We start from the raw sequence: 115,343 nt of genomic DNA on the forward strand, positions 1-115,343 counted from the left end.
TGTTTCTCAGGATAAAGAGCTGTTAATGCAGGGAAATGCGGACGTTCTTTGGCTTCTTCTGGATCTTTACCATTAACACTTTCCACATGCATCAAACCATAATAACGCTCTGATTCTTTTGGCGGACGAGCTTTTCCCGCCACTTTGTCTCCGTTTCGCAAACCAAAACGACGAATCTGTGAGGAAGAAATATAGATATCTTCCGCACTTGATCCATAATTGATCGGACGCAAAAAGCCGTAACCGTCTTGTCCAACAATATCCAAGACACCTTCCATATAAAAGAAGCCTTGTTTTTCTGCCTGTGCTCGAATCACAGCCAGCGATAATTCCTTTTTGTTCATTTGACTATAATAAGGAATTTTAAAGTCTTTTGCATAAGCATAAATTTCTTTTAGCGTCTTGTTTTCAAGTTCCGCCATTGTTAAATAATCGCTCATTATTCCGCCTCTTCCTCGTCGATCATTTCGATAGTAGCACCAAGAGCTGTCAGTTTTTCAATAATATGATCATAGCCCCGTAAAATGTATTCTACATTAAAAATCGTGGTTTTGCCTTCTGCCATTAATCCAGCGATAACTAAACAAGCACCTGCACGTAAATCAGAAGCCACTACTTCTGCACCATGTAATTTGTTCGAGCCATTTAATACGATCAAGTTGCCTTCCACGCGAGCATCAGCGCCCATGCGGACTAACTCTGGTATATGATTTACCCGTTTTGAATAAATCGTATCAACGATTTCAGCTGTCCCTTGGGCTTTTAATAATAGCGGTGTGATTGGCTGTTGCAAGTCCGTTGCAAAGCCTGGGTATGGAGATGTTGTGACATCGACCGTTTTTAAGTTCTTAGACGGCAGCACTTCAATACTGTCTTCTGAGATATTCATTTCCACACCAATTTCTTCTAGTTTTGCGATAAAGCTTTCGATGTGCTCATAGATCACATTATGAACAGTTACCCCTTCGCCCATCGCAGCAGCCAAGGCCAAATAAGTCCCTGCTTCGATCCGGTCAGGAATGATTGAATGGACACAGCCATGCAATTCCTCGACTCCTTCGATTCGAATCTCGTCCGTACCAGCACCGCGAATCTTCGCACCCATATTATTCAATAATGTTGCAACATCAATAATTTCAGGTTCTTTGGCAGCATTTTCGATAATCGTTTTGCCTTTAGCTTTTACCGCAGCAAGCATCACATTGATCGTCGCACCAATGGAAACCACATCCATAAAGATACGATCCCCACTTAAGCCGTCTTCATCTGTTCGCAAATAAATCACGCCATGTTCATTCGAAACTTCCGCACCTAAACTCTCGAACCCTTTGATATGCAGGTCAATCGGACGAGGTCCTAGGAAACATCCACCTGGCAAGCCGACAACTGCTTCACCGAATTTGCCCAATAAAGCACCCATGAAATAGTAAGAAGCACGCAATGAATTGATTTTGCCGCTTGGCATCGGGATTGAAACAACATTGCTTGGATCAATCACCATTCGATTATCTTCAAAAGACACTTTTGCTCCCATAATCTCTAAAATCTCGATCAAGGAATGCACGTCTTGAATGTCTGGAACACCTTCTAAAGTTACTGGCGAATCCGCCATAATTGCTGCTGGAATTAATGCGACCGCGCTGTTTTTCGCGCCGCTGATTGTAATATTACCTGATAATGGCTTTCCACCATGAATTTCGATTTTTCTCATTTATTTTCACCTAATTAATTATTTTGAAGTTTATAGACCATTATCCATTCTAGCATATTATTGCCTGTATAAAAAGGAAGCTTTCTCAAATCTCACAAGAAAATAAGCAGCTTTTTCATGCTTCCATTAGATTCGGATATCAGGTAGCTATTTTTTATCTCCAAGCATTCTTACTTCGGTGAAATTATTTGTATTTTTAAAATTTTCAGTTTTTCAACTTCTTACAAAAGCAGTAGAGAACTTCTCCGTGAAAACCTTCAATAAATTGATTGTACAAAAAAAGCCTCGGAACAGTTGCTCCGAGACTAAAAGAATCTAATTAAGCTTTGTTAGCTGAACCGAACCAGTCAATATGTTCTTCAGCATCTTTAACGATTGCAGCAACACCTGGTGCTAACAATTTACGAGGGTCAAAGCCTTTTCCTTCTTTATCTTTGCCAGCTTCGATGTATTCACGAGTTGCTTTAGCAAATGATAATTGGAATTCAGTGTTAACGTTGACTTTAGAAACACCCATTGAGATTGCTTTTTGGATTTGTTCTTGAGGAATACCTGATCCACCGTGTAATACTAAAGGAACATCGTTACCTACAGCATCAGCGATCGCTTGTAAGTGGTCAAATGCTAGACCTTTCCAGTTTTCAGGGTATACACCATGAATGTTACCGATACCGCATGCTAAGTAGTCGATACCTGTAGCAACCATTTGTACACATTCGTCGATGTCAGCTAATTCACCAGCACCGATGATTCCGTCTTCTTCACCACCGATTGAACCAACTTCACACTCAACAGAGATACCTTTAGCGTGAGCTTTTTCAACAACGTCTTTAGCCAATTTCAAGTTTTCTTCAAATGGAAGATGAGAACCATCAAACATGATTGAAGTGTAGCCAACTTCGATACATTCTAAAGCAGCTTCATAGTCACCATGGTCTAAGTGGATTGCAACTGGTACAGTGATACCCATTGAGTCTACTAAATCAGTGATGATGTCTTTAGCAACTTTGTATCCACCCATGTATTTTGCTGCGCCCATTGAAGTTTGGATAAGAACGGGTGCTTTTTTAGCTTCTGCAGCCTTTAGAATTGCTTGAGTCCATTCTAAATTGTTTGTGTTGAATCCACCAACTGCATATCCGCCTTTACGTGCAGCTTTTAAGAATTCTGCTCCTGATACTACTGGCATAAAAAATTCCTCCTAAGGTTTTTTACTATTTGGTTAAGCCATGCTTAACTAACGTGTTAATTCTATCAAAGTTTTCCCATCTTTGCTACTGCTAACCATCCGATAAAACCTTTACATTTCAACTTTTTTGCTTTTTTAATATAAAAAACTGAAAGGCGTCTATGCCTTTCAGTCAAAATTACTATTTTGCTTCTTTACTTTCCAATGACGCACCTACGAAGGCTTTGATCAATGGTTGAGGACGATTTGGACGAGAGATCAATTCAGGATGGAATTGACAGCCCACGAAGAATTTATTTTCTGGAATTTCAACAATTTCAACCAGACGATTGTCAGGAGAAACTCCTGAGAAAACGAGCCCCTTGTCTTCAAATAATTGACGGTATTGGTTGTTGAACTCATAACGATGACGGTGACGTTCTTGAATCACCTCTTCGTTTCCATACGCAGCAGCAGTTTTGCTGCCTTTTTTCAATTTACATGGATACAAACCAAGACGTAACGTTCCACCTAAGTTTTCAACGTTTTCTTGATCCGCCATCAAATCGATAATATTGTTTGGTGTGTCTGGCACTGTTTCTGCTGAATCTGCTTGCTCCAAGCCAGCCACATTGCGGGCAAATTCTACACATGCCATTTGCATCCCTAGACAAATTCCTAAGAATGGCACATCATTTTCACGAGCATAACGAATCGCTTCGATTTTACCTTCGATCCCACGATCGCCAAATCCGCCAGGAACCAAGATACCATCCGCATCGCCTAGCACTTCCGCAACATTTTCTCGTGTAACATCTTGAGATTGAATCCATTCCACTTCGATATCTGAATCATAAGCAAAACCAGAATGTTTTAATGCTTCAACTACGGAGATGTAAGCATCTGGCAGTTCCACATATTTCCCAACTAAAGCAATTTTGACCTTCTTCTTAAGGTTCAGAACTTTTTCTTCCAATGCACGCCATTCCGTCATATCAGCTACAGGTGCATCGATTTTTAAATGATCACAAACGATTTGATCCATTCCTTGTGCTTGTAACGCTAAAGGAATAGAATAAAGAGTTTCAACATCGCGAGATTCAATCACTGCTTCTGGCGCTACATCACAGAATTGAGCCAATTTATTCTTGGTACTTTGAGAAACCGGTGATTCTGTACGGACAACTAAAATATTTGGTTGGATTCCCAAACCACGCAACTCTTTTACGCTGTGTTGTGTCGGTTTGGTTTTCATTTCACCCGCTGCTTTTAAGTAAGGGATCAATGTTGTATGGATATACATTACATTATCCGCGCCAACTTCTGCTTTCATTTGGCGCAACGCTTCTAAGAATGGCAAGGACTCGATATCCCCAACCGTTCCGCCGACTTCTGTGATGATCACGTCTGAGTCTGTCATCTTCGCCGCACGCATGATTTTTGATTTAATTTCATTAGTGATGTGTGGAATCACTTGTACAGTTGCACCCAGGTATTCACCTTTACGTTCTTTGCGAATAACTTCTGAATAGATTTTTCCTGTCGTTACGTTGGAGTATTGATTTAAGTTGATGTCGATAAAACGTTCATAGTGACCTAAGTCTAAGTCCGTTTCAGCACCATCATCTGTTACAAAAACTTCTCCGTGTTGGTATGGACTCATCGTACCCGGATCGACATTGATATATGGATCGAATTTTTGAATGGTCACTTTCAATCCTCGATTTTTAAGCAAACGACCTAAAGATGCTGCTACGATCCCTTTACCTATTGATGAAACTACGCCGCCAGTTACAAAAATATACTTTGTCATAAATGAAAAAACTCCTTCATACTAATTTGCAGGAAACGTCTAGAAAAAACAAAGAAAGCTCCCTATCCAATTCGAATAGGGAGCTTTGAATTCACTAAACACTTGACCCTACTAAAAGGGTGCCCAAGCAATATAATAGCGACACTTCGAGAAAATGTCAACTGTAATTTTTCGTTGCTTACAGTTATTTAATCAAACAATCTACCGAAAAAGCTCTTCTTTGGCTTTGTTTCAACTGTTTTATTGTCATTTTGAGACGAATATTTTTCTTCGATATCGATAATTTCTTGATTCACCGCATGATCGGTCACTAATAATACCCCAATACTTTCTTCCGAATCTACGGTAGCATCATTAACGATCGTGAAGTCAACAGAATTTTTAGAAGCTAGAGCAATAAACTCATTCTGCAAATTCCCATCAACTGCCCCATTTATCAACAGCTTCCCTTCAGGATACTTTTGGATTTCCGAAATCAGGTGCTCGCGATCCTGTTGATTTCTCATCTCTTTTATCGTCATACTTGCAAAACAACGTTCACGAAATGTCCCTAAATATTTTCTTTGTTCGTCCGGATTCACGCGTGCCGCGCCAAAACGACCTTTGTCTAAATGTTGTTGTAATTCATCTTTTGCCATCTTTCTCACTTCCTCATAGATCTCTCTTTTGAATCTAGTATATCAAAGTACCATGAAAAATGCTGAATCTCTGCAAAAAAGCGCTACCTGCTTTAAAAATGATAAAAAAACCATTGTGCTTTTATTGCTACTATTTTATAGTAAAAGAGGTGTTTAAATCTTTACTAAAGCCCGTTGATTAACGGGCTTTTATCGTATTTTGAAAAAGGAGTGTTTTAAGATTAAGCGTTATAAAAATTTATTACAACAGGAGTTTCGTCATTATTCCAAGGCGAAGCTTCAAAAGGACCTATTAGCAGGATTAACTGTCGCTGCTGTAGCCTTACCTCTTGCGTTGGCCTTTGGGGTTTCCAGCGGAGCCGATGCGGCAGCCGGGATGATCACAGCCATTATCGCAGGAATTGTGATCGGCAGTCTTTCCGGGGGCTTTTACCAAATTTCTGGACCAACAGGCGCTATGGCCGCCATTCTTATGGGGATTATTGCTAACCAGGGTTTAGCTGGTGTCTTAGTTGCTACTTTTATTGCAGGTGCCATTTTATTAATTGCAGGCTTATTCAAGCTGGGAAATCTCACCTCCTTCATTCCTTCACCTGTTATCACAGGTTTTACTTCAGGGATTGCTATCATTATTGCTCTAGGACAAATTGATAACTTTTTCGGTACGACCTCCGTTGGAGATAGTGCTTTAGCAAAATTGATGAGTTATCGCTTTAATTTTACGCCGGATTTACCGACTCTTCTATTGGGCATCATCGTTTTGCTATTCTTAGTTTTTTATCCCAAGAAATGGAGCCAATTTTTACCAGCGTCACTCGTTGCAATTATTTTAGCCACATTTGCTTCTATTCTTTTCCAGCTTCCTGTTGCAAAGGTCGGGAAAATTCCGACATCCTTATTAACAGGAGAACGGCTCCATATAGCAACGCTTAACTTCTCTCTGATCAAACAATTATTCTTCCCTGCCGTCAGTATCGCGATGCTGGGTATGATCGAAAGCTTGCTTTGCGGTGCCTCTGCTGGTCGCATGACAGGCAAAGATCTCGACAGTAATCAAGAACTGATCGCTCAAGGAATCGGCAATATGATTTTACCTTTTTTTGGCGGTATACCAGCAACAGCGGCAATTGCAAGAACCAGTGTCGCGATAAAGTCAGGTGCTCAGACACGTTTGGCAGGAATTTTCCATGCACTTTTTCTATTTCTTTCTATGATCATTTTTGCTCCGATCATGTCTCAAATTCCTATGGCGGCTCTTGCCAGTGTTCTACTGATAACCAGCTGGCGAATGCATGAATGGACGACGATAAAAACGATGATTCAGCAAAAAAATCGAACAGCCATCCTTTTGTTTTTTGTAACAATGCTTAGTACGATTATCTTTGATTTGAGCATCGCGATTGTCATCGGTGTTATTTGCGGATGCATTTTCTTTATTGCAAAAAGTGCTCGAATTTCTATCGTCACTGAAGAAATTGATTGGCAAAGAATGGCACTGCCTCATTCTGATGTAAGCTCTGATTGGGCAGTCATCTACATCACCGGGCCATTATTCTTCATGTCTGCGAGTCAATTGAAACAAGAGTTAGACCAAGTGGTGGATAAAGAAGGAATCATCTTTTCCCTTCGTGGGGTACCAAGTATTGACGTAACAGCCCTTGACACATTTGCTGATTATTTCTCTGTAGCACGATTGAAAAACCAAAAACTGGTCTTCACTTCCATGCAGCCTGAAGTAGAAAAGCAATTCCAGCAGTTATGGGAGAAACAAACCAATTGCCCCATTCAACACCCAACTGTTGCACATGCGCTCCAAGCACTGCATCAAGAGTAATAAAATAGCAATAGAGAGTTCAGTGTATTCAAAACACTGAACTCTCTATTTGTTTTAAAAGTACTATTGATTTTGTTCTTCCAATTGCCTACGTCTTATTTCCTCCGTCTGTTTGTTTAAATCGTTTTCAGCTTGAACTAATTCTTCATAGGTAAGAATACCATCATTATTCAGATCAGCTTGAGAGGTTTGTTCGCTAATCACCCGTTCGCCATTTGGCAAAACGCGGAGAACCGTCACTGCTTCCCCATTCGGACTGACCAACACTTGCCCAACTTGATCATCTTTTTGAGTTTCCTCAGAAGCAGATGGTGTCGCTTGAGTCGATGGTTGCTTAGCTTCAGTTGATGTTTGAGGCTCTACGACAGGTTCTGTTTTTGAAGTCTCTTCTTTAGATCGCTGAAAACTAACAGATGGCTCAATGTTGATTTTCTTTTCTACCTGTTCACTCTTTTTCTTAGAAGTCATAGTCAGCTCTTTAACCTTTGGCTCATCTAATTGATATTCCAAACGAAATAATCCGTGCTCATCAGCAGATTCCTTTTGATTTTCGATCGAAACCACCGCATCTGGCTCTGTTGTTCCGGTAATGATCGCTTTACCTAGTTCATCCGTTTCAAAAGTCTTAAAGCAAATAATCTCAAGTTTCTTCTCTTTTTCAGAGGAAGACTGTGAAATACTCGCCTCTCGCTTTTGTTCTTTTTCAGTACTACAACCAACTAACAGAAAAACACTTGCAGTTAGAACTGCAAAACTAACAATCTTTTTCATGATTCCCTCCAATTTTTAAAATAGCGCTGCTCTTTTCATTATAAACATACGAATAGAACCGCTGTCTAGAAGAAAACAGACTACTTTTTAGGAATTATTAGTTGTTAAAACGTTCTAGTTAGAATAAATAAAAAATCCTCCTGTCCAAAAACTAGACAAGAGGATTTTTCACTATCATCAAATAAAACATACTAGACAGAAAAACTATCTTAATTATTTACCGATGAATGGGTTGTTTTTTAAGTTGTAGAAAGATTTGATTCCTTTGTATTCTGCAACATCACCCAATTGGTCTTCGATACGTAATAATTGATTGTATTTAGCAATACGATCAGTACGTGAAAGAGAACCAGTTTTGATTTGACCAGCATTTGTTGCAACAGCGATATCAGAGATTGTTGAATCTTCTGTTTCACCAGAACGGTGAGATACAACTGCAGTGTAGCCAGCTTCTTTAGCCATTTCGATAGCGTTGAATGTTTCTGTTAAAGTACCGATTTGGTTAACTTTGATAAGGATTGAGTTTGCAACGCCCATATCGATTGCTTTAGCTAATTTTTCAGTGTTTGTAACAAACAAGTCGTCACCAACTAATTGAACTTTATCGCCTAAAGCTTCAGTTAATTTCTTAGTACCTTCCCAGTCGTTTTCGTCTAAGCCGTCTTCGATTGAGATGATTGGGTATTTAGCAACTAATGATTCGTAGAATGCGATCATTTCTTCAGTTGTTTTTTCGCCTTCGCCTGAATCAGCTAAAACGTAAACACCTTTTTCTTTGTCGTAGAATTCTGAAGAAGCAGCATCCATAGCAAGAACGATGTCTTTACCAGGTACATAGCCAGCTTTTTCAATTGCTTCGATGATTACTTCGAAACCTTCTTCGTTAGAACCAAGGTTAGGAGCGAATCCACCTTCGTCACCAACTGAAGTAGCAAGACCTTTAGCTTTTAAGATTGAAGCTAAAGCGTGGAATACTTCTGCACCATAACGTAAAGCTTCTTTGAATGTAGGAGCGCCAACAGGCATGATCATAAATTCTTGGAAGTCGATAGAGTTATCAGCATGTGATCCACCGTTGATGATATTCATCATAGGAGTAGGCAAAACTTTTGTATTGAATCCGCCAAGGTAGTTGTACAATGGGATTTCTAAGAAGTCAGCAGCTGCACGAGCAACAGCAATAGAAACACCAAGAATAGCGTTCGCACCTAATTTACCTTTGTTAGGAGTGCCATCTAATTCGATCATAGCAGCATCAATAGCAGCTTGGTCACGTACGTCGTAGCCGATGATTGCTTCAGCGATGATGTTGTTTACATTATCAACTGCTTTAGTAACACCTTTACCGCCGTAACGAGCTTTGTCGCCATCACGTAATTCAACGGCTTCGTATTCACCAGTTGAAGCACCTGAAGGAACCATACCGCGGCCGAATGCGCCGTCTTCTGTATAAACTTCTACTTCGATTGTTGGGTTACCACGTGAGTCTAGGACTTCGCGTGCGTAAACGTCTGAGATAATTGACATGTTTTGTCTCTCCTTTAAAATTTGTTTTTATTAAAGGGTTAAAAACCCTTATAACCAATATTAGTGAAAATCGTCGGCAGTTGCAAACAAAAGCCGCAATTTTCTATAAAAATTATTTTGCGCCTTCTAATAAAGCTAAGAATGAGTCAGCTTTCAAGCTTGCTCCGCCGACTAAAGCACCATCAACGTTTTCTTTTGCCATGTATTCAGCGATGTTTTCAGGTTTCACAGAACCGCCGTATTGGATACGAACAGCTTCAGAAACTTCTTTGCCGTAGATACCTTCAACTGTTGAACGAACAACGCCGCAGATTTCATCAGCGATTTGTGCGTCCGCAGATTTACCAGTACCGATAGCCCAGATTGGTTCATAAGCAATGACCATGCTTGAAACTTGTTCAGCAGAAAGATCAGCTAAACCAGCTTTGATTTGTCCTTCGATCCATTCAGCTGTTTTGCCAGCTTCATAGGTTTCTAAAGACTCACCACAGCAAAGAATTGGCAACATACCGTTAGCAAAGATCGCTTTGGCTTTTTTGTTGATTTCTTCGTCTGTTTCATGGAAGTATTCACGACGTTCTGAATGGCCGATGATGACATAATCCACACCAAGATCAGCTAAAGCGGCAGGTGAAGTTTCACCAGTGAATGCTCCAGCATTTTCCCAGTAGCAATTTTGAGCAGAGATTTTTAAGTCAGTGCCTTTAGCTGCTTCAACTAATTCTTGTAAGAATAAAGCAGGAGACCCGATCACTGAATCTACTTTATCATTAGCAGGAATGTTGTTTTTCACTGCTTCAGCAAAATCTTTTGCTTCTGATGCAGTTAAATTCATTTTCCAGTTACCAGCGATAATTGGTTTACGCATTTAAAAAAACTCCTTTTTGAATTTTATTGTCTAGTATTACGAGCTAGCTCTCTTCAACGATAAGCGGAGCTGATGTAGAACAGTGCCTATTTGGTGCTTGAGAGCTGAACGAGCTCGAAATACTTTTCTGATTATTTGTCGTTGATTGCTGCAAGACCTGGTAATTCTTTACCTTCTAGTAATTCAAGACTTGCACCGCCACCAGTTGAGATGTGAGTGAACTTGTCAGCAAAGCCAAGTTGTTCAGCTGCAGCTGCAGAGTCCCCACCACCGATGATTGTTGTAGCATCTTTCAAGTTTGCAATAGCTTCACAAACACCGATTGTTCCGCGAGCGAAGTTGCTCATTTCGAACACACCCATCGGTCCGTTCCAAACAACTGTTTTAGCGCCTTCTAATGTTTGAGCGAATAAAGCGATTGATTCTGGTCCAATGTCAAGACCCATTTGTCCAGCAGGAACATCACCAGTATGTTCTTCCGTTGGAACGTCGTTTGAAAATTCAGCCGCTGTGATTGAGTCAACTGGTAAAACTAATTTGTCGCCAGCTGCTTCGATCAATTCTTTCGCCAAATCCACTTTATCAGCTTCAACTAATGAGTTACCGATTTCCATGCCTTTAGCTTTGTAGAATGTATAAGTCATTCCGCCGCCGATTAAGATTTTGTCAGCTTTAGGAATCAAGTTTTTGATTACGCCGATTTTGTCAGAAACTTTCGCGCCACCTAAGATCGCAACCATCGGACGTTTAGGTTCTTCCACAGCTTCTCCGATGAATTTAATTTCTTTTTCCATTAAGAATCCAGCAACAGTTGGAATTCCAGTAGAAGCGATACCTACGTTTGAAGCGTGCGCACGGTGAGCCGTACCAAATGCGTCATTAACGAATACATCGCCTAATGAAGCCCAGTATTTACCCAATTCAGCGTCATTTCCGCTTTCTTTTTTACCGTCGATATCTTCAAAACGAGTGTTTTCAAAGACAACCACGTCGCCGTCTTTCATGTCTGCGATTGCTGATTCCAATTCAGAGCCACGAGTTTCAGGTACAAACGTTACATTTTTACCCAATAATTCGCTTAAACGTTCAGCAACTGGTTTTAATGATTTGCCAGCTTTATCTTCTTCTGTTTTCACACGACCTAGGTGAGAGAACAAAATTGCTTTGCCGCCTTGTTCTAAAATGTAGTTGATTGTTGGTAACGCCGCTTTGATACGAGTGTCATCAGTAATCACGCCATCCTTAACAGGAACGTTAAAGTCCACACGAACTAAAACTTTCTTGTCTTTCAAGTCAAGATCTTTAACTGTCATTTTTGCCATGAAAGAAAACCTCCAAATAATTTTTTTAAATCTTTATTATTATACAACTCTTTTTGACAAAAGAGCCAATGATAAACTTACGAAAAAAACGGAGAAGCGCGTCGCTTCCCCGCCTTGTTCAGACAATGTTCTTTTTCGTTTAAAATAAATCTTATAGGTTTGCGAAATATTCTAAAGTACGAACTAATTGAGCAGTGTATGACATTTCATTGTCATACCAAGCAACTGTTTTAACTAATTGTTGGTCGCCAACAGTCATAACTTTAGTTTGAGTTTCGTCAAATAATGAACCGTAAGTCATACCTACGATATCTGAAGAAACGATTTCGTCAGTGTTGTAACCGAATGATTCGTTAGCAGCTGCTTTCATTGCTGCATTTACTTCATCAACGGTAACTTTTTTGTCAAGAACTGTTACTAATTCAGTTAATGAACCTGTTGGAACAGGAACACGTTGAGCAGCTCCGTCTAATTTACCGTTTAATTCAGGAATAACTAGACCGATTGCTTTAGCAGCACCAGTTGAGTTAGGCACGATGTTTGCTGCAGCAGCACGCGCACGACGGAAGTCGCCTTTAGGGTGAGGTCCATCAAGAGTCATTTGGTCACCAGTGTAAGCGTGGATAGTTGTCATTAAGCCTTCAACAACGCCAAATTCGTCATTTAAAGTTTTAGCCATAGGAGCTAAACAGTTAGTAGTACATGAAGCACCAGAGATAACTGTTTCGTCACCAGTTAAAGTTTCGTGGTTAGTGTTGTAAACGATTGTTGGAACATCGTTACCACCAGGAGCTGAGATAACAACACGTTTAGCACCAGCTGTTAAATGTTTTTCAGCAGCAGATTTTGAAGTGAAGAATCCAGTACATTCTAATACGATATCTACTCCTAGTTCTCCCCAAGGTAATTCTTCAGGGTTGCGGTTAGCAAGAACCTTAACTTCTTTGCCGTTCACATTGAATGAACCTTCGTGAACTTCAACAGTTCCGTTAAAGCGACCTTGAGTTGTATCATATTTTAACAAGTGAGCCAACATTTTAGCGTCTGTTAAGTCGTTGATAGCTACAACTTCCAATCCTTCTACATCTTGGATACGGCGGAATGCTAAGCGTCCGATACGTCCAAATCCGTTAATTCCAACTTTTACTGTCATTTAAGATTTCCTCCTTATGGAATCAAAAAATATATTTATTTTAAAGGGGATGTCCCTTTTAAAATCTCGTTTGCCGCAGCTTCATCGGTGATGAGCCACGTTTGTTGTGGAGCATTTTTCATATACGCTGTAATGGCTTTGGCTTTACTCTTACCACCAGCGACTGCAAGAATCGTCGGCATCTTTTGAATATCCTCTAAGGATAATCCGATACGCGGCACCTTATGAACGATCTCTCCGTTCTCGTCAAAAAAGTACCCAAAGGATTCTGCAACGGCATTTTTTTGTTTCAGACGAACAATCTCATCTTCAGACATTTTTCGTCTTGCTGCCATGTGCAATGCTCGGCCAATACTGTGAACTACACAATTGGCTTCTTTAATCATCGCCAAGACACTTCTGATAGAAGGTTCTTTCAGCAGAGTATGATACGCCTCTTCGCTTAATTGCTCTGGGACATATAATGCACGATGCTCCCCATGAGCATTGGCTGCCATCAAGGCGCTGACTGAATTTGCTTGAATCGATACGGCTTCGCCGATACCTCCTCTAGCTGGAACAAAAAGATTATGTCGTTTGACTGTTTCTAATGGACTGACATGTCTGGCAACTTCCGCCATCGTAGTTCCGCCCATCACTGCAATAATATTTCGGCCTTCTGGCAGTTGACGCTGCAAAGCCTCATCAACTAACTCACCAAATTCACCAATTACCTTTTCCTGCTCATCACTGTTACCAGAAACGATCAAGCATCGTTCGATCTTAAAAAGTGAAGCAAGTTGTTTTTCTAACTGATCCATTCCGGTAAACTGTTCCATCAATAGTTCTAAATGCTGTAACAGCCCCTCGCCCTTTTCAGTTAATAACATGCCGCTCTTCGTTGCATCAATCAAACGCTGATCTCTAAGATAATCCGTCTCCCCACGTAATACTCGCTCGGTAAGACCTAATGAATCAGCTAAGTTTCTTCGACCGATTGGTTGCATCCAAAAAATATTCTGCATAATGCGATATCTCTTTTTGACAACCTCTAGCACATCAGGGGCGATTGCTTCAAGTACTCTTAATTCACTTAACAAAGGAATTCCTCCGTTGGACTTAAGTAGTCCCTCATAGACTTTTAGCGACCCATGAATTTTAAAAAAAATGCAAGAAACTCAAATTACTGATTTGAAATTTGCTGATTTCTTACATGACAAAGTGTAACAGTTTTGCGCCTTATACGCAAGGAAAAAGCCAAGTTTTTTTACTTGGCTCAATCAAAACGTTTTCTTTTCGAAGAGCTGGGAATATTTAACGCATCTCGATACTTTGCGACCGTCCTCCGAGAGATTTTTTGCTCTTTTTCTGCGAGTAATTCCACTATTTTTTGATCAGATAACGGTTTACGTTTATCTTCTTGCTCAACGAACGATGCAATTAATTGCTTGACCTCATCCGCAGAGGTATCCTCATCATTGACTTTATTGACAAAAAAGCTGCGCAGTTCGAAAACACCAAAGTCAGTTTCAATATATTTTCCATTGACCGCACGACTGATCGTTGATTCATGAACTTCTAATTGTTTCGCCACATCTTTAAGCATCAACGGCTTTAATGCACCCTGTTTTTCCTCAAAGAACGCGGCTTGATACTGAACAATGATTTTTCCAACCTCTAAAATGGTATCTTTTCGCTGTCCCAGCGTTTTGTTCAGCCATTCAAATTGCTGGAGTTTTTCTTTCAGGTAAATTTTGGTTTCTTCGTCCGCCTGCTGTTTCAAACGATTGAAATAATTTTCCTGAAAATTCAGTCTTAGCTGCCCTCGCTTATTTGATAATACAACTAATCGTCCTTCTCTTCTTACTAAAGTAAGATCAGGAATGATAAAATTGGAATCCTGCCCGCCAAAGCTTGCTCCTGGGAATGGATTCAATGCCCGAATATAATCTAAAATTTGCTGAACCTGCGGCAAGCTGATTTGATATTCTTTAGCAATCTGCTCGAATTTCCTCTTTGCAATCGCATCAAAGGATTCTTCTAATAATAGATAAGCTAGTTCTGGCGCATAATCATCTTGCTCAGTCTGGAGCATCAAGCATTCCTGTAAATTTCTTGCACCAACACCCGGCGGATCTAATTGCTGCAAAAGCGTTAAAGCATCCAGATATTGAATATCTGTCGCGTTTAACTCATCCTTTATTTCTTCTTCATCAACTTTCAAATATCCATTAACATCGATATACTCTACCAAGACCAGCATAATCTCACGAATAAAGGTATCACGATAATTCAAATGTATCTGATTGATTAAATGCTCAAATAACGAAACAGGGTGATCGGCAATTTGAATGAAGGATTCTTCCTTAACTGCACCACTGTGCATTTGCATTAAATCACTTTGTATTTTCGGAGCAACTACGTCAAACAATGGATTCTCTAAAGAAACTGTTTCAACATAGTCCTGCAACTCCTCAGTATTAAATTGTAATATTTGAATCGCCTGCTGCAGCTCCTGTGTCATCGCTAATTTTTGGGTTTGCTGCTGCTTTTGCGAATAACCTTGTTGAAACTTCATATACTTTCCCCTTGTTTTTTTAAAATAATATGCTAAACTAATAATCGTGCTTGCGCCCTTAGTGTAGTGGATATCACGTAAGATTCCGGTTCTTGAGACGGGGGTTCGATTCCCTCAGGGCGCATACTTTTACGACACTTCTCATCTTTGAGAAGTGTCTTTTCTTTTACCGATATATTTAGTCTATCTCCATAACTTCCATTATACTTTTTTAACAGATACTTATCAATTTTATCTATTTCACCCCTCTTTTAATGTATAAACTCTGTAATAGCAACGAGTCTTAACGATTATTCAAACAGCTAAATAAAACATTTGATTGCAGAAAAATAATCTTTTTTAACTGCAAAATAGCCTCTCTAACTAAACTACTTAGCCTAGTTAGAGAGGATCTATCGATTATTTCTTGATTAGCAGTGCTTTGCTTTTCGGATAAGTTGGAAATTGATTCATCGGAATGCTCCAGTCCTGCTCTGGTATCGAGAACTGGTATTTATTTACGAGCTGATCAGAAAAGACCCTTAACGTATGCAACGTAATCCACTCTCCCGCACAGCGATGCATTGCTTTAAATTCTCCTCCGCCTTGAGCGATCATTTCATACTCCTCATCATAAGAAATATGTTTTTCTTTTCCTAGGTAACGGGAAATTCGAAAAACTTCAGGCGTTTCAATCATTCGATCATCGTGGTTTGTTCCGTAAAGATCAAGAACAACCCAGCTATCTTTAGGGATTAAGTATCCGTCAACTTCCACATCTTGTATTGCAAAGGCTGGTAGCATTGGGAAAAAGGGATAGTATCGGCGCATTTCTTGTATGAATGAATCCTTCAGCTGATCAAATTCTGCATGGAGACGCTGGTAAATATCTGGTCGACTGAATAACGCATGTCCCATCAGAGCAATCCAAACTGTCAAGGCTACAGTTGGACGAATCACATTTAACAACTCAACAGCAGCAACATCAATCGGTAATAATTCACCATGATCATCTGTCGCTTTAGCAAAAGCATACAAAGCTACATCTTCTTTTCCAGCAACCGGATTGATTCGTGCATTTTCGATTAATGATTGGGCCCATTTTTCTGATTTTTTACGATTATCGATGCCTTTGATATGAGTCGCAGGGTTTGTTACAGCAGAGCTGATCATTGAAATCTGATATTCAGCTAATTGATCTACTTCCTTCTTAGTCAATTGAGATAAATCAATGCCTGCCCACTCACAAATCGAACGGAATAGAACATCCTTAGCCAAATCGAATAATTCAAACTGCCCCTGTTGCCGATCTAGTTTTTGTGTCAAATTTTTATCAAGAATACGATGATATTCCTCCATCCGTTTTGGGGTCATCAAATCCATAAAAATCGTTTTTCTGTGCTCATGCGCTTGACCATCTAATGTTTGAACGCCATTTTCTCCAAACAATGTTTTTAAAACAATTTTAGGCATTGCTCCTTCTCGTTTAAAATTGCGCGGATCATAAAACTTCTTGGCCGCTTCTTTTCCATAAATCGCAATCACTTCTTTGTTTAAAAGACGCGCTTTGACAACTGGAGCATTTGCCTCCTTGCGTAATTCTGAAAGCAATAAATAGCCTTCGTCTAAACGCTCAGTCACATCTGTTAGCTTGATTTTAATTTCCGGTACTTTTTCCATAACAATCCACTTCCGTTCTTCTTTTTCTAATTTTATACTATCGCGTTTCATAGAAAAGAATCAAAGGAAGCGCTTGTGAACGCTGGAAAATTGAATAAAAAAAGAATAGATCGCTATGATCTATTCTTCATCCTCTTCTTCATCATCAAAATCATCGTCGTCATCATCGATCACGCTTAGATCATCTTCGATTCCGCCTGGAACGACTTCTTCGTCATCTTCGCTTGCATCCGCTCCGATTTCTTGTAAATCAGAGTTGTATGCTGCGATTTCGTCATCATCATCGTCATCGTCGTCATCAATTTCATCTTCTTCATCGTCTACCAATAGATCCGTATCTTCTGGATCGTCGTCATTGTAGTCGATCGCATCTTCATCGTCATTGATAAAGGCATTGACTTTTTTGCGTTTCTTACGACGAGGAGCATCCTCTTCTTCATCTTCTAAGCCATGATTCACTTCTTCATCAATCGAATCAATCGCGTACCATGAACGTAATCCCCAGCGATTATCTCCTAGAGAAATAAAACTTCCATCAATATTCAAATCGGTATAAAATTGTGCTAATGCATCACGAATCTCACTGTCTGACTTGCCAAGATAGTTTTGGATTTGATTTACTAGATCCGAAAAATCCATTACATCTGCGCGTTCTTCCAGAATTGCGTGTGCCACTTCAATCATTGATAATTCATCTTTGTTCAAACCATCAAAAATACTAAGTTCCAAGTATGACACGTCCTTTCAAAGTCTACTCCTTATCATACAAAAACACAGGATAAAAAGCAAACCTTTCTTATACTTAGGTGGTAAATTCTAACACCATCTGATAGTCGCCTACTTTTTCATCTTTCATTAAAAGCGAGTAATCGATCGTGATGATGCCAGAAAATGGTCGATCCTTTAAACTCACGTGCATTTTGTTTGCATAGGTCGTGATCATAAAAATACCAAATGGTGTCTTGTAACTTGTTTCCATTTTCTCTCGATAGGCAAAACGCATGCGCATTCGAGTTTCACCAGAACGAATTAATTGTACCTGCGAATCCGGCATTACTTTCACCGTAACTGGAACTTCTTGACCATCTTGCTGAATCTCTTTGTAACGGATATACAGCGTGTCTCCCATCTTAACAACTTGACCAGGAAGATCGAAAACAAAGTCCTCTGTTTCATTGTTTTGAGTAACTTTTGTTTGAACCTTAATTTTGGCAGGAATACCTTCATTGATATTCACAGAGCTCCCACTCCTTTTTTTGTTCCATGTACTTATTTTTTTGCATCTATCACTTTTTATGCCTTTTGGTTATCACTTACTTTATAGCCAAAATACAAGAAAAATTGATATTCTTCCACTACTTATTTTTGTCGGTTTTGCTTTTTTTGTCAACTACTTCTGCTTTTTTGAGCGACATAATTACTTACTTTCTGTATTTTTGTTTATAATAAGAAAGAATACAAGGAACGAGAGGAAGATTAGATGAAAGAAGCGTTGCTTTTTGACCAAGGAATGCTCCCGCATACAGATTTATTCAATCCCTTTGCTTTGACTGATGTACTAACAGAATTCAGCGGTGAGCAAGAGCAGCCGATCATTCACTTTTGGCAGTTGCCAAAAACATTAATCTTAGGAATGAAGGACAGCAGGGTCCCTTATTTTAATGAAGCACTTAAAGTAGTTCAAAAAGAAGGCTATCATTTGCTTTTACGTAATGCCGGCGGTTTGGGTGTTATTAGCGACACAGGTATTTTGAATGTCTCTTTAATTCTTCCTAAGAATTCAATCTCTGCCTTATCAATTGATGACGGTTACCAGGCAATGGTAGACTGGTTAGAGCAAACTCGCTTTGGCAAATTAGGAATAGAAATTGGCGAAGTCGCTGATTCTTATTGTCCAGGTAAATACGATCTTTCCATTAAAGGAAAAAAAATTGCGGGAATCGCCCAGAGACGAGTTAAAGAAGGCGTTGCAATCATGATGTATCTTAGCGTAAATGGCGATCAAAATCTTCGGGGAAAAATTGTTCGCTCTTATTATCAAACCGGATTGAGAGATCAATTTGGTGTGGATTATCCACCCGTTAATCTTGATAGTATGACAACGCTAGACGATACTGCATTCTATGAAGTATCCGTAAATTCTGTCAAAAAGGAGTTGCTGCAAGTGATGCCTCATCATGATCAAACAGACTCTCTGCCGAATTTTTACCAATTAGAAGAATATCAACGCCGCGTTCAAAATATGCAGCAACGGAACACACTCATTCAGGAGGTACTTAATGACTTATAAATATCAAATGCTGCCGCTGGAAAAAGTTTTTCGCGATCCAGTTCATAACTATATTCATGTTCAGCATCAAGTAATTTTAGATTTGATCAATTCAAAGGAAGTTCAACGTTTGCGCCGGATCAAACAGCTTGGAACTACCTCTTACACTTTTCATGGTGCGGAGCATAGCCGTTTTTCACATTCGCTAGGTGTTTACGATATCACTCGCCGAATCTGTGATATTTTTCAGCGAAACTATTCTCAAGAAAAATACGGTAAAGACGGATGGGATGATTCCCATCGCTTAGTTGCCTTGTGCGCAGCGCTACTGCACGATGTTGGACACGGGCCTTATTCCCACACGTTTGAACATATTTTCCATACCGATCATGAAGCATTGACTGTAGCGATCATTACATCACCAGAAACGGAAGTCTTTCAGATTTTAAATAATGTCGAAGAAGGTTTTCCAGAAAAAGTTGCCAGTGTAATCACCAAAACTTATGACAATCCGCAAGTTGTACAAATGATCTCTAGTCAGATTGATGCCGATCGAATGGATTATTTATTGCGAGACGCCTATTATACTGGGACAGAATATGGAACGTTTGATTTAACCAGAATCTTGCGTGTCATTCGTCCTTACGAAGGCGGGATTGCGTTTTCTATGAATGGCATGCATGCTGTGGAAGATTATATCGTCAGCCGCTATCAAATGTACGTTCAAGTGTATTTTCATTCTGTGTCTCGTGGAATGGAGGTCTTACTGGAACATTTATTGGATCGCGCACATGAATTGTATCAAGAAGATGCAGAAATTTTTTCACTCCATTCGCAATTCTTGATTCCATTTTTGAAAGAGGATTTTTCGTTGGAGGATTATTTAAAATTAGATGATGGCGTTCTGAATACTTATTTTGCTCAATGGATGGACGAGCAGGATTTAATTCTAAGTGACCTAGCCTATCGCTTTTTAAATCGCAAGCCATTAAAATCAATCACAGTGGATTCCAGTGATAACCCCTTACTAGTCGAAATGAAAGATTTGGTTGAAAAGGCTGGGTTTAATCCCCGCTATTATACGGCGATAAACTCCAGCTATGATTTGCCTTATGATTTGTATCATCCAGAAAAAGGCAGTCACCGCACACAAATTGAATTAATGCAAAAAGACGGCTCGATGATCGAGTTGTCAAAAGCTAGTCAATTAGTCTCTGCCTTGACCGGACAGGGTCAAGGTGATGTTCGTTTCTATTATCCAAAAGAAATGACCCAACTAGATAGTAAAAACTCGGATCTTTTTGATGACTATTATCGAGCTTTCACAAAACATATTCATAACGGAGCGTTAGTTAGTAACTAAAAAAACTTTCTGATCAATCAAGATCAGAAAGTTTTTTCTTTAGCCACTCTTCAACAGCCCATTTGTGACTGCCGCGTTTCAATAATGCGATTGCCTTTGCTGGCTGCTCCCAGCTGCTATTGTTTCCCTCTTCTAACGGTTCGGAAACTTTTTCCCAGCTTTTAGTAGAATAAAAATAGCCTGGATTATAAAAGAAGGTTTCGCGATGTCGCGAGTAAAAATATTCATCCGCTTGTCCTAAATATTCCGATAAAACGACCTCAAAGCCTAATTCTTCGAGCATCTCGCGCTCAATCGTCTCTTCCTTCGTTTCATGACCTTCGATTTCCCCACCAGGTAAAAAGTAAGCACCATTAGGAGCTTGAACAAGCGCAATTTCTTTTTCCTCATTCATTAAAATTGCATAAGCTGCATAACGGGCTTGATATTTTTTTTCGGCTTCCTTTTCGCCAAACACTGGGATCATTGGTGTCCTCCTAAGTAATGTATTTACTAGCTAGTTTACATTAAAAAAAACTCATAAACAACCACTGAGCATAAATGCTGAGAAATGGATGTTTTATGTTATCATGAACTTAATAATAATTAGGAGGTTACTTACTTATGAAAATGGCACACACTTGTGTTCGAGTAAAAGACTTAGAGGCATCTGTCAAATTTTATCAAGAAGCATTCGGATTTGAAGAATCTCGTCGTCGTGATTTTCCAGATTCAAAATTTACGCTTGTTTACTTAACTTTACCTGGTGACGAGTATGAATTAGAATTAACCTATAACTATGACCATGCAGCATATGACTTAGGTGATGGTTATGGGCATATTGCCATTAGTTCCGATGATTTAGAAAAGCTTCATGAAGAGCATAAAAATAAAGGTTTCAACGTGACGGATTTGAAAGGTCTTCCAGGAACGGATCCTTCGTATTATTTCATTACCGATCCAGATGGCTATAAAATTGAAGTTATTCGTTAAAAAGCAAAAGAGCTAGATTCAATTGAATGAATCTAGCTCTTTTTATCCAATCATGACACTTTCTTCTGGCAGTTTGTAATTTCCTTGTTCTTTCTTTGTTAAGCGTATGGTTAGTGAGAAGCCAACTGTCAGAATCCCCACTCTGCCGATGTACATCAAACCAATAATCAAGATTTTTCCCATAAGACTCAAACTAGGTGTCAGTCCCATCGTTAATCCAACTGTCCCAAAAGCAGAGAAGGTTTCAAACAAAAGATACTCGATTCCACGAAAACGTGGTAAAACCTCCGTTACTGACATCAGCATCGTTACTGCGATACACAAGGTCAACGTAATAAAGAACAACGTCAGCGCACGAGACACGACCGACGGACGAATCGTTCGTCTAAAAGCCTCTGCGTGCATCCTTCCTTTCAGCATAGAAATTGTTTGAACCAATAAAACACCAAATGTCGTTGTTTTCAATCCACCCGCCGTTGATCCAGGTGTCCCGCCAATAAACATCAAAACTATCGTAAAAAGGATTCCCGCTTGACTGACGCTGCCGTAATCAACTGAAAAGTACCCCGCTGTTCGAGCAGTTACCGACATGAAAAGCATATTTGCAAAACGATTTATCGGTGACGAATTTCCTACTAAATAACGTCCACCAGATTCCGAAATACAAAACACAAGCGTCCCAATAATCAGTAAACTTAGCGAAACAGTTAACGCAAGTTTACTATGTAGGCTAAGCTTTCGAGTCTTGCGAAAATTCATCAAATCCTGCCAAACGATAAACCCTAAACCACCACCGACGATCAATCCAGAAATCACGAACAACACATACGCATTATCTTGAAATCCTACCAAACTATCGCCAAATAAATCAAATCCAGCGTTACAAAAAGCTGAAATGGAGTGAAAGAACGAATACCAAAGACCTCTTTCAAGACCATAAGCCGGGATAAAGTCAATAGCTAATAAAAGCGCACCTAATAACTGAAATCCCATCGCAAAGCGAAAAATATACAGCATCAATCTCATTACACCAGATAAGCTATCTAAATTTAAGGATTCCTGCAAAATAATCCGCGTCATTAAACCGACTTTTCTTTTCATGATAGCCATAAAAATAAAGGGCATCATCATGAAGCCTAATCCACCGATTTCAATCATGCTTAAAATGATCAACTGTCCGCCCATATTCCAATGTTCGCTTGTTGTCAGTGTTGTTAAACCTGTTACACATGTCGCAGATGTGGCTGTAAATAGCGCATCAATAAACGGTGTCCCCTGTCCTGATTTCGTAACTATCGGCAGGGTCAACAATACACTTCCAAACAAAATGATCACGGCAAAGCCTAAAGCAATAAATTGAATAGGATAGATTTTAAAAGGCCAATGTTTTTCTTTAACCATAGCTTCCTACCTTCAAAAAAAGGAGCTACTTTCTCAAGTAGCACCCATATTTTTAACTTTGATCATGCGAGTCACTTCTGCACGTTCATTTTCTTCCAATTTCATTTTGATAAAATAAATTGTTTCTTCTAACTGAGGAATCGTCATATATTCTAAAGCATTGACACGACGACGTGTTTTCTCGATCTCCTTTGCCATAAGTTGACAAGTTTTTTCGATTTCAGTCAATTCTAGTAGTTTAGGTAAAACTTTCGTGAATTTTTTAATACTTTGATCCAGCTCATCGTTAGAATTCAAAAAGCCATATTCAAGCGGTCCATCAGCAAGATCCTTTTCATGTTGGAAGTTCATGATCGGAACTTTTACGCTCATCACATCTTTTTCAATCACATCAAGCGTTACACGTTCTTTAGGAACGGCTAACAGTTCTTCAATGTACTTGTCATTCAATAACGCATCAGCTACTGAGAAATTTTTCATTGCTTGTTGCAATTCCTCTTCGACCTCAGCGCGCATGACATTATTCTTTTTGACCAATAAAATGAAACGTCGCATCAGCTCATCTTGCTTATCCTTCAAAAGTTTATGTCCGCGACTTGCAGTCGTCAGTTGCTTTTTTAATCGTGTAAGCTCCATCCGTGTTGGATTAACATTTAATTTCACCATAGGATCATTCTCCTTTTGTTAAATATTCGTCCAACATATCGTCCTTGATTCGTTTCAGCTCTGTTCTTGGCAGCATTGCCAATAGTTCCCAGCCAAGATCCAATGTTTCATCAATCGAACGATTCTCGTAAAAGCCTTGATTCACATATTCTTCTTCGAAACGCTCAGCGAATTTTGCATAGATTTTATCAACATCTGACAAAGCAGAATCTCCCAATACGACGGCTAGTTCCTTCGCTTGTTTCCCTTGGGCATAAGCTGCAAACAATTGGTTCATGGTTGGCGCATGATCCTTTCGCGTCTTTCCTTCACCAGTTCCCTTATCTTTCAAACGTGACAAGGACGGTAATACATCAATCGGCGGCTGGATACCATTTTTATCCAATTCTCGAGACAAAATAATTTGTCCTTCCGTAATATATCCCGTTAAATCAGGAATTGGATGTGTTTTATCATCTTCAGGCATTGTTAAAATCGGAATTTGAGTGACCGATCCTTTCAAGCCGCGAATTCGACCAGCACGTTCATATAATGTCGCCAAGTTCGTATAAAGATACCCCGGATAACCACGACGTCCAGGAACCTCACGACGAGCCGCTGAAATTTCTCGAAGGGCCTCACAGTAGTTGGTCATGTCCGTCATGATAACCAACACGTGCATTCCTTTTTCATAGGCCAAATACTCAGCCGCTGTCAAAGCCATGCGGGGAGTTGCAATCCGCTCAATCGCTGGATCGTTAGCCAAATTCATAAACACGACTGAACGATCGATCGCACCTGTCTGACGGAAATCCTCCATAAAGAATTCAGCTTCTTCAAAAGTGATACCAATCCCGGCAAACACTACAGCGAAGTCATCTTCCTTGTTTAATACAGTCGCTTGACGGGCAATTTGTGCCGCCAGCTCTTTATGCGGCAAACCAAAACCAGAGAACACGGGTAATTTTTGTCCACGAACTAACGTATTCAAGTGATCAATCGCTGAAATCCCAGTTTGAATAAACTCATCAGGATAATCTCGCGAAACAGGATTAATTACTTCCCCGTTGATATCAACATTCTTTTCCGCTAGTATTTCTGGTCCGCCATCTTTTGGGCGACCCAAGCCATCAAAGACACGACCAACCATATCCTCAGATACGCCTAACTCCAACGGATGTCCTAAAAAACGAGCCGTAGATTCTTTTAAATTGATACCGCTCGTTCCTTCGAAAATCTGAACTAGGGCTTTGTCTTCATGGATTTCTAAAACTTGTCCACGACGCAACTCGCCATTTTTTAAACGAATTTCCAGTAGCTCTTCATACTTTATCCCTTCAACTTTGTCAATTGCCATCAAAGGTCCGACCACTTCATTGATGGTTTTATACTCTTTAATCATTGGTCATTCCTCCTTCAGCAACGATCGCTTGAATTTCCGATACAATATCCGAGTTGATTTGATCTAATTTTTCTAACTCTGACTCTGAGATATATTTGCTTCGTGCAATTCTATCACGTAAAGTGACCGTGCCATCCATAATTTCTTTCAAATAGGTTCCTAATTCTAATGCACGTTGCCCTTCTTTATTGAGTGTCAGAATGTTTCGAATCATTTTGAATTGTTTTTCTCTGGATGTAAAAGTATCCACATCGTCAAAGGCATTTTGTTGCAGATAATCTTCTCTTAAAGATTTCGCAACTTCTAGTGTCAGACGGTCTTTTTCCGACAATGAATCAATTCCGACTAAACGTACGATTTCATTTAGTTCAGATTCCTTTTGTAGCATCCGCATTCCTTCAGCTACCATCTCAGACCAATTTGCTTGTAAATCATTATCTAAATACTTTCCAACTTCAGAAGAGTATAGGGAATAGCTTTCCATCCAATCAATTGATGGAAAATGGCGTTGCTGTGCTAATGTTGCACTTAATCCCCAAAATACTTTTACCACACGTAATGTATTTTGAGTTACTGGTTCAGAAGTATCACCACCAGAAGGTGATACCGCACTAATTGCTGTAATCGAACCTTCACGTCCGTCACTTCCTAGAGCAATCACACGTCCAGCACGCTCATAGTATTCTGCTAAACGACTGCCTAGATAGGCAGGATAACCTTCATCCCCGGGCATCTCTTCCAAACGTCCGCTCATTTCCCGCAAAGATTCCGCCCAACGCGATGTAGAGTCTGCCATGATAGCAATATTGTATCCCATATCACGGAAATATTCTGCAATAGTGATCCCTGTATAAATGGAAGCTTCTCGCGCAGCTACCGGCATGTTGGAAGTATTTGCGATTAGAATGGTTCGCTCCATCAAAGATTCCCCTGTTGTCGGATCGATCAATTCAGGGAATTCATTCAATACATCGGTCATTTCATTTCCGCGTTCACCGCAACCAACGTAAACGACAATGTCCACATCTGCCCATTTAGCGATCTGATGCTGAACGACTGTTTTACCAGCCCCAAATGGTCCTGGCACTGCGGCAGCACCACCTTTTACAACTGGGAAGAACGTGTCGATTACTCGCTGGCCTGTAATCATTGGAGCTTCCGGATTAAGCTTTTCAGATACAGGACGTCCACGACGTACTGGCCATTTTTGCAACATCGAAAATTCTTCTAAGCCGTTTTGTGTTTCAACCACATAAACGGTCTCATCAATCGTGAATTCTCCGGATATAATTTTCTTCAAGGTCCCTTTAACACCATTTGGTACCATAATTTTATGCGTAATGATTTTCGTTTCGTTTACTGTTCCGACGATATCCCCGGCTGACACAGTGATTCCTTCTTCAACAGTTGCATCAAACCACCATTTCTTCGTATGATCTAATGCTGGAATTTGAACCCCGCGACTAAGAAAATTGCTGTCAGTCTGTTCCTTGAATGTATCTAATGGGCGTTGAATACCATCAAACATTTGAGAAACAATTCCCGGACCCAATTCTACCGAAAGTGCTTCTCCTGTTGTCTTAACTGGTTCTCCTGGTCCAATGCCTGCAGTTTCTTCATATACTTGAATAGATGCCACATCGCCGCGCATCTCAATGATTTCGCCGATAACCCCAAGGTCACCTACGTAACAAATATCTTGAATAGCCGCTTGCTCCATATTTTCTGCCAACACTAGTGGACCAGAAACTTTAATTATTCTACCTTCTTGCAAGTCATTAGCTCCTTTATAAAATATTCTGTCCGACTGCTCGTTCAACTTGTCCTTGGATCATGGACTTGCCGATGCCTAACGTTCCCTCGTGATTAGGAATCAAAACGATTGCTGGAATCATTTTTTCTTCATAATGTTTAATGGTATCAGGAACAAGCTGAGCAAATTCCTCAGTGATGTAAATAATGCCATAGTCATTTTTAGCCATTTCATCAATTTGCTGTCGAATGAGTTGTTTATCTTTCGTTGTTCGAGTATCGAAATCAAAAAGTTTGAATGGTAAGACAGAGTCTTTGTCACCGATTGCACCGATTTTATGTGCCATATGTCTCACGCATCCTCTCTCTTATTTGTTCATCTGTTAATCCGACCTCTTTGCCAGTAATAATCAAGCGAAGATTTTTAGCCTCGATGGCTTTTGCGTTTAGCAGTGCTAGTACCGGCAAAGGTCCAAAGGCTTGAGTTTGTGCCGTTTCGTAAAAGCCAGTTAAATAGTCATCACAAAGCCGCTCTAACTGAGTTAGATTAATCGTATTTTCTTGAATGATTGGTTCGATTATTTCGCCATAAGATGTTGCTCGTAAAAAAAGTGTTAATCGCTCTAAATCACCCTCAACACAATCAAGCAATTCGTCTTTTGGAATACTTCCATGGCTCGATAATACTGTCGACATGAAATTGCGACTTCTTTTTTGTTTAATTCCTCGTGCTACCATAAGTATATTAGTAAAATCAATGAAACTAATAACCTCTTTTGTTAGTTCTGGCTCATCAATCATATCTGCTATTTTTCTTTGGCAATACAAATATTTGCGATCAAGAATAATGTCAATTCCTTGTAAACTATTCGATTCTTCAAAATGCTCTCGGACTTCCTGTAAGCTTTCAAGTAAAAAATCTGGTAGACCGCTAGCTTGTCCAGTTCGAATTGCTGTCTTGATTTGGTCTAAAGAATAAAAACCATCATAAATATAAAGATCATCAAAATTTTGATTTAATAACTCGCCCTTGATTAATGCCTTTAGATTATGGAAGGTAAAGCGCATCGTATAAATCCATACTACTTTTGTGTCAGGGACGATTTTTATTAACTCCGATAATAATTCCTCCTGAGCTTTCCCTAGGGCTTCTTCAAAACTTTCAGAAAAATTATCAGTTAAATATTCGCCATAAATCGTTCCTCTAAAAAGAGTCTCAACTTCTTCCATATTTTCTGCTTTTAACATTCGCCCCATAAATTCAGGCGTTAACAGTTCCAATTCCTTCAAACGAACCAGCGGATTCAATTCATGATACGTAGATTGTTTCATTCAGTGCCTCCTAATTCGTAGTCTCTAATTATGAAAATCTAAGTTTACATCCTTTTCTTCAAACAGTGTTTGAGCAAATTGAAAACTCTCCCGTTGCTGTATTTCTCTTACTAAACTCTGATAAAGAAAGTTATATTGCACGCCGTCTTTGTCTAAAATAAAACCGGCCTCAGCTGCAACAGGATTCTCGCCCATGACTAATTGATAAGCCAGCATATTATTTTGTTCGGCAAGCCATTCATTTGTAAAAACAGTCTGAGATTTTTCTCCCGGAACAAAAACCAAATTTCCCTGTAATTGCATTTTCTTTAATGCATTGTGAGCAAACTCCTGCTGTTCCTTCGTTGACCAATTTTCCATTTGTCCCACAGCCTCAGCAAACACTCGCTCTAAAATTGCTTGTTTTTGATTTAAAATCATTTGTTTTTGTGCAACCTGACGCCTATTTTTAGCCTGCTTATAATTATTTTCGAGATTTTGTAAATTTTTCTCTAGACGTTTAAGATGATCTGCTTTCATTTCTGTTAATTCTGCTTGAAAGTCCTGATCAATCCGCGCGGTCTCTTTTTCTTTCAGCTGACGCTGCTCCAAGTCAGCTTGCTGGTTCAGCTGCTCGACTATCTTTTCGATTGCTTCCATCAAAAAACTCCTTACACTTGTCCAACTAACAAGAATGAGATAACGAATCCTAAGATTGCATACGTTTCAACCATGGCAGCATAAATGATCCCTTTTGTTGAGTGTTCTGGTTTTTTCGCTAAGATTTGAATACCTGCGGCAGCAACCTTCCCTTGAGCAATCCCTGAAAATAGTCCAGTAAATGCTATTGGTAATGACGCACCTAAGTAACCTAACCCTTGAACAACAGATAAATCACCAGACAAATTAGTGAAAATCAAGAACGCGATAACGAAGCCATATAAACCTTGTGTACCAGGCAGCAACTGTAAGATTAACGCCTGTCCAAACTTTTCTGGCTGACTAGTCGTCAACGCTGCAGCCGCTTCACCAGTCATACCCACCCCTTTGGATGACCCGATACCTGAGAAAATTGTTGCTGTAGCCATTCCTAAAATCGCAAAAATAATACCACCACTGTTATTAATCAAATACTCCATCATTGTTTAAAATTCCTCCAATTATTTTTCTTGTTCAATATTTACATATTTTTCTTCTGTTTTTAGTGGACTAAACGCACGTCCGCCACCTTCGTAAAATTTCCCAAAAAATTCTACATATTGTAATCGAGCACCATGAACATATGCTGACAATAAAGATAAAAAGATATTTAATCCATGTAAAGCCAACATCAATAAGATACCCACGCTAAAGCGCGCTATTGGAGGCATATAGCCCACCAACATGTTAAATGCTGCAGCAATACTTCCGCCAGAGATACCCAAAGCCATCAATCGTGTATAACTAACCAAATCACCAATATAACTTGTAATTCCATATAAGTTATATGCTCCTTTGGCTAATCCTTTCAATTTAGACTTTGATTGTAGCATCGGAGTAACAATTATCAGCAGAGCACTTAAAACTGCAAGCCCAACGCCGATAAAGAAGAGCCCTTGACTATCCATCAGCATTTTTCCTAAACCACCAACGATTGCTCCGACCATAATCCCCTGCCAGGCAAAACCATCTGAAACTGCACCTAGATAATTTTTGGCTTTGATATTCTCTTTGGCAGCTAACCCTAACCCAATAAAAATCTGTATCACACCAAAAACAATGGATAGAATCAGAATACTAATAACATCATCACTAGTAGAAAGTATTGGCGTATAGTCTAACGAAAAGCCAAAGAACGAGTTATAAATCAAGCCCCATAAAATAGTAGGAACAGCCAAAATTTGGAAAAAGCGCATAAAACGCTCCATTCCGCGCGGTAAAATTGTTCGCAAAGCAACAGTTGTTGCCACTAACATCAGACCACCATATCCTGCATCGGCTACCATCATGCCAAAGAAGACAAAATAAAACGGCATAAACCACGGTGTCGGGTCAACTTCATGATATTTTGGCAAACTGTACATTTCAGTTAACATCTCAAAAGGCTTAATTAACTTATGATTCTTTAATTTAGTTGGAATTTCTTCATTGATCTCTGTATCCGTCGGTTCTTCAATTTCGATATACAGATTTCCAGCTCCGATTAGATCCTCTACAAAAGTTTCAAAGCTTTTGAAACTGTCTGTTTCAATCCATCCTTGGAGTAAAAATACTTTATCATCCTTGATAAATCGATCATGAATTAACCAGCGGTTTTTTCGTGCCAACAGTACTTCTTCTGAAGTTTCCAGATTTTCAATAACGATTTTCTTCTGCCCAATCAGTCGAGCCAGCTTTTTCTGTTCTTCTACTAATTTCATCATTTCCCGCTGAATGCTGGCCAATTCTGTTTTAGGAAGCTGTGTTCGATTGTACGTAAAGGCAACTATGCTGAATTGACGAACAAGTTCTTGTACCTCCTCTTGTTCTGCACGTAAAAATAATAGAACGAAGTTGACAATATGATCGTCACTATAAATGATTTCATAATGAATTTGTTTGTCCTTCAACTCTTGCTTAAAGGATTCCCAAATACTTGCATCAGCAGTTCCTAGAAAACACTTTGATGAACGTAGTGCATATTCTTTTGGCAAAAAATCTAAGGCTTGCCATTTTTGTAAAAGACTTTCTTGTTCGCTCAAATCACGTTGTCTAGAACTAGCATCCAAAAAATGCCGTTCTAATTCTTGAATACTTTCCAATTCCGAAAGTAAAGCAGCTTCATCGAAATTCTCTTCTAAAGTCTTTAAAGTGGCAACCTGACGTTTAAGATGAAGGCCTTTTTCCCGACTACTTCCGTTATGCTCGACAAATCTAATAGCATGTGTGATTTGTTCTAACTGGTAATCAATTTTTGCAAGAGTATCCTGACTAGGCAAAGGATCTATTTCATTAAAATATTCCTCGACCCATTCATTACTGACTGTTTGCTGAAAGAGGTCTCGAATTTCCACTCCTTGGAAACCCTGAATCGCAGATAAAATTCGCTCACTATATTCTTGTTGAGCAATCAATGTCAGCTTACTCATTTTACTGACTGCCATATTCCGAGATCACCCTTTCAATTATTTTTTGAATCGTCTGTTCTTTCTTTGAACTGTAGTTTTCTTCCATCTGCTTAATAGCGTCTTCAGCACTTCTGGACAATTCTTGTTCTTCAGCCGCTAAGTCTTGAGCTAACGCTTGCTCTCTTTCCGACAAAGCATTTGAAAAATCTGCTCTCAGCTCTTCCCGCTTTTCTTGTAGCAGTTGTTTTTTACTCGCCTCATAAGCTGTCAATTCAGCCAGTAATTGTTCTTTTTTTCTTTCATTTAGTTCTTCAGCAGATTTTATTTTTTCTAAAGCTTCTAACACACAAACCCTCCTTTACATACAAAAAAAGAACGCAAAACTCTCAAGGTTGTTCTTCTCACCCCTTGAAGAACACGATCCTTGAAGCTTACGCCCAACCTTTTTGTATTTATTCAATGACTACAGTATATCAAAAAAAGGTGTTCCCGTAACTATTTTTCAAAAAAAAAGACAAAATTTTTCTAAAGCCTTTGAGCAACATATAGCATTATTTTCATATTTGTAGCAGTTTTTTTATTATTTCAAAATTGAAGAAAAAATTAAGATCGAATTACTTGCTTTTTAAGTTTTGGCTATGGTATCAAAAGATAAAAGGAGTGATAAATTATGAAGAAGAAAATTATAGGCGTCGCAGCGAATCAGCATTATCAAAATAATCAAGATTTTTTTGATCAACAATTTACTTATAGTCCCCAAGGCTTTATTAGCGGTGTACATCAAGCAGGTGGTGTTCCCATCTTACTACCTATCAGTGATCCTGAGCTTGCTAGTGATTATATTGCAACAATTGATAAGCTATTATTGGCTGGCGGACAGGATGTCACTCCTTTTTTATATGGGGAAGAACCACATCCAAAGTTAGGCCCTACAAGCATTGATCGCGACTCATTCGAGATGTCTTTAATCAAAGAGGCAATCAAACAGAATAAACCAATTTTTACTGTTTGTCGCGGAACACAACTTTTAAATGTCACATTAGGCGGGACATTGTATCAGGACTTGTCACAATATGCTGATTGGAAAGTAAAACACGATATGTTTCCCACTGTTCCCGATTTCGGCCTACATTCTATTACCGTCAAAGGAGATTCTGCATTGGCTCCCTTATTTGGTGAACGTGCACAGGTCAATTCATACCATCATCAAGCTATTAAAGACCTAGCTGAAAGTCTTGTTCCAATTGCTTGGTCAACCGACGGCATCATCGAAGCTGTCGAAAGTCGTGAACGAAACACAAAAATAATTGGTGTTCAATGGCATCCAGAACTAACTCGTCAAAATAACCCTCAAGAGCAAGCGTTATTTGATTTCTTTGTTCGAGACTTTGAGTAAATCAGTGATTTACTCTTTTTTTACGTTCTTAACTAGAAACAGTTTATAAACATATCTAGAAATACTTCTATCAGTATTCAAACTGACAAAATTGCTCATTTTAATTATTTTTTTTAGTGATAATCGCCAAAATACTACTTTAGTACCATTTTATTATTTTCGACTTATGGGAGAATCAATCCATAGCTTTTAGCTAAAAGGAGGAAAATAATGAATGCAATTGAAGTAACTGATGTGAAAAAAGTTTATGGTTCTGGCCAAGCGGCTTTTGAAGCATTAAAAGGGGTTAATTTCGCAATAAAAAAAGGAGAATCTGTCGCAATTATTGGTAAAAGTGGATCAGGAAAATCAACTTTAATGCATATTTTAGCGTTACTGGATCGACCAAGTTCAGGTAAAATTTCTTTACTGAATCAAGATACACGCCAAATAAAAAATAGTTCGCTAAATAAAATGCGAAATGAAACATTTGGTTTTGTCTTCCAACAATTTTTTATAAATCCTAAGGACACGGTTTTATCGAATGTTTTATTACCATTAAAAATTGCCGGAATCCCGAGTCGAAAAAGAAAACAGATGGCAATAGACGCTTTAGAAGCTGTCGAATTGAGTGATAAAGCGAACAATAAAGCGAATGATTTGTCAGGTGGTCAAAAACAGCGTGTATGTATTGCTCGTGCGATCGTTAATCAACCAGAAATCATTTTTGCCGACGAACCAACTGGAAATCTGGATACAGCCACTGGTGAAAAAATCGAGAAATTGCTTTTTGATTTAAATCAACAAAAAGGCATCACCTTAATTATCGTAACCCATGACCCGGAATTAGCAGAACGATGCGATCGCCAAATTCACATTAAAGACGGTCAATTATTGGAGGGTGCCTAACATGAAACTATTTGACATTATCAAATCTGCAAGCTCAAACCTATGGCGCAACAAGGGTCGAACGGTTTTAACGGTGATCGCTATTTTCATCGGTGCCTTTACAATTTCTTTAACAACTGGTGTCAATAATGGTGTCAATGATTATATTGATCGACAAATCAGTGGCGTAGGCGGCGAAGATCAGCTGATGGTCTTTCCAGAATCTCAAATGGGGTCTACTGACAATGAACCGCAAAAGTACGATCCTGATAAGGCTTCTGGAGCAGATGCCGATTATTTGACGACAAAGGATTTAGATAAAATCAAGGCAACAAAAGGAATTAAAAAAGTCGAACCTTTTCATTTTCTGTCAACCGACTACATTCAACGAAATGATGGAGAAAAATATCTTTTATCTGCTGTAAGTGTCAGTGATATTTCAATTGATTTAGAAGCCGGACGTGAAGTAAACAGTACTGGCGATAAGTATGAAATTAATATAGCTCCAGAATATATGAAATCTTTAGGCTTCAAAACAGCCAAAGACGCACTCAATCAGAATTTAAAAATTGCGGTCAGCAGTCAAGCAACAGGCGAACAAGAAGTTCTAAATGCAACTATTGTAGGCGTTCGAAATGTTAGTTTGATTCAACAAGGCCAATCGATTATGAGTAAAGCCTTATCAGACAAAATTGTTAGTGTGAACGAAAAAGGACTGCCAGAAAATATGAAAAATAAGTATGGGACCCTTTTTGCTACTATGGATAAAAACTTATCGAAGAAACAAATCGAACAGCTGAAGAAACGTTTGAACAAAAAAGGCTTTGCTGCTATGACCGTTGAAGATGAAATTGGGATGATTCGTCAAGTTATCAACGCAATCACGGGTGTACTCACTCTATTTGGTGCAATTGCCTTATTAGCTGCAAGTTTTGGAATTATCAATACACTATACATGTCTGTTCAAGATCGTACACGAGAAATTGGTTTGATGAAGGCTATGGGAATGGGGCGCTTCAAAGTCTTTTTAACCTTCAGTATAGAAGCTTTATTGATTGGCTTCTGGGGAGGCGTTACAGGAATCGCTGGTGCTGTTGTAGCAGGGCATTTTTTAAATGATTTTGCTACAACCTCATTTTTAGACGGACTCACAGGTTTAACCTTGTTACAGTTTTCTTGGCCGTCCATGTTGATCATCCTGTTAATTATTATGCTGATTGCATTTTTAGCTGGAACTTTCCCTGCCAATCGAGCAGCTCGGTTAGATCCAATCAATGCCTTACGTTACGAATAACAAAAAAGCTGTGGCAAAATCATTGTTTTGCCACAGCTTTTTTGTATTTTTTTGAATTTAGTCATCATCAAGTGAAGCATCCGTTAACGACACAGATGAAAATTCCTTTACTTCACCTGCAGATAATCGACTAAAATAAGATTTGGTTTCTTTGAATACAACTGGACTCAGCAGAATCAAAGCGACAATGTTTGGAAAGGCCATTAATCCATTAAAAATATCAGCGATCGTCCACACTGCCGAAACAGTTAAATACGGTCCGATGAAAACAGCAAAGATATAAACCCAACGGAATATCGCTGAAAACTTGGTATTTCCACCCGTTAAGTAACTTAGACAACGCTCTGAATAGTAATTCCATCCTAAAATAGTTGTGAAAGCAAAGAATGCTAAACAGATCATCAATAAAAGCGATGCCACCGTTTGGGTAAGTGGCAATGCCTCCGCAAACGCATAAATCGTTACAGCAGAACCATCTAATCCTGTTTTCCATGCTCCAGTTAGAATAATCGCCATCCCAGTCATATTACAGACAACAATCGTATCAATAAAGGTCCCGGTCATTGAAACCAATCCTTGACGCACCGGCTCTTTCGACTGAGCAGCTGCTGCCGCAATGGGGGCACTTCCTAGACCTGACTCATTTGAAAAGATTCCTCGAGCAATTCCTTTTTGCATTGCAATCATCATCGCTCCTAACGCTCCGCCTGATACAGCACGTAAGCCAAAGGCACTTTGGAAAATTTCGACAATGACACCAGGTAATTTTGTAATGTTTAAAATAACCATAAAAAGACAAAGTCCAACATAGATTACGATCATCAATGGAACGATAATTTCAGATACACGGGCAATTCTTTGAACGCCTCCGACTAAAACAATGGCGACTAAAACTGTTACCACGATACCCGTAATAATGACCGCCCAAGAGTATTCATTGCCAAAAAATGTAAGCGTATTTAATTTTTCCGGATCAAAGAAGGTTTCCGCAGCAGAAGTAATACCGTTAATCTGAGCAATCGTACCAATTCCGATCACACCAGCAATTGCTCCAAAAAAGGCGAACATCTTAGCTAGCCATTTCCACTTAGGTCCTAATCCATTTTCAATATAATAAAACGGTCCGCCTAATGCTTTTCCATGATCATCAAACGTGCGATACTTTACCGCTAATAAACCTTCTGCGTATTTCGTGGCCATTCCTAACAATCCTGCGAGTTCTAACCAAAATAAGGCTCCTGGACCTCCAGCGACAATTGCAGTAGCGACGCCGACAATATTTCCTGTACCGATCGTTGCTGATAGTGCCGTACATAATGCCTGAAAACTAGTAACATCCCCTTGACCGCCCTCTTCATTTTTCACCATATACTTCAGCGCCAAAGGTAAACGACGGATTTGGATCATCCGGCAACCAATGGTTAAAATAATGCCGATTCCTAAAATGAGAATGATCATCGGAGCTCCCCAAATCAAAGAATTAATTTTTACTAAAAATTCTTCCATCAAAACCCTCCTTTTTCTTGCTATTTTATCATAAATATTTTCACGAAATACTATTCTGACAAAAATAATTCTATTTTTTTGTTAAAAAAACAAAACAACGAAGTGCTTCACATTTTAAAAATCTAATAAAAAAACATGAACGGACATGGAGATGTCTGTTCATGTTTTTTGTATAACAGGTAAATACCGTTATTAAATTTAAAAATCAAAATTATCTGGGTCTGCTCCTAACCGCTCATTAATATTCAGAGCATCAATCCGTTTCATTTCATCATCATTTAATTCAAAGTTAAATACATCGAAGTTCTCTTTAATACGCTCTTCATGGACAGATTTTGGAATCACAATACTATCACTTTGTAAATGCCAGCGAATAATCACTTGGGCAGCAGATTTATCGTGCTTCTCCGCAATTTCAACAAGCGTTGGATTTTGCAAAATCTTCCCTTGACCAAGAGGCGACCATGCTTCAACAGCGATACCTTCTTTCGCTAAAAAATCACGTAATTCCACTTGCGTTAAAGTCGGATGCAGTTCGATTTGATCGACCATGGGTTTGATCTTCGCTGTTTTCATAAGTTCTTCAATGTGATGCTGATGAAAGTTTGACAAACCAATTGCTTTTGCTCTTCCACTTTCATAAATCTCCTCCATCGCTTTCCAGGAGTCATTAAACTTGCCTTCAACAGGCCAGTGGATCAAATAAAGATCAACATAGTCTAAACCTAAACGTTCTAAACTATCATTAAAAGCCTGATGGGCAGAATCATAACCTTGGTCAGCATTCCAAAGTTTTGTGGTAATAAACAAATCTTCTCGTTTAGTGTTTGATTGTCGAATTCCTTCACCAACGCCTTGCTCATTTTTATATACCGCTGCCGTATCAATCAATTGATAGCCGTTTTCGATTGCCCACTTTACAGAATTCGTTGCGTCATTGTCTTCCACGCGCCATACACCTAGACCAAGTCTTGGCATCTCAATCCCATTTGCCAACTGTTTCGTTTTGTCCATCAAACTTCCTCCATGTTCGTCTTTAATATGAGCCTTACTGTTTTTAGTACAACTCTATTGTCGGAGATTTTGTTTCAACGGTCAACTGAATTGATTATTTCTTTTTCCGATCATTTTGCATGATAGAAATTGATTGTTTCAAAGCACTCCACGTTCCACCTTCGCTGTACACTAATACATTTGATTTGTACAACTGAGCTGAGAAAAGTGTTAAGAAAATCGTGAATAAAACTAAGATTGCTAAGGATACAAAAGCACTAGAAAGCGCTACAGTTCCAGAGGCAAGTCGTAAAGGCATACTGTAAGACGATAAGAAAGGAATATAGGAAGTAACTTTGATTATTACATTAGTTGGATCAGAGGTTCCTAAAATCAAGCTCAACATATAGCCAATCATCGATAAGTAGGTTACAGGCTGGATTGCTTTCGCCGTATCTTCCGGCTTGCTTACCAGCGAACCACATAGCGCTGATAATACCGCATACAAGAATAGCCCTACCAGCATGAAGGTTATAATGACAAAAGCTCCGCTGCCTAATAAAGCCTTAATTGATACATTACTAAGCAGATCCTTTACCATGTCCATATCTTTGAACTGTCTATATCCCAGTACAATAGCAACACCGTAGATCAATAATTGAGTTAAGGCCACTAATAATACGCCCAATAGTTTCCCATAATAGTGCGTTTTAGCCTTCATGCTAGAAAGTAAGACTTCCATAATTCGCGTGCCCTTTTCAGAAGCAATTTCTTGAGCGATGATGGATGAATAGCTGACAATAAACACAAACATAATGATCGTCGTCAAGAAGCTCAAGATAAACTGTGTTCCCGAGTCCCCACCGTCATTTTTCATTTTTCCGCTCTCAAAAATAACTTTTGTCGATTCAAATTTTGCTGGCTCCATCACTTTTTGAACCTGTGCTGTAGTCAGATTCAATTGACTAGCACGAATATTCGCCTGCATCGAGCTTAAAATTTGTTGTAACTGCATTTCAGTTGAGGTCCCCAAAGATGTTTTGCTGTAAAGTTTTCCAGAAACTTGATCGCTGCCCATTTTCAAATCAAGATAGGCATCGATTTTTTTATCCTCTAACTGTGCTTGTGCTTTTTTGTCGCTGGTAATTACTTTGAATTTGTAATCATCATTTTTAGTTTCAGCCAACTGCTCTGCTATCGCAGGTTGATCACTTACGATTCCGATTTTATTGATGTCATTTGCATCACCGAAGAAATATTGTGACAAATAGAAAATCCCCATAAGTAAAAATGGTGCTAGAATCATAATGAGAAAGGCTGTCGATTTTACGTTCTTTTTATATACATCTTTGATAATAATACCCATTTTACTCATTTACAGCACCTGCTTTCCATTTGAAAATTTCTTCTAGTGTTGGTGGTTGTTGATTAAACATAGGAATATAGCCGTCCTTTGTCGCTTTAACAAAAATTTCTTGACCAGCCGCTGGATCTTCCAACGTTATATCAAAACTACCGTCTTCTTTCTGAATCACTGTATGAACTCCCGAAAAGGCTTCTAATTCTTCTTTGGTCAAATGAGATTCTAGATACAATTTACTTCGTCCAAATGATTCGCGAATCTCATGTACCTTCCCATTTAAGACTGTTTCACCATTTCGCAGCATGATCAGGTGATCACAGATTTTTTCAACATTATCCATATTATGACTTGAGAAAATGACACACGAGCCCTTTTCCTTTAATTCAATAATGCCATTTTTCAATAATTCCGCATTGACCGGATCTAATCCGCTGAATGGTTCATCTAAAATCACTAACTTTGGTTCGTGAATCAACGTTGAAATCAATTGCACTTTTTGCTGATTTCCCTTAGAAAGCGATTTTACTTTATCGGTCTTCTTACCTTTGACTTGAAATTTCTCCATCCATTCATCAATTTTTGGTGCAATCTCTTGTTTACTCTTTCCTCTCAATGAAGCAAAGAAAAGTAATTGATTCTCAATCGTTACTTTAGGATATAACCCTCGTTCCTCTGGTAAATAACCAATTGTATTATAGTCTTTTCCCGACAATGTGTGCCCATTCCATAAAACACTGCCAGAATCTTTTGTTAAGAAGTCCAAGATCAAACGAAATGTTGTCGTTTTTCCCGCACCATTTTGTCCGATCAACCCCAAAATCTTCCCGTCTTCAATCGTAAAGCTCATATTGTCTAAGGCCTTATACGATCCAAAACTTTTACTCAAATTCTTAACCTCTAACATTTTCTCACTCCTTTTTATTATTAAATCCACTTTCCTTAAAAAATGGATATATCACTGAATGCTTATAGTTTCTTTTTGTAGAAAAAATAGCTAATTATATAGCTGATTAGAAATAAATTTAGCAATCCGCTAGCTGTCGTCATTAATGTTCTTGAAACGAAACTGCCAACTATGCTCAAAATAGCTAAGCTAATAACCATCACAAAGGTCGTTATTTGTAGTGACTTCGCAGAAATCTCAATATTTCGCTCATCGGTCTTAACGATACGTTCCTGTCTTAGCTTTTCAGGGTTCTTCATCGTTTGGCGATTTTTAAAGAGAAAGATCACAAATACTGAACAGAGCGAAAAAAAGAATCCTGACAAAAATCCTACTGCATGATCATTTATTTTCAACTCATACCACTTTGTACCAATAAATAAGATTGCAGAACAGATTAACATAAAGATAATTGCAGCCAAATATCCTATATTCTTCTTGCGTAATTTCTCTCGATACTCGCGATCTAGTTTTGATAACTCCTTCATTATTCATCCTCCTCATCAAAAATGAAAACTTCTTCTATCATTAAATCAAAAAATCGCGAAATTTTATAGGCTAGGATCAATGAGGCGTTGTACCGTCCATTCTCTAAAGATATAATCGTTTGGCGGGTCACTTCTAAATGATCAGCCAATTCACTTTGAGTCATTTTGCGTTCTTTGCGTAATTCTTGGATTCGATTTTTCAAACGACCACTCCTCAAATGTATAGGTCCCTTTACATTTCATAACAAAAGTATAGCACCCTTTACATTTTGTGTAAAGGGTGCTATACATTATTTTTCTTGCAATTGATTAAATGTATTTTCAGCTACCTGTTTTGGCAAACCTACTTCTTGTAACTCTTCTACGGTTGCTGCTTGGATATTCTTTAGTGACTTAAATTCCTTCAACAACATTTTTTTACGTTTTGGACCTAATCCATCAATATTATCCAGTTTTGAGGCAAAACTATTTTTACTGCGCAGCTGGCGATGAAAAGTAATCGCAAAGCGATGGACTTCATCTTGAATACGTTGCAGCAGGAAAAATTCTTGTGAATTGCGTTCCAAAGGCACTACGTTCAACTCTGGTCCAAATAGCAACTCACTCGTCTTGTGTTTATCATCTTTTGCTAGACCCGCGATTGGGATATCAATCCCTAATTGGTTAGCTAATACATCTTTCGCGACATCAACTTGGCCTTTCCCTCCGTCAATCACAATTAAATCTGGGAATGGTAATCCTTCTTTTAATACCCGAGAGTAACGACGATAAATGACCTCACGCATGGACGCATAGTCATCTGGTCCCTTGACCGTTTTGATTTTATACTTGCGATACTCTTTCTTAGCAGGTTTCCCATCAATAAAAACTACCATGGCAGATACTGGATCTGTTCCCATGATATTAGAGTTATCAAAAGCTTCAATTCGAATCGGTGCGGGAATATTCATAGCATCGCCTAATTTTTCAACCGCACCAATCGTTCGCGCTTCACTTCGACCAATTAGATCGAATTTTTCATTCAAAGCGACCTGAGCATTTTTCCCTGCCAATTTTACTAGCTTTTTCTTTTCTCCACGTTGTGGTTGTAAAATTTTTGTTGCCAGCATCGCTTCAACACTAGGCTTGTCAATATTATCAGGAATCAAAACCTCTTTAGGAATAAAGTGTTCATTCTCTTGATAAAACTGTCCAATGTAGGTTAAAAAATCCTCTTCTGCATCATTATAAAATGGAAACATCGAAACATCTCGTTCAATTAATTTCCCTTGACGGACAAAGAATACCTGTACACACATCCAGCCTTTGTCTGTCGCATAACCAAAAATGTCACGATCCACCAAGTCAGTATTCGTCATTTTCTGTTTTGTCATGACTGTTTCAATTGCTCTGATCTGATCACGGTATTCCGCTGCCTTTTCAAACTCCATATCTGCAGCTGCCAGTTTCATTTTTTCTTCTAATTGCTTCTGAATCTCTGTGTGACCACCATTTAAAAAGCGTTTGATTTCTTCTACCATGTCCTTATAAACTCGAGGATCAACGTGAAAAGCATAAGGACATAAACATTGTCCTAAATGATAATAAAGACAAGGCGTTTTTTGTGATGGCTTACACTTCCTTAGTGGAAACAATCGATCCAATAATTTCTTTGTTTCATTAGCTGCATTCACATCGGGATAGGGGCCAAAATAATGAGCCTTATCCTTCAAGACTTTTCGAGTAATCATCAAACGAGGATATTTTTCGTTGGTAATTTTTAGAAAAGGATAGGTCTTATCGTCCTTCAACATGATATTGTATTTGGGATCATTTTTCTTGATTAAGTTAATCTCGAGTAGTAATGCCTCGATATTGGATTCTGTTACGATATACTCAAAATCCACGATTTCACTGACTAACCGCTCTGTCTTAGTATTGTGACTGCCAGTAAAATAAGAGCGTACCCTATTTTTTAGGATTTTAGCTTTTCCGACATAAATAATCGTACCGTTTTTGTCTTTCATCAGATAACAGCCCGGTTGATCTGGTAAAAGTGCTAATTTATTTTTGATTCGTTCGTTCATAAGTTGCTTCCCTTCCGAGCTACATCATTAGATTAAAACTAAACTGACAAAAAAGCTGGACAAAATGCCCAGCTCAATTTCCTACATGTGAGCTTGGATAAGCTCTTTTAATTGATCTTTCGTATGAACACCGATTACTTTATCAACAACTTGTCCATCCTTTTTCAAAACCAGTGTTGGGATGCTCATAATGCCGAAGGATGCTGGTGTTTCTGGATTTTCATCCACATCCATCTTTACAACTCTGAACTCATCTTCATCGTATTCTTCGGATAATTGTTCTAAGATCGGTGCTTGCATACGACAAGGCCCACACCAGGTTGCCCAAAAGTCGATCAAAACAAGACCGTTATCTGTTTCTTCGTTAAAAGTTTTATCAGTAACTACTTGTGACATTTGAATTCCTCCTATTATAACTTAGATGCGTTAAAAATTAGCATCTGTTTTTCTTACTAAAAGTAGTATAGCACGGTCCCATTTTCTTCGCTACTGTTCTGCTTACACTTGTAAACTATTTAAAGGTTACCACCGTCGCACCGCTTCCACCTTGGTTTGCAGGGGCAAACTCAAAGCTCTGAACATTCCGATTATTTTTTAAATAGTCAGTAATTCCCTTACGTAGTGCCCCTGTTCCCTTACCATGAATAATTCGAACTTGAGCAAAGTTTGCTAAAAGGGCTGCATCAATGTATTGATCCACTTCTGCTAAGGCTTCCTCATAGCGTTTTCCACGTAAATCCAGCTCTGGTTTTACTTTGGAACTAGCGCCTCGTTGAATACCAGTGATTACACGCTGCTTTGGTTCTTCAATCGGGGTAGTCAAAGTCATATCATCTTCAGAGACAGTCATCTTTAAAATCCCTAGTTGGACTTGCCATTCATTATCGCTGACTTTTTTAATCAGTGTTCCACGTTGTCCATATGTTTCAACGATCACTTCATCGTTGGGTTTAAATTGTTTCTTTGCTTTAGCTTTTTGCAATACTTTATTTTTCTTAAGATTTTCATCTTGTTTAAGATCAGCCAATTGGGTCTTTGCGTCAATCAATTGATGTTCTTTTACATTTCCCTGGCCGTCCAGTTGCATCTGACGGATATCCTTAATGATTTTTTCTGCATTTTCTTCAGCTTCACTAACAATCTTATTAGCTTTCTTACGAGCTTTCTCCATTTCTTTTTCTCGTTCATCGAAGAAATAGGAATAGGCATTTTTCAAATCTCTATATAATTTCTCAGATTCATCTACATAATGACGAATCTCCAAATATTCTGTTTCCGTCGCCTTTCGTTGATTCTCCAAATCAGAAATCATTTCGTTCAGGTCTTGACTTTCTTCATCAATGATTTGTTTAGCATTTTCGATCACTAATGGATCTAATCCAAGTCGACGAGAAATTTCAAAAGCATTACTACGTCCAGGTACACCAATCAATAGTCGGTACGTTGGACTTAATGTATCAACATCAAACTCCATACTTGCATTGATCGTATTTGATCGATTATAACCATAGATCTTTAGTTCTGGATAGTGAGTGGTTGCCATTACATAGGAAGACTTTGCCCCAACTGCATCCAAAATTGCGATTGCTAATGCCGCTCCTTCTTGTGGATCTGTTCCTGCACCTAGTTCGTCAAACAACACTAAACTATGCTCATCAATTTTATCTAAAATTGAAACAATATTCATCATATGAGAAGAGAAAGTCGATAAGCTTTGTTCAATTGATTGTTCATCACCAATATCCGCAAAAACTTCATCGAAGATTCCCATCTCGCTTTCCTCACCAACAGGCAGCGGCAGACCCGCTTGTCCCATCAGCTGCAAAAGGCCTAGGGTTTTAAGAGAAATGGTCTTCCCACCAGTATTCGGACCCGTAACAACGACAGCCTGAAAATCTTCTCCAATCATAAGATCATTAGCTACCGCTTTTTCTTGATCTAATAATGGATGACGTGCTTGTTTGAAAAACACATGATTTTCTTGATTAATCATTGGTACGACTGCTTTTAGAGCTTTGGCAAAGCGTGCTTTAGCGTTCATCAAGTCAAAACGTCCTAATACATAGGCGTTGTGTAAAATGTCTTTACGAGGGGCCACCAATTCTGCAGATAACTCAGCTAAAATACGCTCGATCTCAGTCCGTTCTGCAATTTGCTGCTGTCGTAACCGATTGTTTAACTCAACAACTTGTTTTGGCTCCATGAATAAGGTTTGACCAGAAGCGCTCTGATCGTGAACTACTCCACCAAAAACACCACGGTATTCTTGCTTCACAGGAATCACATATCGATCATTTCGCATTGTGATCAAGCTATCGCTCAAATACTTTGCGTTTTTCCCACGAATTAATCCATCTAATTGTTCACGAATTGTTTGTTCGCTACGCCTTATTTGACTGCGGATTGTACGTAATTCGGGTGAAGCCTCATCTCGTACACGTCCATCTTCTTCCACCGAACGACGGAGTTTTCCACTCAATTCAGGTAAGGTGGTTAATTGGTCTTCCCAGAAATATAAACGCAAAAATTCTAATTCACTATCTTTCAAATCTTCAATAAAACGCACCAATTCACTTGTAGTAGAAAGTACGCGCGAGACTTCAGCCAGTTCTAATCCATTTAGATTAGCTCCGATTTCAATTCGCTTCATATGTGGCTTGATATTGTTTAATTTAGGAATTGGTAATCCTCCGCGTAGGCGTTGAACCTTCATTCCGTCTTCCGTTTCATCCAGCCATGCCTGGATAGTATCCTCATCATTAGAAGGTGTTAATTGACGGATTTCTTCTTCCCCTTGTTCAGTTGTTAAATACTGTTGAATCATTTTTTTTACTTGTTCGAACTCTAACGTTTTTAGAATACGTTCATTCATTTTTTCACCTTCTATACATAAATAAACCGAAACCTGTCAAACAGCGTCCCGGTTTTTCATTTATCCAATAATATTTGTAACCCATAAATTATTAAAATAAGAACTTAAGAACAGCGAATGTTCGATCATAAACCGAGCATACCAACTCCCTTCGATGTGATTTTGAATTAAGGCCATCGGTACGAAACTTGCTAACTTCAAAATCAGAAAAATACTAACATAGCAAACAATTAATTGTAAGACACCTGCTACAATACCATCATATTGAGGAATAAGCACTTTGAATAGTAAATCTTTAAAAAAGATTGCGAACAGATGCGTCACCAACCAACCGATGACTAAAATCATGACAAACGCCACTCCAGCATAAAAAGCTTTATCTAAATTAAAAGCTTGTTCGACAGAGTAATAGACCATTTTTGATTCATTTGTTACGGATGGATAAGGTACAAATAAATCCAAGTGAGATCCTAATTGCTGATAAAACATCCGAGCAACTACGAAGGATATCAAATATCCAATCGAAAATACTATCTGGTAGGCTGTACCGCGACGATAACCCACGTAAAAAGATAGTAATAATGCAAATAAAATTACCAATGTTAACATAGTATCCCTCACTTATTTATTTGCCGCTCTTTTTTGAATCTCACGTTTTCGGTTTTCGTTAACGATTTGCTGCGCTTCTACGTGATTTCGGATTGGAACATTTTCTTTCCCATTTTTCCGCATGATTTCTTTGGCTTCGGCTTCAATTGCTTCGATTTTCTTGATACGATTTTCTAACTCTAGATTATGGGCTGCTTGCCCTTCAAGCGTATTTTGTTGTTTTTCCAACTTCATCAACGCTTCTTGCTTTTTCAATTGATCTGAGACCGCATTGATCGCCAATAACATCGTGGCTTTTTCTTGCGTAATCCCAGGTGATAACGACATGATCTCATTTAACTGTTCATTGACCAACGCGGTAACCATATCCATATGTTGCTTGGATTCTTGTCCAATGATAGTATAAGTCTGACCGGCAACGATTGCCTTATAGCGATTTTGCGCCATATCGATCAACCTTCCTCAAACAATTTTTATAAAAAATATTCTGATAACAAAAACACTAATATATTATATGCTAAAATCTTTCGTATGTACAACTTTCATCAATTGAAAGCCAATTAACTTAAAGAAAAGAGAAAAAATATGAGTTCTGCTGTACTTAAATTATCAAAAACTGAAATCAAAAAACTGAAAAACTACTATGCTGACTATCTTCTAAATAAGAAAGTTCCTTACAGTGAATTTTCTGCTAAAAAAAATGGCACCAGTATTACCGCCTACACATCGGGAAAAGTCCTGTTTCAAGGAAAAAATGCTGAACAAGAAGCCGCACGTTGGGGAAGCTCAGATCCTTCAGCAGCAAAAACAAGCAGTAGCCTACCTAAAAATTTCGCCTCATTAGCTGTGCTTGGCAGTGATGAAGTTGGAAATGGCAGCTACTTCGGTCCATTGTGTGTTTGTGCCGCCTATGCTGATAAAGAACATCTTGATGCTTTAAAACGCTTAGGAGTAAAAGACTCAAAAATGCTTACTGACGATCAAATCCGAAAAATGGCAACAGCGATCAAAGAACTGATTCCTTATCGTTTATTAGTCGTGAGTCCAGAAAAATATAATGAGATTCAACCGAAATATAATGCCGTTCGAATGAAGGTCGCATTGCATAATCAAGCAATCCGTCTCTTGTTAGATCAGATTGCACCAACAAAACCTGAAGCAATCCTTATTGATCAATTCACTTCCGAAGCTAATTACATGAAATACGTTAAACAGGAGCCTCAACGCGTTGAGCAAAAAATCTATTTTGTTACTAAAGGAGAACAATATCACCTTTCTGTTGCAGCAGCTTCTATTATTAGTCGTGCAAGCTTTCTTGATGAACTGGACAAAGCTTCATTAGAATTAGGGACAAAAGTTCCTTCTGGAGCAGGCAAACCTTCTGACGAACTTGCTGCTAAACTATTGCGACAGGGTGGAATAGATTTATTAAGCAAGTTTGCAAAGCTCCACTTCGCCAATACAGAAAAAGCAAAAAAAATGATGTAAAGAATTGCCTCGCCAAAATTTCCATTTAATTTGACGAGGCGATTACTTTTTCTTAAACTTCTGCTCCAGCTAAAAATACCTGTCGAACATTTCGTAATGCCTCAATATCTGTAGTTGCATCTCCATCTACAACAAGTATATCTGCCTGTAACCCTGTTTTCAATTCACCTGTAACTTCGGATAAATCAAATACCCGCGCAGGATTTTGTGTAGCTGTTTGAATTGCTTCGATTGGTGTTAATCCATATCTTACCATTAATTCCAACTCTTCCACGATTGGAACACTTGGCGCTTCTAACATCACCATATCGGTTCCGGCAAGAATCGTTACTCCTTCATCATAAATTGCTTTGAAGTTTTCCGAATACGCTTGAACCGAGCTTTCAAAGAAATCTAAGTGATGTGAATAGGTTTCAGTTGACTGGTTCGAATGATCGATCCCGACTTCTTGAACCTTTTGGTTATATTCTGCCAAAAAATGATAGGCATACATCGTAGGTGTCCAGGATTGTCGATTTTTCACCATTTGTTTAGCCTGTTCAACAGTTAAAAAGTTTCCGTGCTCAATGGTATCGAATCCAGCATCAATACACATTTGAATCCCTGGCTGTGTCCCTGAATGAACCACACATTTCATTCCAAGTCGATGTGTTTCCTCGACACCTGCATTCAATTCTTCTTGAGTAAACTCGCAAATATCATCGCGATTTGTTGTCAATAGCTTAATCCAATCTGCTCCATCTTTCTTTTGACGACGAATTGTGTGGCGAATATTTTCTGCACCATCAACCTCTTCAATACCATCCTCATGTCCGTGTCCACCGGTGATACAAATTCCTCGATCTGTGTGTAGGATGCGCGGTGCTTTCACAAATCCTTTTTCAGCTGCTAGTCGTAATGTTTCTAACAGAAATTGTGGTCCACAACAATCACGGATCGTCGTTACACCTTTGGCTAGACAAGTCTCGGCTTGTTTTTGCGCATAGTAAGCGATCATAAAATCATTGTACCGATGCAGATCAGGTTGCGTCCAATAATAGCCAAGGTGGATATGAGCATCCATCAATCCAGGGAGAATCGTACCACTGCCATAATCACGAACCTCTGCTTGCGGAAAATCCGCCGATAACGCCTCTGCTTTTCCGACGGCTAAAATTTTGTCCGCAGCATAAACGATACCGCCATCTTCAATAATGGTCTTTCCATCACCAGTAATTACTTTCTGAGCCTTTAACAAAATCATTCTAGTATCCCCTCCGATTATGAAACGTTTTCACTCTATTAGTGTAACAAAAGAACCGACAAAATTGATAGCTAATTTTGTCGGTCTGAACAAATAGTTCTATTTATTTTTCTAAATAATACTCTGGTAAACAGAAGCCATATTCTGTTTCGAACAATTTTCCGATTTGTAACAACAAGTCTTCGCGGCCTCGTGCTGCTATAAATTGAATTCCTAAAGGCAAATTCTTTTCAGTTAAATAAGTCGGAAGACTGATCGCGGGTTGTCCTGTCAGATTTGCTAATTGGGTATAGGGTGTGATCTCAAGGCTTTTCTCAAACATTTGATTAATCAAATGATGGAGCTCATTTTCGGTTAAATTTGCTGATGTTTCCAAAGCATCCCGGATCTCAGGACTTTGTAAATCATCATTTATTTTCGGAGCTGTCGTTGCTACTGTAGGAGTTAATAACAAATCATATTCAGTAAATAATTGCTCCATTATAAAAGCTGCTCGATCCCACACGTTCAGAGCATGAATAAAGTGACTAGCAGAAATTTTTTTACCATACTGGTAAATTCCCCATGTCATCAGCTCCATGTCAGTTCTTTCAACCGGACGTCTTAACCCTTGCTCGATTCCAGTAAACATGGCGGCTGTTTCGGCACCGTTCATTATATAATAACTCGCTATTAGTTCTTTTCCGTCTACAGGATAAGAAATCATCTCGACCTGATGACCTTGTTTTAATAAAAAATCATGTGCTTTTTCAACTGCGCTGACGGCCTCAGGAGATACATTTGAATGAATTGGAGAATCAATAATCACCGCAATTTTTAGTTTCTTTTTTTGGGAAGCCTGTTCATGTCTCCATGCTTTATCAGGAGCTTGATACGGTGCTGCACTATCAATTCCACGCATTCCATAAAAAAGTTTTTCCGTGTCCCGCATCGAAACTGTTAATGCGAAATCAATCGCTGCTCCTTGCCAACCGCGCCAACCGCTTGGCCCTACAGGCATCGTTCCGCGAGTCGGTTTCAAGCCAATCAGACCGCAAAAAGAAGCGGGAATACGAATTGAGCCGCCTCCATCACTAGCTCCTGCTATTGGAACAATACCGGAAGCAACAGCACTGGCAGCTCCACCACTTGATCCACCAGAGTAATAATCAAGATTCCATGGATTCCTAGCCGGACCATAAAGCTCGGCGTCGGTGATGTTTTTAAAGCCAAACTCTGGCGTATTAGTCTGAGCAAATGGCACCAATCCATTTTCTATTAGTTTATTGGTGAAATGACTGTTGCGACTTGAACGATGGTCTCTCAGTAGCTTAGATCCCGATGTACTCAACCAACCTTTTTTCTCTTGACCTAACATTTTCAGCGGGATTGGCAAACCGGCGAATGGACGTTTTAACAAGTCAGTATCTTTTTGATGCTCTTCTCGCGCTTCATTGCCCATCATAGTAACAAAAGCATTAAGCATCGAATTTTGTTTACGTGCTTTCTCCTCAAAATTCGTTAATAGCTCCTGAAAGCTGACTTCTTTCTTGCGTAATTTTTCTGCCCAGTATAATCCATCTTTCACCGCAAACACCTCTTCTTTTTTTATTTTATTATCACAAATTTTCTTCTAGAAGACCAGCCACAGACGATTATCCTTCACAAATAAGAGGTTGTGACAGAAGTGGTCAGCTTCAAGAAATAAGAAGGAATTTCCGAAAATTGTTTCTCAAATTTTTGTGAAATTTCGGCTTATTTCCGAAGAAGCTACTTCTGGAACACCGTTTATTCGGAAAAAGAAGCTATGACAAGTCTTTTGTCACAGCTCCTTTCTTCATCTCGTTTTTAAGTTATTATTTTTTAATATGTGCACATCTTTTGATCGGATATTCAGATAGAACACTTACAAAATAGTACGCTTTTGAAGACTCAAGATGTTTCATATACTTGAGTTTTTAGAATTATTCTTTGATTCTTTCGGCCAAACTTCGCTTGCCCGAAGACCTCATCACTAAGTATGGTGTCAGTAAACAAATGATGAGCATTAGTAATAACGAGACACTGATTTCTACTATTGGCAAATCAAAGCTAGCGTATGTAGCTGTTCGTTTAACAATCGAATACAAAGCATAGGTAATGCCTAGGCCGAAAGTCAGCACGAGACCTCCAACAATCAAGGCATAATAACTCCCTTCAAACATTAAAACCTTATTCGTTTGCTTACGAGTCATACCGATACTTTCTAAAGTTGCAAGTTCTTGTTTTCTTGCCAAAATACTAGTAGTAATAATATTGACGAAATTCAACAAACCAATCAAGGCCAAAACTATAGCCAACGTATTGCCCATCATCCTCATTGTGCTAATTTCCTCAACTGCTCGATTTCTCATTTCTGTTTTTGTCATTATTCTATAAACGGATTGTTCATCAATAAAACGTTGAAATTGATCAGAAGTCAAATCAGCTGTTTTTTTATTTATATTAATGTTAGCACTCCATAAACTAGCATGAGGAGCAATTTTATCCAAGTATTGTTTTGAGACAAACATTGCTGGAGCACCGCCAGTCTGAAACTCCAAATAATTGTTAGGTACAAAACCAGCAATTTTAACCTGATGTGTTTGTTTATCACTTGTAGAAAATTGTATTTCTGGAATATGTGAAAAATCTGCTGGATGATCGGATTGAATGTAAGCAATGTCTCCATTTTCAAAAGCCGTTTGATCAAATGATTTATCTTTGTTTTTCACCAATAGTTTAGCCAACTCATCGGTATCAATGCTGATTAAATTTCCGCTAAAACCATCTGACTGAATCTTTTTTTGTTCGATTTTTGCATACTTAAAATAGCTATTATAAGAACGAATATATGGAGCAAATTTTTGTTCGTCATAATTCACTAAAACCGGTTCTGAATAATAAATATCTGCTGAAGTTACATCTTCATTTTTGTTTATTAATTGAACTAATTGCTGACTCACCTGTTCCTTCTCTGTTCTTTTTGAATCAGATTCTTTGTTATCGGTATTCGTAGGGCTTGGACTAATCATAATGTCATAGTTCATCTCACTCAAAACAAACTTTTCAAAATCCATACTTTTGACGATGGTATTAACCGCCACAAAAGAGGTGATTCCCAAAGTCATAGAGATAATAACAATCAGAGCCCGTTTTTTATCCCGAAAAATATTTCTCCAAGCCATTAGATAAAGCTTTCCGCCATTTTTTGAACGAACATCCCCTTTTTTAACCTTGGACTCCGTAAAATTGATTGCTAAGACAGGTGAAACCTTAGCAGCATAATTGGCTGGTTTAATCGAACTTAACAGCATGATCATCAGAGCGAACAAACCTGCGCCAAAATAAATTATTGGTTGGGTCGATACCACTACCGCTTCAGAAAAATTTGTGGCCTTCATAACAAAGGGAATCAGCACATGAGAAATACTGAACCCACTGATCAATCCAATCGGTATACCAATAACTGACAAGAGGATAGATTGATTAAAAATAATCTTTCGCAATTGTCTTTTTGTTGTTCCCAATGCTTTTAATAATCCATAAAAACGAATGTCATTGGCAATTGAAATATACAAAACATTATAGATTAATAAGCCGCCCGAGATTAAAATGATTGCTAAAAACATCCCTATTCCTAAAATCAATGTAGTTACACTTTGTTTAGACTCTTTCAGTGTCGTCTTTATTTCTTGCGTCTCACTAAGCTTCAATTTTTTCGCAAGCTTCTTATTTTGCTGTCCTAGGTTATTGCTATCCTTATACTTGATCGAATACGTTTTACTGCTGGTCGATGAGCCGTATTTTTCTGCAAATTGATCAGATACTAACACGTAACTAAAATCAACGACTCGAGCAATTACGTATTCTTTATAATAACCTGATAAAACAAATTCTTTCTGAACGTTTTTTCCATCAATCAAACACGGTAATGAAATTTTCTGGCCTACTTCTGGTTTTGAAATTCCTAATTCCCTCAACGCCGCTAGCGGTGCCATAATTTCATTTTCTTTATCAGGAAATTTACCAGTGAAATCGTTGATTGCTTCTTTTCTTAGCCCATTCCATTCCGATTTATCATACCAATGTAATGCCATTTGTATCTTTGTGTTCTTTAATCGCTGACTATCAACAGCGCCAATTGTTTGCTGTGTACCAACCGTTTTAATTGATGCGTCTTTTTTTAAAATATCAATTTGCTGTTTCGTTAAATCATTAAGATTTGCATCAGCTGTCGTTCCTACTCGTTGAACCGTTTGTTTGTTACTCGCTTCAATGAAACTCATCCCTAAACCAATAACTGATGAAATTAATAACGTTGTCAGCGCTAGGGCTAATACAACAAAAAAATTCCGTCTTCGATTGCTTTTGAAACTATTTAGCCATAAGTTATGAATTGCTTGTCGCTGTTCTTTCATGACCAATCACCGCCTGTTATCTGCACATCAAAAAGTTTGCCATCCTCGATACGGATTACTCGATCTGCCAATTGAGCGATTTGATCATTATGAGTGATCATAATAACAGTTTGATTGAATTTCTTTGCTGACTGCTTCAATAAACCAAGAACATCTTGACTACTTTTGCTATCTAAATTCCCTGTTGGTTCATCTGCCAAAATAATTGCTGGTTTGGCTGCCAATGCACGAGCGATCGCAACTCGCTGCTGCTGTCCCCCTGAAAGCATCGACGGTAAGCGACTCTCACGGCCTTTTAAACCTAATGTTCTGATTACCTCATCGACAAAGGGTTCATCTACTGTATTACCATCTAATTGGATGGGCAGTACGATATTTTCATAAACACTTAGAATCGGTACTAAATTATATTGTTGAAAAACAAAGCCGACATTTCTACGTCTAAAAATCGTTAATTCCTCTTCACTCAAATGCCCCAATTGCTTTCCAGAAATTTCAATTTCTCCAGACGTGGGTCGATCTAAACCTCCCAAAAGATTTAATAATGTACTTTTTCCAGATCCGGAAGTCCCAACAATCGTTACAAATTCATTGTCTTCAATTGTCAAATTTACATTATCGACTGCGTGAACCTGATTTTCCCCTTCACCATAAGTTTTTGTTAGATGATTCGTTTTAACTACGTTCATACCAACAGCCTCCCTTCTTGATACTTTAACTATAGCAAGGGACCCTTACAGTAAAATGTCAGTCGCTGCAAACAAATCTGTCAGTTCTGTAAGAATAGAGAAATCGTCGTCTGTCCTTCTTGAGAATCCGCCAAAACATAGCCTCCTTGTGCCTCACATATCAATTTTGTTAAGTAAAGACCGATCCCAAACCCTTCGATCGTATTTCGATACTGAGACCCACGATAGTATTTTGCAAAAAGTTGAGGTAATTCCTCTTTAGAAATGGTTTTTCCACAATTTTTGATTGAAATTCTTGTATAAGAAATTAGACGATCGACCGATATCTCTATTTGTGAGTCTTCATAGGCGTACTTTAAGGCATTTTCCAACACGTTTCCAATTGCTTCACGAGTCCATTTTATATCATGAGTAATTTCAACATCTGCGTCTTTTACTACAAAACGTTTCTGCTGATCCTCAGCTCCACTGCTTTGAAGAATTGCTTGTTGGATTGTCTCACTAAGTTTTTGACGCACCTTTGTTAACTCCATCGATTCCGTTTCGAATTTTGACATGTGTAAAAATTCTTCTACCAACCAATTTAGACGTTGAGAGTCAAAAGACAAGCGTCTTAAGAATTCTTGCGACTCACCTACTGGTAATTGTTTATTTTGCAGTAGTTCTGTGAACATCAGCATGCTCGTGATGGGCGTCCGCATTTGATGAGCGGCATCAACCATTAATTCTTGAACACGCTGCTTTTCGCGTGCAGCTGTCTCTTGATAAAGTTGATTTGCTTCTGCGATTCGTAATGTTTTGAAAATCAACTTGCTTTCTTGCCCTTCTTGGTAAGAATCAGCATTTTTCGGAAAATCTCCCTTTATAACACTATCTAAAACTTTTTCAATAGTAGATAATTCCTTTTCATGCTGCTTTCGCATTTGGAAGAAAAAAATCAATAATACGCATATAAAAAATAAAACTGTTATGCTATAGAGCACTCTTAATCACTCCCTTCGTTTCCAGAGGTATCCAACCCCTCGAACCGTTTCAATATATTTTGGTTTTTTGGGATCCTCTTCAAGCTTTACTCGAATCCTACGAATATTAACCGATAGCGCATTCTCGTCAACAAATTTTCCTTGATTATCCCATAATGTTTCTAACAACGCTTCTTTTTCTAAAACAATCCCAGCATTTTTCATCAAATAATTAATCAGTCGGAATTCTGTTGAACTCATGGGGATCTCTTGGCCATTTTTGAACAAACGATGAGTATCCAAATTAAGCATAAAAGGCGGTAACTCAATCTTCCTTGACTGATCCTCTTGCTTTTTAAAAACCAACGCAACTTTCGCCTTTAAAATTGCTAACGAAAATGGCTTCGTTAGGTAATCATCTCCGCCGATCGAGAGTCCTGTGAGAATATCCGACTCTAAATCATGTGCCGTCAGAAAGAAAATTGGAACAGCTGAAAATTTCCGAATTTCCTGACATAGTTCAAAGCCATTTCCGTCAGGTAAAGTGACATCTAAAATAATTAAGTCTGGTGAATTCTTTCTTATCTTTTCGATTGAACCTTGAACACGATTAATTACTATAACTTCGTATCCTTCTTGCTCTAGGTAAAAGGAGATTCCTCGACGGAGATTTTCATCATCTTCAATTAAAATAATTTTCTTTGTCATCCTATGATCCTCTTCACATCATTTATTTACATCCTCTATTATCCAATTTCTTAAGTTGTTTATCAATATTATCTATAAAGCTCGATAAAAAAGCGGAGCCGTTTAAGGCCCCGCTTGATTAAAGATGTAATTACACAATATATTTTTGCTGAAAATAATTCTCTAGCTGATGCTGAATATGGCCGATCCCCATACAAAGCAGCCAGTAAATTAATGCTACTAGAAGATACATCGACAAATAATCAAAAGTACGTCCACCAATGATTTTTGCCTTTTGAAAAATATCAGGTACTGTAATCATTGCCGCTAATGAAGTACCTTTTAACAAGTCCATCGCTACGTTACTCAAAGCTGGAATTGAAATCCGGAAGGCTTGTGGCAAAATGATATAACGCATCGTGGGAAAGAAACGATTTCCTAGTGCATAAGCTGCATCCCATTGACCAGCATTTACTCCGGCAATCGACCCGCGATAGATTTCACCAATAAAAGCGCTGCTGGTAAAACTAAAACAAATAATCGCCGCTACTACTGCATTCAGCTGATATGGAAGTCCGAAATAAAGTAAAAACAGTAAAACCAATGCTGGCGTCCCTCTTAAAAATGATAAATAGAAACGAACAAATAGTTTTACTATTCGAAAAGGAACAAATCCTAAAATGGTCATAAGTATGCCTAACAAATTACCAAAGAAAAATGCCGCCAAACTGATTCCAATAGTATAGCCCAATCCACTTAATAAAAAAGGAATCGATTCTAACATTAGGCTTAAATCAATAGTTGGTATATACATTAATCCGCCGAGACCTTTTCAGTTACTTCTTGCTTAGGTTTTGTTGAAACATCCGTACCGAAATACTGTTCAGCTATTTTCTTTAGCGTTCCATCCTTCTTCAACTCTTCAAGTGCAGTATTCACTTTTGTTTTTAACGCCTGATTTTTCTTATCGAATAGGAAGCCAGTAGAATTCGCATTAAAATAAACATCTTCTAGAATTTTTACTGGAATATCTGGTAAAGCTGCCAGAGACATCTTTTGCAAGTAATAGTCATTCAAAATTACGTCCGTTCGTCCATTAGCTACGTCAGTCAAGTATTGATCATTTGTAGCGTTATCGTAGGTCACTGCTTTTGCCCCGTATTTATCGGCAATTTTCATATAACTCGTATTGGGTTCACCAGCGGCTTTTTTACCTTTTAAATCCTTTAAGGAATGAATTCCAGAATCATCGCTTTTTCGAACTATCATACCGTCGAAGGAATATTTAATGGGAGAAGATAATGAAAATTTCTCAGCCCGATCCTTTGACATACCAAAATCATTCGCTGCAAAATCAGCTTCTCCGCGATTAACAGCGGTAACCTGACCGTCAACATTGTATTCCTTAAACTTGATCTTTAAATCCAATTTCTTTGCAACAGCCTTTGCTACATCTACATCGTAGCCGCTCAACTCGTTTTCGTCATTATAATAAGAAGACGGGAAAAGTGTCCCAGACGTAGCAACTATCAGTTCATTTTTATCCTTAACTTTTTTCCAGCTATCATCCTCACTTGATTGTGTGCTCCCACATGCAGTTAGAATGAATCCCGTTGTAATCACCATTAATCCCATCAACCATTTTCTCACTGTTGTCATCTCCACTTCTTTTTTAATAAGTTAATTAAACGATGTCTCATTTATAACATACAAAAAAACAAAACATATAGTAAAGCGCCTATGAAAAACAGCTATTAACACAGAATAAGCTACTCAATATCGTGTAATAGAACAAACTTTAAATAACAGAAATTATTTATTATTTTTAGAATGTATTCTATTTGAAATTAACTTGATCTTTCAAAAACAGATAGGATAATGGTATCCCTTTCGATAAAAAAATGTTCTTATTCTACCAAGTTTGATAGAAATAAGAACATTCAATTATGCTTTTATTGTGTATTCTTCGAAAGGATTTCTAAACTATCCTATTTCGACTGTTTGGAAAAGTCTGTGCAATTTATTGAAGTCACTGAGTTTGAACTTCCGACTGGCTATTTATCATTTAGTCACAGAGAAAATTTTACATCTAAAACGCAAGTTATAGATGTAAACGACTTCTTCTATAAATAACGATTCTCTCTTAAAACAATTTTTTTAATATCCTCTACTGTTTGAGTACCGGCTAATTGCATCACCATTTCCAATTCCTTTTTGAAGAAATCAAAGACTTGCTGTACACCAGTAGAACCGCCTAACGCCAGCCCATAAATCACAGGTCGACCAATTGCAACTAAATCAGCGCCCGAGGCAAGTGCCTTAAAGACATGCTGACCGCGGCGGACACCACTATCAAAAACGATTGGTGCTCTTCCCGCCACTGCTTCGGCAACATATTGTAATGAATCAAAAGATGCTGGCCCACCGTCTAATTGACGTCCACCATGGTTGGAGACCCAAATTCCTGAAGCTCCCGAACCAAGTGCTCTTTCGACATCTTCTTCAGACTGAACTCCTTTAACATAGACCGGAAGATCAGAATAGCTGGCAATAAATTCGACATCTTGAGGGCTTAATTTTTGTTTTGATGAGCCATAAACTGCATCCATTGTCTGTCCAATTCCTGATTGGTACGCTTGGACAATCGGCATTGCTAAAGGAAAAGTGAAGCCATTGCGCCGATCCGTTTCACGATTGCCGCCAACAGTTGCATCGGCAGTCAACACAATTGCTTTTGCTCCATTGCGCTTTGCCATAGATAAAATATCTTGATTGATTCCATTATCTTTACTCATATAAAATTGGAACCATTGTGGTGCATCTTCTCCGCCAGCTTCACGGATTTCTTCCAAAGTACAAGAGGCATAGGAACTAGCCGTATAAATGGTACCAAAACGGGCAACACCTTTGGCTGAAGCTCGTTCGCCTGCCACATTCGCCAATCCATGTGCGGCGATTGGAGCCATAATAATAGGCGCTGTTAAATCCTCGCCATCAAACTTCGTCCTTGTATCCGGCAGTTCAACATCTCTTAATACATGAGGGATTATCAGCTTATGATTAAAAGCCTTTTCATTTTCCTGATACGTAAAAATATCTCCGGCACCGCTACTTATATAACCATATCCGCCTTTTGGTATGACTTCTTTTGCAGCTTCTTCTAAATCAAACATATTTATAAAATCGATTGCACCTTCTGCTGTACTGGCTTGATAAATTTTCTCCATCTGATTTCCTACCTCCAAAGTGATAACGTTTACAACATTAATGTTACGCTTTCCTTTGATGGGTGACAAATGATTAGCTTATATAGTCTTTTTGCTTATATTCCATAAAAATAATAATAGAATCCGAGTATAAAACTATCTTTTTGCCAACTAAATCTTCTAAATAAATCAACCAGACAGAGCCTTTTGATTTATCATTTAAGCAAGAATAAACAATTATATAATTGACACTCAAGTTCTAAGTTTATAATCTTTTAAAAGAGAGGAGGGATGAATGAAGAAATCTCTGAAAAACATTCTAAAGAGTGCGGTTACTTTAGGGTTTTTATATTTCATCGCTTCATTTTGTGCTTATTTAGCTAGGGAGCAATTAAATTTATTCACATTCATTCACTTTATCCTACTGACATTTTTTACTATCAGCCTCCTCATCTTTGTGATGGAGATAGTACAAAATAAATAAATTCTGTATTATAAAAGCGGAATCCTTTTTAACTGGATTCCGCTTATTTCTCTATTCTTCTTCAGTCATGAATGAGAAGTAGTTTTCAGTCAATAACGCTTTGTATCAAATCAATTTTTTTTCATAGTATGGAGAATTTTTAATATCAAATAATTTCATTTTGGAAATACAGAACACGGTCAAAATCACGGTCACCAAAAATTTAAAAATAGAAGTCTTCTACACGCCCGCTGAGACTATTGTAACGGAGCCATTATTATGGTTCCTTTTTGCTACTTTTAAAAATATATCTATCTGAAACGCTTGTAGGTCATTTCATTTATATTTTCTCTTACTAGCTAGTTTGATATTTTATAGCAAAACCTAATAAAAGTATTTTGCACCTTTAACATCTGAAACAAGCTCTACTGACTGATGTAGCAATTACTTATTCGACTGATCGCACCATCGTTTCAGATGTCCTTTTATTTAGGCGGATTCAAATTCCCACAAAAAATAAGCCTACAGTATCATAATACTACATATAGGCTTCTCTCTTGATTACAGTCAAAAATACAAACTACTCATGACATTACCTTCTTATTCTTTTTCAATTAATTGCTCAACTTCTTTATAGATTAAATCATTTTCTAGATCACTAAGGAAAACTCGAATAAAAGCCTTCAATTTATCAACACCATACTCAGGGTGTCTTCTAGTGTAGTGAGTTTCATCATTTCCTAAATAACTGATTGCCTTAGCTAATTTTTGTATTCTTACATTTTCTAGCTTACTTATTTTTGAACTTAACGATGTTTTTGGATTTTCTAACCATTCTTTTTCTACGCCCTCAACAGGATGTTTTATTAAATAATCAGTGATTAGAAACTCAACTGCTTTTCTGTACCCCATTCCAGCAAGTTGGTCTAACTCATTTTTCTCAGCTTCTTGAGCCTGCTCGTAAATCTTCATGAAGTCAGGAAAATTTTTTACTACATATTCAGGAACATTACTGATATCTTCTTTCAGCCTCGGGAACGACTCAACCACTTCATAGTACCATCCTCTATTAGTGCCTGCAATTTCTTCTATATAATGCATACTTGTATTTCTACAATTTTGGCAAGCTGTAAAAATTATTCCGTCAGAAAAATCTTCATCTCCATTTAGCAACACGCCTCCAACAGCTAATTGTTCACCAGTATTTTTACAATGATGGCAAATTCTTGGCGGTTCAACGGACACCCCTTCTATACAAGTCACCTTGTTTTCTTCTTCATTATAGTAACTTAAATTGTAGTCACCCAAGCTAAATACCTCCTCTTCTAAAAATATGCTCTCCTATCTGAGTATACAAAACTAGTAAAACAAAGACAAATGCCATCAGCTTTATTATCTACACCCGCTTATTTAGTTTCATTTCAGATACTTTCATTTTTTCGGGTTGCCCCTTGCAGAAAAAATAAGCCTGCAGTAGCATATACTACACATAGACTATTCTTTCATATACGGTCAAAAATGCACGGGGTGGGGCTCATCCTATTTCTGTAGCTACCTGTACTCTCATAGCTAATAGGCTTAAAAACGCATTTTATCAATGACTAATTGATAGGCTGGACTTGCGGACGTGGGTTTTCCATCTACAAAAGTTACTGAGTAATCACTTTCAAACGGCTCCTGTAAACTAACGGGGACACCAGCTTTTACATTGTTCTTCACGTCATTGCTGACTCTTCTTGTAAGCTCGATATACTGCTGAACTTTCTGTTTATCACCATTGGAGCGATTCTTTTCTTCCAAAGTGAAATAGATTACTACTCTACCGTCTTTCTCCCCTAATGAGCAAGTAGAAGAGGCTAAGTTATATCCACTAATAAATTGTTCTATAGACTGATTCTTCAATTGTGCAAACGCACTCGCATCAAGTATTCCTTTATAATCCAATAACTTATCATCCAATGATATAACGTCCATTAACTCATTGCCGTTAAAGCGACCTACATATATCGTTCCAGACAATATATCTGGCTCATAAGTATAATTGTAAATTGTTCTGTCCACACCTATGTTGTTCGTTACAGCGTCTACCGCCTTTCCAATTGCTTTTTGTTGTTCCTCATTAAACTCATCATAACTCTTAGGTGTTCCTGTACCAGCAAGCTCTGCTGGGTCACGGGGCATTTGAATAGAATTAGATTCATTCTGAGAAGTCTCAGCTTCTTCACTAGCTCCACTGGAACCCTCAATTGCAGAAGATTCTGTTGTGACTTGCTCAATTCTAGTCAAGGTAGACAAGAGCATTATTTTCTTGCCATTCTCATTAAAATAATGACCAGCTAACTGCATCTCACTTTTATCTTGCTCACCCAACATCAGCATCATTGAACCACCAGAAATCTTTTCTTCTCCAAATAATTTCCTGATCTGTTTTACACTAAGGTTAATCGTGCGCACCCTATTAAAAGTATAATTAGCCCTGTTTCCAGTACTAATATCTTCCACATACTCATCGGAAATGTCCAAATTCATATAAACATCGGAGTCATCATCTGTTTCCCATTCCCCATAGTAATCTTTCTTTTTAATGGTCTTCTTTCGTGAATCAACGAGCTCATCTTCCCATTCTTTAGAACGTTCAGTTTCAGTTTTCCCATCATCACTTTTCTTTGTTATCTTGCCATCTAAGAATCCCTTATAAATAATTTCAGCCATTGAAATATTAAACTGACCTGTTTCTATCAATCCAGAATCATCATTTGACGCCGCTTTTCTAATTTGACCGATCCCATCATACAGATTGTCTTTACAGTCCTTTACTGCTTTAGGCAAGCTATCAGGTACCTTTTCCTGTTTTACTTCATCTTGCTTCTGCTTAAGGGATTTGTTAAAACTACTTATTTCCCCTGCTGACATAGATGTTTTTGATAGCTCTTTCATTTCAGAATCTACCTCATCTACTATCTCTAACATGTTCTGTACATACTGCTCTGCCTTTTTAGCCTCCGAAGTACAACCAACTAATGATAGAAGAATCAAAGTGGCGATGATGGCTCTACGGCTCCCTTTAACTTTATTCATTTGCTCCTCCATATAACTTTACTAATTTAATAATAGCACCTCACTATACGGTATCTCTACGAATATTTTATCTTTTTTCGGATAGTACTCGATATTTACATTGATAACAGCCCCGTTATCAAGTTCCGCTTTTGCTTCGTAAGTATCATTGCCGTTATCATTGGTTATCATGACATCTTCACATTCACGATCTAACTCATATTGCTCCTGTAAAATTTGGTCTATTATAGGCTCTGCCGCTTTCTCTATATCCGGTGATCCGTTTCCAAACACTACAAATGCGATGATACCTACTACGGCAACAAGCACCACTATTAAAATTTTATTGTTTGATTTTCCATTTTTCATGCTAGTTCACTCCTCTTTTAATAACCCGTTGACATCCCAATTAATACATCCAAGATTCCACCTGCCACGCCTGCAATCATGAGAATAGTCCCCATTTTTTCATCCTTGTCTCTATATAGATACCCCATAATTACCGCAATAGCGCCAAACAGAACAGGTATGAAAAGTAGAGAAATTACCATAGAAGCCCATCCAGCAATTAAAAATAGTTTTCCTGACTGCTTACCATTATCAACACGCGTTTTAAGCCCGCTCAGAGCTTCGTCAGCCCCCTGCTTTATGAGTTCGGTACTGTTACTACTCTTTTCCTCTAAAGATATCCCACATGCTGGGCAGAACTTAGAACCTTCCTTAACTTCATTTCCGCACTTGCTACAGTACATACTATTTACCTCCCTTTTTATGGAACTCATCATGAAATAATATCTCTTTGCTCACTTCCAAGATTTCCTCAAGCTTTTGCATCTGATACGGTTTTGGTGTAGTTACCGCCCGCTCATATGAACTCATCGTCTGCTGAGATACACCTATTTGCTTTGCTAACTGAATTTGAGTTAACCCAGCTTTTTTCCTGTAATACACCAACTGTCCTTTCTCATTCATCGGGATAACCTCCTTTGTTTGATTAAATTATATACACTAAAAAAGAGTATTTCAACTCATTTATAGAGTACAAGCTTTTTAAGTATTTTGAATTACTTGGAAATCGAGTATTCTTACTTAAAAGGGGAGTCAACTAATATGGATCATTTAGGAAACATGATAAAACAGCTAAGAAAAGAAAACGGGCTAACTCAAAAAGAACTTGCCAAAATGGTGCACGTTAGTCAGCAAGCAATAGCCCGTTATGAGAGTCAAAAAGCTGAACCGACTTTTGATGTCTTAGTAGACATTTCAGAGGCATTCGGAGTACCTATACACTACTTTTTAGATATGGACGCATCGGAAGCCGAACAGGAGTATATAGCTATTTATCGCTCTCTTAACGAGGAAAACCAGAGAAAAGCTCTAGATTTTTTAAGGCTCTTAAGACGGCAAGAAAACGAATTTAATGCTACGCTTCGTGATTTGTTGGATAAATAGAATGTTCCCGAAAAAGGGCTTCCCGCTCACTGTATGAATTGAACTCTTGTAAATAAGGAAAGCTAGCACAACATAAATAAAATAGTATGTGCTAGCTTTCCCATCTATATCTGATTCAATTTCTTAATCTTTTCCTTCAATCGGCGTTCTTTTCGTTTAACAGACTCTTTACTTATTTTTCGCTCCAGCGCAATCTCTTCATCGCTTTTCAAACAAAACTGCTTCAAAAGAGCAATTTCATCATCCCTTAACCTCTCACGTAAAACACTTTCCAGTTCCAAATCCTGAAACCGACTATAACTATTGTCACTTATCGAAGACGAATAGAAATCGACCGTAATATTAATTTTAGGTCTATACCTATTCAACCCGCTACGCCGACCCTTCTTGATTGCTTTTTGTTCTTGCTTTGATCTGCCCCCGTATGTCTCATTGAACTCACGCTTGATTTGATTCTCATCTTTTCTTTCTTTCCCGATTTCAGCTAAATACCGTTCCTGAGTTCTAGAACGGGCGTTAGATATTATTTGTCTTAATTCCTCATCCGATTCTACAGAATCTCGTAGTAAGAAAGCTTCATATGAATACCTAAAGTCTTTATTTAATCTAGTATGAAATGTTTTTTTTCTCAATAATAACTGGAAATAGACACTGACTAATAGCTCGTTATCTAAGTCTCCGTATGACCACCAGCCATTACCCTCTACGCATGAATTCCAAATTTTTTCTACAGCCTTCTTGAATAATCCAGAATAGGGTTTCTTGTTTACAATCTTTTTAAGAATTCTTTTTGCTGTATAGGGGTTAATTTCATCAATTTTTTTCATCTTTATTCTCCTTCTTTTGTCCGTTTATTAACAGTCGTGCGCACTCACTTCATGAAGAGTCCTCTAGTAACTCTTTATTAACTTGTAAGCTATATATTATAAGTATTTTATTTTGGATTAATGACTCGCTATCGCTCGTCATTTGAATCCTTATATTAATTTTGTCTCCTCTTAGTTTAAAAGGTATGATAACAGCGGGGGCTTCGCCCCCTCCGTCAACGTTAGGTTGTTTGGTTAAGTAAAATTGCTTACGGGTCTGGGCAGAGCCCGAGGGGATAGTCTGCTTTTTTACTAAAAGCTCTAGTCAGAAAAATAATCATTATTCTGTCAGAAAACTTATATAAGCTTTCTTGATCTGAATAAATATCTACAGTACTTCTTTTCAAAATCCACTTTTAGTCAGCAGATATTAGTGTATCAATCAGTATCTGTTTTCATCCAAAAACTCACAAATATCAGATTTCTTGTAGAGACATAACCCATCAATCTTTATACGTTTCAATCCTCGCCTCCGCATTTTATTTAGAGTATTGGTTGATATTCCTCCTATGTAGTCTCGTGTCTGTTCTGTTGTCAAGTAGTCACCATAAGTTACTGCTGAGCTGGCTGTTGAATCAACTATTTTCTTAACTCTCGCTTCCAACTCGTCTATCGCACCCTCTACGTTTACTAAAATATCCATATAAAACATCCTTCCCTAAGAATAAAAAAACGCTTTTCCAATACAAATAGTATCGTCTAAAGCGTCTGAAAGCAACCTATTTATTTATAAAGAACATTCTCTAAAAACCTTTCATTACAAGCTATAGACTTTTGTCAATAGCTTCACTTTCTTATTGCCCCTCCCATAAAATAATCTAACATTACAATTACATTAGATAACAACCATAACTGTTTGTCAAGGGAAAAACAAAATAATCTGTTGACTCAGTAAACGAATATTGATAAAGTTAATGTAAAGGAGTGTTATTATGTCTAAAAAACTACCCTCTTTGATCGATCAAAACTCTATAGGACAAAGAATCCAATCAATTCGAAAGAGTTTTAATTGCACAATGGAGGATTTCGGTCGCTTAATAGGCGGGACAACCAAATCAGCAGTTTATAACTGGGAGCATGGAAAAAGACTTCCTAACAGAGAGAGTCTTGAGCTAATAGCTATTCTTGGGAAAACAAGCATTGATTTTATTGTCTATGGCGCCTTCGACGAATTTCTAAGATCATTGTTCACTATCAGTACAGATCAATATAAGTCCATTAGCAGATTCTATGAGTCTTTAGGACACAACGAGGGTTTTGCCTTCTATGAACGTGCATCCGATAAAACCAAACAAGAAATAATAGCCGTCGTCATGAAAGAAGTACATAGGAATAAGTGGAGTTATCAGGATACACCACATATTTTGGATAGTTTTTCCATGATAACGAAGAATGAAATGAAAAAAAGGGAGTACATCGAAAAGCTTCCAATTATTATAAAAAAAGCTCTATCAGAGATCAAGAAAATCAAGCTCACGGATGCTGAAATCAGTGGACTACTAGAATTGATTGAAGAATACCTAAAAAATTAGCACGTACATTGAAAGGGGAAATGTGCAGAAAGAATAAGAAGGCTCTAACTCATAGTTGTCTTAATCAGCCAGCTATGATACCAAGATAAAGAATGTCGATGTATTCGAAAAGCTGATAATAAAAGGCTTTTTAGCTCTCAGCGGGCTTAGAGGCTTCCTAAAAGGAGATTTTATCATGGCAACATATCGACAATACTCAAAAAAAGACGGAACAAAAGCTTGGATGTTTCGACTATACCTCGGAAAAGACGAAACTACCGGAAAAGATAAGGAAACCACTCGAAGAGGCTTTGAAACAAAGAAAGAGGCTCAACTCGCTTGCGCTAAACTGAAATTGGACTTTGAAAAGGATGGTCTCGTCAAGAAAACAAACAAGGAGACTTTCCAAGATGTTTATACACTTTGGTTAGAAACCTACAGAACCACCGTTAAAGAAGTCACTTTCATCAAAACTGAAATAAAATTCAAAAAGTGGATTCTTCCACATTACGGGAGCCTTTTTATTGATAAGGTCACAGTCAAGAACGCTCAAAAAATCCTTAACCAATGGGCGAAGGACACAGATCAATACAGGGTTCTTCATTCTACAGCTAAGCGGATATTTGCCTATGCTGTCCACCTCGGACTTATCCAGTTTAATCCACTAGAGCATGTGATGATGCCCAAAAGAACCAGAGGGAACCATACAAGCGATGCAATAAAGGTTTATAGTAAAGAACAGATCAAAATCTTGTTCGATTATCTAGATACTGAACCTCATACGTATTCAAGTGACTTTAACAAGGTTCTGCTCCGTTTCCTATTTTTTAGCGGATGCCGTGTTAGCGAAGCCTTAGCGCTGAACTGGAAAGATATCGACTTTGACAAAAAAGAGGTTACGATCAGTAAGACGCTTAGCCAAACAAAGAATGGTTACTCGATTTCTCAACCAAAAACAGCAGGTAGCAACGCTACAGTATCTTTAGATGACAAGACTCTATCAATCTTGAAAAGATGGCAGATTGATCAAAGAAAATATATGCTCTCATTGGGCATAACTGATCCCAGCCTTGTCTTTTGTGGTATTTACAAGCAGATAATTACCCACCATAGCATCTACCAGCGGTTGAAAACAATAACCACTAATGCTGAACTACCTTTTCTGGGTGTTCACGTTACACGCCATACACATGCCAGTATTTTACTAGACGCAGGCGAGTCAATGAAGGCTGTCCAAGTCCGTCTAAGACACTCATCAATAAAGATGACCATGGATACATACGGTCATCTGAGCAAAGAAACTAAAGAAACAACAGCCGAAAAGTTCGTAGAATACGTAGATTTATAGTAAAACACGTTCATTAACACGTTCAACTAGGCGTACAAAAAAGCTGAACCCTTATCTAACAAGGGTTCAGCCATCATTTCTACTCTATTATTCTTCTTCTGCCATGAATGTATTGAAGACTTCTTCAATCATATCCCATTCAGCGTCTGTTTCAATTTGTTGTAGTTCGCCTTCGCTACCGTCTTCGTTTTCAACATATGCATAGGCTTGCAATTCAACATCTTCATCTTCAGGCGCGCCCGCTGGATAAAGCAATACATAATTGCGATTAAATTCTTCTTGACCATCAATTGTCAAAAGAATTTCGTAGAGTGTTTCATTTCCTTCATCATCCACTAAAGTAATTACTTCATGTTCGTGGTCATGATCGTGCTCGTGATCATGGTCATGTGTGTGTTCATGTGCCATATCTATTCCTCTTTTCTAAAGTTTGTTACTCGTTCGATCAAGATAATTTTGTAGAATCATGACCGCAGCAAGTTTGTCGATTACTTTTTTTCTTTTTGATCGCGAGACATCCGCTTGTTCCACCAACATTCGTTCAGCTTGCACTGTCGTTAGTCGTTCATCCTGGAATTCTACTGGTAAATCAAAAAGTTCCTTGATTTTTTCGGCGTAAACCATCGAAGCTTCTGCTCTAGGACCAATCGAATTATTCATGTTTTTAGGAAGCCCCACCACAAACTTAGTAACTTGGTATTCTTTGACCAATTCACCTAAGCGTTCAAAGCCAAACTTCCCTTTTTCTTCATCAATTCGGATGATCTCGACTCCTTGAGCCGTCCAGCCAAATGGATCGCTGACCGCAATTCCGACAGTTTTTGAGCCGACATCTAATCCCATTACTCTCATCGAATATCTATACCATGATCCTTCAAGTAATATTTCACTAAAACTTCCATCACTTCATCGCGCTCGTGACGACGAATCAAGTTTCGTGCATCTTGATAACGAGGAATATACGCAGGATCTCCTGATAATAAATAGCCGACGATTTGGTTGATTGGATTATAGCCTTTTTCAGCTAAAGCATTGTAGACAATCGTTAATGTTTCGCTAATCTCTTTTTTACGATTGTCATCAAAATCAAAACGGACTGTTTCATCTGTGTATCCCATTTTCTCACACCTCTCCTTGGAATTATCAACAATTACATTTTACTAAAAGAAGACAAAACTTACAAATTTTGCAAGTTGCCAATCTCTTGGCTTTAGAAAATCTTCCGAATTATTATAACATGCTTTTACTAAGTTAGATTGTTTTTCTTAAGCATCTTTTTTTCTTTTAAGGATAATCCTCGTTATACTGAATAAGTGGAGAGTACGCTTGAGTACAACAAACTTCAAGTAACAAAGGAGGTAAACCATGTTAAATCGATTTTTTAAACTGCTCGCTTGTATCATTGGTGTAGAATTAATAGGTTCTATATCAGGATTTTTTGCTGGTGATATTCCCGCTATCTACGCCCAGCTAAACAAACCATTTTTAGCACCGCCAGGAAATATCGTCGGAATCATTTGGACTGTACTTTACGCGTTGATTGGTCTAGCGTTATTTCTTGTGATTGACAGTAAAGAACCAAAAAGTAAAACGCTCGCGTATTTTCTTTTTGGTATTCAGCTGGTGCTTAATTTTATTTGGAGCATTATTTTCTTCGGCGGATCACACTTCTGGATTGCATCATTCATCAGTCTTTTTCTTCTGATAACGATTATTTTCAGTATTCGTGAGTTTCGCGGCATATCTAAAGGAGCTGCAATTTGCTTTATTCCTTATCTGATTTGGATCGCTTATGCAACCTATCTTTCCTTTGGATTGGCCATTTTAAATTAGCTTTTTCGTAAAGGACTTCCGTTTATTCGGGAGTTTTTTACTTTGCAAAGCACTTTATCAATATCGCTGTTCCTGAAACACCATAATCGCCAGTGCCATAAAGTGATTGATAGTCCTTCGAAAGAAAATCAGACATCATTTTATTTGTACGCTCGAAACCTGATTTTTCATAGGATTTAATTGCTCGAATATTTTTATTTGATGGTGCTAGAATTAGAAGGTCAATTGCTAACTGTTGATTTAAATAATTACTCAAAGCTAGAATTGCATCATTTCCAAAGCCTTTTCCACAATTTGCTTCATCTTTCATCCAGATATCCAGCTCCGCAGAATGCGGTTTTAAATGAAAAGCCGAATAACTAATGAATCCCACAGCTTCTTGATCATTCATGATGATAAAGCCCTGGCCCTTCTCTGGTTGCGTTCCATTGAAATAATATTCCGCATAATAATCTTCGTAAAACTCTTGAAAAGTCGCAATCTTTTTTTCAGGATAATCCGGCGGTCCGCTATGGGATTTGGTCGTTTCTGATTGAAAACACCATTCGTACACACGTTGGCGATCTGCTAAAGTCGCCGCCTTCAGTATTGTTTTATTTCCTTTTATCATAGATACTCTCCTTTCTACATAAATACTGTCTACTACTTATTATTATACGTTACTGTACGAGAATCTGCTTTGTTGATTTGACCACTATCAAACCCACACGAGAAGAGCTGGCGCTCATTATAAGATTCTTTTTTCGGATATAAAAAAAACTCTTGAGGAGTTCCTCAAGAGTTTTGCGAGTTAGGATTAATAAAGCTCTAAGTATTGATCGCGTTCCCATTCTGAAACAGTTTGACGGAAAGCTGCCCATTCCATGCGTTTTGCTTCATTGAAATTCGTATAGATATGACTTCCTAAGGCATCAATCATAATTTGATCCTCACGTAGTGCTTTGATCGCATTGTGGATCGTTGAAGGTAAATCGTAAATTTCTGCTTCTTTACGTTCTTCTTCAGTCATCACATAGATATTGCGATCAACTGCTGCTGGTGGAGTCAAGTCATTGCGAATACCATCTAATCCAGCTTCTAACAGAACCGCCATTGTTAAATATGGATTAGCAGCTGGGTCAACTGAACGTAATTCCAAACGTGTAGATAAACCGCGAGACTCAGGTATACGAATTAAAGGAGAACGATTACGTCCGCTCCAAGCCACATAAACAGGGGCTTCAAAGCCAGGAACTAAACGTTTATAAGAGTTAACAATTGGATTACATACTGCCGTGTATGCACGCGCGTGTTTTAAAAGACCTGCTAAAAATTGGTACGCTGTTTTACTTAATTTCATTGGGCCATCTTCGTCATAGAAGACATTGCCTTCGTCATTGAATAGTGACATATTGCAGTGCATACCAGAACCATTAATACCATACAGAGGTTTTGGCATAAATGTCGCATGCAGACCATGCTTACGAGCAATTGTTTTAACCACTAATTTGAATGTTTGAATATTGTCACAAGCTTCAATAGCATCCGCGTATTTGAAATCAATCTCGTGTTGTCCCGGAGCTACTTCATGGTGAGAAGCTTCTACTTCAAATCCCAAGCTTTCAAGCTCTAACACGATATCGCGACGGCAATTTTCCCCCAAGTCAGTTGGCGCAAAATCGAAGTAACCACCCTTGTCATTCAAGTCCAATGTAGGATCACCATTTTCATCCATTTTGAATAAGAAGAATTCTGGTTCAGGTCCCAAATTAAATGATGTGAAGCCAAATTCTTCCATTCCTTTTAGGACGCGCTTTAAGTTTCCACGCGGATCTCCTGGGAACGGAGTGCCATCTGGACTGTAAATATCACAAATTAAACGACCGACTTTTCCGTGATCACTTTCCCATGGGAAAATCATCCATGTAGATAAATCTGGGTACAGATACATATCGCTTTCCTCAATACGGACAAATCCTTCAATAGATGAACCGTCGAACATCATTTTGTTATCTAGGACTTTTTCCATTTGACTAACTGGTACTTCAACGTTTTTGATTGTCCCCATGATGTCTGTGAACATCAAACGTAAAAAACGGACATTTTCTTCTTCTACAATTCGTTTAATATCCTCTTTAGCTAGATCTTTTTTCGGCATAATATCTAATCCCTTCCTCGCACTTCATTTTTTTTATATTCCACAACCACTACAGCTTAGGACCTTGTGATTGATATGGATTTTGTTGTTGAAACCCGCCTTGAGTTAGCATTTCGTCATAAAAAATTCGACGAACATCTTTATCAGTTAATGGCGGTTTCTCTTTGGCAGCTTTGACTTCTTCTTGTCGCATTTGATAGACACGCTTGATCCCTGCCATGTTAAGTCCATCAGATAAATAATCTTTGATTTCTAGCAGTACATCAATGTCATTTAGAGAATACATCCTACGGTTACCTTCACTTCGTTCTGGGTGAATCAATTCTTGCTCCTCATAGTACCTAATCTGTCTTGCAGTCAAATCTGTTAACTTCATAACTGTACCAATTGGAAAAACGGCAAGCGAACGTCGCAATTCTTTTTCCCGCATAACATCTCCTCCTTGTTTTTTGATGTTGGAAAAAGAATACCACCCGATAGACCAATCGTCAAGGGTTAATGTTAGATTTTCTTACATAGAATTTAGTAATGTTCGTTTTTTGCGGAAAAAGCGCAGTATATCAACCTTTTTAAAGAACAGATTTTTTTGATATACTGATCAAAAAAGGAGACTGGGAGAAAAGTGCAAAAATTTGACATCGGTACGTGCGTTAAAATTAAAAAAGGATATCCGATGGCTGGATATATCGGTCTCATCTATGATTACTTTATGGAGAACCATACCTATTTAGTTTATTTTAACCATGATCAAAAATTATGTTTTGTGGAGAAAGCATTGGAATTGACTTCCATATAAAAAAACCGAAATCGCTAGGACTTCGGTTTTATGATTCATGATAAACTTCATTTACAGCATTGGTCACTGCAACTTTAACATGTTCGAAAGTTAAACCACCCTGTAAGTAGAGTGAATAAGGTTCTCTTAATGGTCCGTCTGCACTTAACTCAATGCTTGCTCCTTGAATAAACGTTCCTGCAGCCATGATAATGTCATCCTCATAGCCAGCCATATAAGAAGGTATCGGGGCAACATAAGCATCAATTGGCGAATATTTTTGAATAGCTTGGCAGAATTGAATCATCTTTTCACGATCACGAAAATCAATTAACTGGATTAAATCCGTTCGTGGTTGATCCCATTTGGGTGTTGATTCCAACTGATATTCAGCTAACAACGCCGAAGAGAAAATCGCCCCTTGAATCGCTTGACTCACGACATGCGGTGCTAAAAAAAAGCCCTGCAGCATATCAAAGACGCTGCCCAACATAGCCCCTCCTTCGGCACCCACGCCAGGAGTGGTTAAACGATAAGCACATCGCTCAATTAGCGCTTGTTTCCCAGTAATATAGCCACCAGTTTTAGCAATTCCACCACCAGGATTTTTAATCAAAGAACCCGCCATAAGATCTGCACCAACTTGGGTAGGTTCTAATAGCTCCGCAAATTCTCCGTAGCAATTATCTACAAAAATTACGATATTTGGCGCAATACTTTTGACAAAATCGCACATCTCTTTGATTTTTTCAATGGTAAAGGATGGACGTGAAGCATACCCGCGTGAGCGTTGAATCGCCACCACTTTCGTTTTGTCGGTAATCTTTTCCTTTACACTGGCAAAATTGACATTTCCATCTTCTAAAAGATCTACCTTGTCGTAACCAATATTGTATTCCTTAAATGATCCGATGCCATTGCCTTGAATGCCAATAACCTCTAATAATGTGTCATAAGGAGTCCCCGTGATATACAATAAATCATCACCAGGACGCAGCACACCAAATAGCGATGTCGCAATTGCGTGGGTTCCCGAAACAATTTGAGGACGAACTAAGGCAGCTTCAGCACCGAATGTCTGCGCATAAACAGACTCCAAAACATCTCGTCCTAGATCATCATTTCCATAACCAGTTGAGGGCAGAAAATGACTTTCCGACACATGATTCTCACGAAAAGCCGTTAATACTTTTGCCTGATTCGACAAAGCAATTTCTCGTACTTCTTGTAGTCGTTTTTCAATTTTTTGATCGATTTGATCAATTTTCTCAACCAGCTCTGGTGCTAGCTTAGTCGTCCAGTTCATCTTCCATTCTCCTAATCCAAAGAGATTTTTTCTTCGCAAATCCTCGAATGATATACTGCTCATTTTCTTCATCAAAGTTTTCACTTAGAACAAGAGTCTCTCGTTTCATTTCGCTCAAAGCCTGCCCCTCATCTGCATTCAAAGTCAGTATATAGGGTTCCAGTAGATTCATAATTTCACGTTTGATCGCCTCAGCTAATAGTTCCTTGCCTTTGTTGGTCTTCGCAGAAATCAACACGCTTGGGAATAAAGTCGGCGCAAAAGAAAATTCATCGATTCGATCGGCTTTGTTGTATATCGTCAGCATGGGAATATCATCCATTTCAAGTTCCTTCAATAAATCAATCACTGTCTTTTCCTGCTGCTGACGATCTTCCGCACTAGCATCTACAATATGCAATAGAAGATCCATTCCCTTGCTTTCTTCTAAAGTCGATTGAAAAGCATCAACTAATTGTGTCGGCAAGTCTTGAATAAAGCCAACCGTATCTGTGATCGTAGTCTCCATCCCTTGAGGCAAATGCCAACGCTTCGTTAATGGATCTAAGGTCGCAAACAATTTATCTTCAGAATACGTGTCAGCATTCGTCAACAAGTTTAAAATAGTCGATTTGCCAGCGTTCGTGTAACCGATCAAACCCATCTGGAAAATACTAGATTGTTGACGTTTTTGGCGACTCCGTTCACGGTGAGCTTCGACTTCTTTTAACTCTTTTTTTATCGCGGTAATACGACGACGAATGTGACGACGATCTGTTTCCAGCTTTGTTTCCCCAGGTCCACGCGTTCCAATCCCGCCGCCAAGACGAGACAAGCTTTGCCCCTGTCCTACTAATCGCGGTAATAAATAGTCTAGCTGAGCCAACTCAACTTGCAGCTTTCCCTCCTTTGAACGAGCCCGCTGAGCGAAAATGTCTAAAATCAGTTGGATACGATCAATTACTGGGACACCTACCTGCGCTTCGATTGTTTGACTTTGCCTAGGAGATAAGGAATGATTAAAAATCACTAATTCAGCTTCATGCGCATCCACCAGTTGCGCCAGTTCTTCCAATTTTCCTTTTCCAATAATCGTTTGCCGATCTACTTTAGGACGCTTTTGAGTTAATGAAAAAACAATTTCACCATGAGCTGTTTTGGTTAGTCCGGCCAACTCATGCATTGATTCTAAATAATTATATTTACTCTCGTCTGTCTCGACGCCGACTAATATGACTCTTTCTGACAAACCGTTTCCTCCTAATTAGTAATACAATATTTTTCAAAATGAAAAAGTCTTGCTCTGAATGCTTCCTATGAATCAACCCATTATTGCTTATTTCTCATTAGAAATTGGATTGTCTTTTGCCAACCAAGTAGCAATCTCTGTTTTGATCTCATCAATTTTTTCCGGCTGTTGAATCAAGTCATACCAACGAACGGACATACGATTGCGAAACCAGGTCAGTTGGCGCTTAGCATAACGTCTTGAATGCAGCTTTACTTCTTCCAGCGCCGCTTCCAATGAAGAACCGCCCGATAAATAAGGAAAAAATTCCTTATAGCCAATCCCCTGCGCAGCTTGAACAGTTGGATTTTTTGCTAAATTCTTGGCTTCTGCTAACAGCCCCTGTTCTACCATGAGATCCACGCGTTGATTGATCCGTTGATACAAAATCGACCGGTCAGTATTTAAACCGATCAGAAAACTATCATAAAGTTCCTTCGGCTGTTCCTTCGGTTCTAAAATTGAATGTCCGGTTAACTCGAAAACCTCTAATGCTCGAATCATTTTCTTACGATTATTGCAGTGGATCTTCTCAGCGGCCAATGGATCGGTTAGCTGTAACTTTTCCCATAAGGCCAGATTTCCATTTTCTTCGGCAAAAGCTTCATACTTCGCGCGAAGGGAATCATCCTCAAGCTCACCTTCATTACCAAGCTTATAATCCCATAGCAAGGACTGTATATAAAGACCCGTCCCGCCAACAATAATTGGCAATTTTCCACGGTCGCTAATTTCTTGAATCGCTTTTCTGGCGGCTTTTTGAAAATCCGCCGCAGAATAGCTTTCGTCAACATCACGTACATCAATCAAATGATGGGGAATTCCCTCCATCTCTTCAGCTGTAACTTTAGCGGTGCCAATGTCTAATCCGCGATAAACCTGCATAGAATCACCACTGATAATTTCTCCGTTGAATTGCTTTGCTAATTCGATACTTAAACTCGTTTTTCCAACAGCTGTTGGCCCTACAATTGCGATCACTTTCATTGCTTGAACCTGCTTCTCGTTCGAATAGCTTTTTCCGGAAAATCAGTAATGACACCAGCTAAATTGTTTTCAAAACACATCATCAGCGTTTCGTATAAATTGGGTGTCCAAGGTCGAATCGACTTTTTGAAGTTTTTGACAATCTCCGGATGCTGTTTTACCCAATCAGAGCTTGGATGAAGCCCTTCAATAAAATTACTGTCCAAAACAATTTGGTATTTTTCTAAATCATTTTTTTGAATCAAATCATACTGTGCATCTGGTTCATACTCGTGCATAATCCGTAAAGAATCATAATTGAAGCTGGCATACCAATAAGTAAATGGCCATTCCTTGCTAGTCATGACTTGAGAAATTTTTTCCTCAATTCCTGGATAGTGAAATTTATTAGTCTTAATCTCAATGCATAAAAAGCCCCGAAACCGCATTTGTAATAGTAAATTCAATACCTCTTGCAGTGTCGATATTTTTGTCGCTTGATATTTTTTATCAAACCAGCTTCCGGCATCTAATTTCTTGATTTCTTCTAGTGTTAATTCACGAATCAAACCCTTACCATTTGTTGTGCGATCAACGCTCTCATCATGGATAACTACTAATTGCTGGTCTGCCGTTAGATGCACATCCAGCTCTATCCCATCCGCACCTGATCGTACCGCCTCCATGAACGCAGGCAACGTATTCTCTGGATGAGTCCCTGCACTCCCGCGATGAGCGATAATTACTGTCATCTAGTATCACCTCGTCCGTAGTTACAAATTATTATAAAAATAATCTGATTTAAATTTGTTTTATGTTTTATGAAAAACACTATTGCGCTTTGAAATAACTTAAGGGTTGTTTTGTTGAACGAGATAACTTTTGTCTTTTCTCGTCTAAAATTTCAATCAATTGTTCAGAAAAAGTTTCCATAACGATCCGTCCGCCCTTATAAGTGTAGCCGCCGATTTTGACCGTTTCTTCAGGAGATAAAATAACTTTTCGATGCGAAATATTTTTAAAGAATTCCTCAATCAAATAATTTGGTAAATAAAAATTATTTTGTGCGGTAAAAGAATTCAAGTAAATGAAATCATCTATGGCGATGTAACAATCGTCAAATGAATTAAATGATACATAATCTTGCATCAAAACATTCCGTTTAGATAGAATTTCGTTGATTTTTTTATTCAAGAGATTAATTGTCTCAATTTCTTTGACTTGATGCTCCAGCTCTCTTTCCCGTTTATGGCGTAGATCAATATACTTAAAAACAAAGAAAACAGCAATCCCTGTAATACCTGCTCCAATCAATACGCCGATTAGTCCAATAAATGCGATTTCCACGTTTTTTCCCTCCCGTTTCATAATATTAATGGAATTATTTTTTCAAATAAAACCAGTTCTCAGTCCACATATCTTTTCACCAAAATGTTACTTTCTCGAACTTTGAAAAAGTGAAAATGATATCCGCTTGTCTGCGCTATTAATAGTACCATATTTTCATGTTTCTAGGATAGTTTGAGCCGTTTAAAAAAACGAAGCCTTCTATTTGACCAAAACTGACCAACGTTGTATACTTTCTTTATGTTTTAGCAATCCAACCTCGTTTGTGCTAAACTAATTTACGAATACTATTTTAAGGAGGATTCACTATGAATTTAGTGCCTACAGTCATTGAACAATCATCTCGTGGCGAACGTGCTTACGACATTTATTCCCGTTTATTAAAAGACCGCATCATCATGTTGAGCGGTGAGGTAAACGATGATATGGCGAACACTATCATCGCCCAATTACTTTTCTTGGATGCCCAAGATTCTGAAAAGGATATTTATCTTTACATTAACTCTCCAGGTGGTAGTGTATCTGCTGGCTTAGCTATTTTTGATACCATGAACTTTGTTAAAGCTGACGTTCAAACCATCGTACTTGGTATGGCAGCTTCAATGGGAAGCTTCCTATTGACCGCTGGCGCGAAGGGTAAACGTTTCGCTTTGCCAAATGCTGAAATCATGATTCACCAACCTCTAGGTGGTGCGCAAGGTCAAGCTACTGAAATTGAAATTGCGGCTCGCCATATCTTAAAAACACGCGAACGTTTGAACAATATCTTGGCTGAACGGACTGGACAACCCATCGAAGTCATCGAACGTGACACAGATCGTGACAACTTTATGACTGCCGAAGAAGCCAAAGCTTATGGCTTAATCGATGAAGTAATGGAAAATAGTAGTTCATTAAGCTAGACTATTAAGAAAACAACCGGAGAATGAATTATCCGGTTGTTTTTTTGTTTGCTTCTTCATTTTCATTCCAATCAGCTACAAACCCACATCATCAATAATTAAATAGATAAAAATCCGATCCTTCATCATTGAACGTCGCGTAATTGCGATCGTATTGCAAATGCATTCCATTTGTAAACAGTCTCCACATATTCCCTTTTGGATACAAGGTGTCTTTTTCAATCCTAAACGGTGCGCATTTAATGGTGCAGTATTTTTACGTACTATTTCGAGTGTTGTCGCTAAATCTCCATACATTTTTTTCATACTAACAAAAGCGAGGACTTTATCAGGTCCATAAGTAATTGCCGCAACTCGGTTTCCCACACTGTCAACATTCACTAACTCGCCCTCTTCCGTTATTCCATTGATACTCGTTAAGAAATAATCGGACGTTAATGCTTGTTTCATCACTTGCTGTCGTTCTTCTAACGTAGTTGTTTTTTCACGATCAATCATTTTTTGATTTCGACTGTACAGTGCTTCAATAATTCCAGATTGTTCAACTGTGATTGAACCCCCAAAGCCGATGGATTTCTTTGGATCAATCATTTCCAAAGCCTGGGCTCTAGCTTCTTCTAGATTTTCACAAATAATAGGATGAAAGTTTCTTCGTATTAGTTTTTTGCTAAGCGTCATCGCTGCGACTGTGTATCGTTCTTTCTGGTACTCTTCCATTAGTCTCCTCCTCGAATTTCTTCTTTTCATTTTCTCGGATTTTGAAGGTTAGCGCAATCGCAAACAAAAAGCCTAAGAAAATTCTTAGGCAATTGATGATCGTATTTTTTTCGTTGATTGTGCGCGGAAAGCAGCTAATTCTTTGATATCCGCTAAAATTCTTTCATTCGTTACCTCAAAAGAAATTGATTTGCCAAGCTTACTAGCTTTAGCCTCTTGGTATTTCTCCTTCGTGTAGTCCTCACACATTTGGATCAACACATCTGCGTCATCTAACTCCTTAGCACTAAAGGAAATCATAGCTACAAAAAAACCTTGTTTTGGGTAGACTGTACACAATGATTTTCCGCTCTTTTGAAATTTTATATTCCAGCCCATCCAATATCCATCTCCCATTGAGCATCTGCTATAGGTTTTTTTTGGTTTTATCCGGTAAGTCTGCGTTAAATGATCTGACAAGTCCTGCCAAAGAGGATTCGCAATAAAATCTTTAATTTGTTGTTCTGTCGGTTCCTGATCGCCATGAAATACCTCGTGCCATTGCATGGTAACACCCGCTTTCTTCCATTTATTGATAGTTACTATAGATTTTACCTAATTTCAGAATCTTACGCTTGTCACACAGTGCTCTTTTTTCAAAAAAGAAGCCATCCAACACGGATAGCTTCCTTTCTTATTCCTTTTGCGAGTATCCATTTTGATAATCAATTTTGATGCCGTCTTGAACATTGTAGATAAAAAGATTGAATGAAATCTGATCGTCTTCAATGCTTTGTGCTTCCATTTGCACACCCCGAGCGACTGATTCCTCCCCCTTAAAGAAGGGGGTCACACGATAACGTACGTGATGATTGGTTTTTCGAATATAGTTGCCAATTTCTTTTTCATGATCATTCATGCCTGGATCGTTCAGTGAAGCCGTTCCAGTCATTAAATTTTTTAGATTATTATTCTCTCCAGAAAACTGATAAGCAATTAAATGCGCCCGATTATACAAAGGCTCATCATTATAAAATTTTTGTCGCCAGCCAGTCGGTTTTACGTATAAACGCTCCCGCTCTTGATGGGGCATTATCTCTTTTCCCAGCATTGCATTTGCAGTACCGACACGATTCAGCTGATCTAAGTCAGAAAATCTAGTCCATGCCCCCTGCTCCAACGAAAGATCTTTTGTAGTAAAATTGGGACGATTGTGATTCAGTTCGATCGTTTGATGTTGCCCGTCATAATCTGGAACCTCTGATAACTGACTGACTGTTACTTCTTTTATTGTGTTGCTCTGCTCATTATCTGGCTTTAGTTGCGAATAAGCGCCATAAATCCCCGCTAATAGTACAACAACTGCCGAAACTATTTTGGGTGCTTGTCTCTTTGCTGCGATGGTTATTCAACTCCTATAGAATCTTTTTTCCATCACGCTGATCCTACTATTTGGTTTGCTGCCAAATTTCTTTGATTGCCGGAACATTGCCAAGCTCAGTCAAATTGCTTGGCATAATGACAGTGTTGCCATTATTTTCCACTACGTGTTTGAAGGCTTCGATCCCAAGGTAGGCGATCATTTCATCTGTTAAGTTGCTTTCAGCAATTGCCTTATTGATTTCTCTGATTCGAGCTGTTTCAGCTTCAGTCAGCTTGGCGATCCGATCTGCTTCTGCTGCAGCATCGATTCTTGTACGTTCTGCTCGAGCATCTGCATCGATCTTTGTTTGTCTCGCACGCGCTTCCGCATCAATCTGCATTTCAGATGATTTCGCTTCTGATTCTAAGATCACTGATTGTTTTTTCCCTTCGGAAATCGTAATCAATGATTCTTTATCGCGGCTGGCTGTAATCAATTTATTCATTGAATTGACGATTTCATTTGAGACTGAAATCTCACCGATGTTGATTCGGTCAATCGACAAGCCATATCCAGCTGTAATGTCCTTTACACTTTCATAAAGATTTACGTTAATTTCTTCCGTTCCATTTAATACTTCATTCAGTTCCATCTTACCGATAATACCTCGTAAGTTGGATTGGCAATCTTGGATCATTGACGTGACAGAATCCTCATTATCATACACAAAAGCCCGGGCATCTGTCACGTGATACTTAATTGCTTCATCGATTTCAACGATTACGTTATCACGCGTGATCACACTTTGTGGTTCGATTTGGATCGGTGTTTGTTTTAATGAAACCCGACGACGAACAACATATAAGATTGGAATCAAAAAATGCAGCCCTGGTTCCAGCGTTTTTACATATTTACCGAAACTCTCGACGACTTTTACTTCCCCCTGCTGCACGATCACGACCATTTGACTGACGATGAATAAGAGAACAATGATCGCAAGTACAATTAAGATGATATTAAATATTAACAATATAATTCACATCACTTTCTTCTAATTTATTATTGATAACGACTAACAACTCTCGACTGGTAAAGTCGATAACCTCCAGCATATCACCAAGCTCAGGCGATCCATTAATCACCTTGTAGTCATACCAACTACCAAAAATTCTGATAAGCCCAGTAATGCTATTTCCTTTGCTGCGAAAACATTTCCCCATTGTTTTCTGCATTTGATAATCCAACACAATCTCCCCCCTTCACTCTAGTATACCAAAATCTTCACAAACATATTTTTCTTTATTTCATATTGCTTTACACATCTCACCTATTTTTTTAAACTTAGGAAAGAATGGGGGATAAAAATGCTTAGAAGTAAAAAACAATGGTTAGGTTTCTTCGTCATTCCTTTAGAATTATTGATCGGAAACTATCTTTTTCCGCTCTTTCACTTAACAAATAATCCAATGGTTGGACTGATAGCCTCTACCTTACTTTTTTTAGCTGGATTTTTAGTAATGATTTATCTGTTCGGTGATTTTTTAAAAGCAGAATGGCATATATACCGTCAAAAACTTTTTCGCAGATTGTTATTGAGCATCGTCTTGGTAGCAGGTACGTTTTTATTGCTGCGGGTTGTTCGTGGATTGATTCCTAACCAACTACTTGAACTCCCTTCTTCAAACAGCGATTCTGCGCAAATACTTAGTCCAAGCTGGGCCGTTCTGGCCGCAGTAGCACCGTTCCTCGCTCCTTTTGCAGAAGAGCTTACCTTCCGCTACTTATTGTTGGGAAAACTAACGAATAAGGCATTACGTCTAATTATGCTATTCGTTCAAGGAATTTTATTTGGTCTCATACATTGGAATAATTTTAATGGCAATATCTATGCCATGATTCCTTATATGGTGTTAGGCGTTTATTTGGGGTTGATTTATCTGTTTTCAAAAAACATTTGGAGCCCCATTATGGTTCATTGGATGCTAAATACGATGAACGCTATGTTACCGGCGCTTCTACTATTAATACTTAGCTTATTTGGTATCAAAGTGTAATCCTCCTCGCGAGGATTTTTTTATTCTAGTAACGCTGCGTAAATGAAAAACAAATAGATTCCTACTCCCCAAACCAGCAATAAACAGCCTATTAATGCTATTTTGTGTAAACGATTCTCCCTAGTCATGACTGGATATTTCGCGTCAACATATTTACTGCGAGTAGTGAATGTGACACCTAATAAAAGTGTAGGAAAAAGAAAGACAGTCATTTTGCTGCCCCAGCTATTCACGCCTCCGTCAAATCCAAATTGGATCGGAACTTCAGCTGGTAATCGGGAATAGAAAAAAATTCCTAAACAATAAAGCACTATTGAGATTATAAAACTGATTCGAATCACCCAACGAAAAACTCTTTCAAAAATCATTTTCCTTCCCTCCCTTCGTGATTAGCACATAGTATATGCCTAGGTTCAATGGAACTCTAGTAAATTCAAGTACCAAAAACACTATTTTTTAACAAAATAAATTCCTTCATTAAAGAACTATTTCTTTTAAATCGAAAAGAAACCCAAAATATTCTTTTTCGCATAATCCGCTTTCACAGTAATACAAAAAAACCAACGCTCAGCCACAAACGTTGGTTTCATCAGGATATAATACCCTAAACGGAAGTTCCCTCCCGCAACACCTTTAGCATACATCAACCATAGATTGAATAGCAAGAGTACATTAAAAGAAAAGTAATAAATACCAAAAATAAAAACACCGCAGCTAATCAAAAGCTACGATGTCTTATCCGTCTATGCAGATGACGGACTTCTAATCAATTTTCGACAAAATCAAATAATTTGTGCGAATAAGCAGAACTTCACATAATTTTTTTGGATGCTTTTTAAGGAATTATTCTTTCTACGAACAATCCATACGTAATACGTGAAGGAAGGACTGCTTGAAACATCAACAGCTACTAGAACGATCTATGTTGGGATTCTACTATCACAACCTCAGCAATCTTCTTCATAACCATAAAGAAGGTGCTAAATGTATCGTTTATTCACTATTATCGGTTATCAAAGAATCAATTCGAGAATCGATATCTCTTTGCACAATTAAAGACTTTAAATAGGGATACGCCACTGCTTCAGGCAAGATGAACCATGCAGCTTGATACCCTCTTCCTGTAGTAGGAAAGCCTTTATCTTCTTCGTTATCACCATCATACCGTATGCCATATGCTTCTGTGTTTTTCCATCTTAACTTTGCTATGGAGTAACCTTTACCCGTTTTGGTACCATCTTCTATAACATGTAATAGTTCAAGTTTTTCTTTGGGACTGGTAACTTTTTTTGGTGAGACCACTGTAAATGCCCCCTTTTATTTGACAACTGAGGAATCTATCACGTGACATTTCATTTCTTGCAAAATCCACCCCTGAAAACTGAGACAGTCTTACTTTACAACTAAAACATTGCAGGGTGCGTGACTAACAACGTAAGATGTGGTAGAACCCACTAAAGTTCTCTCAATTGCTCCTTTACCTGTCGCTCCCATAGCAATCAAATCAATTCCTGTTTCTTTCGCAAATTGCACAATTGAAACTTTTGGCGTTCCTTCTACTTTACGGATCGTGTAATTAATGTCTGATGATAAATGCTGTTCTATCTTCTTAGTAACTTTCTTTGATTGTTCATCTGCTAATTCCCGCATATACTGAACAATACGTGCATCAGCTATTGCAATAGACATATCAGTAACCGTTAAAATATACAGCTGAGAGTCGTTTCGACGAGCGATTGCGAGTGCTTCCTTTAGAGCCTTATACGATTGTTCAGAGTCATCAATAGCAACTAAAATTTTTCCATAATTGTCTTCCATTGAAAACGCCTCCTTTAATTGAGTATAAAGGAAATTACTTGTTTGGGGAAATGATATACAAAAAAAGACCTTAGCTCTGTATGACACACATACAATCATACTTAATAGTGAAGCTGTGGACTCTTAAAAACAATCTTCTAAGCCCTTCGACTAATGATAAAACTCTCGATATCTATACAGTTATTTATAAAGAGAAGAAAGTACGTGATCGATTTATTGGCTAACACTAGATTCGCATGAAGCTGACAGAGGACAAAAAAATACCACCATTCCTCACAAATGGCGGTAAATCAATCTTTATAAGGTTAAGCGGGTGACGAGAATCGAACTCGCGACGGAAGCTTGGGAAGCTTCTGTTTTACCACTAAACTACACCCGCAGTACATAAGAGAGTATAACGCTTTTTATTCAATCAAACAACTATTTCTTCCAGACAATAAAATTGACATTTTGACCAATACTGACTATCCTTACGCTAACTGCTTGTTCTATATCTTCTGTTACATGGTTGACACTCAAATTTACGCATTAGATAATCAAAGTAAGAAATCTAATTCAGATCGTGGGGAATGGCCGATGAAGAAGGAAAAGCTACTTTTGTATGGAAGTATAAAAATGTTTTGTGGTTTTATACTCTTAGGATTGCTATTATTCGGCACTGCAGGAACCTATTATTATTGGAATGCATGGATTTTTCTTCTGACTTTAGCGATTTTGATGATTTCAATGGGCGGTTTTCTTTATAGAAAAAACCCCACTTTGTTGGAAAAACGACTCAACGGGAAAGAAGTAGAAAATTCTCAAAAAAGATATGTGGGATTCATAGGACTTTCGTTTATTCTTTCCTTCAGCCTTGCTGGGTTGGATCGACGTTTTGAATGGACACAGCTTTCAGTAAATGTTTCATTGATTGGTCTTTTCATTATGATTTTAGGCTATGCTATGTATGCACTGGTGATGAACCAGAATTCCTACGCTGCACGTGTTGTTAAAGTTGAGGCAAATCAAGCAGTTATAGATACAGGGTTGTATGCAGTAATTCGCCATCCTATGTACACTGCCTCCTTACTTTTATTTTTATCGATGCCTATTGTTTTAGGTTCAGTAGTTGCTGTAATTCCTATGCTGCTGTTCCCAGTAGGTTTAGTTTTACGGATTAGAAACGAAGAAGCTTTACTGATCAATGAACTACCTGGCTACTCGGAGTACACAAAAAAGACCAAATATCGATTGATTCCATATATTTGGTAAATAGAGTTTTTTTAATAACGGAATGGGGGGAATTTCATTGGAGACATTGAAGAACGTCAAACAAGCCCTCACGAACAACACCAATAATATCGTATTTATTTCTTCAGAAACGTGCAGTATTTGTCATGTGGATGAACCAAAAGCAAGGAACCTTGCCGAAAGCTATGATGTTCCATTCTATCATTTGGATATTATGCACGAGCCTGAGTTAGCGGGCTTCTTTGAAGTTTTGACAGTACCAGCGGTCTTAGTCTATCACGAGGGCAAAGAAGTTGGGCGGCAAGCTCGTTTTATTGATTTTCATACATTGGAAAATCTATTGCAGCAGTTGCCCAAACAGGAAGAACAAATCGATTATCAAGCGCTGTTCGACGAGCTATAAACAATTTTTCTATAAACATAAAAAAGACTATAGATATCATCCGCCAATCGGACTGTATCTATAGTCGGGGACTGGGCATGTGCTCAGTCTTTTTTACTTGCTGTCATTATTATGATGCAAGAAATAGATTAAGGTTTGTAATTCGTTGGTCAAGTCTACACTTTGAATGATGACATCATCCGGCGCAGTTAGACGAGCAGCAGTAAAGTTCAAGATTCCCTTGATTCCTGCATCAGCCAATTGATCAACCACTTGTTGCGCTTGTTGTGCCGGCAAAGTCAAGATTGCGATCTCGATTTGCTGTAATTTGATTTGCTCCACCATATTGTCTAATGGATAAACGGGGATTCCATCCACGATACGGCCTACAATGTCCTCTTTGACATCAAAGGCACAGCTAACACGGATACTATTGCTTTGATGGAATTTGAATTTCAACAAGGCGCTTCCTAAATTACCGACCCCAACCAATGCTACGTTGGTCAGTTGGTCATCATTCAAGATTTTCCCGAAGAAATGCATCAAGTCTTCAACGTCGTATCCATATCCGCGTTTGCCAAGTTCTCCGAAATAAGAAAAGTCACGGCGAATCGTTGCACTATCGACCTGGATCGCCTCACTTAGTTCTGTAGATGATACTTTGGTTTTTCCAGCATTATTTAAAATACGCAAATACCGATAATACAACGGCAATCGTTTAACAGTCGCTTTTGGAATTGAATGTTCTTTCACAATAACTCTCCTTTATAAAAAAATTTCGTAAATGTTGACTACTGAACTATAATAGCAAGAATCTCTGTGAAATTGCAACGCACTTGCTCGAAATTTTGTGAAAAAATCACGATTTATTGAAATGGTCGCTTCCAATCGCAACGACTTCAAAAATATGGTAGACTAAATCCATTCGGAAAAATAAATTTAAGGAAGATTATCCAATGATTTTATTACAAGCAAATCAAATTGCTCGCTATTTTGGTGCCGACACTTTATTTGAAAATATTCATCTTGAAGTTGCTAGTAAAGCAAGAATCGGTTTAGTTGGACGAAATGGTGCGGGCAAATCGACATTATTAAAAATAATCGCCAATATCGAAGCGCCAGATGCGGGGCAAGTGATTAAAAATAAGCAAGCAACCCTAGGCTACCTCGCGCAAGATACTGGCTTAGATTCAACTGAGACCATTTGGAATGAAATGTTGAAAGCTTTTGATAAAGTACGTCAAATGGAAGCTCGCATGCGAGTTGTTGAAGTGGCGATTGGCGAAACACCTGAAAGCGATAGTCGTTATACTTCTCTTCTGAAGGAATACGACCAGCTGCAGCATGATTTTAATGATCAGAACGGCTATGGCTATGAAAATGAGATTCGTAGTGTTTTACATGGATTTAAATTCGATGAAAGTTTTTATGATAAAGAAATCAGTACATTATCCGGTGGACAAAAAACCCGTCTTGCCTTGGCACGAATGTTATTGGTCAAACCTGATATTTTGATTTTAGATGAACCTACCAATCATTTAGATATCGAGACATTGGCTTGGTTGGAGGATTACCTTCAAGGCTACTCTGGTGCGCTCTTGATTGTTTCCCATGACCGCTATTTCTTAGATCGCGTTGTCAATGAGATCTATGAAATTTCTCGTCATAAAATCCGTCATTACACTGGAAATTATTCCCGTTATCTTGATTTAAAAGCCGCTCAGGTTGCCAGCGACTGGAAAGCTTATGAAAAGCAGCAGGTTGAAATCGAAAAATTAGAAGATTTCGTCGCACGTAATTTGGTTCGTGCCTCCACTACCAAACGCGCACAAAGCCGCCGGAAAACATTAGAAAAAATGGATCGCCTAGATCGACCAGACGGCAAAGAAAAATCCGCGAAATTCATGTTTGATATCGACAAAGTTTCTGGCAATGTCGTCTTACAAGTTGAAGAAGCTGCTATCGGCTATGAGGAAACACTCTCTGAACCGATTGATTTGGATATTCGTCGAGAAGACGCTATCGCACTTGTCGGACCGAACGGAATTGGTAAGTCTACATTATTAAAATCGTTGATCGGTCAAATCCCCTTCATCAAAGGCACCCCACATTTTGGAACCAATGTCACGGTCGGCTATTACGATCAAGGGCAAGCTGATCTGCACGGCAATAAGACGATTTTAGCTGAATTATGGGACGAACACCCGACGACACCAGAAAAAGACATTCGCAATGTATTAGGCGGCTTTCTTTTTAGCGGCGAAGATGTTGAAAAAACGATCCCGCTGCTTAGCGGTGGTGAAAAGGCTCGTGTCGCATTAGCGAAGCTTTCTATGAATAAGGAGAATTTTTTGATTCTCGATGAACCGACGAACCACCTAGATATTGATAACAAAGAAGTATTGGAAAATGCCTTGATCGATTATCAAGGAACGCTGCTATTCGTTTCCCATGACCGCTACTTTATTAATCGTATCGCCAACAAAGTGATCGAGTTATCTCCTGAGGGCAGCAAGTTATATCTTGGTGATTACGATTACTATTTAGAAAAGAAAAAAGAAGAAGAAGAAATCGCTGAATTACAGGCAAAAGAAGCAGCACCTGTCGAAGCGCCTAAAAAGAAGTTTTACCAAGATAAGGAACAACAAAAGCTGATTCGCAGCTTACGTCGAAAGATTGAAGCAATCGAAGAAACACTTTCCACTTTGGATGAAGAGATCGCCGAACTTGAGATCCAAATGAGTCAGCCGGATATTTTGAATGATCACGTTCAGCTATTAGAATTGACAAATGACTTGGAAGCAAAAAAGGCTGAGCAGGAAGAACAGCTTTCAAGTTGGGAAGAACTTAGCTTAGAGCTGGAAGAATTCGAATAACTTACAACTTTTGACCGATGACACCTCACCCTTTTTTCGTTTTAATAAAAGAGTGGAGGTGTTTTTTATGCGACGAAAAATTCGTCCTTTTTCGATTTTACTGGGAAGCTTTTTAGTGATTTCTAGTCTGGTAATCCTCTCTTCTCGAGTTTTCCACTTTAATAATAATGTTAATAGTCAACAGGATTTTTCCGCTAATGCGAATCAATACCTACAGGAGCATGGACAAAATTTTCCTTTACTAATACAAACTGATTCTCGTTGGGCCGACAAATCCTATGGCAGCGGCTCTGCGCAAAATGATTTAGCCACTAACGGTTGTGGGATTACTTCTTTAGCAATGATTCTTTCTTATTGGGAGCACCGAACCGTCTATCCAACTGAAATTTTACAATGGAGCGGCAACCAGTATTACCAAGCAGGGCAAGGAACCGCCTGGTCGATTTTTCCTGCATTTGCTCAAAACTATGGATTGACTGTTGAAGACCTCGGCAAAGATCAGGCAAAAATTCAGGAGCATTTGAATCAAAATCAGCCAATCGTAGTTTCCGTTAATCCCGGTGAGTTTACCGATGTTGGCCACATTATGGTGATTAAAAAGGACTTGCAAAGCGATCAGATTATTGTTTATGATCCTAACGACGGTCCCGATAAAGAACACTACATGAAAAAATACTCGATTGATGAGCTTATGTCGCAGCTGGCAAATGCTTGGGCATACACAAAATAAAGCTGATGCGCACGCATCAGCTTTATTTCTGGGGGTTCCTGCTTTCACAGGGGAAAAAGAATTATTTTTAGGGTTAAGTTCATCTTACGCCACACATTTGAAAAACCTATGAGCTTTTTAAATAAAAATAAGAAAAAAATGTGTCGTATTTATGAAGAGCCTCTCTTTTAAGGGTACTCGCTAAGAAAGGCTGAGGGAGTTCGTGAAACCGAACATGGATATATCTGCTGTAAATATGAAAATTTCACACTTTCCTGATACTTAAATTGAAAGCATTCATGAAGCGAAGAATCGAGCTCCATGAATGCTTTTTCTACTAATTTATTTGTTGGACCAATGCTTTGAGAATATCGTTCATCTTCTCTCCATTGTCTTCCATAATGACCTTCTCAGAAAGAATGAATGAGCCACCTACTCCGATTACATGTGGATTTTCTAAATATTCGACAAAGTTTTCTGCGTTAATTCCACCGGTTGGCAGGAATTTCACATCGTAAAAAGGTCCACTCAAGGCATTTATCGCCTTTAAGCCTCCATAAATGTCTGCCGGGAAAAACTTTACAACGTTGATCCCATATTCAGTTGCTGTTTGGATGTCTCTAGGTGTTGCAGTTCCTGGAAATACAGGAATCTCTTGCTCCAAACAATACTCAATGACCTCAGGAACAACTGCTGGAGACACGACAAACTGTGCGCCGTTTTCAATCGCGATCTTAGCCTCCGTTAGTGTTCGGACAGTCCCTGCTCCAACCATCAGCTTACCAGATTTGGCTAAGCGTTTGATTGCTTCTCCTGCTAGATCACTTCGGAAAGTCACTTCAATCAACGGGACATTATTTTCCAATAGAATCTCTTCTACTTTAGCCAAGTAGCTCAAATCTGTTGCTGTATATAGTGGTAAAAGCTTTGTTTGCTTTAATTGCTCATAGATCTTATGCTCCATATTTGCAGGCATTATTTTTTCTCACTTTCTATGGGATTTCTAGTCTTTACGTTTGGTAATGGCTTCGTGCAGTCCTTGCATATAGGTAATGCCCATCGCTCGATCGTATAGGCCATATCCTGGTCTTGCTACTTCACCCCAAAGTGTCCGACCATGATCTGGACGAATGACACCGTCAAAACCAACTTCGACTAAAGCTTCCATAATCGCATACATATCAAGAGACCCCTCTGTTGATAAATGAGCAGTTTCTTTAAACTTGCGATAGCCTAAAAATTCCACATTGCGGAAGTGAACAAAATTGATGCGATCTCCAATTGCATGAACGATTTCTACCATATCATTATTCGGATCAGCACCAAGCGCTCCGGTGCACAACGTAATACCATTGTAAGGAGAATCAACCATGCTGATAATACGTTGCAAATCAGCCAGATTTTTTGTAATTCGAGGGAAGCCAAAAATCTCCCAAGGCGGATCATCCGGATGAATCCCCATTTTAACATCGGCCTCTTCACAAACTGGGATGATTCTTTCCAAGAAATATTTCAAGTTATCAAATAAAATTTCTTCTGTCACACCTTCGTACATTTCAACTAGAGAATTGAACTTGTTCAGGCGTTCTTCTTCCCAACCAGATAGCTGAAAGCCTTTGGACTGACTGCTGATTAATTTGTACATATCTCCTGGTTCCATATTGTCTACCACTGCTTGATCGTACAACAACGCTAAGCTGCCATCTTCATTCTCGTAATTCAATGTTGTTTTTGCCCAGCCAAAAATTGGTTTAAAGCTGTAGCAAATCAAATGAACATCGCATGCAGAAAGATTTCTAATGGTTTGGATATAATTATCAATGTACTGATCACGTTCAGCGGTTCCCGCTTTGATCGCATCATGGATCGCAACACTTTCAATTCCTAATAATTCTAACTCTTCTTTTTCAATTGATTCTTTTAAAGCGCGTATCTCGGAAACTTCCCAAACATCACCTGGCATTTTATTCAGTAATGTACCGACTACTCCATTGATACCGGGAATTTGTCTTACATGATTTAAAGGAATGGAGTCGCCTTTTTCTCCATACCATCTAAAGCCCCACTTCATTAATCTTAGTCTCCTATCCTGCTTCTATTTGTACTTTGCCTTCACAAACTAAAATCCGTCCTCTTCATCGTCCTCTTCAATATCTGATGTATGCCAAACAGCTAAGCTATCTGTTCCTTGCGTTAATATCGCTGGCACGGCTTCTTCAACTGGTGTACTTAGAATTTGATGATTGATCGCTTCTAGCAGCATGGGTAAATTAACACCGCCGACTACATATACCTTTTCCTGCAGCTCCGGCTCCAACCCATTCGTAATTAAAACCGATTGATTGTACGGACTAGCACTTACTAGGTCTGTTAATACGATAACGCCAGTAGCCTGATTAACCTCTTTGATGGCTGATTCAATCGTTGTTCCTAATTCTTGAACATCATCTCCGGGGTTCAGATTGACTGTGGCGATATTATTCGTTGTTCCCACGATCACTTCCGCGGCGTCTTTCAAGCCATCACTTAGTTTTCCATGTGTGGCAATGACAATTCCTAACATAAGCCCCTCCATTTCTCTCACTGAAACAAATTCGTTACAGCGACAATATTTTCCATGTTTAACTGTTTCTCTTTTAGATCGGCCTGATTTAAGTAATAGGCTGCGTTCGTTTGATCTTTTCTAGCACTAAAAAGATAACTTACTTTTTGATCTGATTCTTGATAGTCGACGTAGTCATCAATTTTTCCGTTATGCGGCGACTTGCCTACCAAATGCAACGGAGCCGAAGCACCAACGCTGTCTAGGTAAAAAATTTCGCAGTGCCCATTGACCTGTCTTTGCAGTTCCTCTAGACCCTTATTGCCATAGCTGCCTTCGTCTAAAAAAGCATACGTAACGTTCTTTTGTTTGTTTTCTGCGATCATTTTCAGCATCGCTAATAATGACGACGTATTACGGACTAACGTTTTCCGGTTCGATAAGCCCTTGGTAATTTTTCCCAGCAAAGCGAAATAGCCTGCATAAATCACCATAATCACAAGGGTACTGACCGAATTGAATTGAAACGAGTTTGGTGAAAACCGCATATAAATGATCGTTCCTATAACTCCTAGAAGAATCGCAATAAGCGTGCTAGTCAAAATAAACATCGTTGTCTTTTTCGCCTGATCCTTCCTATCAAACAGCTGATAGGAACCGATACTTTCAGGAGGAGTATCATAGAAGGTGCAAATCACACGATCTGCCTGCTTGATATTGCCCACATAGACATTTCGCGAAGCATATTTCTTTTGCTGATCATATTCAATGACACGAACGTCTTCACGTATTTTTGCGATATCCGTCACCAAGGCTGCCAGAAATCGTTTCTTACTTTTTTCTGTTCGACGCAGCCGATAAACATATTGGTAACGAAATAGCCAATCTTTGAATACCTCTGATTGCTCCATCTGATCTTCCTCCTGTGTTTTTATAGATTAAATTGCTTCAATACATCTTTTAAACTAGATTTTGGTGCCGATGGTGTGGCTTGGAAATAAATATCTTCAACACCATAATTCTCATGCATATCCTTTAACCGTTCCGCGTCTTCTTTGTTCAAGTAAACAGATTTTGTCACTAAGATATCTTTATCGGGATCTTTTTGAGCGATCCCTCCGATATTCAATTCCTTCATCGGCACACCGTGTTTAACTAAGTCATAGATAACACTGACTGTTTTCGTGATCAAAATACAGTTGTATTCTTTAAAATTGAATTCATCCCAATAAAATTTCGCTTTTTCTGGTGTGATCACGATCGTCTTTTGTCCGGTTCGACTTCCAGCATTTTTATATAGATCACGCATGAATTTGTCTTTTGCTACTACTTCATCAACCACAAAAATTGAATTTACTCCGCTTTTTTGTGATAAGGTCATCATTACTTGTCCATGGATTAAACGCTCATCTACTCGAGCTAAATTAATTACGCCCATTTCACACACTTCCTTTTCAAAATTATAAGATTCCGACTCCGGCTAAAATGATCAAAATCAAGGTCAACCAGAGCAACGCTTGTGTTACTTTTAGCCCTTTCTTCGTGTAGAACCAATAGACACCCATCACTACCGCTAAAGGTAAGATGCCTGGAACAATCTGATCGAGAATTTCTTGAATAACGAACTTCCTTCCTGAGATCGCAAATTTTAGTGTCGACTCCACTTTTACATAGTTACCAGCTAAAATCCCCATCATGAACAGCCCTAATACGGAAAGTGCTTCAATAGCTGTTTGAACACCGGTACTTTGCATTAATCCAGTAGCGTTACGGCCCATCGTGAATGATTGTCTCGCAAAGAACACACCTAACGCAGCTTGGTAAATCGCAAAGAATACAAATGGGAACAACGCACCTAAAGCACTTCCCTGTTGCGCCCAAGGAACAGCGATGGCAATAAAAATATATTGAACCGTTCCTGAGTCAATCGCATCACCGATTCCAGCGAGTGCGCCCATCAAACCTGCTTTTGTGTTATACATTAAATCATCTTGCATCAGAATTTCTTTTTTCTCATATTCTTCTTGCGCTCGTTGTTGCTCCATCGATGACATCAAACCAGTGATAACACCGCCGCCCCAGCTCAATTGTGTGTTGAAAAATAGCAGCTGGCGCTTATAGGCTGCTTTTAAGGCATCATCGTCTTTATATAATTTCTTCAAGATCGGCATCATCGCATAAAGTAAGGACGGTGCCAAATAACGTTCAAAGGAATGAGGTATTTCATTGGCAAAGTGCCATCTTAGATACGCTTTTGTGACATCTTTACTGGTAATTTCTTCAGGTGCTAGACTTTTATTTGTTACTTCCGCCATGTGTTTTCCCTCCTATTTCTCTTCATTAAAATCCGTCATCATAATCATCGTCATCATCAAAGGTAGCTCCAGAGCTTGGCGCTGCAGATTCAGCTGCTGGTGCTGCGCCTCTTCCCTTTTGCGACTGTACAAAGATCAACGCAATCAAGATTCCAAAAATCGCGTAAGTCACCATTGTGATTTCTAGAGATTTCAATACTACACTCATGAAATAAGCAAGGAAGAAAAAGACCATGTAGTCTTTACGACCGATAACATAAACCGTCGTCGCAATACCGATCGCGGCTAATCCGCCACCCACTACTTCAAGGATGTGAATGACCACGGTTCCTTCTAAGGCATTGATGACATCTGCAATGACTGGTGCTCCTAGATAAAGAGCGATAAATACTAGCGGTACGAACAAGACAAATGATGCAATTGTCGGGTATAAAATAATTGAACGTTTAATCGCATTCGCATTCAAATCTTCCACTGCTTTATCAGTATATTTTCCTAAGAATGTATTGATAAAGAAACGGAATTGATACAAATAGCTTCCTAATAATCCAACTGGCACAGCAACCGCGATGGCCGCTTCTGGTTTCAAATTCCCTAATAATGCGACTGGAACAGCAATAGCTGCAGCGATCGATGGTTCAGCAGGCATTGATCCCCCTGGTGAGAAAACCCCCATATAAATCATTTGCAGGGCAGCAGTAACAATCATCGCTTGAGCAACATCGCCCATAACAATTCCAACAACTAATCCTGTCATCAAAGGCGAGAAGCGCAAGGTCAGTGTTGCTCCTCCTCCAAGCCATCTGGACATAACCGCAGCGACCCATAACGCAATCAATAGACTCTGCATAACACTTAAAGTATCCATAAGTTCCTCCTTATTCTATCGAGTATTCTTCCTGTTTTTCACAAAAATACTTAATATTCTTATCTGTATCGTATCCAACTAATCGACTATCCAGCTCTAACGTCTGGATAAGCAAACAGCTTTTTTACCGTTCATTAATATATACTTCTAATTCAAAAATCGAATCCTTCAATAAATCTACTGTAATTGGTATTGGCAGTAGATGAACCTTTTCCTTTGAATCAATGAATTCTACGATTTGATCTAGAACACTATCCTCTTCGGGGAAAAGCTGCATTTGCTTCAAGGATGTTGGTAGAGAAAGCTCTTGATAAAATGGTAATAAATCATCAATTTGCTCCCACTTTTTCTCAACAGCCAGCTGATAAAAAATTCCATAAGCGACTTTTTCTCCGTGCAGAAACTCATGACTTTCAGGAATATACTTGCTCATCCCGTCATGCATGGCATGAGCGATGGCATTTCTCGCGTATTTGTCACCTAACCCGCCGACCAAACCGGCAACGGCGAAGACAATTTCAGATAAATGAATGAATTCTTCTGATACTTCGCCCGCCTCCATATCCTTGATTGCCTTTGCAGAATGATCTAAAATGGCTTTTTTACATAATTCCGATGTATAGCCGGCAATTTGTAAGAAGGGTTCATTTTTTAAATGCTCTTGTTGTAAGATAGCATCTGACTCATACCATTTCGCGATTGTGTCAGCCAAGCCTGCGACAAAATAGTTAACGGGCGCATCAATGATTAATTTAGGATCAGTGATAAAAAAGGCCGCCTGTCTTAGAAAATGTTCACTTTTCCCTTCTGATTCACCGCTTTCCTTATACATCACTGAAAGTGGTGTCCACGGCGCGCAATTACTTGCAAGCGTCGGAATCACACCGTACTGAACGTTTAAGGTATGAGAGGCATAGCCGACTAGATCCGTCAGCTTTCCGCCGCCGACACCAATGATAAAATCAATTTCCTGCTCTTTTACTACTTTGGCAATTCGTTCTGCTCCATAGTAGCTGCACTCGCCAGTGTACTGTAGAAAATGGAAGTTATACGTTCGTTCATTTAAAAATTTCAAGAATGGTTTGGCCTTTTCAAAGGAAATCTGTCCATGAACGATCAAAACATTTTTCGCTGAAAATTCTTGTAACAAATCGGGAACAAAATCAATCGCTCCCACATGGTACCGATAAAACTGCGGGCCTACTTTAACCTTCAAATCAGTTAGCATTTTCCGCTCCTTTCTAACTTAAAACATTGCTTTGAGCTTGAACTGAACGCTCAGGGACCTTCCCAGCAACGACATCTTCAACATCTCGCAGACATTTCGCTCCCATTTCTTGCAAGCATTCCATCGTATAAGCGGATGTGTGCGGCGTCATAACCACATTGCGAAAGGCAAGATACGGATGATCCTTACGTCCTGGCTCTTCTTCTAAAACATCTGTCGCTAAACCAGCGATTTTTCCAGATTTTAAAGCGCTGACAATTGCTTCTTCGTCTAATAATGCTCCCCGAGCGCTATTGGAAAGATACACATTGTCCTTCATTTGTGCAATTTCAGCTGTAGAGATCATATGATAGTTTTCTTCATTTAAACTAGCGCAAAGGCAAATGATATCTGACTCTTTTAGTAAATGCGGCAGGTCCACTTTTTTTGCACCATAGCTTTCAATATGCAGTGCTGATTTATACGGATCATAGGCTAAAACATTGCAACGAAATCCGTTTCGTAAGGTTTCTACGACACAGCTGCCGGTATTTCCGACGCCAATGACTCCAACGGTTTTATTAAACAGTGTCCGACCGACAAACTTCGCTCGATCCTCCCAGCTATCGTTTTTGACGCTTAAATCTGCTTCAACTGTTTTTCTTAAGAGGGCTAACAGATTCGTAATATTATTTTCTGCAACTGCGTCTCTTTCTACTAAAGCTGGAATAATTGAAACAAGTGTCCCGTGCTTACGTGCTGCTTCAATATCAATATTGTTGTAGCCGATTCCATGTCTTGTAATTAAAATGAGTTCGTCCTTATGATCAAAAAATTCCTGTGTGAAAAATGGGGTGACACTCGCAATAATGATATTGTAGCCCTTTAATAATTCTGCCAGCTCACGTCCGCCGATCTCTCCATCAACAGTGAATGACTGAACCTCGCCGATCTTCTCCAAACGCTCCAGCTGCTCATGGAAGATTTTTCCAAAACTACTTGAATTGACGATCGCTATTTTGTATTTTCCCATGTTTAAAGCTCCTTTTAGACTTGCTTTGCAACTCATGATGCCAATTTCTCTGCTTTATCTAGACCTTATCTACCTTTTCCTATTCCGTTCATCTCCTTTTTTTAAAAAAACAAAGCATCCTACAAATCGAATGACGATAAGTAAACCGATTTCTGATAACGCATTCAGTCTTATGTCTCCATTATACAAAAAAATATTTTTTTGTAAATAGAAAAAATAAAAAATATTTTTGTTGATTTTTTATTTATTTCCTAGTATCTTATGAGTAACTACTACTGAATGAAGGAGGAACGCTGATGTCTAGCCCTATTCACTTACAAATTAAATCGATGTATAAGCATTTTAGTCCGAAAGAGCAAGCCATTGCCGATTACATATTGGAAAATCCAAACAAAGTTAGTCATAGCTCTATCAGTGATCTTTCTGCTGAACTGGGAATCGCTGACTCTACTTTCTTTCAATTCACCAAAACTTTAGGCTTTAACGGCTTTAAGGATTTTAAAATGGCTTTATTGAAACAAGAAAATGATTTAACGGCTGTGACGATTCACGAAAATGTTCAAAAGGACGATTCTGAATTAACGATGGCCCAAAAAGTTTTCGATTCAAACATGACTACTTTGACCGACACGAAAAAATTACTAAAGGAAGAGGATTTAAAAAAGGCGGTTAAAATGATCTCCGAATCCAGGCGGCTGTATTTCTTTGGCGTCGGCGGATCAGAAATCGTAGCCACCGATGCCTACCATAAGTTTTTACGTTCTCCTATTTCCGTTGGGCATAGTACGGATTACTATATTCAGTTAATGGAGGCCTCTTTACTTACGGATGAAGATTGTGCTCTGTTTATTTCCCATTCAGGCAAATCAAAGGAAACCATCCATATGGCCGAAGCTGTCAAAAAAGCTGGAACAAAAGTCATTATTATTACTAGCCAGGCCAATTCACCCTTAGCTAAATTAGGCGATGTCGTCTTTATCTCCATCTCTGAGGAAATCGAATTCCGCTCTGAAGCATTGGCTTCCCGAATTGCTCAATTGAGCATCATCGATTCCCTTTACGTGATTTTGATGTTCTATAACAGTAAAAATGCGCAAGAAACGATTTCCAAAGTTCGAAAAGTCATCTTGAGTTTAAAGGAATAAAAAAAGCACTACGTCAATTAGTTTTGGAATCACCAACTAATTAACGTAGTGCTTTTTTTATTAAACGGTTCTCTTCTTCTCGCTCTTACGAAAAGGATGAGCGAGACTTTGTACATCCTTTAAAAGACCAATTTTATTTTGATAATTGCTTTTTGCTGCGAAACGTTGTGCTACTTACAGCAACTCGTTTTAACAAAGATAAGCAAAGCTGGATCATAGGACCTAAGAGAAAAATAGCAAAGGCTGTGCCAACGCCAAAGGTACTGCCTAAAAGAATGCCGCTGACGACAATGATAAAATCTAGTATGATTCTGCCCTTTTGCAGAGAAACCTGTAAACAATCGCAGACACAAAACATCATTCCCTCCAATGGACCTGAACCTAAACCACCTGTTAAATAGATCGCTGTGCCTAGTGCCATTAGACAAAAGCCTAAAACAGAACTTCCCATACTATTCTTAAAAAAATCGATGGATAGAAAAATATTTGCCGTTCGATTGATGGTTTCGCCAACTAGGAATGTATTAATGAGACTGCCGATTCCTAAAATCCTGCGATTATACAAAAAAGTCATCAATAAAAATAGGAAGCTTATCAATTGACTCCAGCGTCCAAAAGGAATCGCTGTATGTTGCATTAATCCTAAGATCAACGTACTAACAGAATCAAATCCTTGATTGGCCACCACGATCATTTCGATTCCAAGACCCATCAAGATCGTACCAAAAATCACTAAGAACAACCGACCTAGAAAGTTTTTACTCATCGGCCTCCACCATCGCCTTCAAACGTAAAATAAACGCCTCATAATCTTCGCTCATACTTAGCTGCTTGGTATTGATCGGTTCCGAAACAATCTCAATAAATTTCTCAAAAAAATCATTGAATTCATTTGCTTCTTCTTTATTAATAGCAATATAAGCGATTAGCTTAATCGTATGATCAGCCCAAACCAATGGTTCTTGCAGCGTCATGATTGCCACTCCGCTTCTTTTGGCTTCCAGCTCGACAGAATGGGGGACTGCGATTCCTGATGGAAAGCTGGTTGGAGACATCCGCTCACGCTTTTCTACCTTTTCTAAGAAATGAGCGTCCACAAAGTGTTCATTGACCATTCGTTGATTGATTTGACTTCGTATTTCCATCGGCGTTAATCCAGCAGGATCAAACTGATTGAAATACAATTCTGGCAAAATGAATTTTTCGATGGTTTGATACATGCGTCTTTTTTCCCGCTGTGATTTTAAGGCGTCAATTCTTTTTTCAATTTTTTTAACATCTTTGTCGGTTAAAAAAGGATGGATAAAAACGGCCCCTTCGTTTTTAGAAGCTGTTTCCCGATCTGTCGTTAGCAATAAATCATAATCAGCATTCGCAGCTTTCCATTTTTCTGTCACTATGACGTTGATATTTTCTCCGAGGCGTTCTTCAATTTCTTTCCTTAGATTTCTGCCAATATCATGATAATCGTTCACTACCAATTGAATGGTAATCTGATTACGAAAATGCTTTTGCGTTTCAAGAAATGACCCAATATGTAAAGCAATGAATGAAATTTCGTCATCATTGAACCAGATAGCCAAGCGATCTTGAATTAAAGAAGAAATGTACACGGCTAGATCATAAATCAACGGATAGGCTGTTTTTAAATCCAACAAGCTGCTATTGCGAGTAAAGGTTTCGTAGTGAGAACGATAATACAGACTTTGTAGATGAATCGCTAATTTATTGAAAAATTCCTCATCGTTCAATTCGACTAAATAGGTCCGCTCTACCTCAGCTAAGACGTCCTTTAAGGCGCTGATGATTTTGGGATCAACAAAGCTGGAGAGCTGCTGATTCTTTTCCTTTGCTAAGTTTTCATTTTGCATGCCAATAAATAATAATGACAATTGCTCTAATTCTGCATGAGAAAAATGAATACCGTATTGCTGTGCCAATTGATTGCTGATTTCTTCTGCGATTAAGAATTCCGGACTGCTTTGTGCGGGATTTTCATTCAAGCTTTTCTTTAGGCTATGCCCTTGGCGAATACGTTCAATACTGATAGCGAAGTGGAGTACGATGTTATTCAGCGAGTATTGATTGATCTGGATATTGTTTTCAGTCAACACGTTTTGAATCGTCTGCTGCAGCTTTTCCAGCGAAATATACCCAATCATTTGCTGAATACTGACCTTCAGCTTTTCCTGCAGGTCACTTTCATTGTATAAAAGTGAGATAAGATAACGTCGCTTTGCCCGTTCTGGTCCCGTCAGCTTAATATAATCTTGTTCGAAAACAATTTGAATCGCATCGTTGGTGATTTCTTTTTTTAATTGCTGGATATCATTTTTTAACGTAGATTCAGAGATGAAAAGCTTCTCCGCCAATTCATAAAAGTCGACTCCCTCCGACGAATGCTTCAACAGCTCCAAAAAGATTCGAGATTTGCGATCCTCGGTGCCGCCTGACTCGATACCTACTTCCCCATTCAGCTGGTAGCCGCGATGACTGGTTAAAATAAGCGCTGGATTGTTTTGATTGATCTTGGCAATACGATTACGAATCGTACGAGTGGTGCAACTGCTAAATTCAGCTAGTTCATCTGAGGCTACCCAACGAGCTTTTTTATTTAAATAATCAATCAGCTCTTTTTCTTTTTTAGTCAGCACATTTACACCTCCATTCAAAGAAAAGTTGATCACAAAGACCAACTTTTCAATTGATTATAATGTCTCGCCGTTTGAAGCAATCACCTGTTTGTACCATTCAAAGCTGTCTTTTTTGATTCGTTGAGCAGAGCCTTTTCCTTCATTATCCAGATCGACATAAATGAAGCCATAGCGTTTTTCCATCTGAGCAGAAGAACAGCTGATAATATCAATCGGGCCCCAAGCGCAATAGGCGATCACGTCAGCGCCGTCATACATAGCGCGTTTCATTTGGGCAATATGCTCAGATAGATAGGAAATACGATAATCATCATGAACCTTTCCATCCTCCAATTTGTCATACATGCCAAAACCATTCTCCGCAATGATAATGGATTTGTGATAGCGATCCCAGTATTGAGATAATGAATTATATAGCCCCTGCGGATCAACCGCCCAACCCCACGGATTAGCCTTCAAGTTTGGATTTGGTGTCACAGAAGATGGGCTCATCGTATTTTTTGAAGCGTCGACCATTTGCGAGTAGTAATAAGACAGGGCCAGATAATCCATTGGATGATCCTTCAACAATTGTTTGTCCTCATCAGTAATTTCTAGGTGGATGTCATTTTCAGCAAAGTAATTCAAGGCATATTGTGGATAGGCTCCTTGGAATTGAACATCGGTATAGAAATATTGCATACGATTTCGACGTAAGGCCAAGTTCACATCGTCAGGATCGCAGGAGTAAGGATACGCCGTACAATCAGCCATCATTGTACCAATCATCATATCAGGATTGATTGTTTTGGCATAGGCTGCCAATTTAGCACTTGCTACAAACTGATGATGAACCGCTTGAAAGCTGGCTTCCTCATAATTATCTACCGTATCATAAGGAATCGCCGTTGAGTTAAAGGGCTCAAACTGAATCAAATTGACTTGATTAATCACGATCCAATATTTTACCTTTGTTTGATAGCGTTCTAAGACTACTTTTCCATATTTAACAAATAAATCAATCACTTTGCGATTGTTCCAGCCGCCATATTTCAACGTAATTTCAACAGGTGTCTCGTAATGTAAAATAGTAATGATCGGCTCCATCCCCAGTTCAATGATCTTATCAATCAACCGATCATAGTAGGCCAATCCCTCTTCATTGGGCTCTGTTTCTTCCCCAGTCGGAAAAATCCGTGTCCAGTCGATTGAAGTCCGAAAGGTTTTGAAGCCCATTTCGCTGAGTAATTCCAAGTCTGATTCATAGGTATGATAAAAGTCAATCCCATGACGTTTTGGATAATAACCTTCCGTATCCGCTAGGTTAGCCTTCACATCTGCCAAAGACATCCCCTTATGCTGTTCCTCTGCAATCTCAGCATTGCTTTTATCTGGATAATACTTGTGCAGGTCCGCAAGACTAACGCCTTTTCCATCAACTTTATAGGCGCCCTCTGCCTGATTAGCCGCGATGGCACCGCCCCATAAAAAGTCTTTTGGCATTTGATAATTTTCCAATGAAATTCCTCCTTGAATAATTGTACTGTTTATTTTTGGCTAAAGGTTTCAAACAAGCGAACCAAATGTTCACCGATTAAGATTTCACTTTGCGCTGTCATCAATGTATCCTGCGCATGGCAAAACAAGGTTGAATAACGAATCTGTTCACCTGAGGCTTCTAATTGCAGCGTATCTGTCTGCAAACCGTGAGCAATCACTACCTCTTTACGTGCAGCCTGAACCTCTTGCTTTGCTATAGTAAAATCCATTGCTTCTAAACTTTCCAAAGAATGAACGAGATGATCACGTGCGTTTCCCGCATGAACCAAAATGTTCATCGATAATTGATTTAATTGATCATTCTCCTCTAAATGCTTTGTCTCTTCCATATGCGACCTCCTGCTAATAGCTTATAGTTATTTTTAATGAACGGCTTCTGCCTCTGCTTCCTCCATGGCCTCCTGAGCTTCTTGTTTTACCAATGAATTGTCATAGGCCTTAAAGAACGGCAGGAATATCAGCCACGTAATGGCAAAAATCAACACACATACAACAATCGCTCGCCAATCCTGCGTCGCCAAGTAAGATGTAAATGGATATGGCATATACCACAACAGAAATGTGCTAGACGGTATGTTGACTAATCCTAGTGACATTGTTACATAAGCAATCGTTGGAACAATAATGCTATTGATCCACATTGGCACCATCAAGTAAGGATTAAAGGCGATCGGTGCTCCAAATACCAATGGTTCATTGATGTTAAAGATCGAAGGAATGATGACTGCTTTACCGATTGCTTTTAATTGCGCAGATTTACTCAACAAAAGCATCATCACAGATAAAGCCAATGTTGTTCCGATCCCACCCATCGACGAAAAGGCGTAACAGGTTTCTTGAGTAGCGATGTTGATTGCTTGTCCACCATTTGCCACAGCTTCAGCATTCGCTGCCAAACCTGACATGTAAACCGGATAAACCACAGGCATCATTACCCAGCCAGAAATCCCGAATGTATATAGAAATACAGGAATGAAAACGGATAACACAAAGCCCGGATACGATTGGACAATGCTTGCCAATGGACTGAAGACTAGCAAGACAACATCAAAGAAATCAATTTTGAATTGGAATGTGATCAGCCAGCCTACCAGTAAGATAAAGGTGATTGGCAGTAAACTATTGAACCAACCTACGACAAAATCGGGAATCGGTGTATCTTCATCAAAAAAAGAATACTTCACAGCAAAATTCATGACAAAACCGACAAATAGTCCAGTAATCATTGATAAAAACATACCTGTAGCACCGAAACGAGAAAGAATGAAGACCGCCTCACCGTCGGCTGTCATTGTTGGAAAAAGCAGCATCATGAATAATACCAGTGAAGCTGCACCAGAAATCAGCTTCTGACCACCATAGCCTTTTTTCTCCATCAAGTAATAAGGAATTAAAAACGCTACTACTAATGCGTACATCCCAAATGAAAAATTGCTAATCATGGAAAAATCAGGCATGCCGCTGAAAATATTTTTTAATAGTGACACCACGGTTACTAATGAGCCGACAAAAACTAGCGGCAATGCTACCATGATCGAATCCTGAATAGCCGATATCCAAGGATTTTTTACTACTTTATTCACTTTAGGAGCAAAGGAATTCGTCATAAAATTCATAATTTTATCCATCAGTTAACCCTCCATTTTTAAAATCAAATCCAACGCTTTCTCTCCATTCAACGTCCCATAAACTGCTTGCGGAATCACTGCCGCCTTGACATTTTTGTCTTTGGTTTGCTCTTGAAGATCATTTAGCATATAAGACAAATGTGGTCCTATCAGCAAGTAATCGATTTCATTAATCCGATCGTCCAATTGCGATTCGCTGGCAGCCTTAACTGTTACTTCAACCTTTCTTTTTTTGGCTGCTTTTCTGATCGCAGCTGCCATAAAGCCACTTGAAGCACCTGAACCGCAAATTAACAAGATGTTTTTCATTTTCTTCACCACTTTCATTTATTTACAAGCTTATTATAGGAAAATCTATGCAGGCCTCACAAACTTACTTTTTTCCTAGCAATGGGAAATTCAAGTATTCCTAATTTTGCCAAAGCTAACTCAAGCATACGATTTGGCTAACCAACTTGTTCTATTTTTGGTTAAAAACGACATCTACATCTCAACCTTAACAAATCGCAAAAAAAGACTCCGTGATCCTAATGACCACGAAATCTTTCTTTCATATCAACAATAGTTTTTTTGAGAAAATAACTCCTTGACCGCCTGTTCCGCTAAGGATAGCGGATCGTCTCCTAACAAGTGAAGCTGTCTGCCTGTAGCATCCATATTCTCGGCCAAAAAAGCATAGAAATCCCATACCTGCCCATTTTTCTCGGCGAAGGCCCCGATCGGAAGGTCGCAATTGCCATTCATTTGACGTAAAAAGAAACGTTCTGCCGTTGCCGCTGAAGATGTTTTTTCATCCGTTATTTGGACTAACAAATCAAAAACCTCGCGATCTTCTTTTCGACATTCAACACCTAAAATCCCCTGACCAATTGCAGGGACACATAATTCTGGAGGCAATATCTTATAGCTAGATAATTGATCAAAATAGTTCATTCGTTCTAATCCAGCGCAAGCAAGAACAGTCCCGTCCATCTTTTCTCTTACCATCTTCTCCAAACGGGTTTCTATTTTCCCACGGATCGGAACAAATCGCATATTAGGATACTTCATCGCTAACTGTTTTGCTCTTCGCAGACTACTTGTACCAATCGTTACCTCTTTTTCAGCTTCAAGTACAGCGTCATTCTTCAAAATCAGACAATCCCATGGCTGTGCACGTTTAGGCGTAGCTGCTAGAATGAGGTCGTCAGGAAGGCTGGCGGGCATATCTTTTAAGCTATGTACGGCAAAATCGATCTTTTTTTGTTGCAGCTGGTATTCGACTTCCTTAACAAAGACACCTTTTCCTCCAATTTGAGTCAAAGGTGCCTGCTGCAGTCGATCGCCTTTAGTAGAAAGTCCGACAATTTCGATTTCCAGCTGTGGACAGTGTGTCATTAACAAATTTATCACAATTTGTGTTTGCTTCATGGCTAAGGGACTCTTTCTTGTCCCAACCTTTAATTTTCTCATCGTATTCCTCGATCAATTATTTTTCCTCCACTATTATAGAGGAAGTCTTCGTACTTTCCAATCCTTCGGTGTTTTGTTTCATCCCCACTTTAAAGGCAAGGAAGTACATGCCAGCTAGAATAACGCCGCCGCCAACTAGATTTCCCGTCCAGACGAATACCATATTTTCAATGAATTGGCCAATCGTTACTCCACCTGCTAACACTCCAGCAGCTACCAAAAACATATTCGCCACAACATGCTGATAGCCTGCGATGACAAACCCTGCGACAGGCAGCCACGTACCGAATATTTTACCAATAAAATCTCGAGAGGCCATATTCATATAGACCCCTGTGCAAACTAAGATGTTACATGCAATTCCTGATAAAAATGCCTGTAACGGGCCATCTGCCACACGCCCTTGAGCCACCGCAATCGTCCGACCGACAAAATCTCCCTGTAAGGTGTTCGAAAAATAGCCAAAAAATACAGCGACTGCTAAAGCGCCAACCAAATTAAACACTGTAACAAAAAACATATTACGTACCCATTGCTTCAGCGTGATTTCCTTTGCATATAAGGCCATGCTGACTGCCATCATATTTCCTGTAACCAATTCGCCGCCAACTAATAATAAGCAAATGAGACCAAAGGGAAAAACAACTGCTCCCAGCAAATTCACTAAGGTGCCCCATTCCTTTGGCATTGATCCCATCGTACGGATCATTGCAACTCCGGCTAAGCCAATAAAGATTCCCGCCATCGTTCCTAACACAGCGATAGTTAACAGACTGTAATTCGCCTTGGCCTTGCCTCGCGTAATCGCTTCATCTACTAAATCCTTCGGTGATAATGACATCCTTTCACTCTCCTTTTTTTAAAGAACAAAACAGTTTTTCTGAAGTCGAATCTATGAATTTGACCTCTTCGAATTGCTGTTCTGATAAATAACGTTCACTGATAGGATCAAAGCGTTTGTCGCGCATTTCTCCTACTTGGTGCCACCAAATATCCGCCCCGGCACTTGTGTAGTGAATCAGTTCGTCGATAGTCGGCGAACGTGTTGAAATAAGCAGATACCGTTTACCAAATGCTGGCAGCTGTTCAAACCAATTGAACCGGCATTCGTTTGAAACCACTTCGCCAATTAAAATCATTGCCGGATTTTTAACTCTTTCTTTTGCGATAAGACCTTCAATCGTTGAAAATGTCCCGCACACTTTCTTTTGTCTTCCATAGGTCCCCCAGCTAATGACTGCAATCTTTGTATTCGCAGAAAAACCTTGGTTTACCAACTGTAAAATGAGCTTTGGCAATGCCTCGATCCCCATGTAGATACAAAGCGTCTGTTCAGCAGAATGTTCAGGCAAGAGAACTTCCTCATTCATTTTTAAATGAGCAGTCATAAAGGTAACTGCTCTTGCCTGCCCCCGTTCAGTTAGGGGAATACCGTTATAGGCTGCTGAGCCACCAGCAGATGAAACGCCGGGGATTATTTCAAATGCGATATTATTACCGGAAACTACTTCCAGTTCTTCTGTTAAACGGCCAAATATTTCGGGCGTTCCTCCTTTTAAACGAACAATTTTGCTGTGATTTTTTTGTGTATCCAGCAATAATTGGTTGATTGTCTCTTGTTGCATACTTGACTGATACGGTGTCTTCCCCACATAAATAAACACACAATCAGGTTTGCAGTAAAACAGCAGCAAAGGATTGACTAAGCGGTCGTAGATCACCGCATCAGCCTCCTGCAGACGCTTTTTTCCTTTAAGGGTTAGTAATTCAATATCACCCGGACCAGCCCCAACAAATGAAATCATCACTAAACCTCTATATAAATGTCATCATCAATGATTTCTACTGGAAACACTTTTAGCTGTCCCTCATCAGGCTCTTGAATCTTTCCATCAATCAATGAAATCTTATATTCACGCATTGGTTCGTACAAATATTCCCCCGATACAATTCCTTCTAACACAGGTCCCTGCGTTAACGGACAGTAATCTTCGATCGCACAGACTCGTCCATCGGAAAGCTGAAAAAGAGCGATTCTTTCTCCCTGCAAATCAACCAAGCGGCCAATTCGCGGAATTAACTTCGCTTTTTTTGTTGCTAATAATTTTGTCAACTTATTCACCTACTCCCACTAATTCTGGCCGTTCAATGGTATACATTTTTTCTCTTAAATCCACGTCCTTGGTAATTGGTCCCCATGAATCCTGGCGGGCTTTAGCCGCAATCGCTTGATTAAGACTGTCCCAAAGTGTTTGACGTTTCTCAGCATCCAACAAAACAGCCTTAACATTTTCAAACCCCATTCGCTCCACCCAAGGCGCTGTTCGTTCACCATAAATTCCTGTTTCTCGATAGTATTGCAGCATTGCGCCACATAGTTCTATGACTTCCTCTTCCGTTTCAACGGTCACTAAATGCTGCGCTTCTACTAGCTCAGTCCCGCCATTTCCTCCAATTAGGATTTGGAAGCCATTTTCAACACCGATGATTCCAAAGTCCTTGACTGCTGATTCCACACAGCTTCGCGGACAGCCAGAAACACCTACCTTGAATTTGTGTGGCGTATCAATATACTCAAAGTTTTCTTCGATTTTAATTCCTAGTTCCATCGTCTTCTGGGTGCCAAAGCGACAGAAGCTTTGCCCGACACAGGTCTTAACCGAACGGAACACTTTCCCATAAGCTTGGGCAGCGACCATATCTAGCTCTTCCCAAATTTTAGGCAAATCTTGTTTCGTCACTCCGTATAAGCCGATACGCTGCGAACCCGTTACCTTTACTAATGGAACATTGTAGCGCTCCGCTACTTGAGCCAGTTTAATTAGCTGTTGCGGGGTCGTTTGTCCGCCGCGCATTCTTGGGATAACTGAGAAAGTCCCGTCCTTTTGAATATTGGCGTGCATTCGTTCATTGACTACTCGTGAATCTCGTTCATCTTCATGCTCCGCAGGCCAAGCGACATTCAGATAGAAATTGACCGCAGGACGGCATTTAGAACAGCCCTCAACGTTACGCCAATCTAGTTCAGCAAAGACCGCTTGCGTACTTGTCAGATGCTTAGCATAGATTTGTGTAACGACCTGATCACGATTTAAATCTGTACAAGGACAGATACCCGTTGCCGTGGTAACGGCATCCCCCAGTTCATATTCTAATAAGGTTTGGACCTGCGGCTTACACTTTCCACAGGAGGTACCAGCTTTCGTGACCTTTCCAACTTCTCCGACACTGGACAAGCCCTTTTCACGAATTGAACGCAAAATCGTGCCCTTATCAACGCCATTACAGCCGCAAACTGTTTCGTCATCTTCCCATTCGACAACGTCCGTCCCCATGCCTGCTCCTTCACCAATTGCTTGAAGCACAGCAATCGTCTGCAGATCCAGCTCGTTGATTTCTTGGCCTTTTTTCATCATATTGTAGTAGCGACTACCGTCATCAGTGTCGCCATAAAGCACGATTCCCTGAATTTTCCCATCCTTCAAGAAAATTTTCTTATATTTTTTAGAGGCGCTATCAAAGGCTTCGATACTGTCCATACCCTCAGTATTTATAATGTTGCCGGCAGAATAAAGATCCGCACCAGAAACCTTTAGTGAGGTAAAGGTCTTTGAACCTTGATAAGCTTTAACTCCTGGCTGCTCCGTAAGCAGATCTGCCAATATTTTTCCTTGCTCGAACAGCGGTGCCACAAGTCCGTAGCAAATACCATTGTGCTCGACACATTCGCCGACTCCGTAGATATTCGGAAGGCTGGTCTCCATGTAATCATTAATGACGATCCCGCGATTCACTTCTAAACCAATTTCCCGGGCCAGCTCCACCGCTGGACGAATACCGATCGACATCACGATCAAATCCGTTTCGATTTCTGTACCATTTGAAAAACGCATACCTGTCACGCGCTCGTTTCCTAAAATCTCTTCGGTACTATGCTCCATCAAGAATTTCAGGCCTTGCTCTTCAAGCTCTGCCTGCAATAACTTTCCGGCCTTCTCATCTAATTGTGTTTCCATCAGCCATTTTGCCAGATGGACAACCGTGACATCCATCCCTTGCTCCTGCAATCCCTTTGCCGCTTCAAGACCTAGCAAGCCGCCGCCAATAACGACCGCCTTTGAATATTTTGCTGCCGCAGCTAACATTTCTGCCGTATCGTCGATTGTTCGGAAAGCGGCCACCCCTTCCTTATCTGCTCCATGAATTGGCAGAATAAAGGGATGAGAACCGGTAGCGAAAATAATTTTGTCATAGGCAACAACTTCCCCTGATTCAGTTGTGATCGTTTTCACTTCTGTGTTTATACCTACCGCTGGATCTGCATTTTTCAGAATAATTTGATTTTCCAGATACCATTCGGTTGGGTTTGTAATGATTTCATCGACTGTCATTTTTTTCTGCAATACATTCGAAAGCATAATTCGATTGTAATTTGGATATTGCTCGCCCCCAATGATCGTAATCTCATACCGATCAGGATCGCGCTCCAAGATTTCTTCTACTGTACGAACGCCTGCCATTCCATTCCCAATTACCACTAACCGTTCTTTCACTATCTCCACCTCAGTTTCTATTTGTTCACATAATCACAATAAAGGATATCAAGTGTTTTTTATATTAGGGAATCCCCTAATTATTTAAGGAAGGCTTCGCGAACTCGCTCAGCTTTTGCTTATTGCCGATATGCTAGTTCTGCTTAACGGAGTTTAGCAGTAACTGTATGCATAGCTTGCGTAGAAAAGCTAGTTCGTGAAGCCGGACATGGATATGCTTGCTGTAAAGCGATTTATTCATGTGAAAATTTTATATCTTCTTTCATAGTCAAAAAAGCAGATATGACCTAAGTAATAGTCACACCTGCTTTTTCAAATAATTAATGTTACAGAGGCAGAAGCTTAAAAATAATCCTAAATTTCCTGAAGCGACCACTTTCTATCACGATTAAATGTAGGGCGTTAGTCTTTCAAGAATCGCTGAGACTAATGCTGCGCTATCTTGCATAGTAGGCAGCAGAATATCCTGTGCTCCTCTGTGTTCAATAATATTATTTTTTATTTTTCTCGCCAGATACCCCTCCGTTAAAAATAAACGTTGAATAATCATAGGTTGGCTGTGCTTCTCCAAAATAGGCAGATACGGATGCTCCCCATAATAATCAGCTGGATAGACCCTTCGTCCAAGTTGCCTTTCAAGCTTACTAGCGATTTGCTCTAGCTGCTTAAACGGTTCCTGATAATGGGGTGTGCCATGTGCGATCAAAAGTACCTCTGCCCTTGAATCCTTCACCGAGGTCACTTGCTGCAACAAGAATTTCTCAACTGCATGCGTTGTTCCCAAAGTAGGCAAGATTTGATAGGGCACCTGCTTATTAAGTGCTTTTTGGGCACGCTTCGGTAAATCCTCATTTGCGTGGGTGGCTGGAAAAAGCAGCACCGGCAGAAAAATAATCTCGCTTACCTGTTGCGATAATAAGGATTGAATAGCCATCTCTAAGGTTTGATGTTCACCTTCCAGCAGCCCTATTTCATAAGGGAGCGTAAGGTGTTTCGTTGCTGCTTCAATCCCTGAAAAATTTGCAACTGAAAGCTTGTTTTTGCGACCATGTAAAACAAAGATAATCCCGATCATTTCTCTTCTCCTAACTAAATCAGCTTACGCAGGCTCCAAACAATTCCTTTTTTTTAGAAATCAATCAAATGATTTTTTAAGCTATATTGTAATAGACTCGCGTAACTTTCCAATTTGAGTTTTTTTCGAATATTTGCCTTATGGACCTCTACTGTCTTTACGGAAATGAATAACCGTTCGGCGATTTGCTTATTATTATTTCCTAGGGCGATCAGTGGCAAAATCTCCTTCTCACGCTTAGACAAGCTGGCGTACAAAGGATCTTCTTTCTCTAACGTAATCTCGCCTAACTCCTGTTCCGTGTAGCCATCATAGTATCGCTTGCCAGCATAAACGCTTCGAATCGCTTTTGTCAAGGTCTCGTCATTTGCTGTCTTTAAAATAAATCCATCAGCCTTCGCCTTCATCGCCTCTTGCACATAGGAACGATCATCATACATGGTCAAAATAATCACCTTAACCTGCGGGAAGGTTTCCTTGATACGTTTAGCAGTCAATAAACCGTTCTCACCAGGAGGCATGCTGATATCCATTAAAAGAATATCAATTGGGTTGTTTTCAACCAGCATAAAGGCCTCGTGTCCATCTGCGGCATCTGCTACCACATCCATATCCAGCTGAGCATTCACTAAAAATGCCAAAGCATTACGAATCATCGCATGGTCATCCGCAATAAGAATTCTCACTTTATCTCCTCCTTCAGAGGAACATGAAGTTTGATACACGTTCCTTGGTTTGGTCTAGCGTAAATGGTTAACTTACTATTAATTGAATGGGCACGCTCCTTCATATTTGCCAGACCAAATCCCTTTTCCTTATGCTCTCCTTCAAATCCGATTCCCTGATCCTTTATTTCAACTAGCAAATCTTCAGTCTGAAACGAAAGCCGAACAGTCATTTGATTTTCACCTGAATACTTCATCGCGTTGTTGACTGCTTCCTGAATAATTCGGTAAATGGTTATTCGCGTGGTTTCATTCATAGTTTGCTCTTCACCTTCACGCAACAGATTTATTTCAAAACCGGTCATTTCACTGGTTCGCTCAACAAACTGTTCCAATGCGTGAACAAGTCCAAAGGCATCAATCGCCATTGGCCGCAATTCACTAGCCATTTCTTTAATTTCAGTTAGAACCTCTGAAAAATGACGATCGATCCCTTTTAATTTCTCCATCTGGGCATCGGAAGACAACCATTTTAATCCTCGCGTTTCCAGCATCAAGCTGTAGACACTTTGAGCAATACCGTCATGCAAATCTTGAGCAATTTTCTTTCGTTCATACTCACGCGCATTATTTAAGTAATCAAAAAAGGAGGTCTCGGTAGAAATAGTTGGCCGTGCTTGAATTTGCAAAATTCTCTGCTTACCATCAGATTGTAGGCTTCCCCAGAACTCTTCTTGTTTTCCATTGCAATCGATTAAAACAAATGGAAATCCGGACGGAGATATTTTTCCTGGCAATGAGCAATTTAAGCACTCTTCTTTTGTGCTATGCAGCGCACACCCTTCCCCTCGACTAATTTCCAATATTGCTTTTAAGCTAAATCGATAATTTGTTTCAATCTGCTTGGCTAATTGTGTAACCGCCAACACCTGATCGGATTGATCTAAAAGCCATAGTGCTTCTTGGATACGTTGAAACAATGATAAAGGAAATTCAATCATCCTGATCCTCCGCGAACAGTTCGCTCAATTCACTTGTCAGCTTTTCCAATTGTTCTTTTTCAGTCCTAGTAAACTGATGATTTTGGCGATAGCCCAGCAACAAGACCGCCACCACTTCTTTGCGCTTGATTACCGGAGCTGCTAAGGCGACCTGTAATTTTTCTAGTCTAGCAATTGGATAATCAATCAGCTTTTCTGGCTGCTCTAGTATATTCTCATCTAATTGTGTTCGTGCTGTTTTCCAAACCAATCCAGCAATACCTCTGCCGATTTGCAATCGAATCTTTTTATAGGCCTCACTTTGATTCCCCGCTACATAAATCCAGCGAATCTCCTTTGGCTTATCGTCTGTCGCTACATTACATGCAATCCCAGCAAAATCACACGCTAGTCGCTGCTGATGCGTTTGCAGCCATTTTTGAATGGTGTCCATAGTGATTACTCCAATTCCTTATTTTTTCTTACTTTTAAAATTCGCTCATAATTTCACTATTATCATACCAAAGTCTTGGCAATAACCCTATATCCAAAATGATTATTCGACTAAGGAGGCGATACTTTGAAAGTGATAGGATTTTTAGCACGTTAAAAAGACTGGATAATTAGTTATCCAGCCCTCCAGATTCGTAATCTATTCTTTCAGCATTCTCAGTTCAGTTAATAATGCTGAAAATCGCTGGTCTTCCAACAATGGATAAAATTCCTCAGATTGTTCAATTAAATCAGCCATTCGTTCTGCGATATATTGGGTGGAAACGGAGGAGTCCTTCAACTCAATTTGATTGAATAGAAGGTCTTTTCTTGGATTCTTCAATGCAAAGGCTGTTTTTAAAGCAGGGATAAATTTTTTTAATTCCTTTAGTGCTTCATCGTTTTTTCCTTGAATCGCTAAAATTTCAGCTTTAAACAAATAGTAATTGGCATTGGTGCCAGAAATCTGATCAATATGAAGCAGTTTATCCATTTCGATACCAATTTCAACAATTTCAATCGCTTTTTCATACTCCTTCTGCTTACGCGCGACTTTTGCTATGTGATAAAGATTCAGACTAGCATCTCGTAATTCTTGGAATAGACAAAGCTGACTCAGCTTCAAAGATTCCTCATAGGCTTCCCTTCTATATAGAATAGTTGTCTTCATCATTCGAGGATCTTGATTTACTGGTGGTAATTCCTCGATCACCACTTCAGCCTTGGCTAATTGCTCATCCATCAAATAGAGGCTTGCCAAAACATGCAGAGAGGCTTGCTTCAATTCAAGATTTTCCGATGTTCGAAGCCCCTCAAATGATTGAAATGCTTCATGAAGTTGATGCTTCATCTGACTCTCCTCAGAAGAAGCGTTCAGATAGAAGATATACACTGAAGCTAGGCGAAAGCGTAACAGGTCATCACTAGGATAGGCTTTCAGCAGCGCGTCGCAAAAGTCCATTGCCTGTTGACTATCACCTGTTTCAAAAATAGATCGGGCTTCTTTTTCAAAATTCGCTACTTCCAGCTCGCTCAATGCTTTCTTAAAATTGACTAGCTGATCCACATTCGTCTTCAACAATCGTGCCAACGGGCCTAATAAGGAAATGTCTGGATAGGTACTGTCTGTCTCCCACTTCGACACGGCAGCAGTTGTGACTCCTAAAGCTGCTGCTACCTGCCCCTGTGTCAAATTCTGTTCTTTTCTAAGCTTCTGGATAATCCTTCCCATTAACAACGTCATGTTAACCGCCCCTCTCTGATCACCTTTAGTGTACCATTGCTTGTCGTAATTGATAATGGAGCAGTTGTTAACGAATTGTAGGATTTTATTAACCAACAAGATTATTTCTACAGCAAAAAAGCGTAAGACCTTAGAAAGATCATTACGCTCTCAAATTTTAAATCGTCGCCAAGTATTCAGAAAATTTGTTCAAACCGGCAATTAATTCTTCTGTACTACAGCTATACCCGATCCGAACACAGTTTTCAAATTCAAAACAATCTCCAGGAGTAAACAGCAAGCCATGATTATCGATCAGATCAAGACAGAGTTCTCTGCTTGGAAGATCAAAATCATAATAAAGCAGTGTCACGGTACCTGCCTGTGGTTTTACATAAGAGATGTGGGGTTCTTTTGCTACCCACTCATCTAAAATCTTCAAATTGTCACGTACGATTTTTAGATTCCTTGCCAAGATTTTTTCTTTATTTGCTAAAGCGATCGCAGCTAGTTCCTCATCAATCATGCCGCAGCTGATAGTATTATGATCACGGTGAAGTAAGCACTGCTCTAACGCTTCGACATTTTTTGTCGCAATCCAGCCTAACCGCAGCCCAGCCAGCGACCACACCTTCGACATACTGCTGACACTGATGCCTTTTTCATACATATCTGCAATTGAAGGGCTCTCCACCTCTTCTTGAGTCAATCCGCGATACGTCTCATCTGAAAGAATATAAGCATCTGCTGCTCTAGCAATCTCAATAATTTCCTCCAGCATCCCACGATCCATTAAAGCACCAGAAGGATTGTTAGGATTATTAATGATGATCATTTTCGTTTTTGAACTGACCTGATTTCTCAATTGCGTCAAGTCAGGCAAGAAATTATTTTCAGGTGTCAGCACATGCTGCTTCACCGTTGCTTGGAATGAAGCCGGAATCGAATACAGCTGCTGATACGTTGGTAGTACAGCTACCACCTCATCCTCAGGTTCAACCAATGAATAGAGCACCAAGTGATTTGCGCCAATCGCGCCATGGGTCGTCGTGATATCCTCTGCTTGGATTGTTTCGTAAAGGGAAGCAATCCCTTCTTTAAACTTTGGATTGCCAAAAATATGTCCATAAGTCAGGCGCTTTTGCGTCAGTTCGTTTAACACTTCCTGCTTATTTAATCCAGCAATCGCGAATAACTCATCCATGCTGATGGAGTCAACGCAGGTTTCTCCTGTATTATAAATTGCTTTGTCCTCATGTTCATTCATCCATAATTCTACTTTGAATGGCGCTATTTTCATTCG

118 protein-coding genes, 2 tRNA genes and 1 other annotated feature (1 of these 121 only partly in view) are annotated in these 115,343 nt (G+C 39.0%); of the genes, 20 read left to right on the plus strand and 100 right to left on the minus strand.

Going from position 1 to position 115,343, the window contains the following annotated elements:
• From rho to IGI52_RS06695, 5 genes are all read right to left on the minus strand, one after another.
• Window positions 1-440, minus strand: the start of a protein-coding gene (rho, locus tag IGI52_RS06675) for a transcription termination factor Rho (protein WP_016179853.1). Its footprint begins 856 nt before the window's first position; only the first 440 of its 1,296 coding nucleotides appear in the window; its start codon is at window positions 438-440; its stop codon lies off the left edge, out of view.
• Window positions 440-1,711: a UDP-N-acetylglucosamine 1-carboxyvinyltransferase gene (locus IGI52_RS06680; protein ID WP_016179852.1), complete on the minus strand. Its 1,272-nt coding sequence runs from the start codon at window positions 1,709-1,711 to the stop codon at window positions 440-442. The genes rho and IGI52_RS06680 overlap by 1 nt, the downstream gene beginning before the upstream one ends.
• 319 nt (window positions 1,712-2,030) lie before the next feature.
• Window positions 2,031-2,900 carry a class II fructose-bisphosphate aldolase gene (locus tag IGI52_RS06685; protein WP_010744528.1) on the minus strand — a complete coding sequence of 290 codons (870 nt, stop codon included), beginning with the start codon at window positions 2,898-2,900 and terminating at the stop codon, window positions 2,031-2,033.
• A 181-nt stretch (window positions 2,901-3,081) separates the two neighbouring features.
• Window positions 3,082-4,692, minus strand: coding sequence for a CTP synthase (locus IGI52_RS06690; RefSeq protein ID WP_016179851.1), 1,611 nt, complete (start codon window positions 4,690-4,692; stop codon window positions 3,082-3,084).
• 188 nt (window positions 4,693-4,880) lie between these two features.
• Complete coding sequence (locus tag IGI52_RS06695) at window positions 4,881-5,330, minus strand: YueI family protein (RefSeq protein WP_311945472.1); 450 nt, start codon at window positions 5,328-5,330, stop codon at window positions 4,881-4,883.
• 199 nt (window positions 5,331-5,529) lie between these two features.
• Here IGI52_RS06695 and IGI52_RS06700 point away from each other — a divergent pair, with 199 nt between their 5' ends.
• The gene (locus IGI52_RS06700; protein ID WP_438780802.1) at window positions 5,530-7,164 is read left to right on the plus strand and encodes a SulP family inorganic anion transporter; all 1,635 of its coding nucleotides are present in this window, start codon (window positions 5,530-5,532) and stop codon (window positions 7,162-7,164) included.
• Window positions 7,165-7,227: 63 nt separating this feature from the next.
• On the opposite strand, the gene IGI52_RS06705 is transcribed toward IGI52_RS06700, so the two are convergent.
• The 7 genes from IGI52_RS06705 to rpoN form a co-directional block, all read right to left on the minus strand.
• On the minus strand, window positions 7,228-7,935 hold the full coding sequence (locus IGI52_RS06705; protein WP_438780803.1) for a hypothetical protein: 708 nt from the start codon (window positions 7,933-7,935) through the stop codon (window positions 7,228-7,230).
• 213 nt (window positions 7,936-8,148) lie between these two features.
• Entirely contained in the window at window positions 8,149-9,462 is a 1,314-nt protein-coding gene (gene eno, locus IGI52_RS06710) for a phosphopyruvate hydratase (RefSeq protein ID WP_048721559.1), read from the minus strand.
• 112 nt (window positions 9,463-9,574) lie between these two features.
• Window positions 9,575-10,330 (minus strand): triose-phosphate isomerase, encoded by a 756-nt coding sequence (tpiA, locus tag IGI52_RS06715; protein WP_010744522.1) that lies wholly within the window; start codon window positions 10,328-10,330, stop codon window positions 9,575-9,577.
• A gap of 131 nt (window positions 10,331-10,461) precedes the next feature.
• Window positions 10,462-11,652 (minus strand): phosphoglycerate kinase, encoded by a 1,191-nt coding sequence (locus IGI52_RS06720; RefSeq protein WP_016179848.1) that lies wholly within the window; start codon window positions 11,650-11,652, stop codon window positions 10,462-10,464.
• 151 nt (window positions 11,653-11,803) lie between these two features.
• Complete coding sequence (gap, locus tag IGI52_RS06725; RefSeq protein ID WP_016179847.1) at window positions 11,804-12,805, minus strand: type I glyceraldehyde-3-phosphate dehydrogenase; 1,002 nt, start codon at window positions 12,803-12,805, stop codon at window positions 11,804-11,806.
• A 35-nt stretch (window positions 12,806-12,840) separates the two neighbouring features.
• Window positions 12,841-13,884: a sugar-binding transcriptional regulator gene (locus tag IGI52_RS06730; protein WP_016179846.1), complete on the minus strand. Its 1,044-nt coding sequence runs from the start codon at window positions 13,882-13,884 to the stop codon at window positions 12,841-12,843.
• 176 nt (window positions 13,885-14,060) lie between these two features.
• Complete coding sequence (rpoN, locus tag IGI52_RS06735) at window positions 14,061-15,362, minus strand: RNA polymerase factor sigma-54 (protein WP_438780804.1); 1,302 nt, start codon at window positions 15,360-15,362, stop codon at window positions 14,061-14,063.
• Between the two features lie 52 nt (window positions 15,363-15,414).
• Here rpoN and IGI52_RS06740 point away from each other — a divergent pair.
• Window positions 15,415-15,486: transfer RNA gene (locus IGI52_RS06740), tRNA-Arg, on the plus strand.
• A gap of 275 nt (window positions 15,487-15,761) precedes the next feature.
• On the opposite strand, the gene IGI52_RS06745 is transcribed toward IGI52_RS06740, so the two are convergent.
• From IGI52_RS06745 to IGI52_RS06755, 3 genes are all read right to left on the minus strand, one after another.
• Window positions 15,762-17,021 carry a cytochrome P450 gene (locus tag IGI52_RS06745; protein WP_438780805.1) on the minus strand — a complete coding sequence of 420 codons (1,260 nt, stop codon included), beginning with the start codon at window positions 17,019-17,021 and terminating at the stop codon, window positions 15,762-15,764.
• A gap of 120 nt (window positions 17,022-17,141) precedes the next feature.
• A complete protein-coding gene (rpoE, locus tag IGI52_RS06750) occupies window positions 17,142-17,750 on the minus strand; it encodes a DNA-directed RNA polymerase subunit delta (RefSeq protein ID WP_016182027.1) in 609 nt (202 codons plus the stop codon).
• A gap of 73 nt (window positions 17,751-17,823) precedes the next feature.
• Complete coding sequence (locus tag IGI52_RS06755; RefSeq protein WP_016182026.1) at window positions 17,824-18,258, minus strand: DUF1934 domain-containing protein; 435 nt, start codon at window positions 18,256-18,258, stop codon at window positions 17,824-17,826.
• Window positions 18,259-18,501: 243 nt separating this feature from the next.
• On the opposite strand from IGI52_RS06755, the gene IGI52_RS06760 reads away from it, so the two are divergent.
• Window positions 18,502-19,311 (plus strand): lipoate--protein ligase family protein, encoded by an 810-nt coding sequence (locus IGI52_RS06760; RefSeq protein ID WP_127979311.1) that lies wholly within the window; start codon window positions 18,502-18,504, stop codon window positions 19,309-19,311.
• Window positions 19,301-20,653: an HD domain-containing protein gene (locus tag IGI52_RS06765; RefSeq protein WP_438780806.1), complete on the plus strand. Its 1,353-nt coding sequence runs from the start codon at window positions 19,301-19,303 to the stop codon at window positions 20,651-20,653. The genes IGI52_RS06760 and IGI52_RS06765 overlap by 11 nt, the downstream gene beginning before the upstream one ends.
• A gap of 13 nt (window positions 20,654-20,666) precedes the next feature.
• On the opposite strand, the gene IGI52_RS06770 is transcribed toward IGI52_RS06765, so the two are convergent.
• Window positions 20,667-21,119 (minus strand): NUDIX hydrolase, encoded by a 453-nt coding sequence (locus IGI52_RS06770; RefSeq protein WP_016182023.1) that lies wholly within the window; start codon window positions 21,117-21,119, stop codon window positions 20,667-20,669.
• Between the two features lie 137 nt (window positions 21,120-21,256).
• On the opposite strand from IGI52_RS06770, the gene gloA reads away from it, so the two are divergent.
• Window positions 21,257-21,625: a lactoylglutathione lyase gene (gloA, locus tag IGI52_RS06775; RefSeq protein ID WP_016182022.1), complete on the plus strand. Its 369-nt coding sequence runs from the start codon at window positions 21,257-21,259 to the stop codon at window positions 21,623-21,625.
• 42 nt (window positions 21,626-21,667) lie between these two features.
• On the opposite strand, the gene IGI52_RS06780 is transcribed toward gloA, so the two are convergent.
• From IGI52_RS06780 to IGI52_RS06825, 10 genes are read right to left on the minus strand one after another with little or no spacing between them, the layout of a single operon-like run.
• Window positions 21,668-23,026, minus strand: coding sequence for a TrkH family potassium uptake protein (locus IGI52_RS06780; RefSeq protein ID WP_118368241.1), 1,359 nt, complete (start codon window positions 23,024-23,026; stop codon window positions 21,668-21,670).
• Window positions 23,027-23,059: 33 nt separating this feature from the next.
• Window positions 23,060-23,692, minus strand: coding sequence for a V-type ATP synthase subunit D (locus tag IGI52_RS06785; RefSeq protein ID WP_016182020.1), 633 nt, complete (start codon window positions 23,690-23,692; stop codon window positions 23,060-23,062).
• 4 nt (window positions 23,693-23,696) lie between these two features.
• On the minus strand, window positions 23,697-25,073 hold the full coding sequence (locus tag IGI52_RS06790) for a V-type ATP synthase subunit B (RefSeq protein WP_016182019.1): 1,377 nt from the start codon (window positions 25,071-25,073) through the stop codon (window positions 23,697-23,699).
• The gene (locus IGI52_RS06795; RefSeq protein ID WP_438780807.1) at window positions 25,066-26,847 is read right to left on the minus strand and encodes a V-type ATP synthase subunit A; all 1,782 of its coding nucleotides are present in this window, start codon (window positions 26,845-26,847) and stop codon (window positions 25,066-25,068) included. Before IGI52_RS06795 ends, IGI52_RS06790 begins: the two co-directional genes overlap by 8 nt.
• Window positions 26,848-26,860: 13 nt before the next feature.
• Window positions 26,861-27,172 carry a V-type ATP synthase subunit F gene (locus tag IGI52_RS06800; protein WP_438780808.1) on the minus strand — a complete coding sequence of 104 codons (312 nt, stop codon included), beginning with the start codon at window positions 27,170-27,172 and terminating at the stop codon, window positions 26,861-26,863.
• Entirely contained in the window at window positions 27,162-28,157 is a 996-nt protein-coding gene (locus IGI52_RS06805; RefSeq protein WP_016182016.1) for a V-type ATPase subunit, read from the minus strand. Before IGI52_RS06805 ends, IGI52_RS06800 begins: the two co-directional genes overlap by 11 nt.
• Window positions 28,158-28,181: 24 nt before the next feature.
• Window positions 28,182-28,796, minus strand: coding sequence for a hypothetical protein (locus tag IGI52_RS06810; protein ID WP_049219265.1), 615 nt, complete (start codon window positions 28,794-28,796; stop codon window positions 28,182-28,184).
• 11 nt (window positions 28,797-28,807) lie between these two features.
• Window positions 28,808-29,278 (minus strand): V-type ATP synthase subunit K, encoded by a 471-nt coding sequence (locus IGI52_RS06815; protein ID WP_010744503.1) that lies wholly within the window; start codon window positions 29,276-29,278, stop codon window positions 28,808-28,810.
• An 18-nt stretch (window positions 29,279-29,296) separates the two neighbouring features.
• Window positions 29,297-31,258 carry a V-type ATP synthase subunit I gene (locus IGI52_RS06820; RefSeq protein WP_016182014.1) on the minus strand — a complete coding sequence of 654 codons (1,962 nt, stop codon included), beginning with the start codon at window positions 31,256-31,258 and terminating at the stop codon, window positions 29,297-29,299.
• Window positions 31,245-31,568: a hypothetical protein gene (locus tag IGI52_RS06825; RefSeq protein ID WP_016182013.1), complete on the minus strand. Its 324-nt coding sequence runs from the start codon at window positions 31,566-31,568 to the stop codon at window positions 31,245-31,247. Before IGI52_RS06825 ends, IGI52_RS06820 begins: the two co-directional genes overlap by 14 nt.
• Before the next feature lie 49 nt (window positions 31,569-31,617).
• Window positions 31,618-31,665 (minus strand) — a sequence feature (sodium ion sensor (DUF1646 type); this cis-regulatory element may regulate processes involved in with the transportation of sodium ions).
• A 227-nt stretch (window positions 31,666-31,892) separates the two neighbouring features.
• Between IGI52_RS06825 and IGI52_RS06830 the strand changes: the two genes are divergently transcribed.
• The 3 genes from IGI52_RS06830 (at window position 31,893) to IGI52_RS06840 (ending at window position 34,779) form a co-directional block, all read left to right on the plus strand.
• Window positions 31,893-32,618, plus strand: coding sequence for a gamma-glutamyl-gamma-aminobutyrate hydrolase family protein (locus IGI52_RS06830; protein WP_438780809.1), 726 nt, complete (start codon window positions 31,893-31,895; stop codon window positions 32,616-32,618).
• A 210-nt stretch (window positions 32,619-32,828) separates the two neighbouring features.
• Window positions 32,829-33,506, plus strand: a complete 678-nt coding sequence (locus IGI52_RS06835; protein WP_049219289.1) for an ABC transporter ATP-binding protein — start codon at window positions 32,829-32,831, stop codon at window positions 33,504-33,506.
• A gap of 1 nt (window position 33,507) precedes the next feature.
• Window positions 33,508-34,779 carry an ABC transporter permease gene (locus tag IGI52_RS06840; protein WP_016182010.1) on the plus strand — a complete coding sequence of 424 codons (1,272 nt, stop codon included), beginning with the start codon at window positions 33,508-33,510 and terminating at the stop codon, window positions 34,777-34,779.
• 57 nt (window positions 34,780-34,836) lie between these two features.
• Here the strand turns inward: IGI52_RS06840 and IGI52_RS06845 are convergent, their stop codons facing one another.
• The 11 genes from IGI52_RS06845 to zapA all read right to left on the minus strand — a co-directional run bounded on the left by IGI52_RS06845 (window position 34,837) and on the right by zapA (window position 46,066).
• Entirely contained in the window at window positions 34,837-36,285 is a 1,449-nt protein-coding gene (locus tag IGI52_RS06845) for an alanine/glycine:cation symporter family protein (protein WP_127979318.1), read from the minus strand.
• Between the two features lie 198 nt (window positions 36,286-36,483).
• Window positions 36,484-37,299, minus strand: coding sequence for an aldo/keto reductase (locus IGI52_RS06850; RefSeq protein ID WP_438780810.1), 816 nt, complete (start codon window positions 37,297-37,299; stop codon window positions 36,484-36,486).
• Window positions 37,300-37,393: 94 nt separating this feature from the next.
• On the minus strand, window positions 37,394-38,653 hold the full coding sequence (locus IGI52_RS06855; protein WP_438780811.1) for an ABC transporter permease: 1,260 nt from the start codon (window positions 38,651-38,653) through the stop codon (window positions 37,394-37,396).
• On the minus strand, window positions 38,646-39,545 hold the full coding sequence (locus IGI52_RS06860; RefSeq protein ID WP_049219284.1) for an ABC transporter ATP-binding protein: 900 nt from the start codon (window positions 39,543-39,545) through the stop codon (window positions 38,646-38,648). Before IGI52_RS06860 ends, IGI52_RS06855 begins: the two co-directional genes overlap by 8 nt.
• 62 nt (window positions 39,546-39,607) lie before the next feature.
• A complete protein-coding gene (locus tag IGI52_RS06865) occupies window positions 39,608-40,072 on the minus strand; it encodes a hypothetical protein (protein WP_102871404.1) in 465 nt (154 codons plus the stop codon).
• Window positions 40,072-40,275, minus strand: a complete 204-nt coding sequence (locus tag IGI52_RS06870) for a helix-turn-helix transcriptional regulator (protein ID WP_016182002.1) — start codon at window positions 40,273-40,275, stop codon at window positions 40,072-40,074. Before IGI52_RS06870 ends, IGI52_RS06865 begins: the two co-directional genes overlap by 1 nt.
• A gap of 87 nt (window positions 40,276-40,362) precedes the next feature.
• Window positions 40,363-42,138, minus strand: coding sequence for an excinuclease ABC subunit UvrC (gene uvrC, locus IGI52_RS06875; RefSeq protein ID WP_438780812.1), 1,776 nt, complete (start codon window positions 42,136-42,138; stop codon window positions 40,363-40,365).
• An 81-nt stretch (window positions 42,139-42,219) separates the two neighbouring features.
• Window positions 42,220-42,534, minus strand: a complete 315-nt coding sequence (gene trxA / locus IGI52_RS06880; protein WP_010744490.1) for a thioredoxin — start codon at window positions 42,532-42,534, stop codon at window positions 42,220-42,222.
• Between the two features lie 115 nt (window positions 42,535-42,649).
• Complete coding sequence (locus tag IGI52_RS06885) at window positions 42,650-45,010, minus strand: endonuclease MutS2 (RefSeq protein WP_438780813.1); 2,361 nt, start codon at window positions 45,008-45,010, stop codon at window positions 42,650-42,652.
• Window positions 45,011-45,070: 60 nt separating this feature from the next.
• Entirely contained in the window at window positions 45,071-45,619 is a 549-nt protein-coding gene (locus IGI52_RS06890; protein ID WP_016181999.1) for a CvpA family protein, read from the minus strand.
• Between the two features lie 12 nt (window positions 45,620-45,631).
• Entirely contained in the window at window positions 45,632-46,066 is a 435-nt protein-coding gene (zapA, locus tag IGI52_RS06895; RefSeq protein WP_016181998.1) for a cell division protein ZapA, read from the minus strand.
• A 138-nt stretch (window positions 46,067-46,204) separates the two neighbouring features.
• Between zapA and rnhC the strand changes: the two genes are divergently transcribed.
• A complete protein-coding gene (gene rnhC / locus IGI52_RS06900) occupies window positions 46,205-47,107 on the plus strand; it encodes a ribonuclease HIII (protein ID WP_102871407.1) in 903 nt (300 codons plus the stop codon).
• A 52-nt stretch (window positions 47,108-47,159) separates the two neighbouring features.
• On the opposite strand, the gene IGI52_RS06905 is transcribed toward rnhC, so the two are convergent.
• The 14 genes from IGI52_RS06905 to IGI52_RS06970 all read right to left on the minus strand — a co-directional run bounded on the left by IGI52_RS06905 (window position 47,160) and on the right by IGI52_RS06970 (window position 62,804).
• On the minus strand, window positions 47,160-48,350 hold the full coding sequence (locus IGI52_RS06905; RefSeq protein ID WP_016181996.1) for an amidohydrolase family protein: 1,191 nt from the start codon (window positions 48,348-48,350) through the stop codon (window positions 47,160-47,162).
• A gap of 103 nt (window positions 48,351-48,453) precedes the next feature.
• On the minus strand, window positions 48,454-49,917 hold the full coding sequence (locus IGI52_RS06910; protein WP_438780814.1) for an amidase: 1,464 nt from the start codon (window positions 49,915-49,917) through the stop codon (window positions 48,454-48,456).
• A 376-nt stretch (window positions 49,918-50,293) separates the two neighbouring features.
• Window positions 50,294-52,768 (minus strand): ABC transporter permease, encoded by a 2,475-nt coding sequence (locus IGI52_RS06915; protein ID WP_438780815.1) that lies wholly within the window; start codon window positions 52,766-52,768, stop codon window positions 50,294-50,296.
• Window positions 52,765-53,457 (minus strand): ABC transporter ATP-binding protein, encoded by a 693-nt coding sequence (locus tag IGI52_RS06920; RefSeq protein ID WP_438780816.1) that lies wholly within the window; start codon window positions 53,455-53,457, stop codon window positions 52,765-52,767. Before IGI52_RS06920 ends, IGI52_RS06915 begins: the two co-directional genes overlap by 4 nt.
• 80 nt (window positions 53,458-53,537) lie before the next feature.
• Window positions 53,538-54,440: a sensor histidine kinase gene (locus IGI52_RS06925; RefSeq protein ID WP_438780817.1), complete on the minus strand. Its 903-nt coding sequence runs from the start codon at window positions 54,438-54,440 to the stop codon at window positions 53,538-53,540.
• A gap of 6 nt (window positions 54,441-54,446) precedes the next feature.
• Window positions 54,447-55,127 (minus strand): response regulator transcription factor, encoded by a 681-nt coding sequence (locus IGI52_RS06930; protein WP_438780818.1) that lies wholly within the window; start codon window positions 55,125-55,127, stop codon window positions 54,447-54,449.
• A 130-nt stretch (window positions 55,128-55,257) separates the two neighbouring features.
• Window positions 55,258-55,920 carry an amino acid ABC transporter permease gene (locus IGI52_RS06935; protein WP_048721958.1) on the minus strand — a complete coding sequence of 221 codons (663 nt, stop codon included), beginning with the start codon at window positions 55,918-55,920 and terminating at the stop codon, window positions 55,258-55,260.
• Entirely contained in the window at window positions 55,920-56,756 is an 837-nt protein-coding gene (locus IGI52_RS06940) for a transporter substrate-binding domain-containing protein (RefSeq protein WP_438780819.1), read from the minus strand. Before IGI52_RS06940 ends, IGI52_RS06935 begins: the two co-directional genes overlap by 1 nt.
• Window positions 56,757-57,229: 473 nt before the next feature.
• On the minus strand, window positions 57,230-58,333 hold the full coding sequence (locus tag IGI52_RS06945; RefSeq protein ID WP_016181988.1) for an alpha-hydroxy-acid oxidizing protein: 1,104 nt from the start codon (window positions 58,331-58,333) through the stop codon (window positions 57,230-57,232).
• A 1,042-nt stretch (window positions 58,334-59,375) separates the two neighbouring features.
• Window positions 59,376-60,083: a hypothetical protein gene (locus IGI52_RS06950; RefSeq protein ID WP_438780820.1), complete on the minus strand. Its 708-nt coding sequence runs from the start codon at window positions 60,081-60,083 to the stop codon at window positions 59,376-59,378.
• Between the two features lie 270 nt (window positions 60,084-60,353).
• Entirely contained in the window at window positions 60,354-61,853 is a 1,500-nt protein-coding gene (locus IGI52_RS06955; RefSeq protein WP_438780821.1) for a hypothetical protein, read from the minus strand.
• 21 nt (window positions 61,854-61,874) lie between these two features.
• Window positions 61,875-62,201, minus strand: a complete 327-nt coding sequence (locus IGI52_RS06960; RefSeq protein ID WP_438780822.1) for a zinc ribbon domain-containing protein — start codon at window positions 62,199-62,201, stop codon at window positions 61,875-61,877.
• A gap of 17 nt (window positions 62,202-62,218) precedes the next feature.
• Window positions 62,219-62,584 (minus strand): zinc-ribbon domain-containing protein, encoded by a 366-nt coding sequence (locus tag IGI52_RS06965; RefSeq protein WP_438780823.1) that lies wholly within the window; start codon window positions 62,582-62,584, stop codon window positions 62,219-62,221.
• A gap of 1 nt (window position 62,585) precedes the next feature.
• Complete coding sequence (locus tag IGI52_RS06970; protein ID WP_438780824.1) at window positions 62,586-62,804, minus strand: helix-turn-helix transcriptional regulator; 219 nt, start codon at window positions 62,802-62,804, stop codon at window positions 62,586-62,588.
• 138 nt (window positions 62,805-62,942) lie between these two features.
• Between IGI52_RS06970 and IGI52_RS06975 the strand changes: the two genes are divergently transcribed.
• The gene (locus tag IGI52_RS06975) at window positions 62,943-63,284 is read left to right on the plus strand and encodes a helix-turn-helix domain-containing protein (protein ID WP_438780825.1); all 342 of its coding nucleotides are present in this window, start codon (window positions 62,943-62,945) and stop codon (window positions 63,282-63,284) included.
• A 104-nt stretch (window positions 63,285-63,388) separates the two neighbouring features.
• On the opposite strand, the gene IGI52_RS06980 is transcribed toward IGI52_RS06975, so the two are convergent.
• Window positions 63,389-64,111: a hypothetical protein gene (locus IGI52_RS06980; RefSeq protein ID WP_438780826.1), complete on the minus strand. Its 723-nt coding sequence runs from the start codon at window positions 64,109-64,111 to the stop codon at window positions 63,389-63,391.
• Between the two features lie 421 nt (window positions 64,112-64,532).
• Window positions 64,533-64,793 (minus strand): helix-turn-helix domain-containing protein, encoded by a 261-nt coding sequence (locus IGI52_RS06985; RefSeq protein WP_438780827.1) that lies wholly within the window; start codon window positions 64,791-64,793, stop codon window positions 64,533-64,535.
• 289 nt (window positions 64,794-65,082) lie between these two features.
• Between IGI52_RS06985 and IGI52_RS06990 the strand changes: the two genes are divergently transcribed.
• Entirely contained in the window at window positions 65,083-65,682 is a 600-nt protein-coding gene (locus IGI52_RS06990; protein ID WP_438780828.1) for a helix-turn-helix domain-containing protein, read from the plus strand.
• 175 nt (window positions 65,683-65,857) lie between these two features.
• A complete protein-coding gene (locus IGI52_RS06995) occupies window positions 65,858-67,009 on the plus strand; it encodes a tyrosine-type recombinase/integrase (protein WP_438780829.1) in 1,152 nt (383 codons plus the stop codon).
• A gap of 87 nt (window positions 67,010-67,096) precedes the next feature.
• Here IGI52_RS06995 and IGI52_RS07000 read toward each other — a convergent pair whose 3' ends face one another.
• The 3 genes from IGI52_RS07000 to IGI52_RS07010 are packed head-to-tail and all read right to left on the minus strand — an operon-like array spanning window position 67,097 to window position 68,127.
• Window positions 67,097-67,417: a DUF1292 domain-containing protein gene (locus IGI52_RS07000; RefSeq protein ID WP_016181986.1), complete on the minus strand. Its 321-nt coding sequence runs from the start codon at window positions 67,415-67,417 to the stop codon at window positions 67,097-67,099.
• A gap of 15 nt (window positions 67,418-67,432) precedes the next feature.
• The gene (gene ruvX, locus IGI52_RS07005; RefSeq protein ID WP_016181985.1) at window positions 67,433-67,861 is read right to left on the minus strand and encodes a Holliday junction resolvase RuvX; all 429 of its coding nucleotides are present in this window, start codon (window positions 67,859-67,861) and stop codon (window positions 67,433-67,435) included.
• Entirely contained in the window at window positions 67,858-68,127 is a 270-nt protein-coding gene (locus IGI52_RS07010) for an IreB family regulatory phosphoprotein (protein ID WP_010739601.1), read from the minus strand. Before IGI52_RS07010 ends, ruvX begins: the two co-directional genes overlap by 4 nt.
• A gap of 247 nt (window positions 68,128-68,374) precedes the next feature.
• On the opposite strand from IGI52_RS07010, the gene IGI52_RS07015 reads away from it, so the two are divergent.
• Window positions 68,375-68,842, plus strand: a complete 468-nt coding sequence (locus IGI52_RS07015) for a TspO/MBR family protein (protein WP_016181984.1) — start codon at window positions 68,375-68,377, stop codon at window positions 68,840-68,842.
• A 37-nt stretch (window positions 68,843-68,879) separates the two neighbouring features.
• Here IGI52_RS07015 and IGI52_RS07020 read toward each other — a convergent pair whose 3' ends face one another.
• The 8 genes from IGI52_RS07020 to IGI52_RS07055 all read right to left on the minus strand — a co-directional run bounded on the left by IGI52_RS07020 (window position 68,880) and on the right by IGI52_RS07055 (window position 76,640).
• Window positions 68,880-69,452 carry a GNAT family N-acetyltransferase gene (locus tag IGI52_RS07020; protein WP_311894961.1) on the minus strand — a complete coding sequence of 191 codons (573 nt, stop codon included), beginning with the start codon at window positions 69,450-69,452 and terminating at the stop codon, window positions 68,880-68,882.
• Between the two features lie 186 nt (window positions 69,453-69,638).
• On the minus strand, window positions 69,639-70,979 hold the full coding sequence (gene glnA / locus IGI52_RS07025) for a type I glutamate--ammonia ligase (RefSeq protein ID WP_016181982.1): 1,341 nt from the start codon (window positions 70,977-70,979) through the stop codon (window positions 69,639-69,641).
• Between the two features lie 49 nt (window positions 70,980-71,028).
• Window positions 71,029-71,409: a MerR family transcriptional regulator gene (locus IGI52_RS07030; RefSeq protein WP_010744471.1), complete on the minus strand. Its 381-nt coding sequence runs from the start codon at window positions 71,407-71,409 to the stop codon at window positions 71,029-71,031.
• A 394-nt stretch (window positions 71,410-71,803) separates the two neighbouring features.
• Window positions 71,804-73,060 (minus strand): aminotransferase class I/II-fold pyridoxal phosphate-dependent enzyme, encoded by a 1,257-nt coding sequence (locus IGI52_RS07035; protein WP_311894635.1) that lies wholly within the window; start codon window positions 73,058-73,060, stop codon window positions 71,804-71,806.
• Window positions 73,044-74,288, minus strand: coding sequence for a GTPase HflX (gene hflX, locus IGI52_RS07040; protein WP_016181979.1), 1,245 nt, complete (start codon window positions 74,286-74,288; stop codon window positions 73,044-73,046). The genes IGI52_RS07035 and hflX overlap by 17 nt, the downstream gene beginning before the upstream one ends.
• An 87-nt stretch (window positions 74,289-74,375) precedes the next feature.
• Entirely contained in the window at window positions 74,376-75,314 is a 939-nt protein-coding gene (miaA, locus tag IGI52_RS07045) for a tRNA (adenosine(37)-N6)-dimethylallyltransferase MiaA (RefSeq protein WP_016181978.1), read from the minus strand.
• The gene (locus tag IGI52_RS07050) at window positions 75,311-76,045 is read right to left on the minus strand and encodes a glycerophosphodiester phosphodiesterase (RefSeq protein ID WP_016181977.1); all 735 of its coding nucleotides are present in this window, start codon (window positions 76,043-76,045) and stop codon (window positions 75,311-75,313) included. The genes miaA and IGI52_RS07050 overlap by 4 nt, the downstream gene beginning before the upstream one ends.
• Window positions 76,046-76,124: 79 nt before the next feature.
• Window positions 76,125-76,640, minus strand: coding sequence for a hypothetical protein (locus IGI52_RS07055; RefSeq protein WP_438780830.1), 516 nt, complete (start codon window positions 76,638-76,640; stop codon window positions 76,125-76,127).
• A 308-nt stretch (window positions 76,641-76,948) separates the two neighbouring features.
• Between IGI52_RS07055 and clpP the strand changes: the two genes are divergently transcribed.
• Entirely contained in the window at window positions 76,949-77,542 is a 594-nt protein-coding gene (clpP, locus tag IGI52_RS07060; RefSeq protein WP_016181975.1) for an ATP-dependent Clp endopeptidase proteolytic subunit ClpP, read from the plus strand.
• 75 nt (window positions 77,543-77,617) lie between these two features.
• Here clpP and IGI52_RS07065 read toward each other — a convergent pair whose 3' ends face one another.
• The 5 genes from IGI52_RS07065 to IGI52_RS07085 form a co-directional block, all read right to left on the minus strand.
• Entirely contained in the window at window positions 77,618-78,259 is a 642-nt protein-coding gene (locus IGI52_RS07065) for a lactate utilization protein (RefSeq protein WP_438780831.1), read from the minus strand.
• An 84-nt stretch (window positions 78,260-78,343) separates the two neighbouring features.
• Entirely contained in the window at window positions 78,344-78,805 is a 462-nt protein-coding gene (locus IGI52_RS07070; RefSeq protein ID WP_127979337.1) for a DUF3788 domain-containing protein, read from the minus strand.
• A 127-nt stretch (window positions 78,806-78,932) separates the two neighbouring features.
• Window positions 78,933-79,640 (minus strand): DNA/RNA non-specific endonuclease, encoded by a 708-nt coding sequence (locus IGI52_RS07075; RefSeq protein ID WP_049220624.1) that lies wholly within the window; start codon window positions 79,638-79,640, stop codon window positions 78,933-78,935.
• A 46-nt stretch (window positions 79,641-79,686) separates the two neighbouring features.
• Window positions 79,687-80,631 (minus strand): SPFH domain-containing protein, encoded by a 945-nt coding sequence (locus IGI52_RS07080; RefSeq protein WP_016181971.1) that lies wholly within the window; start codon window positions 80,629-80,631, stop codon window positions 79,687-79,689.
• Entirely contained in the window at window positions 80,618-80,848 is a 231-nt protein-coding gene (locus IGI52_RS07085; RefSeq protein ID WP_016181970.1) for a hypothetical protein, read from the minus strand. The genes IGI52_RS07080 and IGI52_RS07085 overlap by 14 nt, the downstream gene beginning before the upstream one ends.
• Window positions 80,849-80,965: 117 nt before the next feature.
• On the opposite strand from IGI52_RS07085, the gene IGI52_RS07090 reads away from it, so the two are divergent.
• The gene (locus IGI52_RS07090) at window positions 80,966-81,655 is read left to right on the plus strand and encodes a lysostaphin resistance A-like protein (RefSeq protein WP_438780832.1); all 690 of its coding nucleotides are present in this window, start codon (window positions 80,966-80,968) and stop codon (window positions 81,653-81,655) included.
• Window positions 81,656-81,675: 20 nt separating this feature from the next.
• Here IGI52_RS07090 and IGI52_RS07095 read toward each other — a convergent pair whose 3' ends face one another.
• The 4 genes from IGI52_RS07095 to IGI52_RS07110 form a co-directional block, all read right to left on the minus strand.
• Window positions 81,676-82,023, minus strand: a complete 348-nt coding sequence (locus IGI52_RS07095) for a DUF1648 domain-containing protein (protein ID WP_016181968.1) — start codon at window positions 82,021-82,023, stop codon at window positions 81,676-81,678.
• Between the two features lie 625 nt (window positions 82,024-82,648).
• Complete coding sequence (locus IGI52_RS07100; protein WP_016181967.1) at window positions 82,649-82,957, minus strand: hypothetical protein; 309 nt, start codon at window positions 82,955-82,957, stop codon at window positions 82,649-82,651.
• 90 nt (window positions 82,958-83,047) lie between these two features.
• On the minus strand, window positions 83,048-83,473 hold the full coding sequence (locus IGI52_RS07105; protein WP_438780833.1) for a universal stress protein: 426 nt from the start codon (window positions 83,471-83,473) through the stop codon (window positions 83,048-83,050).
• 308 nt (window positions 83,474-83,781) lie between these two features.
• Window positions 83,782-83,852, minus strand: a tRNA-Gly gene (locus IGI52_RS07110).
• A 197-nt stretch (window positions 83,853-84,049) separates the two neighbouring features.
• Between IGI52_RS07110 and IGI52_RS07115 the strand changes: the two genes are divergently transcribed.
• Together IGI52_RS07115 and IGI52_RS07120 are read left to right on the plus strand one after the other, a co-directional pair.
• Window positions 84,050-84,724: a methyltransferase family protein gene (locus tag IGI52_RS07115; RefSeq protein ID WP_438780834.1), complete on the plus strand. Its 675-nt coding sequence runs from the start codon at window positions 84,050-84,052 to the stop codon at window positions 84,722-84,724.
• A 37-nt stretch (window positions 84,725-84,761) separates the two neighbouring features.
• Entirely contained in the window at window positions 84,762-85,106 is a 345-nt protein-coding gene (locus tag IGI52_RS07120) for a thioredoxin family protein (RefSeq protein ID WP_438780835.1), read from the plus strand.
• 93 nt (window positions 85,107-85,199) lie between these two features.
• Here IGI52_RS07120 and IGI52_RS07125 read toward each other — a convergent pair whose 3' ends face one another.
• Window positions 85,200-85,838 carry a redox-sensing transcriptional repressor Rex gene (locus IGI52_RS07125; protein WP_016181963.1) on the minus strand — a complete coding sequence of 213 codons (639 nt, stop codon included), beginning with the start codon at window positions 85,836-85,838 and terminating at the stop codon, window positions 85,200-85,202.
• Between the two features lie 203 nt (window positions 85,839-86,041).
• Here IGI52_RS07125 and IGI52_RS07130 point away from each other — a divergent pair, with 203 nt between their 5' ends.
• Both IGI52_RS07130 and IGI52_RS07135 read left to right on the plus strand, forming a co-directional pair.
• Window positions 86,042-87,961, plus strand: coding sequence for an ABC-F family ATP-binding cassette domain-containing protein (locus IGI52_RS07130; RefSeq protein ID WP_438780836.1), 1,920 nt, complete (start codon window positions 86,042-86,044; stop codon window positions 87,959-87,961).
• A gap of 67 nt (window positions 87,962-88,028) precedes the next feature.
• Window positions 88,029-88,691 carry a C39 family peptidase gene (locus IGI52_RS07135; protein ID WP_176675066.1) on the plus strand — a complete coding sequence of 221 codons (663 nt, stop codon included), beginning with the start codon at window positions 88,029-88,031 and terminating at the stop codon, window positions 88,689-88,691.
• A gap of 316 nt (window positions 88,692-89,007) precedes the next feature.
• Here IGI52_RS07135 and IGI52_RS07140 read toward each other — a convergent pair whose 3' ends face one another.
• The 9 genes from IGI52_RS07140 to IGI52_RS07180 all read right to left on the minus strand — a co-directional run bounded on the left by IGI52_RS07140 (window position 89,008) and on the right by IGI52_RS07180 (window position 96,635).
• The gene (locus IGI52_RS07140) at window positions 89,008-89,646 is read right to left on the minus strand and encodes a bifunctional 4-hydroxy-2-oxoglutarate aldolase/2-dehydro-3-deoxy-phosphogluconate aldolase (RefSeq protein WP_311894626.1); all 639 of its coding nucleotides are present in this window, start codon (window positions 89,644-89,646) and stop codon (window positions 89,008-89,010) included.
• 27 nt (window positions 89,647-89,673) lie between these two features.
• Window positions 89,674-90,741 carry a mannonate dehydratase gene (gene uxuA, locus IGI52_RS07145; RefSeq protein ID WP_438780837.1) on the minus strand — a complete coding sequence of 356 codons (1,068 nt, stop codon included), beginning with the start codon at window positions 90,739-90,741 and terminating at the stop codon, window positions 89,674-89,676.
• Window positions 90,742-90,789: 48 nt separating this feature from the next.
• A complete protein-coding gene (locus IGI52_RS07150; protein ID WP_016181958.1) occupies window positions 90,790-91,233 on the minus strand; it encodes a PTS sugar transporter subunit IIA in 444 nt (147 codons plus the stop codon).
• A gap of 17 nt (window positions 91,234-91,250) precedes the next feature.
• On the minus strand, window positions 91,251-92,123 hold the full coding sequence (locus IGI52_RS07155) for a hypothetical protein (RefSeq protein ID WP_438780838.1): 873 nt from the start codon (window positions 92,121-92,123) through the stop codon (window positions 91,251-91,253).
• 20 nt (window positions 92,124-92,143) lie between these two features.
• Window positions 92,144-92,650, minus strand: coding sequence for a PTS system mannose/fructose/N-acetylgalactosamine-transporter subunit IIB (locus IGI52_RS07160; protein WP_016181956.1), 507 nt, complete (start codon window positions 92,648-92,650; stop codon window positions 92,144-92,146).
• A 22-nt stretch (window positions 92,651-92,672) separates the two neighbouring features.
• Complete coding sequence (locus IGI52_RS07165; protein ID WP_016181955.1) at window positions 92,673-93,527, minus strand: PTS system mannose/fructose/sorbose family transporter subunit IID; 855 nt, start codon at window positions 93,525-93,527, stop codon at window positions 92,673-92,675.
• Window positions 93,528-93,552: 25 nt separating this feature from the next.
• Window positions 93,553-94,395: a PTS mannose/fructose/sorbose/N-acetylgalactosamine transporter subunit IIC gene (locus IGI52_RS07170; RefSeq protein ID WP_016181954.1), complete on the minus strand. Its 843-nt coding sequence runs from the start codon at window positions 94,393-94,395 to the stop codon at window positions 93,553-93,555.
• Window positions 94,396-94,519: 124 nt separating this feature from the next.
• Window positions 94,520-95,623, minus strand: coding sequence for an iron-containing alcohol dehydrogenase family protein (locus IGI52_RS07175; RefSeq protein ID WP_438780839.1), 1,104 nt, complete (start codon window positions 95,621-95,623; stop codon window positions 94,520-94,522).
• A gap of 13 nt (window positions 95,624-95,636) precedes the next feature.
• On the minus strand, window positions 95,637-96,635 hold the full coding sequence (locus tag IGI52_RS07180; RefSeq protein WP_016181952.1) for a D-isomer specific 2-hydroxyacid dehydrogenase family protein: 999 nt from the start codon (window positions 96,633-96,635) through the stop codon (window positions 95,637-95,639).
• Between the two features lie 296 nt (window positions 96,636-96,931).
• Here IGI52_RS07180 and IGI52_RS07185 point away from each other — a divergent pair, with 296 nt between their 5' ends.
• Entirely contained in the window at window positions 96,932-97,780 is an 849-nt protein-coding gene (locus IGI52_RS07185; RefSeq protein ID WP_438780840.1) for a MurR/RpiR family transcriptional regulator, read from the plus strand.
• 133 nt (window positions 97,781-97,913) lie between these two features.
• Here IGI52_RS07185 and IGI52_RS07190 read toward each other — a convergent pair whose 3' ends face one another.
• From IGI52_RS07190 to IGI52_RS07270, 17 genes are all read right to left on the minus strand, one after another.
• Window positions 97,914-98,546, minus strand: a complete 633-nt coding sequence (locus tag IGI52_RS07190) for a YczE/YyaS/YitT family protein (RefSeq protein ID WP_438780841.1) — start codon at window positions 98,544-98,546, stop codon at window positions 97,914-97,916.
• A complete protein-coding gene (locus IGI52_RS07195) occupies window positions 98,539-100,434 on the minus strand; it encodes a BglG family transcription antiterminator (protein ID WP_438780842.1) in 1,896 nt (631 codons plus the stop codon). The genes IGI52_RS07190 and IGI52_RS07195 overlap by 8 nt, the downstream gene beginning before the upstream one ends.
• 54 nt (window positions 100,435-100,488) lie before the next feature.
• Window positions 100,489-101,931, minus strand: a complete 1,443-nt coding sequence (locus IGI52_RS07200; protein WP_227655532.1) for a glycoside hydrolase family 1 protein — start codon at window positions 101,929-101,931, stop codon at window positions 100,489-100,491.
• Window positions 101,932-101,960: 29 nt separating this feature from the next.
• Window positions 101,961-102,302, minus strand: a complete 342-nt coding sequence (locus IGI52_RS07205) for a PTS lactose/cellobiose transporter subunit IIA (RefSeq protein WP_438780843.1) — start codon at window positions 102,300-102,302, stop codon at window positions 101,961-101,963.
• A 33-nt stretch (window positions 102,303-102,335) separates the two neighbouring features.
• Window positions 102,336-103,601, minus strand: a complete 1,266-nt coding sequence (locus IGI52_RS07210; RefSeq protein ID WP_082158493.1) for a PTS sugar transporter subunit IIC — start codon at window positions 103,599-103,601, stop codon at window positions 102,336-102,338.
• Window positions 103,602-103,604: 3 nt separating this feature from the next.
• Window positions 103,605-103,910, minus strand: coding sequence for a PTS sugar transporter subunit IIB (locus IGI52_RS07215; RefSeq protein WP_034876709.1), 306 nt, complete (start codon window positions 103,908-103,910; stop codon window positions 103,605-103,607).
• Window positions 103,911-104,156: 246 nt separating this feature from the next.
• On the minus strand, window positions 104,157-105,053 hold the full coding sequence (gene hemC, locus IGI52_RS07220; RefSeq protein WP_438780844.1) for a hydroxymethylbilane synthase: 897 nt from the start codon (window positions 105,051-105,053) through the stop codon (window positions 104,157-104,159).
• Between the two features lie 16 nt (window positions 105,054-105,069).
• Entirely contained in the window at window positions 105,070-105,894 is an 825-nt protein-coding gene (locus tag IGI52_RS07225) for a formate/nitrite transporter family protein (RefSeq protein WP_048720505.1), read from the minus strand.
• A gap of 4 nt (window positions 105,895-105,898) precedes the next feature.
• Entirely contained in the window at window positions 105,899-106,858 is a 960-nt protein-coding gene (cobA, locus tag IGI52_RS07230) for a uroporphyrinogen-III C-methyltransferase (RefSeq protein ID WP_438780845.1), read from the minus strand.
• Between the two features lie 2 nt (window positions 106,859-106,860).
• Entirely contained in the window at window positions 106,861-107,166 is a 306-nt protein-coding gene (locus IGI52_RS07235; RefSeq protein ID WP_438780846.1) for a nitrite reductase (NAD(P)H) small subunit, read from the minus strand.
• Between the two features lies 1 nt (window position 107,167).
• A complete protein-coding gene (gene nirB, locus IGI52_RS07240) occupies window positions 107,168-109,606 on the minus strand; it encodes a nitrite reductase large subunit NirB (RefSeq protein ID WP_438780847.1) in 2,439 nt (812 codons plus the stop codon).
• 388 nt (window positions 109,607-109,994) lie between these two features.
• Window positions 109,995-110,681: a sirohydrochlorin chelatase gene (locus IGI52_RS07245; RefSeq protein WP_438780848.1), complete on the minus strand. Its 687-nt coding sequence runs from the start codon at window positions 110,679-110,681 to the stop codon at window positions 109,995-109,997.
• A gap of 53 nt (window positions 110,682-110,734) precedes the next feature.
• A complete protein-coding gene (locus IGI52_RS07250; RefSeq protein ID WP_438780849.1) occupies window positions 110,735-111,367 on the minus strand; it encodes a response regulator transcription factor in 633 nt (210 codons plus the stop codon).
• Entirely contained in the window at window positions 111,364-112,347 is a 984-nt protein-coding gene (locus IGI52_RS07255) for a sensor histidine kinase (RefSeq protein WP_137439866.1), read from the minus strand. Before IGI52_RS07255 ends, IGI52_RS07250 begins: the two co-directional genes overlap by 4 nt.
• On the minus strand, window positions 112,340-112,780 hold the full coding sequence (locus tag IGI52_RS07260) for a GAF domain-containing protein (RefSeq protein WP_438780850.1): 441 nt from the start codon (window positions 112,778-112,780) through the stop codon (window positions 112,340-112,342). Before IGI52_RS07260 ends, IGI52_RS07255 begins: the two co-directional genes overlap by 8 nt.
• Window positions 112,781-112,978: 198 nt before the next feature.
• On the minus strand, window positions 112,979-114,061 hold the full coding sequence (locus IGI52_RS07265; RefSeq protein WP_438780851.1) for a helix-turn-helix domain-containing protein: 1,083 nt from the start codon (window positions 114,059-114,061) through the stop codon (window positions 112,979-112,981).
• A 157-nt stretch (window positions 114,062-114,218) separates the two neighbouring features.
• Window positions 114,219-115,340, minus strand: coding sequence for an aminotransferase (locus tag IGI52_RS07270; protein WP_438780852.1), 1,122 nt, complete (start codon window positions 115,338-115,340; stop codon window positions 114,219-114,221).
• Between the last annotated feature and the right edge of the window lie 3 nt (window positions 115,341-115,343).

Origin of the sequence: Enterococcus sp. DIV0187, from assembly GCF_051713785.1 — a bacterium.
GTDB lineage: Bacteria > Bacillota > Bacilli > Lactobacillales > Enterococcaceae > Enterococcus_A > Enterococcus_A avium.

What these genes read in the sequence shown, in the direction of transcription:
- IGI52_RS07260 (WP_438780850.1), bottom strand. Translation starts at nt 112,780, where the DNA reads ATGGACACCATTCAAAAATGGCTGCAAACGCATCAGCAGCGACTAGCG.
- IGI52_RS06985 (WP_438780827.1), bottom strand. Translation starts at nt 64,793, where the DNA reads ATGGATATTTTAGTAAACGTAGAGGGTGCGATAGACGAGTTGGAAGCG.
- IGI52_RS06810 (WP_049219265.1), bottom strand. Translation starts at nt 28,796, where the DNA reads ATGGAAGCAATCGAAAAGATAGTCGAGCAGCTGAACCAGCAAGCTGAC.
- IGI52_RS07265 (WP_438780851.1), bottom strand. Translation starts at nt 114,061, where the DNA reads ATGACGTTGTTAATGGGAAGGATTATCCAGAAGCTTAGAAAAGAACAG.
- IGI52_RS06865 (WP_102871404.1), bottom strand. Translation starts at nt 40,072, where the DNA reads ATGAAGGAGTTATCAAAACTAGATCGCGAGTATCGAGAGAAATTACGC.
- IGI52_RS07050 (WP_016181977.1), bottom strand. Translation starts at nt 76,045, where the DNA reads ATGACAGTAATTATCGCTCATCGCGGGAGTGCAGGGACTCATCCAGAG.
- IGI52_RS07255 (WP_137439866.1), bottom strand. Translation starts at nt 112,347, where the DNA reads ATGATTGAATTTCCTTTATCATTGTTTCAACGTATCCAAGAAGCACTA.
- IGI52_RS06820 (WP_016182014.1), bottom strand. Translation starts at nt 31,258, where the DNA reads ATGGCAGTCAGTAAAATGAGTAAGCTGACATTGATTGCTCAACAAGAA.
- IGI52_RS07140 (WP_311894626.1), bottom strand. Translation starts at nt 89,646, where the DNA reads ATGCCTGCAAATATGGAGCATAAGATCTATGAGCAATTAAAGCAAACA.
- IGI52_RS07010 (WP_010739601.1), bottom strand. Translation starts at nt 68,127, where the DNA reads ATGGGATACACAGATGAAACAGTCCGTTTTGATTTTGATGACAATCGT.
- IGI52_RS06890 (WP_016181999.1), bottom strand. Translation starts at nt 45,619, where the DNA reads ATGTTAACATTGGTAATTTTATTTGCATTATTACTATCTTTTTACGTG.
- IGI52_RS07160 (WP_016181956.1), bottom strand. Translation starts at nt 92,650, where the DNA reads ATGGGCGTAATTAATTTAGCTCGAGTAGATGAGCGTTTAATCCATGGA.
- IGI52_RS06695 (WP_311945472.1), bottom strand. Translation starts at nt 5,330, where the DNA reads ATGGCAAAAGATGAATTACAACAACATTTAGACAAAGGTCGTTTTGGC.
- IGI52_RS06830 (WP_438780809.1), top strand. Translation starts at nt 31,893, where the DNA reads ATGAAGAAGAAAATTATAGGCGTCGCAGCGAATCAGCATTATCAAAAT.
- clpP (WP_016181975.1), top strand. Translation starts at nt 76,949, where the DNA reads ATGAATTTAGTGCCTACAGTCATTGAACAATCATCTCGTGGCGAACGT.
- rnhC (WP_102871407.1), top strand. Translation starts at nt 46,205, where the DNA reads ATGAGTTCTGCTGTACTTAAATTATCAAAAACTGAAATCAAAAAACTG.
- cobA (WP_438780845.1), bottom strand. Translation starts at nt 106,858, where the DNA reads ATGATTTCATTTGTTGGGGCTGGTCCGGGTGATATTGAATTACTAACC.
- IGI52_RS07155 (WP_438780838.1), bottom strand. Translation starts at nt 92,123, where the DNA reads ATGGAGCAATCAGAGGTATTCAAAGATTGGCTATTTCGTTACCAATAT.
- IGI52_RS06790 (WP_016182019.1), bottom strand. Translation starts at nt 25,073, where the DNA reads ATGATTAAAGAGTATAAAACCATCAATGAAGTGGTCGGACCTTTGATG.
- IGI52_RS06745 (WP_438780805.1), bottom strand. Translation starts at nt 17,021, where the DNA reads ATGGAAAAAGTACCGGAAATTAAAATCAAGCTAACAGATGTGACTGAG.
- IGI52_RS06770 (WP_016182023.1), bottom strand. Translation starts at nt 21,119, where the DNA reads ATGATCCCAGTGTTTGGCGAAAAGGAAGCCGAAAAAAAATATCAAGCC.
- IGI52_RS07215 (WP_034876709.1), bottom strand. Translation starts at nt 103,910, where the DNA reads ATGAAAAACATCTTGTTAATTTGCGGTTCAGGTGCTTCAAGTGGCTTT.
- uxuA (WP_438780837.1), bottom strand. Translation starts at nt 90,741, where the DNA reads ATGAAGTGGGGCTTTAGATGGTATGGAGAAAAAGGCGACTCCATTCCT.
- IGI52_RS06955 (WP_438780821.1), bottom strand. Translation starts at nt 61,853, where the DNA reads ATGAATAAAGTTAAAGGGAGCCGTAGAGCCATCATCGCCACTTTGATT.
- gap (WP_016179847.1), bottom strand. Translation starts at nt 12,805, where the DNA reads ATGACAGTAAAAGTTGGAATTAACGGATTTGGACGTATCGGACGCTTA.
- IGI52_RS07000 (WP_016181986.1), bottom strand. Translation starts at nt 67,417, where the DNA reads ATGGCACATGAACACACACATGACCATGATCACGAGCACGATCATGAC.
- eno (WP_048721559.1), bottom strand. Translation starts at nt 9,462, where the DNA reads ATGTCAATTATCTCAGACGTTTACGCACGCGAAGTCCTAGACTCACGT.
- IGI52_RS06995 (WP_438780829.1), top strand. Translation starts at nt 65,858, where the DNA reads ATGGCAACATATCGACAATACTCAAAAAAAGACGGAACAAAAGCTTGG.
- IGI52_RS07165 (WP_016181955.1), bottom strand. Translation starts at nt 93,527, where the DNA reads ATGGCGGAAGTAACAAATAAAAGTCTAGCACCTGAAGAAATTACCAGT.
- IGI52_RS06885 (WP_438780813.1), bottom strand. Translation starts at nt 45,010, where the DNA reads ATGAATGAACGTATTCTAAAAACGTTAGAGTTCGAACAAGTAAAAAAA.
- IGI52_RS07210 (WP_082158493.1), bottom strand. Translation starts at nt 103,601, where the DNA reads ATGGATAAAATTATGAATTTTATGACGAATTCCTTTGCTCCTAAAGTG.
- IGI52_RS07270 (WP_438780852.1), bottom strand. Translation starts at nt 115,340, where the DNA reads ATGAAAATAGCGCCATTCAAAGTAGAATTATGGATGAATGAACATGAG.
- IGI52_RS06845 (WP_127979318.1), bottom strand. Translation starts at nt 36,285, where the DNA reads ATGGAAGAATTTTTAGTAAAAATTAATTCTTTGATTTGGGGAGCTCCG.
- IGI52_RS07065 (WP_438780831.1), bottom strand. Translation starts at nt 78,259, where the DNA reads ATGGAAGAGTACCAGAAAGAACGATACACAGTCGCAGCGATGACGCTT.
- IGI52_RS07180 (WP_016181952.1), bottom strand. Translation starts at nt 96,635, where the DNA reads ATGGGAAAATACAAAATAGCGATCGTCAATTCAAGTAGTTTTGGAAAA.
- IGI52_RS07030 (WP_010744471.1), bottom strand. Translation starts at nt 71,409, where the DNA reads ATGCGGGAAAAAGAATTGCGACGTTCGCTTGCCGTTTTTCCAATTGGT.
- miaA (WP_016181978.1), bottom strand. Translation starts at nt 75,314, where the DNA reads ATGAAAGTGATCGCAATTGTAGGGCCAACAGCTGTTGGAAAAACGAGT.
- ruvX (WP_016181985.1), bottom strand. Translation starts at nt 67,861, where the DNA reads ATGAGAGTAATGGGATTAGATGTCGGCTCAAAAACTGTCGGAATTGCG.
- IGI52_RS06970 (WP_438780824.1), bottom strand. Translation starts at nt 62,804, where the DNA reads ATGAATGAGAAAGGACAGTTGGTGTATTACAGGAAAAAAGCTGGGTTA.
- IGI52_RS06980 (WP_438780826.1), bottom strand. Translation starts at nt 64,111, where the DNA reads ATGAAAAAAATTGATGAAATTAACCCCTATACAGCAAAAAGAATTCTT.
- IGI52_RS06850 (WP_438780810.1), bottom strand. Translation starts at nt 37,299, where the DNA reads ATGGACAAAACGAAACAGTTGGCAAATGGGATTGAGATGCCAAGACTT.
- IGI52_RS06785 (WP_016182020.1), bottom strand. Translation starts at nt 23,692, where the DNA reads ATGGTGAAATTAAATGTTAATCCAACACGGATGGAGCTTACACGATTA.
- IGI52_RS07150 (WP_016181958.1), bottom strand. Translation starts at nt 91,233, where the DNA reads ATGTTAGGAATTGTCATTGCCACACATGGAAAACTAAGTGATGGCTTG.
- IGI52_RS06815 (WP_010744503.1), bottom strand. Translation starts at nt 29,278, where the DNA reads ATGATGGAGTATTTGATTAATAACAGTGGTGGTATTATTTTTGCGATT.
- IGI52_RS06920 (WP_438780816.1), bottom strand. Translation starts at nt 53,457, where the DNA reads ATGAACGTAGTTAAAACGAATCATCTAACAAAAACTTATGGTGAAGGG.
- IGI52_RS06760 (WP_127979311.1), top strand. Translation starts at nt 18,502, where the DNA reads ATGAAAGAAGCGTTGCTTTTTGACCAAGGAATGCTCCCGCATACAGAT.
- IGI52_RS06680 (WP_016179852.1), bottom strand. Translation starts at nt 1,711, where the DNA reads ATGAGAAAAATCGAAATTCATGGTGGAAAGCCATTATCAGGTAATATT.
- IGI52_RS06905 (WP_016181996.1), bottom strand. Translation starts at nt 48,350, where the DNA reads ATGATTTTGTTAAAGGCTCAGAAAGTAATTACTGGTGATGGAAAGACC.
- IGI52_RS06705 (WP_438780803.1), bottom strand. Translation starts at nt 7,935, where the DNA reads ATGAAAAAGATTGTTAGTTTTGCAGTTCTAACTGCAAGTGTTTTTCTG.
- IGI52_RS06835 (WP_049219289.1), top strand. Translation starts at nt 32,829, where the DNA reads ATGAATGCAATTGAAGTAACTGATGTGAAAAAAGTTTATGGTTCTGGC.
- IGI52_RS07015 (WP_016181984.1), top strand. Translation starts at nt 68,375, where the DNA reads ATGTTAAATCGATTTTTTAAACTGCTCGCTTGTATCATTGGTGTAGAA.
- IGI52_RS07225 (WP_048720505.1), bottom strand. Translation starts at nt 105,894, where the DNA reads ATGTCATTATCACCGAAGGATTTAGTAGATGAAGCGATTACGCGAGGC.
- IGI52_RS06990 (WP_438780828.1), top strand. Translation starts at nt 65,083, where the DNA reads ATGTCTAAAAAACTACCCTCTTTGATCGATCAAAACTCTATAGGACAA.
- IGI52_RS07135 (WP_176675066.1), top strand. Translation starts at nt 88,029, where the DNA reads ATGCGACGAAAAATTCGTCCTTTTTCGATTTTACTGGGAAGCTTTTTA.
- IGI52_RS06840 (WP_016182010.1), top strand. Translation starts at nt 33,508, where the DNA reads ATGAAACTATTTGACATTATCAAATCTGCAAGCTCAAACCTATGGCGC.
- IGI52_RS06960 (WP_438780822.1), bottom strand. Translation starts at nt 62,201, where the DNA reads ATGAAAAATGGAAAATCAAACAATAAAATTTTAATAGTGGTGCTTGTT.
- IGI52_RS06935 (WP_048721958.1), bottom strand. Translation starts at nt 55,920, where the DNA reads ATGTATATACCAACTATTGATTTAAGCCTAATGTTAGAATCGATTCCT.
- IGI52_RS07020 (WP_311894961.1), bottom strand. Translation starts at nt 69,452, where the DNA reads ATGATAAAAGGAAATAAAACAATACTGAAGGCGGCGACTTTAGCAGAT.
- IGI52_RS07185 (WP_438780840.1), top strand. Translation starts at nt 96,932, where the DNA reads ATGTCTAGCCCTATTCACTTACAAATTAAATCGATGTATAAGCATTTT.
- IGI52_RS07205 (WP_438780843.1), bottom strand. Translation starts at nt 102,302, where the DNA reads ATGGAAGAGACAAAGCATTTAGAGGAGAATGATCAATTAAATCAATTA.
- IGI52_RS06945 (WP_016181988.1), bottom strand. Translation starts at nt 58,333, where the DNA reads ATGGAGAAAATTTATCAAGCCAGTACAGCAGAAGGTGCAATCGATTTT.
- rpoN (WP_438780804.1), bottom strand. Translation starts at nt 15,362, where the DNA reads ATGAAGTTTCAACAAGGTTATTCGCAAAAGCAGCAGCAAACCCAAAAA.
- IGI52_RS06975 (WP_438780825.1), top strand. Translation starts at nt 62,943, where the DNA reads ATGGATCATTTAGGAAACATGATAAAACAGCTAAGAAAAGAAAACGGG.
- IGI52_RS07070 (WP_127979337.1), bottom strand. Translation starts at nt 78,805, where the DNA reads ATGCAATGGCACGAGGTATTTCATGGCGATCAGGAACCGACAGAACAA.
- IGI52_RS06780 (WP_118368241.1), bottom strand. Translation starts at nt 23,026, where the DNA reads ATGGTTAAAGAAAAACATTGGCCTTTTAAAATCTATCCTATTCAATTT.
- glnA (WP_016181982.1), bottom strand. Translation starts at nt 70,979, where the DNA reads ATGCCGAAAAAAGATCTAGCTAAAGAGGATATTAAACGAATTGTAGAA.
- IGI52_RS06965 (WP_438780823.1), bottom strand. Translation starts at nt 62,584, where the DNA reads ATGTACTGTAGCAAGTGCGGAAATGAAGTTAAGGAAGGTTCTAAGTTC.
- IGI52_RS06805 (WP_016182016.1), bottom strand. Translation starts at nt 28,157, where the DNA reads ATGAAACAATCTACGTATCATGAATTGAATCCGCTGGTTCGTTTGAAG.
- IGI52_RS07175 (WP_438780839.1), bottom strand. Translation starts at nt 95,623, where the DNA reads ATGCTAACTGATTTGAAGGTTAAAGTAGGCCCGCAGTTTTATCGGTAC.
- uvrC (WP_438780812.1), bottom strand. Translation starts at nt 42,138, where the DNA reads ATGAACGAACGAATCAAAAATAAATTAGCACTTTTACCAGATCAACCG.
- hemC (WP_438780844.1), bottom strand. Translation starts at nt 105,053, where the DNA reads ATGAGAAAATTAAAGGTTGGGACAAGAAAGAGTCCCTTAGCCATGAAG.
- IGI52_RS06930 (WP_438780818.1), bottom strand. Translation starts at nt 55,127, where the DNA reads ATGACAAAGAAAATTATTTTAATTGAAGATGATGAAAATCTCCGTCGA.
- IGI52_RS06855 (WP_438780811.1), bottom strand. Translation starts at nt 38,653, where the DNA reads ATGAGTAAAATGGGTATTATTATCAAAGATGTATATAAAAAGAACGTA.
- zapA (WP_016181998.1), bottom strand. Translation starts at nt 46,066, where the DNA reads ATGGCGCAAAATCGCTATAAGGCAATCGTTGCCGGTCAGACTTATACT.
- IGI52_RS06860 (WP_049219284.1), bottom strand. Translation starts at nt 39,545, where the DNA reads ATGTTAGAGGTTAAGAATTTGAGTAAAAGTTTTGGATCGTATAAGGCC.
- IGI52_RS06685 (WP_010744528.1), bottom strand. Translation starts at nt 2,900, where the DNA reads ATGCCAGTAGTATCAGGAGCAGAATTCTTAAAAGCTGCACGTAAAGGC.
- IGI52_RS06800 (WP_438780808.1), bottom strand. Translation starts at nt 27,172, where the DNA reads ATGGCACATAAAATCGGTGCAATCGGTGACAAAGACTCTGTCTTACCA.
- tpiA (WP_010744522.1), bottom strand. Translation starts at nt 10,330, where the DNA reads ATGCGTAAACCAATTATCGCTGGTAACTGGAAAATGAATTTAACTGCA.
- IGI52_RS07245 (WP_438780848.1), bottom strand. Translation starts at nt 110,681, where the DNA reads ATGATCGGGATTATCTTTGTTTTACATGGTCGCAAAAACAAGCTTTCA.
- IGI52_RS06720 (WP_016179848.1), bottom strand. Translation starts at nt 11,652, where the DNA reads ATGGCAAAAATGACAGTTAAAGATCTTGACTTGAAAGACAAGAAAGTT.
- IGI52_RS07035 (WP_311894635.1), bottom strand. Translation starts at nt 73,060, where the DNA reads ATGAACTGGACGACTAAGCTAGCACCAGAGCTGGTTGAGAAAATTGAT.
- IGI52_RS07090 (WP_438780832.1), top strand. Translation starts at nt 80,966, where the DNA reads ATGCTTAGAAGTAAAAAACAATGGTTAGGTTTCTTCGTCATTCCTTTA.
- IGI52_RS07170 (WP_016181954.1), bottom strand. Translation starts at nt 94,395, where the DNA reads ATGGATACTTTAAGTGTTATGCAGAGTCTATTGATTGCGTTATGGGTC.
- trxA (WP_010744490.1), bottom strand. Translation starts at nt 42,534, where the DNA reads ATGTCACAAGTAGTTACTGATAAAACTTTTAACGAAGAAACAGATAAC.
- gloA (WP_016182022.1), top strand. Translation starts at nt 21,257, where the DNA reads ATGAAAATGGCACACACTTGTGTTCGAGTAAAAGACTTAGAGGCATCT.
- IGI52_RS07095 (WP_016181968.1), bottom strand. Translation starts at nt 82,023, where the DNA reads ATGATTTTTGAAAGAGTTTTTCGTTGGGTGATTCGAATCAGTTTTATA.
- IGI52_RS07115 (WP_438780834.1), top strand. Translation starts at nt 84,050, where the DNA reads ATGAAGAAGGAAAAGCTACTTTTGTATGGAAGTATAAAAATGTTTTGT.
- IGI52_RS07130 (WP_438780836.1), top strand. Translation starts at nt 86,042, where the DNA reads ATGATTTTATTACAAGCAAATCAAATTGCTCGCTATTTTGGTGCCGAC.
- IGI52_RS07190 (WP_438780841.1), bottom strand. Translation starts at nt 98,546, where the DNA reads ATGAGTAAAAACTTTCTAGGTCGGTTGTTCTTAGTGATTTTTGGTACG.
- IGI52_RS06690 (WP_016179851.1), bottom strand. Translation starts at nt 4,692, where the DNA reads ATGACAAAGTATATTTTTGTAACTGGCGGCGTAGTTTCATCAATAGGT.
- IGI52_RS06765 (WP_438780806.1), top strand. Translation starts at nt 19,301, where the DNA reads ATGACTTATAAATATCAAATGCTGCCGCTGGAAAAAGTTTTTCGCGAT.
- IGI52_RS07105 (WP_438780833.1), bottom strand. Translation starts at nt 83,473, where the DNA reads ATGGAAGACAATTATGGAAAAATTTTAGTTGCTATTGATGACTCTGAA.
- IGI52_RS06915 (WP_438780815.1), bottom strand. Translation starts at nt 52,768, where the DNA reads ATGAAAGAACAGCGACAAGCAATTCATAACTTATGGCTAAATAGTTTC.